A 112,004-nucleotide genomic window follows, 5' to 3' on the forward strand; every position below is an offset into this window, starting at 1 on the left:
CTCCCGAGGCCAGCGGAATCACGGCGTCGTGCCCATCCCACGCCGGACCGCCTGGACCGAAGGGGATCACGGTGGCGATGCCCGGCATCTCCGCCAAGCCGCCGGCCAGGAACTTGAGCACCGCGTCGGGCTCCGGCAACCCGACCGCGACGCCTTGCATGACCAGCAGTTGCGACAGCGCGCGCGCCCCGGCTTCCCTTCGACCATCGGGCTCAAGCATCGGTCCCGGCCACCCCTCCCGACACCTCTCGCGACGCCGCCCCCGGCACCGCCACAGCGGATCCGCCGCCATGAAGCGGGTTGCGCAGCACCACGCCCCTGATCATCACCATCGGATGCAGCCGAAGCACCTCCATCAGGATGGCGCCGTCGAAGCGCCTGACATCGTATTGGCAGAGTGCGGTCACTCCCGTCTCGCCGACGAGGTCATCCACCGCCGCCTCGAACTCGATCAACCGCCCGCCGCCATCCCAGCCGAAAACCGTGGGATTGATCTCGCTGACGATCCGGGTGCCGGCCCACCCATCCCGCGCCGCGGACACGCCGTGATCCCGCATCGCTCCGACCATGTGCTCGGGATCGAAGCGATTGGCGGAAAAGCACAGGTCGCTGGTCGCGGCGATCGACAGTTGCCCCGTGGCGCAGGCCATCTCCAGCGACAGCCCGACCGATGAAAGATGGGAGCCGAGCGCTGAAATGGGCACGTTGTCGGAGCAGCAGACGCATTTGTCGCCATCGCCCAGTCCACTCGCCAGAAAGCCGGTGACGGCGCCCAACCGTTCGTCCTCATCCGCGAAGAACTGGCAGATATGGACGCCGGACATGACCCGCTCATTCCACGCGCCGACCGAGATCCTCCTCTGACCGGCATCCAGCAAAGCCATGCCCGAACCGCCTCTCGATATCACCAGATTTTACCGAGTTTATCAGAAAATGCGGCACATCGCGGAAGAATCGGATCATATGACCGTAAGGATATTGCGCCCGTCCCGCCGGGGCCGGAGCGTCGGAACGGACCGGTTCAGCCCGTTCCCCTCAGGATGGGGCGCCCACGCGCGCCTTGGCGGAAGCCTTGATGGTCTCCACCATCGAGAAGAAGCCGTTGCGGCGATTTGGGCTCAGGTGCTGGTCCAGCCCGATCCGGGTGAAGATCGCCTCCAGGTCGGTGTTCAGGATCTCCTCCGGCGTGTGGTCGGAGTAGGCGGTCAGCAGGATCGCCGCCAATCCCTTGACGATCGCGCTATCGCTGTCGGCGGCGAACCGTAGCCGGCCGTCCTCCGCCGGCAGCGGCACCAGCCAGACTTGGCTCATACAGCCCTCGACCTTGAAGGCGTCGGTGTGATAGCGGTCGTCCAGCGGTTCCAGATCCCGCCCCAGATCGATGACGTAGCGGTACCTGTCCTCCCACTCGTCGAACAATCCGAAGTTCTCGATCAGTTCATCGATCGTCATGGCGGCTCCTGATCGCGATTCCGTATCGCGGTTGTTGGTCCGTACCAGCCCGGCGGCTTCCACGCAAGCGCCAGCCCTTGTAAGACGGTCCTCGGAACGGTCAGCGCAGCCGGTTGCGGAACAACCAGACCGCCCCGCCCAGGGTCACGGTGCCGATCACGGCCATCGGCCAGACGCTCGCCAGCACCAGTTCCGCCGGCAAATCCTTGAGGAAGATCCCCTGCACGATGACAAGGAAGTGCCGCAGCGGGTTCCCCAGGGTCAGCATCCGGATCGCCTCCGGCATGTTCTCGATCGGCGTGGCGAAGCCGGACAGGATGATGGCCGGCACCAGGAACAGGAAGGCGCCCAGGATCGCCTGCTGCTGGGTACCCGACAGGGCCGAGATGAACAGCCCCACGCCGATGATCGAGAGCAGGAAGACGAACAGGCTCAGGTAGAGCAGCGCCAGGGAGCCGACCAGCGGGATGCGGAACCACAGGAGCGCCGCCACCACGATCAGCGTCCCCTCCGCCATGCCGATGATCAGGGCCGGCACGATCTTGCCGATCAGGATCTCCGCCGGACGCAGCGGCGTCACCAGCAGCTGGTCGAAGGTGCCAAGCTCCCGCTCGCGCGCGACCGACAAGGCCGTGACGACCAGGGCCACCACCTGCGTCAGGATACCCATCAGCCCAGGCACCACCACCCACAGGCTCAGCAGGTTCGGATTGAACCAGGCGCGCTCGATCAGCGGCGCCGATGGTCCCGTCAGCTTGTGGAGCGCCGCCCAATCGCGGTTGAAGTCGCCGATGATGGTGGAGGCGTAGCCCATCACGATCTGCGCCGTGTTCGACCCCCGCCCATCCAGCACCAGTTGGGCCTGTGTCGGCACTCCCGCCAGCAGCCGGCGGGAGAAGTCCACGCCAAGATGGACCACCATCACCGCGTCGCGATTGTCGATCACCCGCGCGATGGCCGAGGCGTCGTCCAAGTGAAGCACGCGGGCGAAGTCGGGCGCCGCCTCGAACCGGGCGATCAGGTCGCGGGACGGCGCGCCCGCGTCCTCGTTGAGCACGGCGATACGGATGTTCGTCACGTCGTAGGTCGCGGCGTAGGAGAACACGAAGAGCTGGATCAGCGGCGGCACGATCAGCACGAAGCGGCTCTTGCGGTCGCGCCAGACCGACAGCAACTCCTTGATGATCAGGGCGCGAAGGCGGGACCACATGGCTTCAATCCAGCCGTTTGCGGGTACGGGCCGCCGTGGCCGACAGGAACACCAGCGCGATCAGCGCCATGGCTCCCAGATCCGGCAGGATCACCGGCCAGATCGTTCCGGCGAGGAACAGCGTCTGCAAGGTGGAGACGAAGTAGCGCGCCGCCACCGCGTGGGTCAGCACCTGTATCCAGCCCGGCATGCTGCCGATCTCGAACACGAAACCGGAGAGCATGAAGGCCGGCAGGAAACCCGAGACGATCGCGACCTGCCCGGCGACGAACTGGTTGCGCGTGACGGTCGAGATGAACAAGCCCATGGCGAGCGCCCCGATCAGGAAGACGGCGGCGACGCCGAACAGCACCGCGATCGAGCCTCGGATCGGCACCCCGAACTGGAAGACCGCCATCGCGACCGACAGCGTCATCGCCAACATACCCAGCACGAAATAAGGCACCAGCTTGCCGGCCAGCAACTCCACCAAGCCGGTTTGGGTCGCGATCAGCGCCTCCATCGTGCCGCGCTCCCATTCGCGCGCCACCACCAGCGAGGTCAGCAGCGTGCCGATCAGCGTCATGATGATGGCGATCAGGCCCGGCACCAGAAAGTTTCGGCTCCGAAGCTCGGGGTTGAACCAGATCCTCGGCTCGGCGACCACGGGAACGCTCGCGACCCGGCCGCGCGCCATCGCCTCCTGCCGGGCCCAGGCGGACCAGACGCCCTCGGCGTAGCCGCGGACGATCCGGGCGGTGTTGGCCTCGGTCCCGTCGAGCAGGAGTTGGATCGGCGCGGTGTCCAGGCGCTCCAGCCGCGCCGCGAAATCCGCCCGCAGCACGACCACGCCGTCGGCCCGCCCGGCGACCAGATCCGCCTCCGCGTCGGCCCGGTGACGCATCACCGAAACCTCGAGATAGGGCGAGTTGGCGAAGGACGCGATGAACCGCTCGGCCTCCGGGGTCGGGTTCTCGACCACCACGGTGACGCGCACGTTGTTGGCGTCCAGCGAGACGCCATAGCCGAACAGCAGAAGCAGGACGACCGGCAGCACGAAGGCGATCAGCAGGCTGCTCGGATCGCGGAGGATCTGGAGCGTCTCCTTCCTGACCAGCCCGAACAGCCGCAGGCGCCGAGCGGCGCCAGGGGCGATCATGCCGTCTCCCGCGCGCGGTCGTGGCGCTCGATCAGGCGGATGAAGGCGTCCTCCAGCGTCGGATCGGGCAGGCCGGCGTCGCGCGCGCTCTCCTTCAGCGCGTCGGGCGAATCCATCGCGATGATGGCGCCCCGATACACGATGCCGACCCGGTCGCAGTATTCGGCCTCGTCCATGAAATGCGTGGTGACCAGCACCGTCACCCCCTGCCCGGCCATGGCGTTGATATGCGCCCAGAACTCGCGCCGGGTCAGCGGATCGACACCGGAGGTCGGCTCGTCCAGGAACAGGATGGCCGGTTCGTGCATGATCGCGCAGGCCAAGGCCAGCCGCTGCTTGAAGCCCAGCGGCAATTCCCCGGCATCGGAGCCGACGAATGGCCTCAGCCCGAACCCGTCGATCATCCGCGCCACGGCGGCGCGCCGGACGCCACCGGCCAACCCATAGGCCCCCGCGAAGAAATCCAGGTTCTGCCGCACGCTCAGATCGGGGTAGAGCGAGAACTTCTGCGACATGTAGCCAAGCCGCGCGCGAGCCAAAGCGGGAGCGTGGGCCAGCGATATGCCGGCCAGCCGCGCCGTGCCGGAGGTCATCGGCAGCAGGCCGCACAGCATCTTGAAGGTGGTGGACTTGCCGGCGCCATTCGGACCCAGCAGCCCGAAGATCTCGGCGCGGCGAACCATGAAGGAGACGCGGTCGACGGCGGTGAAGTCGCCGAACCGGCGGGTCAGGTCGACAGCCTCCACCGGAAAGCCACCCTCGTCCGCCGCCGGTGCGGTCGCGGTGATCGACGGCACCACCCCGGTGGCCGCGTGATCACCGCCGGACGTCCGCAATAGGCTGACGAACGCGTCCTCGAAGCGGGGACGTACCGGCTCGACGGCACCAGCACCGACGGGCGCCGATGCTCCCTCCCTCATCACCAGCCGCAAGCTGCGCCCTTGGATCAGCGCGTCGACCACATCGGGCCGCTTTTGGGCCTCCGCGAGGGCACCGCGCTTCCCGGCGGTGTCCAATCCGCGCATGACGAAGCTGCGCCCTTCCATCCGGCGCGTCAGGTCGGTCGGATCGCCCGAATGCAGCAGGCGGCCCTCGTTCAGCAGCATGACCGACTGGCAGCGTTCCGCCTCGTCCAGGTAGGCGGTGCTCCAGAGCACGCCGATGCCTTGGTCGACCAATTCGTAGACCATTCGCCACAGCTCGCGCCGCGACAGCGGATCGACACCGACGCTGGGCTCGTCCAGCAGCAGCAGGCGCGGCGGACGGATCAAGGTGCAGGCGAGCCCAAGCTTCTGCTTCATGCCGCCGGACAGCGCGCCGGCGAGACGGCCACGGAACGGTTCCAAGCCGGTGAACCCCAGCAACCGCTGGAACGCGGCGGCGCGGTCGCCGCCAGTCACCGCGCGGAGATCGGCGTGCAGCGTCAGGTTCTCCGCGACCGTCAGATCCTCGTAGAGACCAAACCGCTGCGGCATGTATCCGACGACGCCTCTGACGTCCTCACCATCGGCGATGCTGTCGAAGCCGCACACGGTGACCGCTCCGGCGGAGGGCTTGAGCAGGCCGGCGATCAGCCGGATCAGCGTCGTCTTGCCGGCCCCATCCGGCCCGACCAGACCGGTCACCCGCCCCGGCATCACCACGGCCGACAGGCCGTCAAGCGCCATCCGCCCGCCGAAGCGCTTGGCGACGCCATCGATCGTCACCAGCGGCTCGGGCTTGACGGCATGCCCCGTCATGGCGTCATCCCGCCCTGGGCGTCAGGCCGGGCGGAGGGCCGTCAAGCTTGATCGTGACCGGCATGCCTTGGCGCAGGCCGTCGTCGGCATCCTCGACCGTCAGCCTGATCCGATAGACGAGGCTGGAGCGCAGCTCCGGCGTCTCGACCGCGCGCGGCGTGAACTCCGCCGTCGGCGAGACGAACCCAACCTTTCCCCGGTATGTCCGGCCTCCCGGCATATCCGTCGAAATGCTCACCATCATCCCCGGCTTGACCCTGCCCAGAGCGGTTTCCGGCACGAAGCCGCGGATCCAAACCGGATCGTCGATCGACAGGGCGTAGACCGCCGAACCGGGAAGCACGATCGCCCCCGGCTCCAACACTCGGGTCAGGATCGTCCCGGCGGATGGCGCGTACAGGACCGTATCCGCGACCCGGCGCTCGATCAGGCTGAGCGTCGACTGGTCGGCGGCGAGCTGAGCCTTGGCCGCCGCGATGTCCTCCGTCCTGGGTCCGGCCACGGCGAGGGCCAGTTGCTGCCGCGTGACCTCCCGCTTCGCCTGCGCCTGTTCGAGCGCCGTCTCGGCGTCCTCCAGCGCCTGCTGTGACACGACATCGCGCCGAGCCAGCTCCACCTGCCGCTGACGCACCGAGCGCGCGTAGGTCACGGAAGCCTCGGCCTCGGCGACATTGGCTCGGGCGAGGGCCACCTCCTCCGGCCTGCTGCCCGCGACAAGCTTGGCGACCTGTGCCTTCTGGGCATCGAGGCGCGCCCGGGCGATGGCGAGACCATCGGTGTAGTAGTTGCTCTCGACCCTGGCGAGTTCCTGGCCGGCGGTGACCATGTCGCCCTCACTCACCAGCATGGTGGTGATCCGGCCTTCGACATTGAACGCGAGGTTGACTTGCCGGATGTCGACGTTGCCGGTGAGCACCAGGACACCCGCGTCGGCTGGCGCCTGGAGCGCGAAGCGCCACACCCCAACCCCCGCCAGGATCAGGAGCACGATGGCGACCGCGACTTTGAAGCGACCGCGTTGGGATGGTGTCACGATCGGTACGGCATGGCTGGAGTTTCCAGAACAGGCGGGCGCCTGGGATGGTGATCCACGGGCTTGGGAGAAGTGCCGATGATTCCCTCCACTATGCCCGCGGAGCCGCCACGTCCTTGATCCATCTCATGGCTGGAGCGAATTCAGTGGGGCGGATCGTTCCGGATCAAATGCTCGACCAGCGCCGGCAAACTCTCGCCGATCTGCCGGGCGACGCGTTCGGCGTCATCGTGATCGGTGGCCTCCGCCACCAGCTTGGCGAGCGCGATCGTCATCGCCTGGAGTAGGAGCTTGGTATCGAGACCGGCGTGATTGGTCTGGGTCGCGAGGGCGAGGAACGAATTGGTGGCCCGGGCCAGGGGCGCCGCCTCGCGCGCCTGTCGAAACGAGGACAGATCTATGGTTTCCGCCATTCTCCCTCCACTTGCTTCGGCAACTGGATTGAGCGTGCGGTCAATCTCACGGATTTGCAAGCTCGCAGGCCAGCGAGGCGTCAGCGAGCGGGGGAATGGTGGGCGTGACCGGACTTGAACCGATAACCAGACCGTTATGAGCGGCCAGCTCTAACCAGTTGAGCTACACGCCCGACGCGAGGCACGAGAATGTGCCGCTGAAAACGCTTCAAAGCAACCCCGATATTCGCGAAGCGGTCACGATCCGGAACCACGATCCTGCCTCGAGTCGGCGAGGACATACCGACGCACTCACGCGAGAAAATTTGCAGGCACTCGCGTATCCATGCTCGAAGATGGGGTGGGATACCCAGGAGCCTTATCCGCATGCCGCGTTCCGATTCAGTTTACCACCGCCTTTTCTCCCACCCGCTGATGATCGAACAGTTGATCAGGGAGTTCGTGTCCGAGGAAGTGGCCGCTGGACTGGACTTTGGCCGCATGGAGCGGGTCAACGCCAAGTTCCACAGCCCTGGCGGCCGCCGGCGCGAGGGCGATGTCATCTGGCGCGTGGCGACCAACTCCGGAGAAGTCGTCCACATCTACCTGATGCTGGAATTCCAGTCGCGCACCGACTGGTGGATGCTGGTCCGCGTGCAAGTGTACATCGGCTTGCTCTGGCAGCAGATCATCGAGGAACGGAAGCTGCCGTCCGGTAGCCGCCTGCCCCCGGTCCTGCCGATCGTGCCATACAACGGTGACAGGCCCTGGACCTCGCCCACCGACTCCGCTGGCTTGAACGCGGTGGCGCCAAGTTCGCCACTCTGGTCTTGGCAGCCCAACATCCGTTATCATCTGATCGACGAGGCGGCATTCAAGGCAGAGGATCTGGCGGAAAGCGACAGTTTGGTGGCGCTGCTCTTCCGTGTCGAGAATTGCACGCAACGCGATGAGTTGCCTCGGCTGATTGGTCGGTTGGTGGATTGGTTCAAACAGCACGCCGGCAATGAGGCCTTGATGAGGTTGTTCGGCGAGGTCGTATCGCAAGCCGCCGTCAGTATCGTCGGCGTCGGAGACGTGACTACTCAATACAACGATCTGACGGAGGTTCAGAACATGCTCGCGACGCGCTTCAAGGAGTGGGAGACGCAGTTAAGAGCCGAGGGTTTGACGAAAGGTCGGGCGGAGATGCTATCCCGGCAACTCGAACGCCGTTTCGGTCGTTTGCCCGCCGAGGCGGACTCGATGATCGCGTCAGCGACCGCCGAACAACTCGACGTCTATATGGATCGCCTCATGGAGGCTGGTTCGCTCTCCGACGTGTTCCAGGACGTCCAAGCGGGCTGAAGCGACCCGTCTCCTCCCAGCATATATACTGCGGGATTTCACACCGGAGACGCCCCCGGTGTGAAAATCAAAAGCGGCATTCAGGTATCCAGGAAGCTCCGCAACTTCCGTGACCGGCTCGGGTGCTTCAGCTTGCGCAGCGCCTTCGCCTCGATCTGGCGGATGCGCTCGCGGGTGACGGAGAACTGCTGACCGACCTCCTCGAGGGTGTGGTCGGTGTTCATGCCGATGCCGAAACGCATGCGGAGCACCCGCTCCTCGCGCGGCGTCAGGCTGGCCAGAACCCGCGTGGTCGTCTCGCGCAGGTTCGCCTGGATGGCGGCGTCCAGTGGCAGGACGGCGTTCTTGTCCTCGATGAAATCGCCAAGATGCGAGTCCTCCTCGTCACCGATGGGCGTCTCCAGCGAGATCGGCTCCTTGGCGATCTTCAGGACCTTGCGGACCTTCTCCAACGGCATCAACAGGCGTTCCGCCAACTCCTCGGGTGTCGGCTCGCGGCCGATCTCGTGGAGCATCTGGCGGGAGGTCCGGACCAGCTTGTTGATCGTCTCGATCATGTGGACCGGGATGCGGATGGTGCGGGCTTGGTCGGCGATGGAGCGGGTTATCGCCTGCCTGATCCACCATGTCGCGTAGGTCGAGAACTTGTAACCCCGGCGATACTCGAACTTATCGACCGCCTTCATCAGGCCGATATTCCCCTCCTGGATCAGGTCCAGGAACTGGAGGCCACGGTTGGTATATTTCTTGGCGATCGAGATGACCAGCCGGAGGTTGGCCTCCACCATCTCCTTCTTGGCGCGGCTCGCCTCCTTCTCGCCTTTCTGGACGGTCGAGACGATCCGGCGGAACTCCAGGATCGGCAGTCCCGCCTCGTCGGACAGCATGGAGATCTGCTCTCGGACCTTGACGATCTCGTTCGAGTGCTTTTCCAGGAAACGGGGCCAAGCCTTGCCGGACAGACCCTTGATGCGGTCGGTCCAGTTCGGGTCCAGCTCGTGACCCTGATAGTGATGCAGGAAGTCCTCGCGCTTGACCTTGCTCTCGGTCGCCATGCGCAGCAGGCGGCCTTCCATGCTGTTCAGGCGCCGGTTGATGCCATAGAGCTGTTCGACGAGTTGCTCGATCCGTGGGTTGTTGAGCCGCACGGTATTCATCAGCTCAATCAGTTCGGTCCGCAGCTTGTCGTATTTCTTGTCGCTCTTGCCAAGGTCCTCGCCGCGCTGGATGGTCGCCAGCCGCGCTTCCTGAATCTTGTGCAGCTTCTCATAGGTCGCCGCGATCTTCTCGAAGGTCTCCAGGACCTGCGGCTTGAGCGCCGCCTCCATCGCGGACAGGGAGAGATTGTTCTCCTCCCCATCGCCTTCCCCATCGGCGTCGCCTTCCGCCCCGATCGGCGGTTCCTCGGACTCCTCGCCCTCGGCCGCCGGTTCCCGAGCCGGAGCGGCCTCGCCCTCGGCCACGACGGGGATCGGCTCGGCGTCAGGGCCGCCGCCGTAGGTGGCATCCAGGTCGATGATGTCGCGCAGCAGCATCTTGCCCTCGTTGAGGGCATCGTGCCATTCGATGATCGCGCGGATGGTCAGGGGGGATTCGCAGATGGCGCCGATCATCTGCTCGCGGCCGGCCTCGATCCGCTTCGCGATGGCGATCTCGCCCTCGCGTGACAGCAGTTCGACCGAGCCCATCTCGCGCAGATACATCCGCACCGGATCGTCGGTGCGGCCAACGTCGTCATCGTCCAAATTGCCGGAAACGCGGGTTTCGCCGTCGCTGTCGGCCGCCGCGTTCTGATTTTCGTCCTGTTCCTCGCTCTCGACGACGTTGATGCCCATCTCGGAGAGCATCGCCATCGTGTCCTCGATCTGCTCGGAGGAGGACTGGTCAGGCGGGAGAGCCGCGTTCATCTCGTCGTAAGTGACGTAGCCACGCTCGCGGCCGCGGGCGATCATCTTCTTGACCGCCTGCACCATGCCGTCCATCAGCGGGCCGTCGCCGGATTCTTCACGATTTTCCGTCACTTCCGTGCCGTTCGTCGTTTTCGTGGCCATTCGATAGATGCCCCCGCCTAGAAAACACGTGATATGCGGAAGGCCCGCGGTGCCCCGCGCCACCCACACACACAGGACTGACTTTTATTGGCCTGACCCAAGCTCCATGCTCCATCTGCCATAGGCGACCTCAGTATTCAAGGTCGGGGTCGTCGAACTCGGCCGCACCGGCCTCGGCTTCCAGCAGCGCTCGAACCCGGCTCCAGTTGTCCGCGTTCATATCGCGGGCGAAGGATTGGGTCGCTTCCCGCCGTTCGGACTTGATATGATCGGTATATGTCTGCCCCCATACGTCATACCAGCCTCGCCGGGCATGCTCCAGTGTCGCGTCGGGCCGGGCGAAGGCATACAGGAAGGAAGCCGGGCCAATCGCGTCTGCCAGGTCGGAGAAGCCCTTCCCAGTCAAGTGGCTACCCAAACCGGCAGCGTCAAGACCAGGATGCTCGCTGAGGGTTGACACCACCGCCTGACGCAACACGTCGAGCGAGGCCAGCGAGAACTCGACCCCTCCGATGGATTCACCAACCTCGTCGAATAATTCCGGGTGATTCAGCAGTGTGGCGAGAAGAACACGCTCCCGAACTTCCCGTGCCGGTCGTGGCCGGCTCCTTTGGAAATCCTGCGGTGGATCGGTGTTGCGCGGCTGCCGAAAGCCTTTCCCCTTGAAGCCGGAGCCGCCGGCGAACCGCTGGCTGGGCTTGAAGCCCGGTCTGGCGCGAAAACGCTCGAAGAAGCGGTTCCGCATCTCATCGCGATAAAGCGTCTGGACGGTCCGGTCGGCGATCATTCCGACGCGTTCGTCAAGGGCGGCCTGAAGCCCCGCGCGCGCTTCCGGCGAGTCCAGCACCCTGCCCTCCTCCTCCATCCGCCACAGCACGTCGGCCAGGGGAATGGCGCCGTCGAGCACCTGCCGCATCGCCTTGGCCCCTTGCTTCCGCAACAGGCTGTCGGGATCCTCGCCACCTTCCATGAAGGCGACGCGGACGGAGTGGTCCGGCAGCAGATGGGGCAGGACGCGCTCGACCGCCCGGAACGCGGCGCGCTGGCCCGCCTTGTCGCCGTCGAAGCAGAGGATCGGGACCCGCCGCCCAGGAGGCGCCAGCTTCCAAAGCTCCAGGATCTGCGTCTCGGTCAAGGCCGTGCCCAGTGGCGCCACGGCACCGGTGAAGCCGGCACGAACCAGCGCTATGACGTCCATGTAGCCTTCGACCACGACGATCGGCTCGCCGTCGGCCGCCGCCTGCCGCGCCCGGCTCATGTTGTAGAGCAGGCGTCCCTTGTGGAAGAGCGGGTTGTCGGCGGAGTTGATGTATTTCGGGCCGTCGCCCTCCATGATCCGGCCGCCGAAGGCGACCACCCGCCCGCGCCGGTCGGTGACGGGGAACATGACCCGGTTGCGGAAGAAGGAGAAGGCGCCGCCGCCGTATTCCGACGCGCGGACGACGCCGGCCTCCAGCATGTCCTCCTCCTTGTAGCCCTCGCGCGCCAGATGGATCCGCAGCGCGTTGCCATCGGCCGGCGCGAAGCCAAGCCGGAAGCGAACCATGGTGTCCTCGTCCAGCCCTCGGCTCTTCAGGTAATCGAAGGCGGCCCGTCCGGCGGTGCCGGCGAGTTGGGCCTCGAACCATCGGCAGGACGCCTCGACCAGATCATGGAGCGATTTCTGCCGTTCGAAGCGCTGCCGATCCTCAGGCGTCGATTGCGGAACCTGGAGCCCCGCCTCCGAGGCGAGCTGCTCGACCGCCTCCGGGAACGCCAGATTGTCGTGGCGCATGGCGAAGCCGATGATGTCGCCATGGGCGCCACAGCCGAAGCAGTGGAAGAAGCCCTTCTGGTCGTTGACGTAGAAACTGGGAGTCTTCTCGTTGTGGAACGGGCACGGCGCCTTGAACTCGCGCCCGGCCCTGATCAGGCGCATGCGCTTTCCCACCACGTCGGACAGTGGCAGGCGAGCCCTCAGCTCTTCAAGGAATTGTGGGGGAAACGCCATGGAGCCCGGGTGTCACCTTAAAAATAACGGATCGCGCGACTATCGGATCGCGTGAACGACGGACCGGCCAGCTTATCCACCACACCTGGGCTCATCCACGATGGAGAGTGCGGGATATGGCCACCCATGCCCAGACTCCCATCGACGGTAAGCCATACTTGGTTAACGAGATATGAAGACCGCTTCCGGACGAAGGCCGCCTCAAGGATCAGCTCGAGACCAGCACCTGCTTCACGTAGCCGCTCGCCTTGCCGAAATCCATCTGCCCGGCGTAGCGGGTTCGCAGTTCGGCCATGGCGCGCCCCATGTCCTTGATGCCGGTGGCGCCGACCTCCTTGATCACGGTATCGACGGCGGCACGGATCTCCGCCTCGCCCAACTGCTTGGGCAGGAAGTTCTCGATGATGCCAATCTCCTCCCGCTCCTGCTCGGCCAGTTCGAGCCTGCCACCCTGCTCATACAGGGCGATCGCCTCGCGGCGTTGCTTGATCATGGTCTGGAGCATGGAGAGGATTTCCTCCTCGTCGATCCCGTCCGTGATCCCGCGGCCGCGCGCGGCGATGTCGCGATCCTTGAGGGCCGCCAGGATCAGGCGCAGCGTGGAGACCGCGCGCTGGTTCTTGGCTCGCATCGCCTCTTTCAAGGCCTCGCTCAGCCGGCTGCGAAACATCGTGTCGATCCTCGTCAAACGGGTCCCGGGACAACCGGGCGAACCCCCGCGTTGGCCCCTTGGATAGGCGGTATTTTTCAAATGATAGCGAATCTCGACGGCTTCCGCCAGCGGAGCCGGGGCATGCCCGCCGCCCGCCTCCGGATGTCCGATCCCGCGGCGCCTCCCCTTGACCACGGGCCGGCCATGGTCTAATCGCACGGTCGTGGAGTGAACCGCGATCGGCCCTGGGGCCGGACGCGGTCTTGACGCGTGCCCTTCTCCCGACCAGATCGGGCGGGAGCGGCCACCGTCACATGCCGCATCAGGTAATGCGCCCGAAGGGGCGGTCAATAAGAGGTCTGTCAGCGATGTCCGAGAACAATCCCGCCGCCCCCCCGCCGAACGCCATGGCGCCGCGTCCGGAAGGCGCCACCGCCGTCCTGGTCCTAGCCGATGGAACGGTGCTGTGGGGACGAGGATTGGGTGCCACGGGTGCTTCGGTCGGCGAGGTCTGCTTCAACACGTCGATGACCGGCTATCAGGAGATCCTGACCGACCCCAGCTACGCCGGGCAGATCATCACCTTCACGTTCCCGCATATCGGCAACACCGGCGCCAACCTGGAGGACATCGAGACGGTGACCCCGGCGGCGCGGGGCTTGGTCCTGCGGGCCGACATCACCGAACCATCGAACTGGCGCGCCACCCGTCACCTGGACGATTGGCTGAAGAGCTTCGACCTGATCGGCATCTCGGGCATCGACACCCGGCGCCTGACCCGGCGCATCCGCGATGGCGGCGCCCCGACCGGCGTCGTGGCGCATTCGCCCGACGGCAAGTTCGACCTGGAGGCCTTGCTGGCCCAGGCGGCGCAATGGCCGGGCCTGGAGGGAATGGACCTCGCCAAGGACGTGTCGTGCCGCCAGACCTATTCGTGGGACGAAGGCATGTGGAGCCTGGGCAAGGGCTACGCCAAGCAGGAGAGCCCACGCCACCACGTCGTCGCGATCGACTACGGCGCCAAGCGCAACATCCTCCGTTGCCTCGCGGGCACCGGTGCAAAGGTGACCGTGGTACCGGCGACCGCCACTGTCGAGGACGTGATGCGGCACAAGCCTGACGGCGTCTTCCTGTCCAATGGTCCGGGCGATCCGGCCGCCACCGGCGTCTACGCGGTGCCGACCATCCGCGGCCTGATGGATACCGGCGTGCCGATGTTCGGCATCTGCCTGGGGCACCAGTTGATGGCGCTGGCGCTGGGCGCCGAGACCGGCAAGATGCCTCTGGGCCACCGCGGCGCCAATCATCCGGTCAAGGACCTGGAGACCGGTAAGGTCGAGATCACCAGTCAGAACCATGGCTTCGTGGTCAAGCCCGAGACCCTGCCCGACACCGTCGAGGTGACCCATGTCAGCCTGTTCGATGGCACCAACGAGGGCCTGAAGGTCAAGGGCAAGCCGATCTTCTCGGTCCAGTACCACCCAGAGGCGTCACCGGGCCCGGAAGATAGCCATTATCTGTTCCACCGCTTCGTCGACATGATCGGGAAGCGCTGACGCCAAGCTGGCTTGGAGGTCAGCCGCCGCGCAGCAGCCCGATCAGTTCGTCGTCGCTGAGCTTGGCGCTGGCCTCGCTGCCGTCCAGCAACTCGGCCGCCATCTCCCGCTTGTCCTTGTGGAGGCCGAGGATGCCCTGCTCGATCGTGTTGGCGATGGCGAGCCGGTAGATGGTCACCGGACGTTGCTGGCCGATCCGGTGGGCGCGGTCCGACGCCTGATCCTCGACGGCGGGGTTCCACCACGGATCAAGGTGGATGACATAGTCGGCGGCGGTCAGGTTCAAGCCGGTGCCCCCCGCCTTCAGGCTGATCAGGAACAGGTCGCCCTGCCCCGCTTGGAACGCGTTGACCCGCTTCTCGCGCTCGCGCGCCGGGGTTTGCCCGTCCAGGTACTGGTAAGCGATGCCGCGCTCTTCCAGCGCCTTCCGCACGATGTCCAGGAAGCCGACATACTGGCTGAAGACCAGCGCCTTGTGCCGATTGCGCAGCAATTCGTCGGCCAGTTCCAGGAATAACGACAGCTTGGCTCCCTCCATCCCCGCCGCCTCGGGCGCCACAAGGGACGGATGGCAGCAGGCGCGGCGCAGCCGGGTGATCTCGGCCAGGATGTGGATCTTCCGCTGGCCGCCGGCGTCGCCCGGCAAGTTCTCGATCCGCTCGATCGCGCGCCGGCGCAGCGCCTCGTAGAGGGCGCGCTCGTCATCGTCCAGATCGACCAAGATGGTCTGCTCGGACCGGGGCGGCAATTCCGTCAGGACCTCCGACTTGTTCCGGCGCAGGATGAACGGACCGACCAGGGCCTTCAGGGCTTGGCGGGCGTTCCGGTCGCCGCGTTCGATCGGCAGGGCGAAGCGTTTCCGGAAGCTCTCGAGCGAGCCCAGAAGGCCGGGATTGATGAAGTGGAACAGGCTCCACAGCTCTTCCAGGTAGTTCTCCACCGGGGTGCCGGTCAGGGCCAGCCGGAACTCCGCCTGGAGCATCATGCTGGCCTGGGCGCGCTTGGTGGCGGCGTTCTTGATCGCCTGCGCCTCGTCGAGGATCGCGATTTGCCAGGGAGTTTCCGACAGCAGTGACGATTCCTGGTTGAGCAGTCCATAGCTGGTCACCAGCACGTCCATCGGCCCCAGCGACTTGACCAGCGCCTTGCGATCGGGAGCCGTGGCGAATTGATGCACGGTCAGCGTCGGCGCGAAGCGCTCGATCTCGGCCGCCCAATTGTGGCAGACGGAGGTTGGCGCCACCACCAGGATGGCACCAAGCGGCGCGTGCTCGACCATGACCGCGATGGCCTGGACCGTCTTGCCCAATCCCATGTCATCGGCGAGGCAGGCTCCGGCTCCCCAATGGGCCAGCCGCGATAGCCAGCGAAAGCCGTCGACCTGATAGTCGCGAAGGTCAGCCTGGAGCGTCGAGGGAACCTTGGGATCATGCCGTCCCGCCGCCCCGATACGCTCGATCTGCTCACGCCATCGCTTGTCGGTCTCAACGGAACCGGCGCCTTCCAGCGTCTCGGCGACCGCCGCCGCCGCCAGCTTGTGGACCCTGCGCCCCTTGCCATCCGCTTCCGACAGCGCGCCCAGACGTTCCAGCCGACGGCGAAGCTGTTCGGTCAGCGCCAGAAACCCGCCATCGTCCAGCTGGATGAAGCGGCCCTGGACGCGGCCCGCCCGCTCCAGCAATTCGCGAAGGTCGAGCACCAGGTTCTGGTCGATCCGCAACTCGCCATCGATTTGAAACCAGTCGCGTGACTGGCGCAGCTTGACCGACATGCTGTCGCTGTCGATCGCCGCCGTCACCCGCAACCGGCCGCCCTCCGGCCATTCCAGCGAGACTGGGCCGGCATGGGCCTGGACCTCGGACAGGAACTCCAGGCTCTCGTAGACATCGGGCAATTCCCACTCGAACTCGCCGAATTCCCGGTCCTTGAGGCTCGGGCAGGCGGCTATCAGGGAAGCGAGGCCGGCCGTCTCACGGTCCAGGTCGCGGTTCGCCCGCTGGGTCTTGCCCTCGATCAACGCCAGCACCGACTTGCCGGCCCGACCCGGCAGGTAGTGTGGCCCAGCCTCGCCGAACGGCCTGACATAGGCCGACACGCGCAAGCCGCCACGCTCGACCGGGGCCATCCGGAGCACCGGCGTCGCGTCACCCTCGATCGCCGGAACATCGACGGCGTCGATCTCCGACCGGATCGGTAGGCTGCCGCCAGCGGCTTGCCGGACAAGGCCGACGATGCGGTCGCGACCATCGCGCGGAACGACCATGCCGTCGGGTCCCAGCAACTCTCCGACCTTGACCGTCTCGGCCGTCACCTCGATCACGCGGTAGCGGTTGGGAGCTTCGGGCTCCAGGAAGACGAAGGGCGTGTCCGAGTGATGCGACAGCGCCACCTGGTAACCGCCGCGAGTCTCGGACACGACCAGTTCGACCGGGTATCGGATCAGTTCCAGCTGGCGGGTCCTATCGTTCATGTCGAAGACGCGGGGATGCCCAACCAGGGCCAGGAGCGTCTTGATCGGATCGGTGCGGTAGACCTCCGCCATGCTGTAGGAGTACGGCGCCCGTTCGAAACCGTGGTGCAGGGAGCCGATGACTCGACGGTCATCCTCGTCGATCTCCAGGGGTGGATCGTTCTTGATGACCCGGCGCAGCGACAGCGCGCGACCGACGTTCCAGCCGTCCTTCCTGGCCGTTTGCTCGACCACCTCGATCGAGCCGATATCCGGGTCCAGCAGCCAGATCAGCCGCTTGCCCTTCTTGGCCACAGGCGCCACGGTGGTTTTGGCCGGAGCGGCCAGGAGCGTTTGCAGATGGTCAAGCGCCCGCTGCCACGGTTCGTCGACTTTGATCACCGAGGTCAGGTTGATGATCCGCTCGCGGCCCGGACGTTCCAGATAGGCCAAGTAGGGTTCGGGATCGGCCGAGACCTTGGCCAGGATGCCGGCATAGGTCTCCGCGATCAGGGGCATGAGGTCGCGGAAATGCTCGAAGGTCTCGCGCAGCACCGCCACTCGGGCCGCCGCCATTCGCCGATCCAGCAGGAACCAAGCCAGATCCTCCAGGGCCTCTGACATCGGAGGCTGGTGGAAGGACCCACCGATGCCGTCCAGGATGGTCCGCGCTTGCCGGTCGTTGCCCCGCGCGATCGCGCCGATCGCCATGATGGCGAGCAACCCGGTGTACTGGGGGTTCCTCGAACCCTCCCGCTCGGCGTCCTCGATCCAGCCCTCCAGTTCGCCCCTCAAGCCGGGATCACCCCGCCGCAGCACGGAGAGCAGCGCCAGCAAGCCCTCGACATCTGACGGGAAAACCTTGCGCTTGCGGCTGGCCTTGCGGAAGAGCTTGACGCCCTCGCGGAAGTGATCGACGGCTTCCCGGTTCCTGTCCTCCAGGAACGCCACCATTCCCTCGATCTGTTCGCGGTAGCTCGCGATCATGATAGCGTGATCGCTCGGTTTTCCATTCTCATCCGTCGCCGCCTCCGGCACGGGGCGCAGATCCTTCAGCAACCCGAGCGCGCCCACGGGACTGCCGCTCAGGACCTCGAACTTGGCGATCACGATGCGCGTGGCGGGATCATGGGTGGTGGCGGCCACTTGACGGACCAAGTCGCGCAAGGCCTCGAAATTGGAGGGCGGCTCGCCGGTGTGGAGGAAGTCGGTCAGCTGGGCCATGATCAGCGTCTCGCGGATCACCGGCGCTCGGCTCGCCAGCCATTCGGGATCGAAGTCCACGGTACCGAAGAATTGCGCCAAGGTCGTCCAGGTGCCCGGCGTGTTCTGACCCAGGCTTCGGCTCAAGACCTTCGCGTCGTTCAGGTAGATCGCGTGGCGGAGGGAGCGCAGCGCCGACGGCGGGATCCGATCGCCGTGGTGATAGTAATCCAGCCACTCCGTGGCCTTGACGCCCTTGATATACAGGTCGCGCCGCGGATCCTCGAAGGCTTGGACGTTGATCTCGTGCCGGACTTGGCCACCGGCATCGTCCATCTTGCTCCACAGGCCATTCCGCTTGGTCTGCGTCACCACCTCGCCGATGGCGCTCATACCCAGGAACTTGCCGTCCGGCGTCGCGATCTTGACCTCCGACGCCGCCTTGAACAGGATGTCGCGCTCCGCGTCGGGGCCAGCCACCGCCTTCAGGTGCATCACGATCTTGCCGACCGGCGAGAGCGCTTCATAAAGACGGAGGTATCCGCTCTCATCGGAAGGAGCGGTGGAGCGGACGCTCCGTGTCGTCGGATCGGTTTTCGGCATGCCGACCAACCTAGTCAGCGCTGACTCCGCTGACAAGACATCTGACGGCGGCCTCCGGGGAAGCCGCCGTCAGGTGGATGCTCAGCCTTCGCCGAACATCTGTTCCTGCTGGTAGTTCTGCGCGCCGACCCGCTGGATCAGGTCCAGCTGGGTTTCCAGCCAGTCGATGTGCTCCTCGGTCTCGTCCAGGATCTTGACGAAGATCTCGCGCGTCTGGAAGTCGCGAACTTCCTCGCAATAGGCGATCGCCTCCTGGAGGCAGGTGCGGTTGTGGCTCTCGACGCCAAGATCGCAGGTGAACATCTCGGGGACGTCCTCGCCGATGCTCAGCTTGTGGAGGTCCTGGAGGTTGGGCAACCCTTCCAGGAACAGGATCCGCTCGATGATGTAATCGGCGTGCTTCATCTCGCCGATCGATTCGTCGTAGATGAATTTGGCGAGACGCAGCAGTCCCCAGTTCTTCAACATGCGCGCGTGCAGGAAGTACTGGTTGATCGCAGTCAGTTCATTGGTCAAAATGGTATTCAGGTGACGAATTACTTTCGGATCGCCCTTCATCTTCTTCTCCTCGCAAGCGCTGTGAGCCAGCTTCTCGTTCGCACCCAGGACGGATGCCGAAATCTCGTCCCTCGGTTAAATATACGAACCGGCTGGGATTAAAACCTGAAAGTCATTCTCAAGGCCAGTTTTCTCATTTGATAAACACTCTCAAATCACCTCCGCTTCCATTAGTCGCGTCCATGTTCCCGCCGGATCGCATCGACGATCGAATTGGCGAGCGGGGAATCCCCGATCCGGGCGATCTCGACGGGCAGCTTGCGCCGCCAGTTCGGGTGCTCGCTGACGGTGCCGGGCAGGTTCGGCTGATCGATCTCGCCCACCATGTCCTCGACCTGGACCATCAGGATACGGCCGGGCGTGCGCGCCAGATAGCCGTGGATGGCGCCCACCAGTTCCGTCGTCAGGACGTCGGACCTTGTCTCTCGCGGCACCACCCCCACCCATCGCATGGACGACAGCAGACGCTCCCGATCGGTCGCCCGCTCGGCCAGTTCGGCGTCAAGCGCGCCCGGCGCCGAATACTGCCCCAACTCCGCCCGCACCCGGATGTCATGGCCGTTCCACCAGCCTTTCAGCGTCGGCAGGTCATGGGTCGTGACGGAGACCAGGGCGTCGCGCGGATAGTGCTCCGGAGCGATGAAACCCTTGTCGGCACCGCGCTCGAAATACAGCACGCGGTACGACAGGATGCCGGCCCGCTCCATCGCCGGGCGGAAACCCTCGGGCACCGTGCCCAGGTCCTCGCCGATCACGAGGCAGCGGTTCCGCCGCGACTCCAGCGCGATGACTCGGACGAGGTCGCGGAGCGGATAGGTCACATAGGCGCCGCCTTCGTGGTTCGGGCGCGACGGTATCCAGAACAGGTGCTGCAGCGCCATGACATGGTCGATCCGGATCGCTCCGGCATGGCGCATGTTGGCCCGCAGCGACTGGATGAAAGGCTCGTAGGCCGACTCGATCAATCCAAGCGGCGACAGCGGCGCCAAACCCCAGTTCTGACCATCGGGACTGAACATGTCGGGCGGCGATCCGACATTGGCTCCCTGCACGATCACATCGGGCGCCGACCAGGCGGCGGCTCCCCCCGGATGGTTGGCGACGGCCAGATCGCGGTAGAAGCCGATCGTCATGCCGGCCGTCCTCGCCCGATGGGCGGCGGCCGCCAACTGGTCGTCGGCCAGGAACTGGAGCCACTGGAAGAACTCGACCCGGCCGGCGCGCTCCTCGGCGAAGCGGGCGACGGCGTCGCTCCGCGGATCTTGGAACGCCTCCGGCCAGTCCCGCCACGACCATTTCCCCTCCTCCTTGAAGAAACGCTCGTGAAGCGCCTCGAACACCGCCTGCCGGACCAGCGGCTCGCCCATCTCGCGCTGGAACAGCAGGAAGGCGTCCTGACGGGGGCCGGGGGTTCCCCTGACGTGCTGGAAGATCAACTCCAACACCGGCATCTTGAGGTCGGAGACCGCTTGGTAATCGACCAGATCCGCCTCGCGGGCGGCCTTGAGCCTCTCCTGGAATCCGGCTTCCCCGATCAGCGCGCGGGCTGCCGGGCAGTCATCCAGTTCCGGCAGCCCGGCGACATCGATGGCCAGGGTATTGAGGAAGCCCCGGTTGCTCGGCGAGTACGGGCTGCTGTGGTTGGGATCGGCCGCGAACAGGCTGTGCAGGGGATTGAGTCCCAGCACCCCCGCCCCCAGCCGGCCCGCCTGTTCGGCCGCGGCCCCCGCGTCGGCGTAGTCGCCGATACCCCAGTTCGTTGGTGAGCGAAGCGCGTAGAGCTGGACGCCCATGCCCCAGGACCAGCCGTCGCCGCCCGCCAACTCGTCGGGCGACAGGCAGCGTTCGGGCGCCACGATCACCGTCGCGGCGCCCTCATGGACGGTCGAGCCGCCGACATTCAGCTGGATCGCCATCCGGTGATAGCCCTGTGGCAGCGACTCCGGCAGCGTCAGCTTATGGCGGGTGTAGCGGATGTCGTCGAACGTCGCGTCCGCCACCGGCGGCAGGTCCGACAGCGGCTGCTCGCCCCAGTGGACGTCGCCGAATTCCTCCGACAGCGTCCAGGTGATGCCGGCGTTCGCCTCCAGGACGGGAACGCTGAAGTCGATTTCGGCGACGCCCTCCCCCAGCACGAACACCGGCTTCAGCATGCGGCGCCATTCCCGCTCCGTCAGCCGGTGCAGGCTGTCGGCCGCCTCCTCCGGCGTTCCGGCTGGGCAGCCCATGGCCTGGGCGAGATCCCGCTTGGTGGCGGGGCCGATCTCGCGCCTGTTGCCCCAGATGTCATGATAGTAGGGCTCGACACCCAGGAATTCGGCCAGCCGGTCCAGATCGGCACCATCCTTCATACTCTGACTTCCCCTTAATTCCATCCGTCCGGCATCCTAGACGGTTCCAGACGGTTCGGTGATGTGGCAAGCGACCGCCCAGGGGCCCAGACGCCCCGCTTTCAGGTCGGCGCCGACCGAGCCGTCGGTCTCAAACAGAAGGTCGCCCGTGGGTGATTCCACGCCATCGACGGCGGCATCACCCAGATTAGCAACCAATGTCAGCCGTCCGCCATCCCGTAACGGCCAATATGCCACCAGGGCTGTTCCACCCTGCACCTTCGCGACGCTCTTGACACCCATTCCCGCCAGCCGCGGCACCAGATGACGGGTCCGGATGTCGATCAGCATCCTATACCATTCCAGCCACTCGGCGTGGCCCGGCTTTTCGACGGCGTCCCAATCCAGTCGCGATCCGATGAACGTCTTCTCGTCGTTCGGATCGGGGATCTTCTCGCGCGCCTCCGGATCCGAGAACTCGGCGAAACCGGCGAACTCCTTGCGCCGGCCCTCGCGAACCGCGTCGGCCAACTCGCCATGGAAATCGGTGAAGAAGTTGAACGGCCGGGCGCTCGCCCACTCCTCGCCCATGAACAGCATGGGGATCTGCGGCGTCAGCAGGAACACCGCCGTGATCGCCCTCAGGCGTTCCGGCGGGATCAGCGCCGACAGGCGTTCGCCCATCGCCCTGTTGCCGACCTGATCGTGGTTCTGGAGGAAGCTCACGAAGGCCTGCGGCGGCAGGTGATCGCTCGCCTCGCCCCGGACCTTGCCTTTCTGGTGCGGCGAGGGCTCGCCCTGATAGACGAAGCCGTCCGCCAGCGACCGCGCCAGCTTGACGTGCGACTCGTCGGCGAAGTCCTCGTAGTAGCCAGCCCGTTCGCCGGTCACCAAGGCGTGGGCGGTGTTGTGGAAATCGTCGTTCCACTGGGCGGTGAACCGCGGCGGCAGGTCGGTGCTGTCACGTTCCAGCCGGTTCGCCTGGTTGGCCTCGTTCTCCAGCACCAGGTGGATGTGGCGGCCCGGTGTCCCGGCCTCGACGCGGGCGCGGACGGTCTCCGCCAGCTCGGTCAGGATATGCGGCTCGCTGTCGTCGATGATGGCGTGGACCGCGTCGAACCGCAGCCCATCGAACCGGTACTCGTCCAGCCAGTACAGCGCGTTGTCGATGAAGTAGTCGCGCACCGGCCGCGCGTCCTTGCCGTCGAAATTGATCGCCGCTCCCCAAGGCGTGTGGTGCCGCTCGGTGAAGAACGACTTGGCGTAGGCGCTGAGGTAGTTCCCCTCCGGTCCGAAGTGGTTGTAGACGACGTCCAGGAAGACCATCAGGCCGCGCCCATGGGCCTCGTCGATCACCCGCTTCAACGCGTCGGGGGAACCATAGGCGTCGTCCGGGGCATAGGGCAGGACACCGTCATAGCCCCAGCCGCGCCGTCCGGCGAAATCCGCCAGCGGCAGGAACTCGATCGCCGTCACGCCCAGCTTGGCCAGGTGATCCAGCTTGCGCCGGAGGCCGTCATAGGTGCCGTCGTCGGTGAAGCAGCCGACATGCAACTCGTAGAGGATCGTCTCCTCCCAGGGACGGCCGCGCCATTCCGTGTTCCGCCACTCGTAGCTTTTGGGATCGACCACCAGGCTGGGGCCGTTGACATCCTCCGGCTGGAACCGCGAGGCGGGATCCGGAACGCACAACTCGTCGGGCAGCCGGTACTGGTACTTGGTTCCGGCGGGAGCGCGGTCGGTCGTCAGTTCGAACCAGCCTTCCGCCGCAGCGGTCATGGGCAGGGGCGAATCCGTCTTTCCGTCGAGCACGAGGCCAATCTCCGGATGGGATGGCGCCCAAAGGCGAAAGCGGGTCGTTCCGTCCTGGCGGATTTCGGCGCCGAACGGCATGGAATGGGCGTAACGAGCGGGCATCGGCGAGACATCCTGGGATTGGCCTGGGGTTGGCCCGGGGTTGGGCTGATGGGACACCGCTTAGAACATCCACGCGTGGCGGATGATCCCCACCCCACACCGGAAAAGGTCAAAGAATGCCGGGAGCGTCCGTCGACGGCCGGGCCATCCCGGCCTCCGCCGTCCTGCTCGCCTCGGCCGCCTTGGCCTCGACCATTTGGACGAGCCGTTCCCGATACGCCGCCGCCGCCGCCGAGACCTCGCGCGAGAACGTCTCGGCCGGGCGCCCGGGACCGAGTGTCGCCATGATCAGAAGCGCCGCCGGCAGCAGTTGGTCGAGACCGGGCGGCACCATGCCGGATACCGCCTGCGCGTGGGCGACCTCCACCGCGGCGATCAGGGATCTCGCCTGCTCGGCGGCGGACGCGGCGGGCCCTGTGGCGCGCGCGGGTAACCGGTGGATCAGGTCGTCCAACGCCGGCACCACCCGCGCCAGATGCTCCATCGCGATCCGCTCGGCTGGTTCCGAAGCCAGGCCGGGAAGCGCGAACTCGATCAGGAACGCCGCCTGGAACGCCTGCCGAAACAGCTTGTGCTCGTTGATGGCGTCGCTGGCATGTTCGATCAACTCCTGCGGATTGACCTTGCCATAGGCGTTCGTCGCCTTCAGGCGGAGTGTGTTCGGCACCTCGATCAGCGGGATGGGACCGCCCTCGCGCGGTGACTTGCGCCGATCCGGTCCGATGAAGTCGCTGGTCGCCACGAAATTTCGCGGGTTCTCGATCAGGGCGGCCACGCGGTCGTGGAGTTGCTTTGGGGCCAGCGGCTTGACCAGCAGCGCGTCCGCGCCGCTGTTGGTCACGCGGGAGACCAGCGACCGGGTCGGATTGAAGGCGGTCACGATGATGGAGATGAAGGGATTGGCGCCCAGGGCCCCATTCCGGATCGCGTGGACCAACTTGAATATCGGGCTGGCGGCATCCGTCCCGTCGGCGATCAGCAGATCCGGATTGCCCGTCTCGAACGCCTTGCCGACATCGTCCATGTGTCCGTACATCTGGATCTTGTGGATCCGGAGCGCGCCCAAGGCGTCGCGCAGCAATCGGCGGACATTGGCCTCGGGTTCGTACAGGACGCACTCGACCTGACTTAGATCATACTCTGGCATCGAGGACCGGCGTCGACAATGACGGGTAGCCAGGAACGGCGCCCCGAAAGACGCGATATTGACGCTAATTTCCTAACGTATTGTATCCATCCCGGCGTCCGGCTGGGTGTTTGCCGGCGCCTCGATCTGGATGAACAGATGCGCCGACCGGCCGGCGACATCGAAGGTCCCGCCCGCCGGCACCTCCCGGTGATCGGCCTCGCCACCGGCATACACCGTATCCAGCAGACAGCGCCACGCGGTCCCCCCCGGAACCTTCGGCAGGACGAAAGGAACCGTGTCGTGGAAGGCGTTCAGGATGATCAGCAGCCGGTCGTCGACCGCCTTGCCGCCGTCCTGCGTCATGTGGTCGCCGGCCCGTCCATTCAGCAGAAGTCCGACGCATCGGGCCATCCGGTCGCCCCATTGGTCGCTCGTCTTCTCCGTCCCCTGCGGCGCGAACCACGTGATGTCCTTGACCCCATCCGCCGATGTCCGGGTGCCGTGGAGGAAGACGGCGCGCCGCAGCACCGGATGGCGCCGCCGCAGCGACAGCAGCCTGCGCGTGAACTCGGCGAGATCCCGCCCCTCCTCGCCGATACCCTGCCAGTCGATCCACGAGACCTCGTTGTCCTGGCAGTAGGCGTTGTTGTTGCCGCCCTGGGTCCGCCCGATCTCGTCACCCGCCAGCAGCATCGGCGTACCTTGCGACAGCAGCAACGTTGTCAGGAAGTTGCGCCGCTGGCGGGCCCGCAGTTCGGCGATCTTGGGATCGGTGGTCGGTCCCTCGACCCCGTGGTTCCAGCTGTGATTGCCTGAATGGCCGTCACGGTTGCCCTCGCCATTGGCCTCATTGTGCTTGTGGTTGTACGAGACGAGGTCGTTCAGCGTGAAGCCGTCATGGGCCGTGACGAAGTTGACGCTGGCCCAGGGGCGCCTGCCATGCCGTTCGAACAGATCGCTCGACCCGGTGAGCCGCCCGGCCAACTCCGGCAGCATGCCCTCGTCGCCCCGCCAGTAACGCCGGACGACATCGCGGTAGCGGTCGTTCCACTCGGCCCAACCGGGCGGAAAACCGCCGACCTGATAGCCGCCGGGGCCGATGTCCCACGGCTCCGCGATCAGCTTGACGCCGGCCAGGACAGGGTCCTGCCGGATGGCGTCCAGGAAGCCGGAGCCCGCGTCGTAACCATGGGGCTCGCGCGCCAGGGTGGTCGCCAGATCGAAGCGAAAGCCGTCGACATGCATCTCGGACACCCAGTAGCGCAGGCTGTCCATCACCATCTGGAGCACGCGCGGGTGGGTGATCGCCAGCGTGTTCCCGGTGCCGGTGTCGTCGATGTAGAACCGCTTGTCACCCGGCATCAGCCGATAGTAGCTGGCGTTGTCGATCCCCCGGAAACTCAGCGTCGGCCCCATCTGGTTGCCTTCGCCGGTGTGGTTGTAGACGACATCGAGGATCACCTCGATCCCCGCCTCGTGCAGCCGGGCGACCATCGTCTTGAACTCCGACAGGACGCCGGTGGTCATGAAGCGCGGTTCGGGCGCGAAGAAGCCGATCGTGTTGTAGCCCCAGTAGTTCCGCAGCGTCCGCTCGACCAGATGGCGGTCGTCGCAGAACGCCTGGATCGGCAGCAGTTCGATCGAGGTGATGCCAAGCGAGCGCAACTTGTCGATCACCGACTGGGTGCTCAGCCCCGCGAAGGTGCCGCGAAGCTGCGGTCCGACCTCGGGATTGCGCATGGTGAAGCCGCGGACATGGGCCTCGTAGATGACGGTGTCGCTCCACGGCACCCGCGGCGCCCGGTCGTCGCCCCAGGTGAAGGCGCGATCGACCACCCTGCATTTGGGCATGCCGCGCGCGTTGTCGCGGCGGTCGAACGACAGGTCCTCGCGCGTCGATCCGACCCGGTAGCCGAAATGCGCGTCGGACCAGCGCAGGGCGCCGAACAGGGCCTTGGCGTAGGGGTCGAGCAGCAGCTTGTTGGGATTGAAGCGGTGTCCGGCCGACGGCTCGTAGGGGCCATGGACGCGATATCCATAAAGCGTGCCCGGCCGCGCCTCCGGCAGATAGCCGTGCCAGATCTCGTCGGTGTATTCCGGCAGCGTGATCCGATCGATCTCGCGCGTGCCCGTCTTGTCGAACAGGCATAGCTCCACCCGCGTGGCGTTGGCGGAGAACAGCGCGAAGTTGACGCCGAAGCCATCCCATGTGGCGCCCAGCGGATACGGCCGGCCGGGCCATACCACGGTGCGCGCGGAGCCGGTCGTCTTCATGTGCGGTCACCAATGTCGAGAGGGCCGGCCGTGCGGGAAAGTTCGACGCTCACGTATCCTGCCGCGATAGGTGGGAAGATCGAAAGAATTGCCTCGGAACAACCCAAGTATGTGAAATCATCCTGCCGTGCAAGCCCTTACTGCCAAAGGCGCGCCGGTCCGATGACGCGGCGGACGGCTGCTCCCCTCAGCCTGGTCCCTGGCTTGGATTGGTGGTGGCGCCGGCGCGTTCATAGGCGCTGATCGCCTCCCGCCAGGGTTCTATGTGCAGGCCGGACTTCAAGACCTCCTGCGCCAGCACCTGGGTCACGAAGGGAGCGTTGCCCGGATTGGCCCATCCAGGCCGGCCTTCCCCCTCCGGCTCGACCGGGGCGACCGGAAGGGGCTGTTCGAACGGCTCGAAGGGTATGGCGACTTCGGCGTGATCCGGCTTGGAGCCCGCGGCGGTGGACTCTTGGGCGGCCTTGCCGGCGGTGTCCGGATCACGTTCCCCCGCCCGCCTCGCCAACCGCCGCTTCTCGCGCTCGGCGGCTCCCGTCCGCGCCGGGACGGACCGGACGGCCGACACCGGCACCAGACTGCGGGAGTCGGGTATCGGTGCCAAGGGGGAGCGTGAGACGGGGCCAACAGCCATGCCCGTGCCGATCCTTACGCTGTCTGAACATCCAGCTATTAAACAACAATCTCGGTCGCTAGTTCTTAACGAAATCGGAATAAAGCCGGCGACAGGGGATTAAACACCCGAGGGATCGGCCAGACCGGCGCGACGCCGCCGTAATTCCCTATATGGAGTAGGAACTTAAGATAATTTCAATGATCATGTACCAAAATTTCGCGAGAGTGGCAGGCGTCATGTCGATGGCCACCTCGACGACTTTCTGGCGCATGCCCCGTCGCCGGATCAGCCATCACCGGATCAACCATCACCGGATCGCCCATTGCCGGATTTCTCCTTGCCGGATCTCACTTTGCCGGATCTCCCCTTGATCAACGACATGACCCGCAAGGTGGCTCCATGAGCGGCCACCCGGATGAGGCCGCGCGGCTGCGGGCGGCACTCGCGGCGGCGGGTGACGTCGCTTACGAATGGCGGCTGACGACGGACAGGATCGACTGGTTCGGCGACGTGGAGGCCCTCCTGGGCCGCGCTGGGCAGGCGACGGTCGAAACCGGGGAGGATCTCAACGCCCGCATCAGCGCCGAGGACTTGCCGATCCGCATGAAGCTGATGACCGACGCCACCGAGGGTTCGGCGCGAGGCGGTTTCGACTTTGACTGCGAGTATCGGCTGCGCCGGTCGAACGGCGCGTTCTCGTGGGTCCACGACCGTGGCCAAGCCGCGCCGGGGCCAGATGGCGGCTTGGTGCTGCGTGGCGTTCTCAGGGTGGTCGACCGCCGCAAGGCGTACGAGGCGGCCGTGGCGCATCAGGCGAATTTCGACGACCTGACCGGGCTCTTCAACCGCACGCGCCTGCGCGACGCGCTGCGCCAGGGCATTCTCAACAGCCAGCGCTATCGGGGCACCGGCGGCTACATCGTGATCGACATCGATGGACTGGGAGCGGTCAACACCGCGTTCGGCTATGACGCGGCGGACGCCGTCATCATCGAGGTCAGCCAACGCCTGGAGCGGATGATCCGGCCGAGCGACGTGGTCGGCAGGATCGGCGGCGACCGGTTCGGCGTGGTGGTCAACAAATGCGCCGAGGCCAACCTGCCCCGCGTCGCCGAGAAGATCCTAGCCTTGTTCCGGAACGAGCCGGTCCACACGCCGGCGGGCTTGATCCAGGTTTCGGTTTCGGTCGGCTCGGTCGCGTTTCCGGAATTCGTCAAGACGGTGTTCGACGCCGAAACCCACGCCGAATCGGCTTTGGCGGAGGCCCGGGACGCGGGCCGCGACCGCGCCGTCCATCATCGCCCGACCGAGGAGCGCCAGCGCGAGCATCTCGCGCTGGAGGAGATCGGCGCCGATATGCGCCGGACGCTGGACGGCGACGGTTTCATGCTCGCCTACCAGCCCGTCGTCGGCGCCGCGGACCTGCGCGTGCGCTTTCATGAATGCCTGCTGCGCATGCGCGACCCGATGGGCGCCATCGTATCCGCCGGTCAGTTCATCCCGGCGATCGAGCGGCTCGACATGGTCCGGCTGATCGACCGGCGGGTGCTGGACATGGCGGTGCGGGAGTTGGAGCCGCATCCCGAACTGCGGCTGGCCATGAACATATCCGGCATGACGGCGACCGACCGTTCGTGGCTGCGCAGCTTCGTGGCTCTGCTGCGCGACCGGCCCGCCGTCGCCCGGCGTCTGGTGGTGGAGATCACGGAGACCGCCGCGATCGAGGACATCGAGGAGACGGCCCGGTTCATCGCCACCATGCGCGACCTGGGCTGCAAGGTGGCGCTCGACGACTTCGGCGCCGGCCATATCTCGTTCCGGCATCTGAAGTCGCTGGAGGTCGATATCGTCAAGATCGACGGCGGATACGTCAAGAACATCGCGGCACGGCCCGACAACCTGCATTTCGTGCGGAGCCTGATCGCGGCCGCGCGCGGCTTCGGCGTGGAAACCGTGGCCGAATGCGTCGAGACGGCGGAGGAGGCCGAAATCCTCCGCAATGAGGGCGTCTCGATGCTTCAGGGATGGTTCTTCGGGTCGCCGACGCTGGACCGCCCCTGGGCCGACGCCAACCGACCAGCCATCAAGCTGGCCTCCGCGGAGAAGCGGGAGTGAGACCAGACCAACCGAGTCGGCTGGCCCAAGCCAGCCTCCAGGTCACTCGCCCTTCGCCTTGGTGATCGTCACCAACTGCTTCTGCAACTCCTCGAGCTGCTTCTGCAGGTCGCTCAGCGTCTTCTCGCTTTCGACACGGGCGCGCTGGGCAGCTTGGTCGAACTGCTCGGTGGCGGCCTTGCCCTGTTCGGTCTGCGGTCCGAACGGGGTGAACATCCGCATCGCCCGTTCGAACATCGCCAGGTTCTGCTTGCCCACTTCCTCGAACGTCGTGCCGAACGGAAAGATTCCGCCGATCGTGTTCGAGAAGTAATCGCGCATCTGCTCCTGGTTCCGCGAGAACGACTGCATGCTGTATTCCAGATAGCGTGGAACCACCCATTGCATGTTGTCGCCGTAGAAGCCGATCAACTGGCGGAGGAAGCTGATGGGAAGCAGGTTCTGCCCCTTGCTTTCCTCTTCCACGATGATCTGCGTCAGCACCGACCGGGTGATGTCCTCGCCCGTCTTGGCGTCATACACGACGAAGTCCATCCCGTCCTTGACCATCTGGCACAGATGGTCCAACGTGACGTAACTGCTCGTCGCCGTATTATACAGCCTACGGTTGGCATACTTCTTGATCGTGATCAGGGCGGATTTAGCTTCTTCTTTTTCGGCCATTTCGTATGCTTTCACGCGGTGGCATTGCGCTCAAATCCCTCAAGACATTAGGAGTACGCGATAAAACCGTCGTTAGGCAAGCTTTCTACCGCGCCGCCCACCGCAATTGGGACGGACCCCAACATACCTCGCGATGGCGCGGCGCTGTTCAAACGCGGTAGTTCGCGATTATAGTCGCCGCCATGGCCACTTCACCCGATCAAGAACCGCCCTCACTCGAAAGTCTCGCACGCCGCTACCTGGATCTTTGGCAGGATCAATGGTCGGCGCTGGCGGTCGATCCCGAGGTCGCGGAACACTTCTCGCGCTTGTTCCAGATCCTGGGACAAGGGGCCGCGGCCATGACGCCCTTCTCCGCGTTCAACAGCCATGGCGGCACGCGCGGCACTGGTCAACATCAGCGATTTCATGATCCATTCGCCCCTTTCACGTCCGCCCCCTCCACATCCGGCGGACCCGCGCAGGACTCCCCGCCAGGGGCCCCGTCCGCTGGCGCTCCACATGGCGGCGACACTGACCACCCTGCTGAGCTCGCCCGCCGGATTGCCGTTCTTGAGGAACGGATCGATAGCCTGGAAGGGGGATCTGCGGGACCGCGCCGAGGACCTGCGGGCGGAACTCGACGGCGTCGATCCTGACGCCTTCGCGCGGGCCGTCGATCGCGAGATGCGGTGGCGCTGCGACGCGATACTGACCGGCGTCGAGCGTTACCGCCACCATCCCTACCGCCGCGACATGCCCGAGCCACCGACCGTCTGGCGCGAGGGCTCGGCGCGGCTGCTGGATTATGGGGCCGAAACGTCCGGAGGAGCCGGAGCGCCGGTTCTGTTCGTGCCGTCGATGATCAACCGGCATTACATCCTCGACCTGTCCGAGGATTGTTCCCTCACGCGGTGGATGTCCGGCCAGGGACTCCGCCCGCTGCTGCTCGATTGGGGCCGGCCCGGACCACTGGAGCGTGGCTTCACAATGACGGATTTCGTGGCGGGCAGGCTGGAGCGGGCGCTGGACGCGGTGCTCGACCTGACTGGCGCGCGCCCCGCCGTGGTCGGCTACTGCATGGGCGGCCTGCTCGCCACCGGCCTGACGCTGCGACGGCCGCGCGACATCGCCGGTCTGGCCCTGCTGGCGACACCTTGGGATTTCCACGCCGACAACGCCGCCATGGCGAAGCGGACGGCGGCGGCGCTGGGACCGTTCGAGCCGGTGCTGGACGCCTGGGGCGAGTTGCCGGTCGACGCGATCCAGGCGCTGTTCGCCATGCAGGACCCGCTTCAGGTCGCCCGCAAGTTCACCCGTTTCTCCCGCCTGGCCCCGGACGGCGCCGCCGCCCGCGATTTCGTGGCGCTGGAGGACTGGCTGAACGACGGCGTCGCCCTGCCCGCCTGCGTCGCGCGCGACTGTCTGACCGGCTGGTACGGCCGCAACGACACGGCGCGGCGCGCCTGGGTCATCGCTGGCGAGGCCGTCGAGCCTCGCCGGCTGCGTCCCCCGGTCATGGTGATGATCCCCGGCAAGGACAGGATCGTGCCGCCGCTGTCCGCCCGCGCGCTGGGCGACGCGATCCCCGGCGCCACCATCCGGGACCCGCACCTGGGCCATGTCGGGATGATCGTCAGCGCCATGGCGAGATCGTTGGTTTGGGAACCCCTCGCCCAGTGGCTTCGCAACCTGAGGTGAACACATCAATCGTTAGGATACTAGGTTTCTCTATTGCGGAGCGCGACTTAGTGGCGCGGGGCCAAGTGGCGGAGGGACATGTACCCGCGAAGTCTTGCGCCGAAAAATTGCCGGGGCTAGTTTAGGCCGTGCTAAGGCAGGCCCATAAGAAAATAGCCATCAGCTAAGGAGCGTTCCCCATGACCGAAGTCGTTATTGCCGGTGCCGCGCGCACGCCGATCGGCGCGTTCAACGGCTCGCTGAGCTCGCTACCCGCGCACACGCTCGGTGAACTGGCGATCCGTGAGGCGTTGAAGCGCGCCGGGGTGGACGCGGGCGAAGTGTCCGAGGTCGTGCTGGGTCAGGTGCTGACGGCGGGCACCGGGCAGAACCCCGCCCGTCAGGCGGCCATCGCCGCCGGCATCCCGGTCGAGAGGACCGCCTACGCCATCAACCAGCTCTGCGGTTCCGGCCTGCGCACGGTGGCGCTCGGCTATCAGGCGATCAAGCTCGGCGACTCCGACATCGTGGTCGCGGGCGGGCAGGAGAGCATGAGCTTGGCGCCCCACTGCATGCATCTGCGCAACGGCACCAAGATGGGTGACACGCAGATGATCGACACGATGCTGAAGGACGGCCTGATGGACGCCTTCAACGGCTACCACATGGGCACCACCGCCGAGAACGTCGCCCAGAAGTGGCAGATCACCCGCGAGCAGCAGGACGAGTTCGCGACGGCGTCGCAGAACAAGGCCGAGGCCGCGATGAAGGCCGGCAAGTTCAAGGACGAGATCGTCCCGGTGACCATCAAGACCCGCAAGGGCGAGACGGTCGTCGACACCGACGAGTTCCCCAAGGCCGGCGTCACGGTCGAGGCGCTGGCCAAGCTCCGTCCCGCCTTCTCCAAGGAAGGCTCGGTCACGGCCGGCAACGCCTCGGGCATCAACGACGGCGCCGCCGCCCTGATCCTGATGGGCGCCGACGCCGCCTCCAAGCGGGGCATCAAGCCCTTGGCCCGGATCGTTTCGTGGGCGACCGCCGGCGTCGATCCCTCGATCATGGGCTCCGGCCCGATCCCCGCCAGCCGGCTGGCCCTCCAGCGCGCCGGCTGGACCGTCGACGACCTGGACCTGATCGAGGCGAACGAGGCCTTCGCCGCCCAGGCCTGCGCCGTCAACAAGGACCTTGGCTGGGACAAGTCCAAGGTCAACGTCAATGGCGGCGCCATCGCGCTCGGCCATCCGATCGGCGCCTCGGGCGCCCGCGTCCTGATCACCCTGCTCCACGAGATGCAGCGCCGCGACGCCAAGAAGGGCCTCGCCACCCTGTGCATCGGCGGCGGCATGGGCATCGCCCTGACGGTAGCCCGCGACTAATAGGCAATGTTCCCGTTGACGCGAATCAATGCGTCGATCGTGAGCGACCGTTAAGATCGCTGGTCCGGAGTCGCCCTCTTCAAGCGCCTCCGGATCGGCCCATACCATCAAATCATCGCTTTCTGGGGGAGGAATCAATGGGTAGAGTCGCAGTGGTGACCGGCGGAACGCGCGGTATCGGCGAAGCCATCTCGCTCGCTCTCAAGGACGCCGGGTACACGGTTGCCGCCGTCTACGCCGGCAACGACGAGCGCGCGCGCGAGTTCTCCGAACGGACCGGCATCGCCGCCTTCAAGTGGGACGTCGGCAGCTTCGACGCCTGCAAGGAAGGCCTCGCCAAGGTCGCGGCCGAGTTGGGCCCGGTGGAGATCGTCGTCAACAACGCGGGCATCACGCGGGACGGCGTGATGCACCGCATGACCTACGAGCAGTGGAACGACGTCATCCAGACCAACCTGACCTCCTGCTTCAACATGTGCCGCAACGTCATCGACGGCATGCGCGAGCGTGGTTTCGGCCGCATCGTCAACATCGGCTCGATCAACGGTCAGGCCGGCCAGTACGGCCAGGTCAACTACGCGGCGGCCAAGTCGGGCATCCACGGCTTCACCAAGGCGCTGGCCCAGGAGGGTGCGGCCAAGGGGATCACCGTCAACGCCATCGCCCCCGGCTACATCGACACCGACATGGTCCGCGCCGTACCGGCCAACGTGCTGGAGAAGATCGTCGCCAAGGTGCCGGTTGGCCGTCTCGGCAAGGCTTCGGAGATCGCGCGCGGCGTGCTGTTCCTGGTGGCCGACGAGGGCGGCTTCATCACCGGCTCGACCCTGTCGATCAACGGCGGCCAGCACATGTATTGATCCTCCGCCTCACCAGCGGTGTTAAGTTGAGCGGGGCGTCCCACACCGGGGCGCCCCGCTCTCTTTTTGGTCCGTCACCCGACACCGAGGAACCCCCATGATCGAATACGAGGACGCCAGTCCCGAGGTCCGCGCCGTCTATGACGACATCATGGCGACCCGCAAGATCGACCAGATCAACAATTTCTGGAAGGCGCTCGCCAGCCATCCGCCGACCCTCCGGCGGACCTGGGAGAGCTTGAAGGAGGTGATGGCCCCCGGCGCGCTCGACCCGCTGACGAAGGAGATGGTCTATCTGGCCGTCAGCGTCACCAACAGCTGCGAATACTGCATCGCCTCCCACTCGGCGGCGGCCCGCAAGGCCGGCATGACCGAGGAGATGTTCGGAGAGTTGATGGGCGTGGTCGGCATGGCGAACGAGACCAACCGGCTCGTCAATGGCTACCGCGTTCCGGTGGACGAGCGGTTCAAGCGGTGACTCGCTCCGACCGGGAATACCCCGACCGCCCCTGGGTCGGTGTCGGAGTCGTGGTCTGGCAGGGCGACCGCGTCCTGCTGATCCAGCGCGGCAAACCACCGCGCATGGGTCAGTGGGGCATTCCAGGCGGCGCGCAGACGGTCGGCGAGACCCTGTTCCAAGCGGCCACCCGTGAGGTGCTGGAGGAGACCGGCCTCACCGTCGAGCCCAAGGCGGTGATCACCGCCCTCGACTCGATCCACCACGACGCCGATGGCCAGACCCAGTTCCATTACACCCTGGTCGAGGTGCTGGCGGAGTGTCCAGCGGGCGACCCGATCGCCGCCGACGATGCGCTGGACGCCCGCTGGATGACGCTGGATCAAGTGGCCGACATCGTGGAGTGGGGTGAAACGCTCCGCGTGATCGAACTGTCGAGCGCGCTGCGGGTCTGAGACCCGCGACGCGCTCTCGATGGTTGGATCTCCCCGGAACCGTCTAGGCACGCTCCAGGATCAGCGAGCCGAGCGGCGGCACCGTCAGGCAGATCGAATACGGACGCCCGTGATGCGGGATCTCCTCCGCCTCCACGCCACCGTTGTTGCCGACATCGCCACCGCCATAGACACCGGCGTCCGTGTTCAACCGCTCACGGTAGAAGCCCGGCGCCGGCACTCCCACCCTGTATCCCTGGCGCGGGAGCGGGGTGAAGTTGCTGACCGACACGATCGGCCGCTCCCGATCCTTGCCGTAGCGCAGGAACGCCAGGACGCTGTTGTCGCTGTCGTTGGCCTCGATCCACTCGAAGCCGGCGGGCTCGTTGTCCAGCTCATGCAGCGCGGCGGTATCCTGGTACAAATGGTTCAGGTCGCGGATCAGCGTCTGGACGCCCTTGTGGAACGGATCGTCCAGCAGGAACCAGTCGAGCCCCTGGTTGTGGTTCCACTCGCGCTCCTGGCCAAACTCGCCACCCATGAACAGCAGCTTCTTGCCGGGATGCGTCCACATGAAGCCGTAATAGGCCCGCAGGTTGGCGAACTTCTGCCACCGGTCACCCGGCATCTTGTTGAGCAGCGATCCCTTGCCGTGGACCACCTCGTCATGGCTCAGCGGCAGGACGAAGTTCTCGCTGTAGGCGTAGACCATGCCGAAGGTCATGGAGTGGTGATGGTACCGGCGATGGATCGGGTCCTTGGACATGAAGCTGAGCGTGTCGTGCATCCAGCCCATGTTCCATTTGAAGCCGAAGCCCAAGCCGCCCAGGTAGACCGGCCGAGACACGCCCGGCCAAGAGGTCGACTCCTCCGCCACCGTCATGCCGCCGGGGTGGTTGGCGTAGACCAACTCGTTCATGCGCTTCAGGAAGGCGACCGCCTCCAGGTTCTCGTTGCCACCGTATTGGTTAGGGACCCACTGGTCGGCCTGCCGGCTGTAATCGAGATACAGCATGGAGGCCACGGCATCGACCCGGATGCCGTCGAAGTGGAACTGATCCATCCAGTACAAGGCGCTGCCCAGCAGGAAGCTCGATACCTCGCGCCGGCCGAAATTGTAGATCAGGGTGTTCCAGTCCTGGTGGAAGCCCTGGCGTGGATCGGCGTGCTCGTACAGGTGCGTCCCGTCGAACATGCCCAAGCCGTGCGGGTCGGTCGGGAAGTGGCCGGGCACCCAGTCGAGCAGCAGGCCGATTCCCTCGGTGTGGCACCGTTCGACGAAGCGCGCGAAGGCCGCCGGATCGCCATGTCGGCTGGTCGGCGCGTACATGCCGATCGGTTGGTAACCCCAGGAGCCGTCGAACGGAAACTCGGTGATCGGCAGCAGCTCGATATGGGTGTAGCCCATCTCCTTGACATACGGCACGAGCTGGTCGCCCAGCTCGTCATAGGTCAGGTAGCGCAGGCCGCCCTCGCCGTCCGGACGCCGCCATGAACTGATGTGGCATTCGTAGATCGACACCGGCTTTGCGCGCCAGTCCGTCCGCGCGCGGTCGCGCAGCCACTCCTGATCGCGCCATTCGTGCCGGTTCAGACCATTGACGATCGACGCCGTGTGCGGCGGCAACTCGCTGCGGAACGCATAAGGGTCGGCCTTCAGCGGCATCAGATTGCCGCTGGGGCCGCGGATCTCGTACTTGTAACGGTCGCCCTTGGCGACATGGGGAACGAACAGTTCCCAGACGCCGCATTCGTGGCGCTTCCGCATCGGCAGCCTGCGGCCGTCCCAGTTGCAGAACTCACCGATCACCGAAACGCGGGAGGCGTTCGGAGCCCACACCGCGAACGCGGTCCCGGTCACGCCATCCATTTCATGAGGATGGGCGCCGAGCCGCTCGAAGCTGCGGAGGTGGGTGCCCTCCGCCAGCAGGTGGACATCCAGCTGTCCCAGCACCGGCGGGAACCGGTAGGCGTCCTCGAACTCGCCCGTGTGGGTGGCGAACTCGATCCGGAACCGATAGCGGAACGGAGTCTGGCGGTCGCGCAAGGTCAATGACCAGAAACCGTCGGAATGGATCTTCTCCAGATCGCCGATCGTCTCGCCGCTCTGACCGTCGATCAACTCCACGCGCCGCGCCTCGGGCATGAAGGTCCGAACCGTGACGGCGCCATCCGGCCCATCGGTGTGCATGCCAAGGATGCCGAATGGATCGCCATGATCGGCGCGGATGATCGACTCGATCTCCGCCCGCAAAACCTCGTCGCTCTTGGCGCCCGAGGGAGCTTGCGGTTCCGCGACGGCGGCGGTCTGGCTGGTCGGGTTCTTGGTGTAGGCGGTCATCAAACCTCCCCAGGCTGTGCGCTGGCGGCGTGTGCGTCGAGGATGCCGGTCACCCCCTTGATGGGAATGCCCAGCCATGTCGGCCGATTTGCGGCCTCGTAGGCGATCTCGTAAAGAGCCTTCTCCAACGTGAACAGGTCGAGCAGGCTTTTTGCCACGCTTTCATCGGCTGGGTAGCTGGGGCACCCCAAAATCGCGTCGTGATACGCACCGATGAAGGCCCTGGACGCCCGCTGCTCCCATTCGAGCGCGGAGCCGAGCACCTTGGAGCCGGCGTCCGCCTGCATCTCCTCGACCCGCTTGACCGCCGCCCAAGCCGCGTAGTTGAACGACCTCAGCATGCCCGCGACATCGCGCAGCGGAGCCTGCTTGGCCCGGCGCTGGTCCAGGGATTTGGCCGGCTCGCCCTCGAAATCGATGATGTACCAGTCATTCTGGGCCTTCAACACCTGCCCCAAATGATAGTCGCCATGATAGCGCGTCTTGAAGCTGGTGACACCGCCGGAGAGCAGCGAACCGATAAGGTCCATGCACTCACCGCGGCGCTCCAGCAACGCCTCAGCCTCCGCCAGATCGTCGCCGATCAGCTTAGATTTGGCCTGCTCCAAGCTGCCGAAGGCGCGTTCGGCCTGCGCCTTGGCTCCCTCCACCCAACTGGACACATCGGATTCGGTGATGGGTTCCGGCTCGAAGGCGGGATCGCCGCTCTCGATCGCCAGGGCCCGATGCAGTTCCGCCGTCCGCTGGCCGAGCGTGCCGGCCAGTGACAAGTAGAACTCCAGATCCTCGGGCGAGGTCCGCCCGGCTTCGTCGGTGGCGGTGGCCCCCAGCCGGATCTCATCCAGGTAGCGCACCAGATGATCGACCGTGAAGGTCCAGCCATCGCCCTGGTTCCGCACGAAGCCCTGCACGACCATCAAGGCGGTCGTGGTTCCGTCATCCTCGACATGCAGCACGGAGCCCAGTAGGGCCGGCGTGTTGCGGTAATCCGCGACCTCGGTCAGGAAGCGGCCGATCTCCAGCTCCGGATGCTCGCCATGGACCAGCTTCCGGTAGCCCTTGACCACCATCATGTCGGCGACCAGGACGGAGGTGTTGCTCTGCTCGACACCCAGCCGCCGAACCTCGAGCTCGGCCGGAAGCTCGAGCTCCGCCATGCGCTGGGTCGGCTGGAACTTGATGACGCCTGAACTCGCCTTGACCTGCTCGCCACGGCGGATCGCGTCGATCGCGGCCAGCAGGAACCTGTCCGACTGCATGGCGTCGTACAATCCACCGAGGCGCGGTCCGCGCCGAGCGCGCGACAGCGTGTAGGGCAGCAGTGGCGACGCGGGTGTCGCGGCGGTCTCCTCCCAGGTCACGGCCAGCGGCAGGAAGTACGGGTGCGGTTCCTCGACTCCGGATAGCACGACGTCGATCATGCCGAGCATGAAGGTCTCACCCTGTCCGGTCAGCTCCGCCAGCGTGTGGATGCGGGTCTCGTTGATCACCTCGTCCTTGGCGCCGAACCACCGCTGCTTGGGCAGGTATGTCGGCAGCACGTCGCGGGTCAACTCGGTCGCGGCGCGGCCCGACGCGTTGCGCCAGCCGTCGGTAATCACCAGCGTCACGAATTCCGGCATCACCTCCGGGAGCTGCTCGTGCCAAGCGGGCTGTTCGGCGCTGCTGGTCAGGCCGAACCAGAAGAAGCCATAGCCGGGCAGCGTCAGCAGATAAGGCAGATCACCGATCGGCGGGAAAGTGCTTCGGCCGATCAGTTCGACCGGAACGCTGCCCTTGAAGCGGGCGAGGTCGAGCTCGACCGCCTGCGCCGAGCGCGACAGGTTGGCGACGCACAGGATCACCTCGCCCTCATGCTCGCGCAGATAGGCGAGGACCTTTCGGTTGCCGGGATACAGGAAGCGGAGCGCGCCGCGGCCGAACGACTTCTGCTGCTGGCGCACCGCGATCAGCCGCTTCATCCAGTTCAGCAGCGACGACGGGCTGCGCTCCTGCGCCTCGACGTTGACGGCGTCGAAGCCATAGATCGGATCGGCGACCGCCGGCAGGTAAAGACGCGCCGGATCGGACCGCGAGAAGCCGCCGTTGCGGTCGGGCGACCACTGCATCGGCGTCCGCACGCCGTCGCGGTCACCCAGATAGACATTGTCGCCCATGCCGATCTCGTCGCCGTAATAGACGACGGGCGTGCCAGGCATCGAGAACAGCAGGCTGTTGAGCAGCTCGATCTTGCGCCGGTCGTTGTCCATGAGCGTCGCCAAACGGCGGCGGATGCCCAGGTTGATCCGCATCCGCCGGTCCTTGGCGTAGAAATTCCAGAGATAGTCCCGCTCCTTGTCGGTGACCATCTCCAGCGTCAGCTCGTCGTGGTTCCGCAGGAACACGGCCCACTGGCAGGTCTCCGGGATCTCCGGCGTCTGGCGCATGATGTCGGTGACGGGATGCCGGTCCTCCTGCGCGATCGCCATGTACATGCGTGGCATCAGCGGGAAGTGGAACGCCATGTGGCATTCGTCGCCGCCCTTCGACAGATCGCCGAAATAGGGCAGCACATCCTCCGGCCACTGGTTGGCCTCGGCCAGCAGCATGCGGTCGGCGTAACCCTCGTCGACGGCGGCGCGGATCTGCTTCAGGATGTCATGGGTTTCGCTGAGGTTCTCGTTGTTCGTGCCCTCGCGCTCGATCAGGTAGGGCACGGCGTCTAGCCGCAGCCCGTCGACACCCATGTCGAGCCAGAAGCGCAGCACGCTCAGGACCTCGCGCAGCACGGCCGGATTGTCGAAGTTCAGGTCCGGCTGGTGCGAATAGAAGCGGTGCCAGAAATACGACTTGGCGACCGGGTCCCAAGTCCAGTTGGACTTCTCCGTATCCAGGAAGATGATCCGGGTGCCCTGGTACTTCTGGTCGCTGTCGCTCCAAACGTAGAAATTCCGGTGGTTCGAGCCCGGCTTGGCGGTGCGGGCGCGCTGGAACCACGGATGCTGGTCGGAGGTGTGGTTGATCACCAGCTCCGTTATCACCCGCATGCCGCGGCTATGGCACTCCCGGACGAATTGCCGGAAATCCTTCATGAAGCCGTAGGACGGATTGACATTGCGATAGTCGGCGATGTCGTACCCGTCGTCGCGCAGCGGCGAGGGATAGAAGGGCAACAACCACAGTGCCGTGACACCGAGTTCCTGAAGATAGTCCAGTTTCTGGGACAGTCCCGCGAAGTCGCCGATACCGTCATTGTCGGCATCGAAGAAAGCCTTCACGTGGAGCTGATAGATGACGGCATCCTTGTACCAGAGGCGGTCGTTCCGATCGATCATGGTATCTCGGGCTGTTGCAAGGACGTGGGACGCCCGTTCGCGTCGGGCTTGGCGGATCTTGGCCGCTCACGACCGCCCAGCGGGAATAGCCAGTGCCGTCGGAGCGTGCGACTGACCAGGGTAACACGCGAGAACGCGGGAAGGCACAGCCCGTGCCGTCAGATTTTGCGATCGACTCTGAGCGAGGAGGGATTTAGGCGAAAACGGGAGGGGATCCAGCCCCTATCGGCGCATCACGGTCACCGTGCCCGATCCGGCGTCCTCCGGACGTGGGCGCCCCGCCGTCAGGGCCGGGTCGGCCGTAAGGAAGGCGATCTCGCGAAAGCCGGCGAGTCCGCTCATCAATACCTGCGGCAGTTGGGAGCGATAGGTGTTGTAAAGGCGAATGCTTGCGTTGCAGCGATCCCGTCGCGCCAGCAGGATCTTTTCGGCTTCTATCAGCTGCGGCAGCATCTGCTGGTGCTCGGCGAGCCGCCCGCCCGCGTCGGCGAGCCGCCGGAAGGCTTGGACATGCGAGCCGGCCAATAGGTCCACCTCCGATAGATCCTGCCGCACGACCAGCCACAATTTTTGCAGCCGGTTGTATACGTAGGCCGCGTACAACGCGATGAGCGCGATGACGATCATTGGTGTGGACATGCCAATCTCTCCCATGACCAACACCATACCATCGCGTGCGGCGAAATCGATATAATTCGAGCCGAATTTCCGATGGGCAACTTGTCGCGCGGCGCGCTGCCGAACCGACTGCTAATCTCCGGGAAGGTCATGGCATCGCCAAACCCAAAAACCCCGTGAAAATCAACAGTTCTGGTCACACCCGACAGGGTCCACTTCAGGAGAGTCGAATAATGGCATCATACATGATCAAGGTCGCCGGCGAGGGACTGATCACCAAGGCCCACCGCACGGCGGATGTCGGCCCGACCAGTGGATCGTCGGTCGTCTACGAGATCCAGAACGTTCCCGAGGGTGTCACGATCGAGGAGGCGATCGAGGTGTTCCGAGGCTATCAGCCGCCGGACAAGACCTATGAGTTCGATTACGCGGCCCTGAAGTCCCGCGCGTCCTGAAATCGCCGGTTTCCGCCGCCTCGTCGGAGCCTCCCAAGTCCATGGTGCTGGACTTGGGAGGGGACGATGTTCCGGTCAAGCGGCCTTGTACCGCGACACCCACTTCTTCAGTTCGGCGACGTGCTCGGCCTCCTCCAGCGCGAACTCCTCCGCCATCATGCGGACCTCCGGGTCCTTCGTGCCTTTGGCGATGTTGTCGTAGAACGCGAAGCCGCGCTCCTCGCTGTCGAGGGCCAGGTCCAGCGCGTATTCCGCCGTCATGAGGTAGTGTGATCCCTCCATCGAGGTCGCCTCCGGGCTTTCGTCATCCGGCCACACGAAATCCTCGGGCTTCATGACGGGCATCTTGTGGAAACCGGAGCGCTTTCGGGCCTCGGCCAAATGCATCCGCGAGAAGTGGGCCATCTTGCCGAAGAACTCGGCGATTTCCTGATTGCCATAGGTTTTCATCGACTCGGCCAGATCGGAGAACCGCGCCGCGGCATCCTCCTCCAGCTTGATCGCATAGGCGAGAAATTCTGCTACATCGTTCATGATCAAACCAGCGTGGGGATTGGGAAAAACGGATCCTTGGCACAGTAGGACCATGCCCGCCCCCTGTCTCGCCTTGATGCCTTCATGCCGGGGCCGCGTGACGATTTGACCTAGCCTTCGCGGAGAGATATCTAAACTGACAGGTCTATATTTTCCCGAGGCGGCGTGTCCCCAACCTTCAAGCCCCCAGCCTTTAAGATGGTTGCGCCCGGCATCGCCTCGGCGGATGATCGACACGAGGCGGAAGCCCCAGCGGCGGCGAAGTATCGAAGAGGTTCAAGCACATGAAGAGCATTCTCATCCCGGTCGAGGAGAGCGAGTTGTTATCGTCGGTGCTGGACACGGCCCTCCTGGTGGCCCGGCGCTTCGGCAGTCACATGGAAGGGCTCCACGTCCGTCCGGACTTCGCCGGCATCATCGCGGCGACCGGCATGGGAGCGCCCTATGTCGTGGAGGATTTCCGCAAGGAGGACTGGGACAGCATCCAGCGCTCGCGCCAGGAGTTCGAACAGTTCCTGAACCGCAACGACATTCCGCTCGACGGTGGCGCCGGCACCGGCCAGCCCTGGGCGACCTTCCGGATCGAGGCGCCGCCCGGCGACGATTTCATCGGCCAGCACGCCCGCCTGTTCGACCTGACAATCCTCGGCCAACCCTCGCGCGGAGCGACACCGCCACGCATGAGCACGCTGGAGGCGGCGCTGTTCGACGGTGGCCGACCGGTGCTGGTCGCACCGCCGACGGCACCCCGCCGGCTCGGCCACACCGTCATGATCGCGTGGAACGCCAGCACCGAGACCGCGCGCGCCGTCGCCTTCGCCCGCACCTTCCTGGAACAGGCGGAGCGCGTCTTCGTGCTGTCGGTCGAGGGCGGGCTGGTCGCGGGCCCCAGCGCCGAGGAGGCGGCCCGCTACCTGACCCGCTCCGGCGTCCCCGCCCAGGCGATGCACGTGCCTCAGAACCGCGGCGTCGGTGAGACGATCCTGGAACACGCCAAGGCGCTGGAGGTCGATCTGCTGATCAAGGGTGCCTACACCCAGAGCCGTCTGCGGCAGATGATCTTCGGAGGCGCCACCAGCCATATCCTCGCCATGGCGAACATGCCTGTCCTGCTCGCCCACTGAGCGCCTGGGACACTCCTACGCCCGCGGATCCCGCAGCAGGCGAACGACGTTGGACGCCCCGACCGATTGTCCGACCGATGCCGTCGGCATCAGCAGGCTGGATAGCGCCGTGACCAAGTCATGCGGGCGATAAGGCTTGCACAGCCGCGCGACACCGTCCGGAACCTCGCCGTCCGGCAGATCGGCGTAACCGGAGGCCAGCACGATCGGCAAATCCGGATTCCGCGCCCTGATCTCGTCGATCAGTTCGGTTCCCGTCATGCCCGGCATGGCGTAGTCGGTGATCACGAGATCGAACGCGCTGCCGCGGCTCAGGATCTCCAGCGCGTGTGGGCCGTCATGGGCCAGCGTCACCGTGTGCCCCATGTCGCTCAGGACGGCCTCCGCGCCCATGCCCACCAGCACGTCGTCCTCGACCAGCAGGATGCGGCATGAAGGCAGCCGGACCGGCTCCGCGCCGGCGGCGCCCAGCAGCGGTTTGATCGCCATGACCGTCCCGGCGGCCGGCAATCCGATCGAGATCCGGGTCCCCATGCCTGGATTGGTCAGGATGCGCAGCCAGCCTCCCGATTGCTCCGCCAGACCGTGCACCATGGACAGCCCCAGACCGGACCCCTTGCCCGGCTCCTTCGTGGTGAAGAACGGTTCGATGCAGGCTTTCGCCGTCCTCTCGTCCATGCCCCGCCCGCTGTCGGCGACGCTGAGCGCGACATGGCCGGCCCGCGGCAGGCTTTCATCGTCACGGTCGCCCGGCAGGTGGCGCAGCGATATCGTCAGGATGCCGCCCTCCGGCATGGCGTCCTTGGCGTTCAACACGAGGTTCAGGAGGGCCAGTTCGAGCTGGTTGGCGTCGACCCGGACGCTGGGCAACCCTTTGGGCAGATCGAAGATCGTCTGGATACCGACACCCACCGAGCGCTCCACCAGATCCTTCATGCCGGTGACGAGGTCGGCCAAGTCGATCACCTCGGGCCGCAAGTCCTGCCGACGGGCGAACGCCAGGAGGCGCTGGGTCAGCGTCGTGCCCCGCTCGGCCGCCTGCACGGCGCTATCGGCGAACTGGCACAGCCGCTCGTCGTCGGGCAACCGCTTCCTCAGGAGGTCGAGGTTGCTGAGGATCACCATCAGCAAATTGTTGAAGTCATGGGCGACGCCACCAGTCAATTGGCCGAGCATCTCCAGTTTCTGCGCCTCGTGAAGCTTGGCCTGGGCCACCTTGAGGTCGGAGATGTCACGCCCCTCCGCCACCAGCAGGATGACCCTGCCCCTCGCGTCGGTGACCGCATTGAGGGAAAAGTCGATCAGCACACGGCGGCCACCCGCTCCGGTCACCTCCGCCTCGTAGCGGACGAATTTTCCGGTGATGGCCGTGGCGACGGCTTGGCGAAGCCGTTCCACCCCGTCATCTCCGCGATGCCACCAAGGGGTTTCCCACAGGTGATGGTTCCGGATCTCGGCGGAATCGACCCCGCAGAAATCCAACACGGCGCGGTTGACCTCGATCACGGTCCCGTCGGGCTTCAGCAGCGCGATGAACTGGAACATGGCGTTGAAGACGCCGCGGAACCGCTCCTCATCCTCCCGGCGCCGGTCGTTGGCTTCCGCCAGTTCACGGGCACGATCCTCGATGCGGTTCTGCAGATCGCGACCGGAGCGTACCAGCGCCGCGTTGGAACGAGAAAGTGCCTCCCTCGCCGCCCGCTCGTTCCGGTTGAGCCTTAACGCCACCGCGGTCAGTGCGGCCAAGCCGGTCAGCACCAGGGCGACCTGCCATAGCGCCTGCCGGACGCTGTCCCGGAAGGGTACCAACGCACTGCTGACCGGCACGCTGGCGCTGACGATGATAGGCCACTGATTGTGGCGGCGGAACGAGAAGATCCGGTCGGAGTCGTCAAAGGGGGACGGCGCCCGGAACGTCCCGGTGTCGCCGTCGAACATGACTTGAAGCGCCGGGTGATCCCGATATGCCAAGCCGATATCCGCCACCGACATCCCCGTTCGGGCGATCACCCTGCCCTCCGGGTTCCAGACCGTCAGCTGGACGCCGGACCCGAAATCGCTGGTATCCGGAACCTGCTCGAAGAAACTCGGTCTCATGGAGATATGAACGACCCCGTCGAGCAATCCGTCGGCTGCCCGGATCGAGCGGGAATATGAGAACACGATCTCCCCGGAGATTCGGCCAACCAAGGCTTCGCCAATGTGGCGATCGGCTCCGGCGACATGGACCTTCATCCAGTCACGGTCCGTATAATCACCGTCGGGAGCCGGAAACCGCGTCGTCAGGATGGATGGGACGCCCGCGCTGTCGACCACGAAGATCTGACTGCCTCCCGTGCGGCGCGACAGGTCGGCCAGGTAGCGGTGTGGCTCCAGGCGGTTCCTGACCTGTTCCACTCCACCCTGCTGGCGCACATACCGGACGACTTCCGAAGCGATCAGGTCATTGGTCTCGAATACCCGACCGATATACTCCTCGGTCACGCGGGCCAAATCGCGGCTGGCCGACTCCGCCCGCCCGATCTCACGCCCATACTCCGACCACAGTGAGGCGACACGAATGCCGATGACGCTCAGCGCGAAAAACGCGGACATCGTCATGATCAGCAGATCCATGCGCCGGGGCATGCGCCCGAGGGTCAAAATCCGTCGCCTCTCAATCGGTTTCCCAGTCAAACCATATATAATACAAGCAGCGGCAAGATGAAAACAGACACCGCCCCGCAATCAAACCTATCACAAATAGTTTGATGCCTAAGAATTTCAACGGATACCCAGGATCAAGGGGCGGTCAGTTGATCCAGCAACCTGCGCATGAACCGTTCACAGCGTCCGATCTGATCGACGGTGATGAACTCGTCGGGCTTGTGGGCCTGCTCGATGCTGCCGGGGCCGACGATCACCGTCGGAATGCCGCCCATTTGCTGGAACAGCCCACCTTCGGTGCCATAGGCGACCTTCTCGTGGTCGTTGCGCTCGGCGCACGACTTCGCCAGCCGAACCACCTCCGCCTCGGGATCGGTGTCCAGGCCGGGGAACGCGAAGATCTCCTCCCAGTCAAACCCGGCGGCGGGATCGACCGCCCTCATCTCGGGAATTAGAATACGGTCGACGTATGATTCGATCTCGGCGAACAGCGACTCGGCGTCATCCTGAGGAATGACCCGGATCTCGGCGTCGAAGACGCAGAGGTCGGGCACGATGTTCAGGGCCTCGCCGCCCTGGATCACGCCCGTGTGGATCGTGGTATGGGGCACGTCGAACAGCGGGTCGAACGGGCCCTCCCGCTGGATCCGGCGGGCCATGGCCTTCATGTGCGCGATCGCCTCCGCCGCGTATTCGATGGCGTTGACGCCCTGGGGCGCCAGCGAGGAATGGCAGGCCGCTCCCCGCACCGTGCAGCGCACCGATTTCTTGCCTTTGTGGCCGGTCATCACCTTCATGTCGGTGGGTTCGCCGACGACGCACATGGTCGGTTTGGCGCCGAACTCACCCAACCGTTCGATCAGCCGGCGCACGCCGATGCATCCGACCTCCTCGTCGTAGGAGAACGCCAGATGGATCGGGACCCGCAGGTCACGGGACAGGAATTCCGGCACCATGGCGAGGACGACGGCGTCGAAGCCCTTCATGTCACAGGATCCGCGACCATACAACCTACCGTCGCGCTCGGTCAGCGCGAACGGGTCGGTCGCCCATTTCTGGCCATCGACCGGGACCACGTCGGTGTGACCTGACAGGATCACGCCGCCCCGGTCCGTGGGCCCCAGGGTCGCGTAGAGGTTGGCCTTGGTTCCCGCCTCGTCGTACACGAGGTGGCTGCCGACGCCGAGGCCGCCCAGGTAATCCTCGATGAACCGGATCAGGTCCAAATTGGAGTTGCGGCTGGTGGTGTCGAAGGAAACCAGCTTTTCCAGCATCCGGATGCTGGACAGCCCGCCGTGAGGATCGGCCATGCGTGTTCCGCCGAAAATCGTTGTCATCAATACAGGTGCTGGCCGCCGGTCACGAAGATCTCGGTGCCGGTGACATAGTTGCTGTCGGGCGAGCTAAGGTAGAAGATCGCCGCCGCGACGTCGGCCGGCTGGCCCAGCCGATGCAGGGGAATGCGGGGGATCAGGATGTCGGTTTCCGGCGACAGCATCGCCGTTTCGATCTCGCCCGGAGCCACCGCGTTGACCCGCACGCCCAGATCCGCGAACTCCACCGCCATCTCCCGCGTCAAACCCGAAAGCGCCGCCTTCGAGGTGCTATAGGCGGACCCGGCGAAGGGATGGACCGCGTGTCCAGCGATCGAGGTGATGTTGACGATGGCGCCCTTGCCTTTGGCGAGCGAGGCCGCGAATCCACGCGCCAGCACCAATGGCGTGAAGAAATTCAGCTCGAAGACCGAACGCCACGCGCTGAGATCCCCATTCAGGCAGCCCAGCCGCTCCTTGATGGGGGTCTTGGGCGAAACGCCGGCGTTGTTGACCAGCGAATGCAGGGGACCACCCGCCAGGACGCGATTGGCCTCCTTGACGAACTCGGCGCGGCTATCGGGATCGCCCAGGTCGGCGGCGATATGGTGCGTCCAGTTGGGATCGGCCTTGCAGTCCTCCGGGATGGTCTCCCGGGAACAGGTGATCACGCGCCAGCCTTCCTGGCTGAAGCGCTGGACGGTGGCATGGCCGATCCCCCGGCTGGCGCCGGTCAGGATGACGGTTGGTTTTTCGGGTGCGGGCGTCTCTGACATGACGCGACCTTACCGCATCGCGGCGACCGCTGCAAAGCCGCCCAAGCGCCATACGGCGTGATCAGAGGGTCAGCCCAGCAATTCGAACGCCGGACCCGCCCGGCCCAGCAGTTCGGCGCGGTATTCCTCAACGGCGGCCTCGTCATCGCGACGGGATCGTGGCAGGCCGATCACCAGATCCGTCAGCACCCGCGTCGGGGGCGCCGACAGCAGCACCAGCCGATCGGCCAGTTGAATGGCCTCGCGCAGGTTATGCGTGACGAACAGGACCGTGGTCGGCCGGGCATGCCACAGGTCGAGCAGCAGCAGGCGCAGGCGCCGCGCCGTCTGCTCGTCCAGCGACACGAAGGGCTCGTCCATCAGCAGCAGGTCGGGCTTGACGACGAAGGCGCGGGCCAGCGCCGCGCGGCGCTGCATGCCCACCGACAGCCTGCCGGGATACTGGTCGCGGACGCCGGTCAGGTCCATGGCCTCCAGCAGCGCCACGATCCTGTCCTCGGCGTCGGCTTCGCCGTTCAGTACCAAGGCCAAGTTCTCATGGACGGTGCGCCACGGCAGCAGGCGCGGGTTTTGGAACACATAGCCAAGCACGGGACGAGCCCGGCCCGGCGCGGTCGGCAGCGTGACGTTGCCTTGGAAATCGCTATCGAGACCCGCGACGATGTTCAGCGTCGTCGTCTTGCCACAGCCGGATGGCCCAACCATCGCGACGAACTCACCGCGCCGCGCCGTCAGCCGAAACCCGCTCACGGCCCGGTGGGCGGGCGCGTCACCAACCGCCGCGAAGCTCTTGTCGTCGATTTCGATCACGAGATCAGGCGGGTGATCCGGCTTGGAACCGAACGAGGGTGCCGGGTCCGCAGTCCGAGCTGAGATAATCGCCATCCATCCGTACCAGACGAAACCAAGCCCCCACCATAACCGCCCCAAGCCAAGACGCCTATAGCACTATCGTGGAACTGGCGGGGGTAGCTGGCCGCGTGTTTGGCTGGCGCGATGACAAGGCCACGCCGGTCCGGGCCGGCTCCCGGCTCGATAAACAGATCCGCCATCCTGGCGCTCCTCCTGGGCCTCGCGCCACTGATGCCCGCGACACCCAGGGCGGAGATGGTGGACACCCGCCCCGGCTCCGATGTGCCGGTACCCGCTGGATACCGGCTGGACCATTACCGCGCACCCGTCCCATCCCATGTGCCCGGCGCCACCACGCTTACGCTGGAACTCGCGGAGGAGATGCAACGCGACGGGACCGCCGTCTTCATCGACGTCATGAAAGTCCCGAGATCGGCGGCTCCTGGCCTGGCCGGCAAATGGCTGGTCGCGGCGCCGCATGTCGCGATCAGCGGAAGCGCGTGGCTGCCGGAAGTCGGCGACGGAAAGCCGGCGCCCGAGATCGAAAGCTACTTCCGGCGGAACCTCGAGCGCCTCACCAGGGGTGACCGCGACACCGGTGTCGTGTTCTATTGCGTCACCGACTGCTGGATGTCCTGGAACGCCGCCAAGCGGGCGGTTTCCTGGGGTTATACCAGGGTCCACTGGTACCGTGACGGTATCGACGTCTGGCGGGAGTTCGACCTGCCGACCGAGATCGTCCAGCCCGTGCCGCTCGACGTCGACCGGAGCCTAGGCCCGAAGGTTGACTGACCATGGTCGCGCGGCCCGCCAGCACTACATGCCAGTACCACATGGCTCTGGTTGCCAGCGTGTGGGCGTATGCCTGAAACCCAGCCGGAAAGGAAGAACCGTGGTGCGGAAGTTGATGGTGATCGCGGTCCTCCTCGCCGGCTGCGGGACGTGGCGCGGTGGAGCGGCGGAAACCGCGGCGGCCTGCGTCCCACCCGGTTCCTGGGCCGAACCACTCGCCGGCGCCGCCGGCCCCTCGATTCCCGGACCGGACCTGTTCCGCCGTGCCGCGAAAGCTCCCATCGTCCTGCTGGGCGAACAGCACGACAGCGCGGAACACCACCGCTGGCAGTTCCAAACGCTCGCCGGGCTGCACGCCCACCGGCCCGATTTGGCGCTGGGGATGGAGATGTTCCCCCGCCGCGTCCAGCCCGCGCTCGACCGCTGGGTCGCGGGCGACCTGACGGAGGAACAACTTCTCGCCGAAACCGACTGGCGCACCGTGTGGGGCTATGACAGCGCGCTCTACATGCCCCTTCTCCATTTCGCCCGGATGAACCGCATCCCGGTCGTGGCGCTCAACATCGACCGCGCCTTGACCGCTCGTGTCGGGCGCGAGGGATGGAGCCAGATCCCACCGGACGCGCGGGAAGGCGTCGGCGATCCAGCAAAGGCCGACCCCGCCTATACCGACAGCTTGGCGGAGATCTACGCCGCCCACGGCCGCGAAGGCAAACCGGGCGATGTCAAGGACGACCCCGCCTTCCTCCGCTTCCAGGAGGCCCAACTCCTGTGGGACCGCGCGATGGCGGAAGCCCTGGCGGACACCCATCGCCGGACCGGCGCCACCGTGGTCGGCATCGTCGGCGCCGGCCACATGGAACGCCGGTACGGCATCCCCCACCAGCTCGCCGACATCGGCATTCCCGACGGCATGGTCCTTCTGCCCTGGAGCGCCGGATCGCCCTGCTTCGCCCTGGAAGCCGGCTTGGCGGACGCCGTCTTCGGCGTCGCCGCCGACGCGGAGGAGCGTCCCTCGTGGCGGCCCCGGCTGGGTGTCAGCCTGGCTCCCCTCGACCAGGGCCTACGCGTCGAATCGGTGGGCGGCGACAGCGTCGCCGAAGCGGCCGGTCTCGAACGGGGCGACGTGATCCTCGCCGCCGCTGGCACCAGGACCAACGAGGTCGGCAAGCTGATCGACATCGTCAACCGCCAAGCCCCTGGAACCTGGCTCCCCCTCAGCGTCCAGCGCGACGGAGCCACTCGGGAGGTCGTCGCCAAGTTCCCAGGCTCCTGAACTTACAACCTTGGCTCTCACGTTGATTGCCACACGACACTTGCCGGACTACCCGAAGAAACGCTATGCACGCAGTCGAATGCGCCCGTCATCCCGAGGCCGCTTCACCCCGCATGATCTCGGCATCTGGCGACCATGGCAGACATCGACTCCACGGACGAGGCGAACCGCGACGCCGGGCGCTTGATCCGGCGTCATGATCAATTCGTGAAACTCATCCTCGACGGTCCCGGGAACGCGGACAGCTTCCTTAGGGAACGACTGCCACCGGGGGTGACGGCACACCTCACCGCCGAGCCCGCGGTCGACAGATCGGAGAGCTTCGTGGACCCGCTGCTCGCGGAGTTGTGCGGCGACAGGGTTTACGGTCTCGAGCTATCCGGCGGTCGCCCCCTGCATGTCCTGACACTGATCGAACACAAGAGCGCGGGCGAGGGAGATGCCCTGATGCAGGTCTTCGGGTATCTTCATGGGGCGGCGACGCGCGGCGCGCGCCGTGTCGCGGGGGCGAATGGCGGGTTCCGCGTCGCTCCGGCGCCCGTCCTGGCCGTGATCCTCTATCATGGAACGGCACCCTGGCCGCACCCACCCACCCTGGGCGACGCCTATGGCATCCCGCCGGATATCCTGGCGGCCGGGCCGCTTGATTTCGGCTACACCCTCGTTGACCTCTCGGTCATCCCTGATGCCGAACTATCCCGCCACCACGACCTCCAAGCCGGCTTGCTGACTTTGAAATACGCGACGCGCGACGGCGATCCGGAAGTCACCCTGGAGCGATTGCTTGGCGTCGCCGCCGTTATCGGCTTGACCGTGCTTCGCGGCGTGGTCAGATATCTGTTCATGGCGGACGACGCCCGCAACCAAGCTCGCCTGCGTGCGGCGCTGGGCCATGTGGTTCCCGGACAAGAGGATGAGATCATGCCAACGATCGCGGAATCATACATCGCCGAAGGGCACGCGAAGGGATTGGCGGAGGGCCAGATCAAGGCCAAGGCCGATATCCTCCTGCGCATGCTCCAGCGGCGGAATGAGCCTGTTCCCGCCGTCATCGAGCGCAAGCTGCCGGCCGCCTCCGCCGATGAGATCGACCGGTGGATCGACGCCGTGGTCGATGGCGCGTCCCTTGAGCAGGTCTTTGGGGATTCGACCCACTGACCGCGCGGGTTGGCCCTCGTCCCGTATCGCGGGACGTTGTCGGGGCGGCGCCGACTTTGTAACCTGTCGGTTCGATCACGGAACCAGCCGGGAGACAGGCACAGTGGTGGACAAATATCCGCGCGACATGATCGGCTACGGCGCCTCGGTTCCGGACGCCCAATGGCCGAACCGCGCCCGCATCGCCGTCCAGTTCGTCATGAACTACGAGGAGGGCGGCGAGAACTGCGTCTTGCATGGCGACGCCGCGTCCGAGGCCTTCCTGTCGGAGATCGTCGGCGCCCAGGCGCTCCAGGGCGTCCGGCATGTCAACATGGAGTCGATCTACGAATATGGCAGCCGGGCGGGGTTCTGGCGGCTGATGCGAATCTTCGGCGAGCGCCGCCTGCCGCTGACCGTGTTCGGCGTCGCCATGGCGATGGCCCGCAATCCCGACGCGGTCGCCGCCATGATGGAGGCGGGGCACGAGATCGCGACCCATGGCTGGCGCTGGATCGACTATCAGAACATCAGTCCGGAGATCGAGCGCGAACACATGATGCGCGCGATCGAGGTCCAGACGGAGTTGACCGGCAGCCGCCCGCTGGGCTGGTATCTTGGCCGGTGCAGTCCCAACACGCGGCGGCTGGTCGCTGAGGAGGGCGGCTTCGTCTACGACGCCGACAGCTACGCCGACGACCTGCCCTATTGGGACGACAGCCACGGCAAACCCCAGCTGATCGTGCCCTACACGCTCGACGCCAACGACATGCGCTTCGCCACGGCCCAGGGCTTCAACTCGGGCGACCAGTTCTTCGCGTATCTGAAGGACAGCTTCGACATGCTCTACGCCGAGGGCGCCAAGCAACCGAAGATGATGTCGATCGGCCTGCATTGCCGGCTGGTCGGCCGTCCCGGCCGCGCAGCCGCCTTGGCCCGCTTCCTAGACTACATCCAGGGCCACGACCGCGTCTGGGTGTGCCGCCGGATCGACATCGCCAACCATTGGCGTGAGCACCACCCCTACCGCCCCGCCACCGACTGAGGCCTGAGGGGCGCGGGGTCAGGATAGAAGGGGGTCAGGCGGTCTTGGCATCCGAGTCGCCGAAGCCCTTGATCATTCCCTTGAGGAAACTGACGATGCATTGGTCGTGCCATGGATCGGCGCCGGCCCCATGGAATCCGACATGGCCACCGCCGCGTGGCAGCAACGACGTCAGCCACGGATTGGACCCCCAGTCGAAGCCCAGATAGGCGTCGGCTGGGATCCAGGGGTCGTCCAACGCGTGGATCACCAGGGTGGGAACGCGGATCCGCCCCATGAATCGGACGGCGGAGTTGACCTCGTGGTACTCGTCCGCACCCGACCAGCCGTGCCGCGGCGCCACGAAGCGTTCATCGAATTCCCTGCAGTTCCGCACTTGGCGGACGATCGCCTTGTAGGACTCCGGAACCGGCATGCCCAGCACCTCCTCCTTCATGCGGGCGACCACCCGTCGATGATAGAAGAAGTTTCGCCGGCTCATCATGCGCCGGCTGGTTTCCGCCAGATCGATCGGCGCCGACACGGCGGCCGCCGCGATGACCCGCTCCGGCGTCCCCTCGCCCAGCATCTTCAGGGTCAGGTTGGCGCCCAGCGAAAAGCCGATCAGCACGATGCCATGCCGGGTCAGGTGCGCGGCTATTTGGGCCAGCACCATCCGGAGGTCTTCGGTCCGACCCGCGTGATACTGCTCGACGCAGAACGGCTGCGAGGGCCCCGCTCCCCGCAGGTTGAGGCGCAGGACCGCCAAGCCCCGGCGCAGCAGGACCGCCGCCGAAGCCCGCATGTAGTGGCTCTCGGTATCGCCCGTCACGCCATGGACCAGCACGGCGAGCGGCAGGTCTCCCGAAGGCTCCGCGGGCCAGTTCAAGGTGGCGTGCAGCACGTCGCCGGTACCGTCCAGCATCCGGAACCGCATCCGCTTTTCCGGGAAGTCCTCGGGCCGATAGCGACCTCGAATCAGGACACTGCGGACGGTCTGGAGGTCGGCGCCCCACCAGGGCGCGCGCGGCGCGAACGATGGGAAATCGAACGGCGGCGGCGTGAAGGCGCTGGCGTCCTCATCGATCCCCTGATCCGGGAAATCGGGATCGGGGTCAGCGATCGTCGGGTTCGGCTGAATACTGTTCATAGGCGCTGTGCAGGGCGGCGTAGAAGGGGTTGGTATCGATGAATTTTGTCATCGCCTTGATGTTGGCCTTGTCGCCCTGGATCCACTGGTCCGCCGCCTGCTGATGCTCGGGGTGAATCGAGAGCAGATAGAACGCGGCCTGATCGGCCGACATCATCTCCTCCTCGCCCAGCTTCTCCAGGATGGCGCCGATGTGGAGCGGCAGCACGGCGGTAAATGGCAAATCGCCTCGGCTCTCCAGATCCCGCAGGTTCCGGTCGAAGGCTTTCCGGAGCCGCTCGATGATCTGGAAGAAGACCGCGCGGCGCTGCTTCCATGTCGGCTCATCGGCAAGGATTTCAACCAGACTGTCGAACAGGCGAGTCTGATCGTCATCGAACCCCTCGCAGGCCGATTGCGCCGGTTTGGGTATCGGAAACGCGGTCATGAGTGCTCCCCTTGGATCACGTCGGCTCCAACCTCGCGGTGCCTCATCGGGAGCCGACGAGGAAATCGCGAACCGCCACGATCCGATCCGCCGACATGAGGGGCGGAGCATGCCCGACGCCGGGAAATTCCACCAGTGCCGCGCGGGGTCCACGCGCCGTCATTTCCTCGGCGGTGCCCTTTGGGCGGCAAATTGCCGTCGCCACCGCGTAGGATCACGGTCGGATCAGCCGGGGCGGGAGCCACCTCGTCGAAGTCGTGCGAATTGTGCGTCAGACCGTGGACGCGAACGACCGATCGCTCGGATCGCCCCGGTCCCCACACCGTGTGGGCGACACGATGAAACCCCGCCACATTCAGCCCGCGAAGGCTCATTTCCCGATGAGTGCGCATGCGGAAAACCTAGCACACCGGCCTTCCCGTTCCAACGCCGGAGCCGTCAGTGGCGGCTTTCCTCGGGGAACACCTGATCGAGCGAAGACACCGTCAACGCGCGCCGCAGCAGCCCATCGAGGTCGTCCGGGGCCGACGCGCGCACGCGATCCTCGACCTCGCGGGGCACCGGCCCGAAGCGGGTCTCCAACGCAACCAAGATGGTGGCGGTCTTGCCCTTGGCGATACCGGCTTCCTCGCCTTTGTGGAAGCCTCTCTCCTCGCCTTCGATAAGTCCCGTCTCCCGACCTTGGCGGAGCCATTCCTTGGCGGCTAGTGAAATCAATTTACCCTCCCGGTCCGGCTTGACCCTGCGCGCCACCCTGGTCAGCAGATTGACCGTGATGGCTGGAAACATCTGGATCATATAACGGATCAATTGCTCTTCAAAGGTGGTTCCAGCGCGGAGGCCGGGCAGGACCGAGGACAGCAGCGATTCGGCATCGGCCATGCGAAAGACGTGCTTCAACGCCAGCAGCCCAGCGCGGACCTCCGCGTCGGATGACAGTTCGGCATCGGGTATCGGACCCAGATCGCACAGGATGTATCCCATGTCGCCCGGCATGTGCCGAAGACCCTCGTCGGCGTCGAGGCAGGCCGTGACGGAGGTCGGCACGTTCCAGGGCCGGCCCCCGTGGTAGAAGACCAGCGGGATGATCGGCGGCAGTCTCAGCTTGCCACCCGGAGCGGTTTTCGCGAGCCTGCGCCAGATCTCCACCCGGTATCCCAGCACCTGGATCGGGGTCATTGGATCGGGAAAGCTCTTGTGCTCGATCAGGATGTAAAGCAACGCGGTCCCGCCGCCGCGCAGGGTCACGCTGAAGAGGCGGTCGCTCTGGGTCGGGTTCAGGTCGGGGTCGACGAACGTGCCATCCAGCAGCGTCGGCGGCTCATCCGTCAGCCGTTCCGCGATGTCGGCGGGCAGGAAGTCGCGGATCAGGATCGCCGCCCGGCGCGGATCGTCGATCAAGGCCCTGAACAGCGAGTCGTGGGTGACGGGCATGAACGGTACACACCATGGCATGAGGCGGCGGCGGGACACACAACCCGATGCGAGCCCGCCACGCCATGCGGCATGATGTCGAACGGTGCCGCCTTCCGTCCTATTCGGCGGCGGCGCTCAGGAAGGGGCACGGCTCCATGTCGGCGGTCGGCAGAAAAGCGTCGTCCCCGACCTCGACGAAGTTGTCGGGGCAGAAGCCGTTGAAGTCGGTGCGGAGTTCCAGCGTATAGGCTCCCGCCTGCCCGATCTCGATGTAGTCGCCTTCCCGCGCGTCCGCCGCCAGCCGATAGGGTCCCTCCATCATGTCGACCGCGTCGCAGGTCGGACCAAACAGGCTGAACTCGGCCAAGTTCTCCGTGATCACCTCGACCCTATCGCCGACCGGGCGCAGTACCCGCATGGGAAAGCGCAGACCCGCGTGTTTCAGGTCGGACAGGCTGCCGTAGATACCGTCGTTGATGTACAGGAAGTTGTCGCGCCGCAACTCCACCCGAACAACCAGCGAGGCGCCCGCCGCGACCAAGGCCCGGCCCGGCTCGCACCACAATTCGCAGTCCTCCGGCAGGTCCAGGCGGGCCAGCCCGGCGTGGATGGCGTCGACATAATCCTCCAGCGGTGGCGGATAGAGGCCGACATAGGCCACGGGAAAGCCCCCACCAACGTCGATCACGCTCAGCGGTATCCTCGCGAGGTCGAGCGTGTGCGCCGCTAGCCTCAGCGCCGCCGTATAGGAACCCGGCGTCAGGCACTGCGATCCGACATGGAACGACAACCCCACGCGATGCCCCGCGGCGAAGGCTTGGCGCAACAAGTCGGCTGCCTGGATCGGCGACACGCCGAACTTGCCCCCCAGGTCATAGACGGCGGCACCGCGCGCCGTCGCCAACCGCACGATGATGACCACATCCGGCGCGGCGCCGGTCTCCGCCAGCACCTTGGCCAACTCGTCCGGATGATCGACCACGAAATGCCGGACCCCGTGCTCGCCATACGCGGCGCGGATGGCGCCCCGTTGCTTGACCGGATGCATGAAGTAGGACTGGGTGTCCGCGAACAGCTCGCCGACCACCGAAATCTCCGGCAAGGACGCCGTGTCGAAATGCCTGATCCCGCCGTCGTGCAGCGCGTCGAGGAATGCCGGCTCCGCGTTGCACTTGACGGCGTACAGGACGTGCCCCGGAAAGGTCTCGACGAAGTGGCGGGCCGTCTCCCTCAGCACGTGCGGCCTCACGCAATAGACCGGCTGTTCCGGCCTGAGCGCCGCGACCATGGCCGCGGCATCCGGATAGCTGGCCGTGCCGTTCGAGGCGCGATTGACCGCGAGGGGAGCGGTGAAGGGCAAGGACATGGGTTCGCGTTCCACCTTTTGGGATGTACTGGAAAGATGCGCTTCGAAAACGGCTAAATTCCGCCAGTCTTTGGCCACGCCCGCCACAGGGGCGATACTGATCGCTTTATGATTTTTCCATGGTAAAGACTAAGTTAAGCAAGGCGAATGAACAATTTGCCTTATATTTTAGACTGCCTCGTTTTCTCTCCCACGCTCCGTCCCAGCGCATACCACGGTCATTCCCGCTGGCCGATCCAGGTGCTACAAGCACGTCATCCCACCCTCCGCGCAGCCCACCAGCCCTGGACCGCCCGGCGACCGTCAAGAAAATCAGGAGGATCGATCGTGCCGACGCCAACCCTTACCCCCAACCTCGACCCCCACGCGCTGGCGCGCGACCTGTCGGGCAAGCTCCTGATCGATGGCGAGATGGTCCCGGCCCGTTCCGGCAAGACCTTCGACGTCGTGAATCCCGCGACCGGCCAGACAGTCGCCCACGCGGCCGAGGGTGACGCGGCCGATGTCGATGTCGCCGTCCAATCCGCCGCGGCGGCCCAGAAGCCCTGGTCGAAGCTGAGCGCCCGCGAGCGCGGCCGTCTCGTCACGGAATGCGGCCGCCGCGTTTCCGAGCACGCCGAGGAACTGGCCCGCCTCGTGGCCCTGGAAACGGGCAAGGCGCTGCGGACCGAGAGCCGGGTCGAGGCCGGCATCGTGGCCGACGCCTTCTTCTTCTTCGGCGGCCTCGGCTCCGAATTGAAGGGTGAATCGGTTCCGTTCAGTCCGAAGATGCTGACGATCACCCAGCGGGACCCGATCGGCGTGATCGGCGCCATCATCCCCTGGAACGTCCCGATGATGCTGATGGCGCTGAAGATCGCGCCGGCCCTGGTCGCCGGCAACACGGTGGTCGTCAAGTCGGCGGAGGAGGCGCCCTTGGCCGTGCTCCGGATCTGCCAGATCATGGCCGCCGTCCTGCCAAAGGGCGTCTTCAACATCCTGTCGGGCCAGGGTCCGGAATGCGGCGGACCGCTGGTCGCCCATCCCAAGGTCGGCAAGGTCACCTTCACCGGCTCGGTCGAGACCGGCAAGATTATCTACCGCGCCGCGGCCGACAAGCTGATCCCCGTAACGCTGGAACTGGGCGGCAAGAGCCCCATGATTGTCATGGGCGACGCCGACTTGGACAAGGCGATCGACGGCGCCATCGCCGGCATGCGTTTCACCCGCCAGGGCCAGAGCTGCACGGCGGCCAGCAGGATCTTCGTCCATGACAGCCTGCACGACGCCTTCGTCAGCCGCCTGAAGGCCCGCGTCGACGCCATGAAGATGGGCGACCCGCTGGACGAGGCCACCGATATCGGCACCATCGTCTCGCGCCAGCAATTCGACAAGGTCAAGTCCTACATCGCCATCGGCACGGAGACCCCCGGCGCCACCGCGCATGCCTGTTCCGCCCTGCCGACCGACGGCGCGTTGGCCAAGGGCCTGTTCGTCCAGCCCGTCATCTTCACCGGGCTTGGCAACGACAGCCGACTGGCGCGCGAGGAGATCTTCGGCCCCGTCACCTGCGTCATCCGCTTCACAGACTACGACAGCGTCATCGAACAGGCGAACGACAGCGAGTACGGCTTGGCCGCCACCATCTGGACCAGCGATCTCAAGACGGCACTGGACGCCACCCAGCGGCTGGAGGCCGGCTTCGTCCAGGTCAACCAAAACCTCGTGGTCCAGCCGGGCCTCAGCTATGGCGGCGTCAAGCATTCCGGTCTGGGCAAGGAGGCGTCCCTGGAGTCGATGCTGGAACACTTCACGCACAAGAAGACCATCATCCTGAATATGGGTTGAGGAAAGGGCCGAACGGCATGTGGCGGTGGAAGCGGACGGCTCTGACGATACTGGCGATCCTCGTCGCCGTCCCGCCACTGGCCGCCGCCGGCGCCTGGCTATGGCTCCGCTCCGGCCAGCCCACCATCGATGGCACCGCCACCCTGCCCGGTCTGGAGGCACCGGTCGAGATCGCGCGCGACGCCAACGCGGTCCCGCACATCTTCGCGCGCGGCAAGGCCGACGCCTATTTCGCGCTCGGCTATGTCCACGCCCAGGATCGGCTGTGGCAGATGGACCTGAACCGCCGGATCGGTTCCGGCCGGCTGTCCGAGGTGATCGGCGCCTCGGGTCTCCGCTACGACAAGCTGATGCGGACGCTGGGATTTTACCGCGACGCCGAGGCCGGCATCCGGGCCCTCGCTCCCGAGGTCCAAGCCGCGCTGACCGCCTACACGGCCGGCGTCAACGCCTCGATCGAAAACCGGAGCGGCCCGTTGCCGATCGAGTTCCAGATCCTCCGGTACCAGCCCGAACCCTGGCGGCCCGCCGACAGCCTCGTCTGGGGCAAGCTGATGGCGTTGCAACTCAGCGGCAACCACCGTGACGAATTGCTGCGCGCCCGGCTGATGCGCCGGTTTCCGGCGGATCGCATCCGCGACCTGTACCCCGATTATCCGGCGACGGCGCCAGTCACCCTCGCCGGCTTACCCGACCTGGATTTAGGCCGGCTCGCCGCGGCACTGCCGCCGCCGCTCGGCCCGTCGGCCGCATCGAACGAATGGGTCGTGTCGGGCGAGATGACGGGCACCGGCAAGCCGATCCTGGCGAACGACCCGCATCTGCAGCTCGGCGCTCCGATCCTGTGGTATCTCGCCCGGATCGAGGCTCCCGGCCTCTCGATCACCGGGGCCACTGTGCCCGGTGTTCCGTTCCACCTGCTGGGCCGCAACGATAGGATCTCGTGGGGCTTCACCACAACCGGCGGCGACACCCAGGATCTCTTCATCGAACGCCTGGACCCGTCCGATCCGTCGAGATACCTGACGCCCGACGGACCCGAACCATTCATCGAGCGGGTCGAGACCATCAAGGTCAAGGACGCGCCGGACGAGACACTGACCGTCCGGGCCACCCGCCACGGGCCCGTCCTGTCCGACATCGAGCCGGATGCCCTCGGCGCCGCTCCCCAGGGGCATGTCGTGGCCCTGGCCTTCACGGGACTCAGCGACCGCGACACCACGCCGGAGGCCCTGTACCGGCTCAACCGCGCGCCGGACTGGGAAGGCTTCAAGGCGGCGCTCCGGCTGTACCAATCACCCCAGCAGAACATCGCTTACGCCGATATCCAGGGCAACATCGGCCTGTACACCCCCGGCCTCGTTCCCATCCGCCGCAAGGGCGACGGCAGCGTTCCGGTTCCGGGCTGGACCGACGAGTTCGGCTGGACGGGAGCGATACCGTTCGACGAACTGCCGCACGCCTTCAATCCACCGGCCCAGCGTATCGTCAACGCCAACAACCGCGTCGTCCCGCCGGACTATCCCCGCTTCATCACCAATCGATGGGACGACTGGTACCGCGCGTCGCGCATCGAACAGGTCCTGTCGGAGACCAAGCGCCACGACGTCGACGCCGCCCAGGCGCTCCTGATGGACAGCGTCACCCCCGTCTTCGCCGAGCTTCGGCCCGAGATGCGCGGGATTGTCGCGACCACGCCCGAGGCGGAGACGGCGCTCGACCTGCTGCGCGACTGGGACGGCACCATGGACCGTGACCAACCGGAGCCCCTGATCTTCGAGTGGTGGCTGCGCGATCTCCACCGCGCCGTCTACGCCGACGAGTTGGGTGACCTGTTCGGCGACGTGCTGTCGTCCAGCCCGCGCGTTCTCCTCCACATGCTGAGGGGGGCGCCGCGCTGGTGCGACGACACCATTACGCCGGACCGGACCGAGTCTTGCGACGACATCCTGACCGCCTCGTTCAACCGCACGGTCCAGGAACTTCGCCAGCGTCATGGCGACGACCCGACCGATTGGCGCTGGGGCATGGAGCATCGGGCCCCCTTGGCCCATCAGGTGCTCAGCCGCGTCCCCGTGCTCGGGGACCTGTTCGACATCGGGATCGAGACCGACGGTGGCAATCAGACCGTCAACCGCGGCGGCAGCGCCATCCGAGACGCCCAAGCGCCGTTCTCCCACGTCCACGGTGCCGGCTACCGGGCGGTCTACGACATGTCGGACCCGGCCAATTCCCGTTTCATGATCGCCACCGGCCAATCGGGCGATCCGCTGTCCTCCCACTACGGCGACCTTGTCGAACGCTGGCGGAACGGCGACCATTTCACCATCGCCGGCTCGCTGGACGAGGTGACGGCCACCGGCCTCGGCCGGCTCACCCTGCTCCCCGCCCCCTGACCCCTGATCCCGGAGCCTCCGCCCATGTCGATCGGCCTCGAAGACATCAGACGCGCGGCGGCCATCGTGGCGGAGGACCTGCCGCCAACGCCGACCGTCGCGGCGCCCCGTTTGTCGGAGCAGACCGGGACCAAGCTGTTCCTCAAGCTGGAGAGCCTGCGCCACACCGGCTCGTTCAAGGAGCGCGGCGCCCTGGTCAAGCTGAGGAGCCTGGACGCGGCGCAGGCCCGGCAGGGCGTCATCGCCATGTCCGCCGGCAATCACGCCCAGGGGGTGGCCCACCACGCGACCCGGCTTGGCATCCCCGCCACCATCGTGATGCCGGCGCAGACCCCGTTCACCAAGGTCGAGCGGACGGAGGCCTACGGCGGCCGCGTCCTGCTCCATGGCGACACGCTGAGCGACGCCGAAACCTTCGCCCACGCCGTCGCCGAGCACGACGGATTGACCTTCGTCCACCCCTACGACGACCCTCTGATCATCGCGGGACAAGGCACCATCGGGCTGGAGATGCTGGAGGCCGTGCCGGACCTGGATACACTGGTGATCCCGATCGGCGGCGGCGGCCTGATCGCCGGCATCGCCGTCGCGGCCAAGGCCCTGAAGCCCGGCATCCGGATCATCGGCGTCGAGGCCGAGCTGTACCCGTCCATGAAGCGGACGCTGGCCGATGCTCCCGTGTCATGCTCCGGCGCCACCATCGCGGAGGGCATCGCCGTCAAGTCGCCCGGCTTGCTGACGCGGGAGATCATCCGGGATTTGGTCGACGATATCGTCCTGGTCGGCGAGGAGTGCCTGGAGCGCGCCATCTACACCCTGATCACCGAGCAGAAGCTGGTGGTCGAAGGAGCGGGTGCGGCCGGTGTCGCGGCCTTGCTGGACGATCCCGACCGTTTCGCGGGACAGACCGTCGGCACCGTCATCTGCGGCGGCAACATCGACGCCCGCGTGCTGGCCTCGATCCTGATGCGCGGACTGGTCCGCCAGCGCCGCGTCGTCCGTCTGCGCATCGGCCTGAGCGACGCGCCCGGAGCGCTCGCGAAGGTGGCGCAGTTCCTCGGCGACGCGGGCGGCAACATCGTGGAGGTCTATCACCAGCGCCTGTTCCACAACGTCCCGGTCAAGATGGCCGATATCGATGTCGTGCTGGAAACCCGCGATCCGGCCCATGTGGACGCCATCATCGCCCAACTGCGCGCCGCGGGCTATCCAGCCGAATTGATGGACGACGTGTCGTGAGGCTCCAGGCCCAGAGGTCCAGGTCGGCTCTCAGCCTTGGTCGGTGATCCCGGCGTAGTCGCCCTTGTAGTACAGCAGCGGCTTGCCCTCCGCCACCGAGGCCAGCCGCTTGACCCTGCCGACCATGATGACATGGTCGCCGGCGTCGTGGACAGCCTCCGTCGCGCAATCCATCGACGCGAGGCAGCCAGCCAGGATCGGCGCTCCCGTCTCCCACGTCTCCCAGGTCAAGCCTTCCCACCGGTCGCCGAACGCGGTGGAGAACCGCACGGAGAGGTCGCGCTGCCCCTCCGCCAGCACATTGACCGCGAACCGGCCCGAACTGGTGAAGACATCCAGGTTGTTGGACGTCTTGCCCAGGCAGAACAGCACCAGGGGCGGGTCCAGCGACACGGAACTGAAGGAGTTGGCGGTCAGCCCGAAGGTCTCGCCCGCGTCGGTCGCGGTGGTGATCACCGTGATCCCGGTGGCGAAGCATCCCAGGGCGTTGCGGAACGCCCGCCGGTCAAAGCTCATGGCGAAGGTTCGCTCGGTTCAGGCTGAAAAAAGGCATCTCGCGTGTTTCGGTATATCAGGCGGGCACCGCGCGCAAGCTTGAAGTACCGCCGCCAGCGCCCGCCAGCCGCCCCACTAAGGGCTTCTTAACGAAACCAGCCCACTCTATCGGAAGTGATCCCAACTCCCAATTCCGACCCTTCACGCGGTGGCAACTCCCGGACATGCTGTTCATCATCGGCTCCATCACCGTCCTGGTCAGCGTGCTGGGCGGCTACGCGGCCATGGGTGGTCATATCGGCGTGCTGTGGCAACCGTTCGAGGCGGTGATCATTGTCGGCGCCGCCATCGGCGCGTTCATCATCTCGAATCCCAAGACGGTTCTGAGCCGCTGCGGCAAAGCGATGTTCACCCTGCTGAAGGGCTCGCGCTACGACAAGAACAGCTACCTGGAGCTGCTTAGCCTCCAGTACCAAGTTTTCAAGATCGCCAAGACCCGGGGTCTCCTGGCCCTCGAACAGCATATCGAGAAGCCTGAGGAAAGCTCGCTGTTTCAGCAGTTCCCCAAATTCCACGGCAATCACCACGCCGTCGTCTTCCTCTGCGATTACCTGCGCCTGATGTCGCTCGGCTCCGATAATCCCCACGAGCTCGAGACGCTGATGGAGGAGGAGTTGGAAACCCACCACCAGGAACACGCGCAGATCTCGGGCGCGATCCAGACCATGGCCGATGGCATGCCGGCGCTGGGCATCGTCGCCGCGGTCCTGGGCGTGATCAAGACCATGGGCTCCATCACCGAACCGCCGGAGGTGCTGGGCAAGCTGATCGGTGGCGCGCTGGTCGGGACCTTCCTGGGCGTCTGGATCTCCTATGGCTTCCTCGCCCCCATCGCCAGTTCGCTGAAGGCCGTCTACGAGGCCGAGGTCAAGTACTTCCAGTGCATGAAGGCGGGCTTGCTGGCCCACCTGCACGGCTACGCCCCCGCCGTCTCGGTCGAATACGCCCGCAAGGCCCTGCTGACCGACGTCCGCCCAACCTTCTACGAGGTCGAGGACGCGACGTCGGCCCTGCCGCCCGCCTGATCCGGCAGAGCTCCGCGATGGCGCCGCCTCCACCCTCGCCCGGCAACAACCAGCAGCCGGTCATCATCATCAAGCGGAAGCGCAAGCGGCACCACGACGCCCATCACGGCGGCGCGTGGAAGGTCGCCTACGCCGACTTCGTGACGGCGATGATGGCGTTCTTCCTGCTGCTATGGCTGCTCAACGTCACCACCTCGCAGCAGCGGAAGGGCATCGCCGACTACTTCAGCCCCGCCAGCGTGTCGCGCGAGACCAGTGGCAGCGGCGGCGTCCTCGGTGGCCTGACCATCACGGTCCCAGGCGCCATGATCTCCCCCGGCTCGCCGATGAACATGACCCAGCCGACGGCCAGCCGCGCCGGCGAGTCCGAGAAGGAGCCCAACCAGATCTCGGAGGAGCAGTACGACGCCGCCGGCATGAGCACCGCCCAGATCGAGGACAAGGCGCTTCGCGAGGAGATGGCGAAGCGCGAGCAGAAGCAGTTCGACGAGGCCGAGAAGACGCTACGGAAAGCGATCGAGGGCGTGCCGGAACTCTCGCAGCTGGCGGACAGCCTGATGATCGAGCAGACGCCGGAGGGTCTGCGGATCCAGATCGTCGATCAGGCGAACTATTCCATGTTCCCGCTCGGCAGCGCCCAGATGTATCCCCCGACCCGCCAGCTCTTGGGATTGGTCGCCCAGGCGGTCGGGCGCCTGCCCAACAAGCTGTCGATCAGCGGCCACACCGACGGTACCCGCTTCGCGAGGGGCGACATCTACGGCAATTGGGAACTCTCGACCGACCGCGCCAATTCCAGCCGCCGCGCCCTGATCGCGGGCGGGATCGACGAAACCCGGATCGCGACCGTGGTCGGCCGCGCCGACCGCGACCACCTGCTCCCCACCGATCCGCAGTCGCCGCGCAACCGCCGGATCAGCATCATCCTGCTGCGCGACATCAAGCCCCTGCCAAAACGCTAGCCAAACGCTAGGCCGCGACGGCCTCAACCCGCTGGATCACGAAGCCGCTGGCCGGCCCCGTCGGCATGTCCGAGAGCGACACCGTCAGATCCTGCCTCGGCACCACATACCCCATGCCGTTGACCAGCATCCGCACCGCCCGCTTGACCAGTTCGATCGTGATCCACTCGCCGGGGCAGCGGTGCCCGGTTTCGAAGTCGCCTCCCCCCTGTGGAATGAAGTTGAAGGCGCTGCCGTCCCAGATCACGAACCGTTCGGGCCGGAACCGGTCTGGGTCGCCCCAAACCCGCTTCTCATGATTGGTCCCGTAGAGATCCAGCAGCACCCAGTCGCGTTCGGCGAACCGGTGGCCGCGCCACTCGAACGGCTCCAGCACCCGCCCGCCGATCACCGGGAAGAACGGGTAGAACCGCCGGACCTCCTGGGTGAACATCTCCAGGTAACGGTCGTCTCCCGCCGCCTCCCGCGCGGTTTCCGGATGCTGGTGCAGCGCCAGCGCCGCGAAGGTGATGAACCGGTCGACCGCGACGATCGGCCGGAGGATGTTCAGCAACTCGACCGCCGCCACCTTGACCGGCAACAATTCGCCGCCGTCGTCGCGATGCCACGCGATCACCTCCAGGGCGGAACCGTCCCGCACCGCCAAGCTCCCGTCCCGGACGGCCTCGACCTGTGCGCGCGCCCATCCCTCGGTCCGCGCGCGCAGTACCCGGCCCCGCCAGGCGCGGGGCCCGACGGAGCCCGCTCCGCCGATCATGGCGCGGAACTCGCGCGTCCGCTCGACCGCCTCGGCCTCCGTCAGCGGCACGCCCGCCCAGTCGCACGCGGCCCGGCACAGCACGCCCCCGATCTCGTCGCGCACGACGACCCTGTCCATCCGAGACCACGCCGGTAGGGTGGCGCGCCACGCCCTCTCCAGCGCGTCGCCCATCTCCCTGACGGCCTCGGGTTTCATCAGCGACAGGAACATGCGCTTCCGAACGCGGTGGGCCTCCCCATCCAGCGAGGCGACGCTCCCCTTGTCCTGAAGCAGCGCGAAGGTGGTCCTTGGGATGGCTCCGTTCCGGGTGAAGCGGCCCGGATGATAGAAGACGCGCGCCGCCTCCTCGCCCCGCATGCAGACGACCCGGCGCAGCATCATCCGGGTGACGAACGCATCGGACCCAAGTTGGCGGCAGCGGTTCGTGATGAAGGGATACCCTTCCCTGAGCAGGGCGAGCGTGGTGTCGGGGCTTTTGTCGCGGGGGATACCCGGCATGCGATCTCCGTGGATTGGTTGGTCCGCCCGGGTCGAAAGCCCGACATCACCCCGCGTCTCACCCGCCGCCCTTGGCCCGCTTCAGGGTCGATCCGCCCGTCGTGGTCGCCAGATAGATCCCGGGCAGGATCAGCGCCACCCCCGCCAGATGGAACAAACGCGGCTGCTCGCCCAGCAGCAGGTAGGCCAAGCCGGCGATGTAAATCGGCACCAGGTACATCAGCAGCCCGGTTCGGCTGGGTCCGACCATGGTGATCAGCTTGCCGTAGAGCAGATAAGCCCCGATGCTCGGCACCAGCGCCAGGAAAATCCAGATGGTGGCCGTGCGGCCGTCGAACACCGCCCGCTCCCCGAAGGCGAACTCCAGTGCCAGGAACGGCAGCAGCACCAGCACGCCGCCGGCCGTGATGGCCGTCAGCCTGCCCGTCAGATCCAGACGCGATGGCCGGTACTTCAAGAGCACGGAATAGACCGCCCACCCCATGGTCGCCAGCACCGTCCACAGGTCGCCGGCGGTGAATCGCAGCGTCGCCAGCACCCCTGGATCGCCCCGCGCGATGATCGTCAGCACCCCGGCGAGACATAGGGCGATGCCACCCACCTGCCCGGCCGACACCCGCTCGCCCCAGAACACGCGGCCCAGCAGCACGATCAGGATCGGCGTCGTCGAATAGATCAGGCCGATATTGGTGGCGGTCGTGGTGGCACCCGCCAAATACACCGGCGGCCCGCACACGCCCATGCCCAGGGCGCCGAGCAGCAGCAGGTTGGGCCACTCCCGCGCGATCACCGCCCTGCATCGCCACAGTCCCCGCGCGGTGAAGGGCAGCAGGAACGCCACCGTCAGGAACCAGCGGCCGAACGCCAGCGCCACCGGCGGCACGCTCCCTTCGACCCAGCGCGCCGCCAGCATGTTGCTGGACATCATCAGCGGCGCCACCAGCAGCAGCGCGTAGGCCAGACGGGACGGCGCGCGATCCCCCATGGGAGCGGTCACGGAAATACGGTCCGGCAGGTTGTCATGGGAACTTCATGTCAGGAAACAACGTGTCCACCCTACCCGCCCGCGACTCCCAGCGTCAATTCGCGCCGGCGGATCAATCGACCCGCCGCGCGTGTTGTCCCGAAACACCATCACCCGCGGGAAGGAACCATGACATGACGGCCCCATCCAACCGTGACGAACTCATCCGCCAGCGCGCCCACGAGATATGGTTGCGCGAAGGCCGACCCTCGGGCCGCGAGGACCAGCACTGGCATCAGGCGAAGGACGAGGTGGCGGTCGAGGAGGATGGCTCCCTCTCCGTCGCGGGGGAGGAGGATCCGGAGCCCATGCCCGCCATTCCCACGCCGAGTTGAGACGCGCGAAAGCACATGAGCCGATTGATCCGGCGTCTTGAATACGTATCCGCGAAGGAGATCTGTTGAATCCCACGCTCGTCATCCTGTTGGCGGACGGGAGTTGCCAAGAACGCGGCCCTGTGTCGAACTTGCCCAATGCGGGATGGTGCCAGATTGACGATGAACGACGATCTTCCCGCCCTATCGGTCGTGGTCCCTTGTTACAACGAGGCGGCCGTGCTCGACCAGTTGCACGCGCGCGTGTCGACCGTTTGCAGGCAATTGTTCGCTGACGACTACGAGTTGATCCTGGTCAACGATGGATCGCGGGACAGCACCTGGGCCGACATCCTCCGTCTCGCCAGCGAGGATCCCGCCGTCATCGCCGTCAATCTATCCCGTAATTTCGGCCATCAGCTCGCCCTCACCGCCGGTCTGACGATCTGCCGGGGCCAACGAATCCTGATCCTGGACGCCGATCTCCAGGACCCGCCGGAGCTGCTGCGGGAGATGCTGCCCCTGATGGACGGAGGCGCCGACGTGGTCTACGGCAGGCGCGAGGCGCGGGCGGCGGAAGGATGGTTCAAGAAGACATCCGCCAATCTGTTCTATCGCGCGTTAAGGCACATGGTGGATATCGACATCCCGGCGGACACCGGCGATTTTCGGTTGATGAGCCGGCGAGCCCTGGACATCCTCAACTCGATGCCCGAGAAGCACCGGTTCATCCGCGGCATGGTCAGTTGGGTGGGCCTTCGGCAGGTGGCATTCAGCTACCAGCGCCAGCCGCGCGTCGCTGGCGAAACCAAGTATCCCGTATCCAAGATGGTCCGCTTCGCGCTGGACGCCATCACAGGGTTCTCCATCCAACCGCTGCGCATGGCGTCGTATCTGGGGCTGATCTTCGGGGTGCTGGGCATCCTGGCGCTGTTCTACGCCTTCCACAGCTGGGTCACAGGCAGCGTGGTGGCCGGCTGGACCAGCTTGATCACGGTCGTCCTGCTGCTCGGTAGCGCGCAACTGTTCGTGCTTGGGATCATGGGTGAGTATCTGGGCAGGCTCTATATCGAAGCCAAGCACCGGCCGCTCGTCGTCATCGAATCCATCCACTCGCTGCGGTACCAAGCTTCGGAGATGAAGGCTCCCGCGATGACGGGAGTACGGCTGGCCGCCGAATGAGGCGACTGGGGACATTCGCCGTCATCGGCGTCTCCAACACCCTGATCGACATCGGCATCTACGCGCTCTTGTCGGGAGGCCTCGGTATTCATCCCGTCGTAGCCAACACGGTCTCATATTCCACCGGAACGCTTTCCAGCTACCTCATGAACCGCCGCTGGACCTTTCGAGACCGCGGATCATCCAACCCCGCCCGACAGTTCGTGGCATTCTGCGCGACCAATCTGATCACGCTCGCCACCTGCAACGCCGTCATGGCCTCGACGCTCGACTTGGCGCCGGAGGCCGCGATCAAGGTCCTGGTCGTGGCGATAGGATTCATGATGAACTACACCATGTCGAACCTCCTGGTTTTCCGGCGTCGGTGAGCCTCCACGCCGCCTATCGCACCCTCCCAAGTGGCTCGGCCAATGGCTCGGACGTCTGGTTCCGCATGACGATGAACCGTCCGCTTTCGAAGACCGGTTCGAGACTTCGAAGCTCCCGTCGTTTCTCCGGGCTGAGGTAGTCGGCGTAGGTGATCAGCAGATAATCGAACGCCGCGAAGCGCGGCACCAGCACCCGGCCGGCTTCCTCCAGCGGCCTGGGAGCCAGGATCTGGTCCAATTTCTCCAATCCCTGATCCTTGGGGGCGATGTGACGGAACTCCGGCCTGACTGACAGCACCTGTTTCTGCGGATGGCTGAACAGCATCGGGTTGAAGACGGACCTCTCGTTCACCACGAGCGTCGGCACCCAGACCAAGGCCGGCACCGTCACCAGGCTGAGGTGACCGGACGATCCCCGTAGCGCCTCCCGCCTGAAGACGGCCATGTCGTTGCCCAGGGCATCGGCCACAATCATCCGGCTGCCGCGCTCCATGGGCTGGACAGCCGCGCGGAACTCGGTCAGGTAGTCCTGATGCTGATACCACACCTGCGCCACCACGGTCATCCGGGCGACGAACAACACCCCGAGAACCGCGGCGGTCGCCGGAGCGATCCAGCTTCGGGGAAACTCCGGCCGGATCGCCGCCACGCCGACCAGCGCCACGACGATTGGAAAACGCTCCACGGTGAACCCGGTGTCCAGCATGGTTCCAGGCAGCACCACGAACAGGACGGATACGATCGCCATTCCGGGCAGCATCGGGACCGCGACCCGAAGCCTTCGGAACCAAGCGAGTGCCGAGACCATACCGCCCAATATCAGCAGGGTGACCGCGTCCAAGTAGAGATTGTAGTTCAGCACCGGCATCAGGACGCCGCGCAGGCGTGGCCACAAGGTCCAAGTCCCCATCAGTCGCCCCTCGGGAACATTGGCGTCGCCCAACTGGATCCGCAGGAAAAAGATCAAGGGGGGAACGAACGGCAGGCACAGCACGGCCAAGTCCATCCAGACGACCCCGCCGAAACGCCGCCCCCGCGGCCTCGCGAAGATCCTGGCCAACTCATATCCGCCGACCAGGATGCCAAAGAACCCCAACGCCATGAGATGGGTGACGTACAGGATCATGCACGAGACGACGCCGCCGATCAGCCGGACAGTGACCGACGACTCCCGGAACGCGATCCACTGCGCCAGGGCCAGCAGCATCACCCCCAGGCCCAGCGAGAAACTGGTGAAGCCGGCGGTCAACGCGCCGTGATAGAGCAGGAGGAACCCGGCCAGCGGCCACCAGCCAAGCCGGCCGAACAGGACGCGGTGCAGGACGAGGATGCCAGCCAGCGTGGTCAGCAAAATGACCCCGATCAGCACATTGCCCGCCGCCTCGGCCGACATGAAGGGCATCAGGGCCGCCATCACCAAGTCACTCCCCAGGTTCGGCACCAGCTTCCAGTCGACCGCGTAATAGCGCGCCAGATTGGGATCGGTGCCGATGGTCGCCATGACATGGCTGCGCGCCACGTGATTGGGGTGGTCGAGCAGCGGGGGAACGTCGACCAGCAGCAAGGGGAACAAGGTCAAGCCAACCGCCGCGACCAGCAGTCCGACCCAGAGCATCAGACCGCGGGTTAGGGGGTCGATTGTCGAAGCGCCGCGGGCGCCTTCCATGCCGTGCATGCCGTTTCCTCAATGGATCGCCCAGAGTGGGCTTCAAACAGATCAGAACGCGGCAGTTACCGCTTCGGCTCCGAATATCCATCTCGGCCTTCCCACTAATTAGGCCACCGGCCCCACTCCCGCGTTAGCGCATCGGCGGCGAACCAGTCGCATGCGGGAAACGCCACCGCCACAAGCGGCACCCTCCCCGGACGCCGGTTGTCGCACTCTCAGGCTGCGCGCATTTCGTAGTTAATCAATCTCTAACCATATGGACGGTATGTCTTGGTCACGCAGTTGCGCATCTGACTTTTTCCTATTACGAAAGGCAGATATTGGCTAGGCCGATCGCCGTATACGAAAGGTGAATAGCCCAAACCTCAGTTCCTGCCGGGGCCTCTCCCGCCACCCTGGATATTTCCGGAGACCGCAGCCAGCCATGACCAGTCTAGCACCTATCGCCGATTTTAAGATTTTCTCACCTACTTCGGAGGCCGCGATCGTACCGGACGCCATCCGTTCGGCGGTCGGCACCCTGACCAACTACGCCGTCGCCTTGGCCGATCTGGCCGAGCGGATCGACGGCGGTTTCGAGCGGGCCGTCGAAGCCGTCATGGCGACGCGGGGCCGGGTGATCATCAGCGGCATGGGCAAGTCCGGCATCATCGGCAAGAAGATCGCGGCCACCTTGGCCTCGACCGGCACGCCGAGCTTCTTCATGCATCCGGCCGAGGCGATCCATGGCGATCTCGGCATGATCACCAGCGACGACCTGATGATCCTGATCTCCTACAGCGGGGAAACCGACGAGGTCATCCGGCTGGTGCCCTCGCTCCAGCATTTCGGCGTCCGCCGGATCGCCCTGGTCGGCAAGCCGGACTCGACGCTGGCGCGCAACTGCGACATCGTCCTGGACGCCTCGATCACCCGCGAGGCCTGTCCGAACAATCTCGCCCCCACGACATCCACCATGGCGGCCCTCGCGATGGGCGACGCGCTGGCGGTGGCGCTGATCGAGCGGCGGGACTTCAAGGCGCTTGATTTCGCCCGCTTCCATCCCGGCGGCTCCCTTGGCCGCCGCCTGCTGACCCGCGTCCGCGACGTAATGCACACGCGCCGCTTGCCGATCGTCGGCTGCGACGATCCCGTCCGGGATGTCATCGTCGCCATGACGACCAGCCGCCTGGGCATCGCCATCGTCATGCGGGACGACATCGGCGAACCGGGGGCGGTCGCCCTGGCCGGCATCATCACCGACGGCGACCTGCGCCGCGCCCTGCTTCGCCGCGAGGGCATCGGCGGCCTGCGCGCCTCCGACATCATGACCGATCAGCCACTGACCGCCCAGGAAGGCGAGATGCTGGGCGACGCCGAAACCCGCATGATCGAGGCCAAGGTGTCCAACCTGATCGTGGTCGACGCCGCCGGCGATGTCGCGGGCGTCGTCCAGATCTACGACAAGTGACCCCTCGGACCGCAGAGACACCCATGCCAAGCCGCCGCTCCGCGAGCCCGTCACGCCTGCTTCGACACGGTGCCGCCGCCTGCCTGCTGCTCGTCGGCCTCGGCGCCTGCGCCACTCCCGACGCTGGCGCCCCCCCGATCGCGGCGGTGACGCCACCCAGCGCCGTCTCCAGCCGAACCCAGCCGCTCGGCGCCGGCTGGGCCGAATTCCTGGGGACGGCCCCCGAAGGCGCCACCGCCACCCTGCCCGGCACCGGCGGCGTCCCCGTCACGGTGACAGCTGGCGACGCCTATTCGTCCGCCAGCGGCCTCGCCTGCCGTCATTATCAGGTCGCCGAGAACCGCCGTGCCGGCGCTGGCAACCGTCTCCGGGTCGCGTGCGCCTCTCCCGATGGCTGGCGGGCGACACGCGCCGTCGTCGCCACCACCATCGGCGAATGAGGGCGGGGTGCCTCCCTCGATGACTGGAACCACCACTGGTAACAAGATCCCGCCCGTCCACCGGCAAGCGAGCGCCCTGGCCATCCAGGGCCGCGTGCTGCTGGCGATCATGCTGCGCGAGACGACGACGCGGTTCGGGCGGACCCGGTTCGGCTACGCCTGGGCGCTGGTCGAGCCTATCGCCCATGTCGCGACCTTGCTGACGATCTTCACACTGCTCCGCCGCGCGGCGCCGATCGGCAACGACCTGTCCCTGTTCTTCACGACCGGCATCGTGCCTTGGCTGATGTTCGTCAACATCTCGTCGCGGACCATGAAGGCGGTCGACGCCAACGGAGCGCTGCTCAGCTATCCGCAGGTCCTGCCGATCGACATCATGGTTGGCCGCGCGCTGCTGGAATCCGGCACCATGATCGCCGTGTTCACGATCCTGCTGATGGGCTTGGGCGCCCTTGGCAGCGCCACGGTGCCCGGCGACTTCCTGGATCTGGCGGGTGCGCTGGCCTGCGTCACGGTCTTCGCGACCGGCCTGGGGCTGCTCAACGGCGTGGCCGTCAGCCTGCTTCCCTCCTACGAGAAGCTCTACACCGCGGTCACCAGGCCGCTGTATTTCGTTTCCGGGATCTTCTTCACCGCCGACGCCATTCCCTCGCCCATGCGGGAGTGGATGGTGCTCAACCCCGTCCTGCACATGATCGAATGGACCCGCTCCGGTTATTTCCAGGACTATGACGGCACCCACTTGGATCGCGGCTACGCGGTCGCCATCGCGGCGGTCCTGCTCTTCCTCGGTCTGGCGGCCGAGCGCGTGGCGAGAGACCGGCTGAGGCGGGCATGATCCAGTTCGACCGCGTGTCCAAGGCCTACGCCACCCCATCGGGCCCCAAGATCATCCTCGACGACGCCGACATCCATTTCCGCCGGGGCCGAAGCGTCGGCATCCTGGGCGTCAATGGCGCCGGCAAGTCGACGCTCCTGCGCATGATCGCGGGCGCCGAGGCGCCAGACACAGGGCGCATCATCCGCCGCGCCCGCCTGTCCTGGCCGCTGGGTTTCGCCGGCGGCTTCAACGGCAGCCTGACCGGCGCCGAGAACCTGCGCTTCGTCTCGCGCATCTATGGCGCCGACCTCCGCTCCATCCAGGATTACGTGGCCGACTTCTCCGAGTTGGGGAACTACCTGCACATGCCGATCCGGACCTATTCGTCGGGCATGAAGGCGCGGCTCGCCTTCGCGCTAAGCATGGCGATCGATTTCGACTGCTATCTGGTGGACGAGATCACCGGCGTGGGTGATCGGAACTTCCAGGCGAAATGCCGGGACGCCTTCAGGGAACGGCGTGGCCGGTCCGACGTGATCATGGTCTCCCACAGCATGGCGACCATCCGCGAGCACTGCGACAGCGCCGCCGTGCTCTCCGGCGGCAAGCTGACATTCCACGACGACATCGACGAAGCGGTCGCGGCATACGAAAGGCAAGCGGCATGAACGCCATTCCCAGCAAGATCCGCACGGTACCGCGGGAAGATCCGACACCCCGCCCGGACCCCGAGATCGCCTCCGCCCCGATCACCCCGCCGGCGCCGGCTCCCGTCGCCAATCGCGAGCGCCGCCGGCTGGCGCCCTGGTCGGCGGCCCTGTGCGTCGGCCTGCCAACCCTGCTGGCCCTGATCTACTACGGCGCCCTCGCCTCCGACCAATATGTCGCCGAGGCCCGGTTCGCCGTCCGCGGCAGCGAGGCGGCGGCGACCGACATGCTGGGCGTCCTGACCGGCGTGCCTGGCCATGCGGCCTCGGCCGGCGACGCCATGATCGTGCAGGACTACATCCGATCGCGCGAGGTGGTGGACGAGTTGAGCCGCCGCTTCGACCTCCGCGCCCTCTACGCCCGACCGGACGCCGACTGGCTCGCCCGGCTGAACCCGGACGACCCGATCGAGGATGTCGTGCTGTACTGGCGCGGCATGGTCGACGTGGCGTTCGACAACCTCTCCGGGATTACGACATTGCGCGTCGCCGCGTTCCGGCCCGACGACGCGGTCGCCGTCGCCAACGCCGTGCTGGAGACCAGCGAGACGTTGGTCAACGGCTTGTCGGAGAGGGCGAGGAAGGACGCGGTCGCCTTCGCGGAATCGCAGGTCGCGGACGCCGAGACCCGGCTGACCGCCGCGCGCGAGGCGCTGACGAGCTTCCGCGACCGCCGCCAGGCGATAGACCCCGCGCGATCGGCCGAGGCCCGCCTGACCATCCTCAGCGGGTTGGAGGGCGAACTCGCGAAGAGCGAGGCGGAGCTGTCGGCCATGAAGGCCTTCATGCGCTCGACCGCGTCCGCGGTCGTCTCGCTGGAGAACCGGATCGCCGCCCTCAAGCGCCAAATCACCGAGGAGCGTGGCAAGCTGGCCGGTGATCCGGGCCAGACCGATGTCATGAGCGGGATGGTCGCCGATTACGAGCGCCTGATGATGGAGCGCGAGTTCGCGGAGAAGGCCTATGTCTCGGCGCTTGGCTCGCTGGAGGGCGCCAGGGCGGAGGCTGTGCGGAAGCAGCGTTATCTCGCGTCCTTCGTCCAGCCGCATCTGCCGGAGGACGCCGTCCGTCCGCGCCGGCTGATCTCGATACTCACCGTCTTCTTCGGCGCCCTGATCGCGTGGGGTATCGGCGCGTTGGGTGTGGCCGCCGTCAAGGATCACGCAGGTTGGGCATGATGACCATTCGCAGAACCCTTCTCACGACCGTTGGCCTCGCCGTGCTGGCCACCGTCCCGGTCTCGGCCTCGGTCCACCCGGCGATGGCGCAGACGCGTCCGGTCGCCGCCTCCGCCCCGGTCAAGCCACAATCCCGCCCGATCGACACGCGGACGGTGCAGCAACGGCAGTTGGATGACCGTCAGCCCGTCATGGCCCAGCCTCAGGGCCAGCAGCCGGCTTTGCCGGCCATGCCGGAACTACCGCCGCCGTTCGGCGCCAACCTGTTCTCCGGCGCCTTCCAGCTGGAACGGTCGGACGGGCTGAACGCCGACTACGTCGTGGCACCCGGCGACCGGATCGCCATCCGGGTGTGGGGCGAGATGACCGCCGACGAGGTCGCGGCGGTCGATGCCCAGGGCAACATCTTCATCCCGAGCGTCGGTCCCGTCCAGGTCGCCGGCACGCGCGCCAACGAGTTGGACGCCAAGGTCAGAGGGTCGCTGAGGTCGGTCTACACCAACAACGTCGAGGTCTATGTCAACCTCCTGACCGCGACCCCCGTGACGGTCTACGTCACCGGTCCCGTGCTCCAGCCCGGCCAATACGCCGGACTACCGTCCGACAGCCTTCTCTCGTTCCTCCACCGGGCCGGCGGCATCGACGCCGAACGCGGCAGCTACCGCAAGATCAAGGTCCTGCGCGCCGGCAAGGAGGTCGCCCGCGTCGACCTCTACCGCTTCCTGATCGACGGGCATGTTCCAGCCTTCCGCTTCAGGGATGGCGACGTCGTCCTGGTCGAGCGGCAGGGACTGACCGTCACGGTCGACGGAACCGCGCGCAACCCGTTCCGCTTCGAGTTCGCCGGTTCCACCGCCACCGGCGCGGAGCTGATGGACATCGCCCGTCCGATGCCCAAGGTCAGCCACGCCGGCGCTTCGGGAAACCGCGACAGCGGCCCCTTCTCGGTCTATGTGCCGCTGTCGGATTTCCGGGCCCTGCGGCTCCAGGACGGGGACAGCGTCCGCTTCCAGGCCGACGACCACGCCCAGATCATCGACATCGGCATCGAAGGCAGCCATCTCGGTCCCTCGTACTACGCGGTCAACCGCGACACGACGTTGAAGGAACTGCTCGACCACATCGCGGTCGACACCGGCAGCGCCAATGTCCAGGCGGTCTACCTGCGCCGGCGCAGCGTCGCCCGGCAGCAGCGCCAATTGCTCGACGAGTCCCTGCGCCGGCTCGAACAGAGCGTGCTGACGGCCCCCGCCTCGTCCGACGGCGAGGCGACGATCCGCGTCCAGGAGGCCGCGCTCGTCAGCCAGTTCGTCGAGCGCGCCCGCGCCGTCCAACCGGAGGGCCGCGTCATCGTAGCCCGTGACGGCAAGGTCGCCGACATCCGCCTGGAGGACGGCGACACCGTCATCATTCCCCAGCAGAGCGACCTGATCATGATCGCCGGCGAGGTGCTGGTGCCTCAGGCCGTCGTCTATTCGCCACGATCCTCCGCCGAGGACTACATCGCTCGCTCCGGTGGCCTGACCGAGCGAGCCGATCCCGACCGCTTCGCCATCATGCGCGCCAACGGCGCAGTCGAGATCGCGTCGACCGAACCGCTCCGGCCGGGCGACAGTCTGCTGGTTCTGCCCAAGGTCGACACAAAGGGCCTCCAGATCACCAAGGACATCATGCAGGTGATCTACCAGATCGCGGTCGCGGCGGCGGTGGCCCTGGCCATTTAAATTCTTAGAACCAACCGCCTATCACTTACAACAAACAGCATAGAAACATCATGGTGAACACTACAGTAACCATAATTTAAAGTCTCTGGCATGTAATGAAACCGTGGTTTCCTTCACCGATACACGGAATTCATGGCAGTCCGGACGGCATCAGCCCGCCACAAAACCTGTTCGACCGCGGTGTTCTCGAAGGGAATTCTGCGGATACCGCACCTCAAGGCGTTCCTGGGAGACATCACCTGGGCGCCGGGTCCCTCCGACCACGCCTGGGAGCGGATCGACAGCGTGGCGGGATGGGGCGTCAAACCAACCTCCCGAACGGCATCCCAACAGGCGGCGCGGCGCGGCGTCCCCTATCTGGCGCTGGAGGATGGCTTCCTCCGGTCGCTCGACCTGGGCGTCAAGGGCGCTCCGCCGCTCAGCCTGGTGGTGGACGACCAGGGCATCTATTACGACGCGACCCGGTCCTCGGCCCTGGAAACCATGCTGAACGAGGGCGGCTGGGAAACCGGCCAGCTCCGCGACCGCGCCGCGGCCGGCATCCGCTTCCTCCGCGACCATCGGCTCAGCAAGTACAACGCCGCTCCGGAACGTGACTTCAGCCATCTCGCCGAAGCGGGCAAGCCCGTCATCCTGATCGTCGACCAGACCCGAGGCGACGCCTCGGTCACGTCAGGTCTCGCGAGCGCCGAAAGCTTCGACCGGATGGTGGCGGCCGCCCGCGCCGAGAACCCCGATGCCTTCCTGGTCGTCAAGACCCATCCGGACGTGGCCGCCGGCCTCAAGCGTGGCTATCTCGGACGGCATCTCGGCGGCGGCGACCTCCACGTCGTCGCCGAGGCGGTCAACCCGTGGTCGCTGCTGGCGGTGGCCGACCGCGTCTACACCGTCACCAGCCAGCTCGGCTTCGAGGCGCTGATGGCGGGCAAGCCGGTCCGCTGCTTCGGCATGCCCTTCTACGCCGGCTGGGGCGCCACCGAGGACGACGTCACCTGCCCGCGCCGGAAGGTCCGCCGCTCGGTCGAGGACATCTTCGCCGCCGCCTACCTGTGCTACGCCCGCTATGTCGATCCGTTCACCGGCCACTTGCGCCGGTTCGAGGACATCGCCGAACTGCTGGCCGACTGGAAGCGCCGCAACGACGCCGACCGCGCGCCGACCTTCTGCGTCGGCATGTCGCCCTGGAAGCGGCGGACCGTCGACAAGTTCCTGGCCTCGACCGAGAGCCGGCCCCGCTTCTGCCGATCCGCCCGCGAGGCCGTCGCCCGCGCCAGCGCCAGCCATGGCCGCGTCGTCGTCTGGGCCTCGCGCGAGCCCGCCGACCTCGCTGGCCTGGCCGCCGCGGCCGGCGTGTCGCTGCTCCGCCTGGAGGACGGCTTCCTCCGCTCGGTCGGGCTTGGCGCCGACTTCCTGCCCGCCGCCTCCCTGGCGCTGGACGCCGGCGGCATGTACTACGACCCGCGTTCGGGCAGCGACCTGGAAGCGCTGCTGGAAGCCGGCGGCTTCGACGAGGGCATGCTGGAGCGCGCCGGCCGGCTGCGCGCCGCCGTCGTCCGCGAGGGCCTGACCAAGTACAATGTCGGCCGCGGCCGCTCCGACATAGACTGGCCCGCCGGCCAGCGCCGCATCCTGGTTCCGGGTCAGGTCGAGGACGACCGCTCCGTCCGCCTCGGCTCCCCCGTCGTCACCACGAACCTGGACCTGCTGGCGCGCGCCCGCGCCGCCGAACCCAACGCCTTCATCGTCTACAAGCCGCACCCCGACGTCGAGGCCGGACACAGGCGAGGCGCCATTCCCGACCAACTGGCGCTGGACCACGCCGACCGGATCGTCCGCGACATCTCCAGCGCCACCCTGATCGGAGAGGTGGACGAGGTCCACACCATGACCTCCCTGATCGGGTTCGAGGCTCTCCTGCGCGGCAAGGCGGTCACGACCCACGGCGCCCCGTTCTACGCCGGCTGGGGTCTCACGCGGGACATGCTGACCCTGCCCCACCGCATCCGCCGCCTCACACTGGACGAGCTGGTCGCGGGAACCCTCATCGCCTACCCCCGCTATGTGGACCCCGTCACCGGCCTGCCCTGCCCGCCGGAACTGGTCGTGGCGCGGCTGGCCCAAGGACGCGGCCAGCGCGCCCGTCCGCCCCTGATGGTCCGATTGCGCCGGCTGCTGGGTGGCTGCCGCGTCGCGTTCGGCAAGCTGGCGAGGACGTGATGGCGCGCGGCTTCCTGTTCCTCCAGGGCCCACACGGTCCATTCTTCGCCAAGCTCGGCGCCAAGCTGAAGGCCGATGGGGCCGATGTCGTTCGGGTCAACTTCTCGGGTGGCGACTGGCTCGACTGGCACGGTCCGGGGACGCTCCCCTATCGCGGCACGGCGGCGGGATGGCCGGCCTGGGTCGCCCAACTCGCCCGCGATGGCGGGATCACCGATCTGGTGCTCTACGGCGATTGCCGTCCGCTGCACCGCGCCGCGATCGACACGCTGAAGCCGATGGGCGTCGAGATCCACGTGCTGGAGGAAGGCTACTTCCGCCCCAACTGGATCACCTGCGAGAAGGGCGGCGTCAACGGCCACACCCTGATTCCGAAGAACCCGGACGAGATCATCCGCCAAGCCGACGAGCTTGGCTGGCCGCCGGCCAATGGCGAGCAGGTCGGCGCCACCACCGCCATGATGGTGCGCTGGTGCCTCCGCCACTACGCCGCGCGCTGGCTGGCGACCCCCTGTTTCCCCAAATACCGGACGCATCGCCCGGCCAACTCGCTGACCGAGGCGCTGAGCTGGATCGGTAGGCTGGTCAAGCGCCGCCCCGCGCGCCGCAAGGCCGACGCCCAGGTGGCGGCGTTGCTGGAACAACCGAACCCGTTCTTCCTGCTCGGGCTCCAACTCGACAGCGACGCCCAGATCCGTCGGCACTCGCGCCTGACCGACATGGCGGCGGTGCTGGACCTCACCCTCGCCTCCTTCGCCAGCCACGCGCCGGCCAACGCGACGCTGGTGGTCAAGAACCACCCGCTGGACAACGGCCTTCGCGACTACGCCCGCCTGACCGCCGACAAGGCGGAGGAGTTGGGCATCGCGGAGCGCGTGATCTTCCTGGATGGCGGCCGCCTGCCGCCGTTGCTGGCGAAGGCGCGCGGCTTGGTCGTCGTCAACAGCACGGCGGGCCTCCAGGCCCTCCACCACGGCTGCCCGACGCTGGCGCTGGGCGACGCGATCTACGCGATCCCCGGTCTGGTGAGCGACACCGGTCTCGACGACTTCTGGCGCCACCCCATCCGGCCCGACCGCCGGCTCTACCGCGCCTTCCGAGCCGTCGTCATGGCGCACAGCCAGCACAACGGTGGCTTCTACACCGAGGATGGCATGACGCTGCTGGTTCCCCGGCTGGCCGCCCACCTTCGGCGTGGAACTGCGATCGCACCGCCCCAGGCGATCGGATCGGGGCTGCGCGAGGCGGCGGAGATGCTGGACGAATTGCTGCCGCTGCTGGCCGACCTGACCGACGCCACGGTGCGCCACGCCCTCAACGAAACGCTGGTCGCCCGGCAGAAATCCGACCGGATCCACATCGAGATGCTGCGCGACCGGGCGCTTCGGCTCAGCAACGACCTGATCCGGGCGTCCCACGCCGAAGTCACCGCCGACACCGCCTCGGCCAGCCGCATGGCCGAGATCTGCGGCTGTGCCGCGATGGTTCGCCGCCGGCTCGTGACTTTTCCCGTGATGGCCCCCTCCGCCGCCGGCCGCCAAATCTTCGAGACTGTCCGGGCGGAGACGGCGGCGGCCGAGGAGATCACCATGCTGCATCGGCTGCTCCAGAAGCTGCGCGACGACATCGATCCTCCAAAGGCCCTCGCCGATGTTCCGGCCGACACCCGCCGCATCCGGTTGAAGGTCGCGGCGGGCCGCTGACCGGCGCTCCGACGCCTCAGCCGACCGGCGCCGCGCGGTCTTCCAGGATGCCCTCCACCGCCGTGACGATATCATCGGCTTGCGGCACGAAGGCCTGCTCCAGCGCGAAGCTTGACGGCGCCGGGGCGTCCGGTCCCGTCAGCCGCACGATGGGAGCCCGCAGGTGGTGGAACGCCTTGCCCGCCACCAAGGCCGCGATCTCCGCGCCGACGCCGCACATCCCGCTCGCCTCGTGGACGACGACCAGCCGGCCGGTCTTGGCGACGGAGCGCAGGATCGCTCCTTCATCCAGCGGCTTCAGGGTGCGCAGATCGATCACCTCGGCCTCGACGCCCCGTTCGGCCAGCGCCTCGGCCGCCGCCACGCAGGTGTGGACGGTCTTGGCGTAGGAGACCAGCGTCACATCGCCACCCTCGCGCCGGATCGCGGCTGAACCCAGGGGAATCGCCTCGTCGCCGTCCGGGACGGAACCGGCCGTGTACCCGAGCGCCAAGTCGGTGAAGAACAGCACGGGATTGTCGTCCCGGATGGCGCTCTTCAGCAATCCCTTGAAGTCGGCGGCAGTCGACGGCATGACCACCTTCAGCCCTGGCGCGTGGACGAACCAAGCCTCCAGATTGTGGTTGTGCTGCGCGCCGACTCCCCAGCCGGTTCCGGTCATCGCCAGGACGACCATCGGGAACGAGAACTGCCCCCCGGACATGTAACGGAGTTTTCCGGCGCTGTTGACGATCTCGTCCATCGCGTAGCACAGGAAGGGGACGAACAGCAGGTCGACCACCGGCCTCAAGCCCATCGCCGCGGCGCCTACGGCGGTTCCGGCGATGATGCCCTCGGCCAGGGGCGTGTTGCGGACCCGCGTGGCCCCGAACTCGCCCAGCAGATCCGGCCGCTTGGTCGCGACGCCCTCGCCAAAGATCAGGACGGTCGGTTCACGCCTCATCTCCTCGGCCAGCGCCGCGGAGATGGCGTCGTTCACTGTCATTTCCATGGTCGCCATCCCTTCACGCGTAGACATCGCTGGTAAGCTCGCGCCGCTCCGGATAGGGGCTGGCGTCGGCGACCCCGACCGCGCGGTCCAGCCTGACGCCAACCTCCACGTCGATCCGGTCGAGATCGGCCTCGTCCGCCATGCCGGACTCGATCAGGCGCCGCCGCAGCAGCACCAGGGGATCGCGGGCGCGCCACCGCGCCAGTTCCGCGGGATCGACATAGGCTTGGTCATCCGGCTCGAAGTGCCCGCGCAGGCGATAGGTCATCACCTCGAGCAGGTGGGGCGCGCCGGTTTCCCGAATGCGGGAGATGGCGTGCTCGGCCGCCTCGCGGACCGCCTCGACATCCATGCCGTCGACCCTGGACCCACCGATGCCATGACCCGCCGCGTGGCCGACGACACCGTCCGCCAGCATGGTTTCCTGGCGATGGACGAAGGCCTGCCACTGGTTGTTCTCGCAGACATACAGGATCGGCAGCTTCCAGACCGCCGCGAGGTTGAGGGATTCATGGAAGCGTCCCTGACACGCGGCGCCATCGCCGAAGAAGCAGGCGACGACTCCCGCCTGTCCCAGCATCGTCCGCGCCAAGGCGACGCCGGTCACCAGAGACAACTCGCCGCCCACGATGGTGGAGGTCAGGACGACGCCCAGTTCCTTGGACGAGATGTGCAGCGAACCGCTCTTGCCGCCGCAATAGCCGCCGCTCTTGCCCATGACCTCCGCCAGCATCCGGGCCGGATCGGCGCCGCGCGCCAGCAGGTGTCCGGCGCTCCTGTGGTTGGTCAGGATCAGGTCGTCGGAGGACAGCGCCGAGACGACCCCCACGGCCGATGCCTCCTGCCCGATCGACGTGCAGGTTCCCGGCAACCGATGCTGGCCGGCGAGGGACACCACGGTATTCTCATAGGCGCGGATCAGCGCCATGCGCTCGTAAGCCTGGATCAACGTATTGGCGCGCATGGTTCAAGCCGCCCGCGCCATGCCGGCCATCGCCCGCTCCAACGCCGCCCGCTCGGACGGATTGGCGGCGGCGAGCATCCAGCGGACGGTCAAGTCCATGTTCTCCGGCGTTTCCGAGACAATGATGCCATGCTCGATCGCCTGAAGCTCCGCGTCGGAGTAACACCGCCACAGGACCGCGTTGTTGTGCGTCTCCTCGATGTTCATGTGGACGTAATTCTCGCCGACGAACACCGCGAGGCGATGGTACAGCGCGTGGGCCGCGACCGCCCGAACGTCACCCCGGCTGGTCTCCACCGCGACGATATCGGCCTCCAGTGCCGAGAATTCGGCGTCATGATGGGCGTGGTCGTCCGAGGCGTGCCGCGACGAGCCGGGCTCGCGCGCTTCCATCGCGGGATGGACGTGGACGTTCTCATGGTCGAGATGCCCGGCGCAGAAAACCAGCAGGTCCCGGATCCTTCCCAGCGCCGCAGCGGTGGCCGCGTCATCATCGGTATCCATCGTCCCCGCCGCCATCAGCGTGTCGGCCATGTAGGCGCGCAGCGCCTTGTGGATCATGCGGTACATGTCGTGGCGCGGCGCCTGAACCTGATCGATCATTTTCGGTTGGTCTCCCCTGGTGGTTTCTTGATGGGGCGGACCATAGCCGAGGGCGACCGGAACCGTTTGCTAACTCATTCCTCAAGACTTGCTAAATTCTTGCTAACTGATTTGTACCTCCTTCAGGTCGACCGGATGCCGGACGACCAGTCGGAAACGCCCTCGGCCGGTCTTCTCGATACCGATGAAGCCGCACCGATCCACCAGTCGGCGCTGGAGCAGGATCAGCCGCGCCTCCAGGTTCTCGGCGGCGTCCGGCAGCTTCAGGTCGGGTGCCATCCGAAGCTCCCGATTGGAGAAATCCGTCCTGCCATGGTGGACATGGTCGCGCAGCAGCTTCCAGAAGATGGCGCCGGCGACGCCCTTGATCAGGTAGTCGTGGCCGATGAACACGCTGTCGTCCCGGCCGTAATGGCTTATCGCGATCGCCTCCGCGTCCGGCGTGGCGAGAGGCTCCGCCGCCGGTTCCGCCATCTGGATCGGTCGCCGCAGCACCTCCATCATGGTGCCCAACTGTGCCGCGACGGTGACCAGCGCATCCTCGTCGTCGTGGCGGAACCGCAGGTCGCGCGGGCTCTCCACGAACAAGATCCCAGCCAATCCACCGACGGTACCGATCGGCACGGCGAGCTGGCTGCGGGGCTCCCTCAAGCCTGGGAATGGGATCTCCCTGGCACCTCCGTCCGTTCGCCCGGTGCCATCCAGCGCCGCCAAGCCATAGCTGTATTCCGATGTCATGTGGGAGATCCGGATCGGCGTCCGCTCACGCGCCGCGACGCCGATCACGCCGTCGCCAAGCGCTATCTCCGAGCCGACACCGGAAGACGGATAGCCCCGGCTCGCCACCGTGTAGAGCGACCCGCCCGTCTCGTCCAGCATCAGCACCATGGCGTGATCGATGCCGAATTCGGCCTCCAGATCGGCGAGGACTTGGTCGAGCAGGCAGGACAGGTCGGAGCACACCATCAGCCGCTCAACCGTGCGGCGGGTCGCGGAGAGCAGGTTTCCCCCAGGCTCCGGCAGTGGCAAGGCGACGCCGGGCACCCGCTCGATCTCCAGCACGCGGTAGAGGTCGGCGCCGAGCAGACGGAAGACGCCTTGCATGCCGACATGAGACGCGATGCCGGACAGCCGGGCCTTCATGCTCTCGAACAGGGGACCGCTGGTCTCGGTGTGCAGATAACGCACCGCCAACCGGTACTGGACCGCCGTGTCGGGATCCACCACCTCCAACGCCGCGTGCGGGTTGGCCAGGATGTTTCGGCGGGTCTTGTTGAAGAACTGGTACGACAGCGCGATATGTGCACCATCCACGTAGTTGATCTGCGACAGCAGGGAGACGTTCGGCGTCCCGTCCGCGGCGCAGGTCGCCAGCGTCGCCGGGATCACGCCTTCAAGACAATTGCGGATCGCGTCGAGGGTGACCACCACCGCGCTCAGTCCTCCAGTGGATCGCCGGCTTGGGCGCCGGGCGTTTGGGTGAAGACATCGTCAGGATGGAATGTGACCGCGGTGACCGTGCCCTCACCGTGGGACAACAACGCCGCGTTGAAGGCGGGGCCGAAGCCGAGCGGTTGGATCTCCACCCCGAAGATCTGGCGATACCGCTCGAGAACCGCCATTGCCGCCATGTCGGCCGGCGCCACAACCGCTCCGCCCGACTTGATCTGAAGCGACTTGTGCGTGCTGGGTTCGGTGAACACGACCGCCACAGGGGCGCCAGCCTCGAGGGAGTCCAGCAAGGTCCCGGCCGCGGTTCGACACAAGTAGACCGTGACTTTCCCACCGCTGGCCTCCACTTCACAGCCAAGCGCGCGGTTGACCGCCGGAGCCCCGCTTCCCGCCGTCGGGGCGGCGACGTTGATGCTGACCGCACCCGTGATGAATGCCCTGACGGCATCGCTGAGAGTGGATTGTCGCGGCATGTCACCGGATCGTGCTGGCTATCCAACCCGAGCATACAGGCACTGGGCGCCAAGCTCCACTTGGCTGAAGGGGTGCCTTGAGCGTCACCTGAACGGCGAAACAGGAAAATGCACATTAAGCGATCATTAGGTTCCGTTTGATAAGAATTCTAATTGTCGGTGAGCGAAACAGAACACCCTATAAATCACCCCAGTTCGGGAGCAGAAGAGACCATGCGCTTTCCCTTCGGTAAGCCGGCCAAGGACAGTGGCGACCGGTCCGAAACCCTCGACCTTCTCGACCGCTACGCCGGCGTCGGCTTGTGGGACGCCAAGCTCCACGAAGGCGATCCGATGCACGCCAAGAGCTTCTGGCGCTGGTCACCAGAATTTCGCCGGCTGGCCGGCTTCAAGGACGAACAGGATTTCCCGAACCTGGTCGGCTCCTGGGCCGATCGCCTGCATCCCGATGACGCGGGTCCGACATTCGCCGCCTTCGGCGCCTGTCTGGCCGACAAGACCGGCCGCACCGGGTATGACGTCGATTACCGGCTGAAGCTGAAGGACGGTTCCTACCGCTGGTTCCGCGCCATCGGCGGCGTCGCCCGCGACGCGTCCGGCACGGCCACCCGCGCCTGCGGCTCGCTGATCGACATCCACGCGGAGAAGACCGCCGTGGCGGAGCGCCAAGCCGCGATGAGGCAGCTCGCCTCCCAGTTCGAGCTGAACGTGATGGGCGTCGTCGAGATGGTTTCCGCCTCCGCGTCCGACCTGCGGACGACGGCCAACGCGATGTCGTCGGCCACCCAGCAGGCCGCCAGCCAGACCGAGACGGTGGGAATCGCCTCCGATCAGGCGACCAGCAACGTCCAAACCGTGGCGACCGCCGCCGAGCAGCTCAGCGCGTCGATCCTCGAGATCAGCGAACGCGTCAGCGACGCCGCCCAGGTCTCGTCGTCCGCCTCGCAGGAAACCGTCCGAACCAGCGCCATCATCCAGAGCCTGGCGGACGCCGTCGGCCGGATCGGAGAGGTCGTCAACCTGATCAACGCCATCGCGTCGCAGACCAACCTACTCGCCCTCAACGCGACGATCGAGGCCGCCCGCGCCGGTGAGGCCGGCAAGGGTTTCGCGGTGGTCGCCGGTGAGGTCAAGGAACTGGCGAACCAGACGGGTCGGGCGACAGACGAGATCAAGAAACAGATCTCGTCCGTCCAGGAGGAAACCGGCCGCGCCGTCGGCGCGATCAAGAACATCGCCGACGTCATCGACCGGGTTCAGAGCATTTCCAGCAGCATCGCGTCCGCCGTCGAACAGCAGAGTGCCGCCACCCGGGAAATTTCCCGCAACGTCCAGCAGGCGGCGCATGAGACCCACAAGGTCTCCTCGAACATCGACGGTGTCCGTCAGGCGGTCATGAGGACCGACTCGGCGGCCGGGACGATGTTGGCGTCGACCAGCAAGCTTCACCAAGACTCCGAGAAACTGCGCCACGAGGTCACAGGCTTCCTCAAGGCCGCGCTCGGTTCCGTCGCGTGAGCCGTATCGGCTGACGGGAGTGCCGCGGGCCGGTCCTGGGGAGCTTGGCAGCATCCCACGGGACCGGCCGCGTGTGCGCGCCCTACCGCGTCATCATTCGGCCGCCAGACCGCATGACTATTCGGCCGCCTGACGGCGCATGGGATTGTTGGGATGATCCTGCCACGTCAAGAACGGCTTGCCCTCGTCACGCTCCTGCATGGTGATGCAGTTTTCGACCGGGCAGACATGCATGCATAGATTGCAGCCAACACACTCCTCCTCGATGATCTCATAACGCCGCGCGCCATCGATCCTCAGCGCCCCAACCGCCTGATGGGCGGTATCCTCGCAGGCGATGTGGCACAGCCCACACTTGATGCAGGCGTCCTGGTCGATATTGGCGACGATCTTGTAGTTGAGGTTGAGGTCCTGCCAGTGGACGTAGTTCGGGATCGCCATGCCGGTGAAAGCCCGGATATCGGCGAAGTCCCGGCTGTCCATCCAGTTGTTCAGGCCATCCGCCATGTCCTCGACGATGCGGAACCCGTGATGCATCGCCGCCGTGCAGACCTGCACGGTGCTGGCGCCCAGGCTGATGAACTCCGCCGCGTCATGCCAATTCGAGATCCCGCCGATGCCGCTGATCGCCAGACCCTGGCATTCCGGATCGCGCGCGATGTCGGCCACCATGTGCATGGCGATCGGCTTGACCGCCGGTCCGCAATAGCCGCCATGGGTGCCCTTGCCACCCACCACCGGCGTCGGGGCCATCACGTCGAGATCGACCGACATGATCGACTGGATCGTGTTGATCAGCGACACCGCGTCGGCTCCGCCCCGCTTGGCGGCCCGCGCCGGTCCCAGGATATTGGTGATATTGGGCGTCAGCTTGACGATCAGCGGCATCCGGCTGTGCTTCTTGCACCAGCGCGCGACCATCTCGACGTATTCCGGGACCTGTCCGACCGCCGAGCCCATGCCGCGCTCCGACATGCCGTGGGGGCAGCCGAAGTTCAGCTCGATCCCGTCCGCCCCGGTTTCCTCGACTTGGCGGAGAATGTTCTTCCAGCTCTCCTCCTCGCATGGCACCATCAGCGAAACGACAACGGCTCGGTCCGGGAACTGGCGCTTGACCGACTTGATCTCCTGTAGATTGACCTCGAGGGGCCGATCGGTGATCAGTTCGATGTTGTTGAAGCCGGCGATCCGGGTGCCGTTGTAGCTGAAGGCGCCATAGCGCGACGACACGTTGACGACCGGCGGGTCCTCCCCAAGCGTCTTCCAGACGACACCGCCCCAGCCCGCCTTGAAGGCGCGGACGACATTGTATTCCTTGTCCGTTGGCGGGGCGGAGGCCAGCCAGAACGGGTTTGGTGAGCGAATTCCGATGAAATCACTGACGAGGTTCGCCATGCCCTTATCTCCCCTTCCCCGCCGTCACGACGCGCTCAGCTGGCGATGGATCGCCGCCGCCGCCAGTTTGCCGTCCTGCACCGCCGAGACGGTCAGGTCGATGCCAGCGACGCAGTCGCCCCCGGCGAACACATTGGGCAGCGAGGTCTGACGATCCTCGTTGACCGCGAACCGCCCATCCGGCCGGAACTCCAGCACCCCGTTCAACTCGCCGGCGCCGATCGACGCCGGCACGAAACACTGGCCGATCGCCTTGAACACCATGTCCGCCGGAACGCGGAAGAACTCTCCCGTGCCGGTCAGCCGGCCCTCCTCGTTCAGCATGGTGTATTCGAACTCGACCTCGCGCACGCGCCCGTCCATCGCGATCACTTGGCGCGGCTGGGCCCAGTGCTTGATGCGGACGCCGCTGGTCTGCGCCCACTCCTGTTCCATATGCGTCGCCGACATGCCGTCGGGGCCGCGCCGGTAAACGATGGTGACATCCTCGGCACCCAGCCGCTTCGACTGGATCGCCGCGTCGACGGCGGTGTTGCCGCCGCCGATGACGACGATTCGGCGCCCAATGGGAAGCGTCGACTTGTCCGCCGCCTGCCGCAGTTCCGCGATGAAGTCGACCGCGTTGACGACGCCCTCCAACCCCTCGCCCTCGATCATCAGGGCGTTGACCGCGTTGTGGCCCAGTCCCAGGAACACCGCGTCGTAGTCCGCCCGCAACTCGGCCAGATGGATATCTCGGCCAAGGGCCTTGCCGTGTTCGATGGTGATGCCGCCGACCGATAGGATAAAATCGACCTCGCGCTGGGCGAAGTCGTTGGTCAGCTTATAGGCGGCGATGCCGTATTCGTTGAGGCCACCCGGTTTGGGTCGCGCCTCGAAAACGGTGACCTCGTGACCCAGCACCGCCAAGCCATGCGCGCAGGAAAGACCCGCGGGCCCGGCGCCGACCACGGCGATTTTCCTGCCGGTCGGCTCGGCCCGCGTGAAGGGTTGGATGCCGCGCTCGAACAGCCAGTCCGTCGCGTAGCGCTGGAGCGAGCCGATGGTGACCGGCTTCTGTTCCTGAGCGGTGCGGACGCAGGCCTGTTCGCACAGGATCTCGGTCGGGCACACCCTGGCGCAGGTGCCCCCCATGATGTTGGCTTCCAGGATCGTCGTGGCGGAGCCCTTGACGTTGTCAGCCGCGATCCTGGCGATGAAGCTGGGGATGTCGATGCCGGTCGGGCATGCCTCCATGCACGGAGCGTCGTAGCAGTAGTAGCAGCGCGCCGCCTCGATCAGCGCCTGTTTTCGGCTGAGAGGCGGCGTGGCATCCTCGAAATTGGTCTCGTAATCCCGTAGCGGCAACCGCCCGGAGGCGATGTCCGCCGGCACGTCCATCACGCTGGTCATCCCACCTGCTCCTGTTCCGTTTTATCGTTCCGCCCGTTTTACCGGTCCACGTCTTATCGTTCCCTTTGTCGGGATCTTTGATGGAATGCTATAAACAAATTGACCAGTTGGTCAACTTGTTTCAAAAATGATCATCATCGTGACGGAATGCTTCTCGGATGGGCGATCTGATGAATAATTCGGCTGCCTCGGGCCTCACCGACACATCGCGTGGCCGCATCCGGCGGGAGAACGAGACGCGGATATTGGAGGCCGCCGAGCGGGTCTTCGCCGACACCGGCCTGGCCGGTGCCACCATGGCCCAGATCGCCCAAGTCGCGGGTCTGCCCAAGGCCAACCTGCATTATTACTTCGGCACCAAGGAGCAGCTGTATCAGGCGGTTTTGACCGGCATCCTCGAGCTTTGGCTGGACGCGACCGATACAATCCATCAGGAAAGCGATCCGGCCGAGGCGTTGGCCGGCTATGTCCGCGCCAAGATGCTGCATTCCCGCCAGCGTCCCTTGGCATCCAAGGTGTTCGCCAACGAACTGCTGAGCGGCGCTCCTTTCCTGACCCACTATCTGGAGATTGAATTGAGGCAACGGGTCGAGGCGAAGTCGCGGATCATCGCGGGCTGGATCGCGGATGGCCGCATGACCAGCCTGGATCCCCGCCACCTGTTCTTCATGCTGTGGGGCATGACCCAAACCTACGCCGACTTCGCGGTCCAGATCCGGGCCGTGCTGGAAGTCGAGACCTTGAGCGACGCGGCCTGGGACGAGGCGACGTCGGAGGTCGTCGATTTCGTGCTGCGGGGATGCGGCATCCGGACCGCCCCGAACCAACCATCGGGACTGGTTTCGTGAAGAGCGACACCCGGCAGCAACGCATCCTCGACCTCGCCGGTCGTCAGGGCTTCGTCTCGATCGACGGGCTGTCGCGGCAGTTCGACGTGACCCCACAGACGATCCGCCGTGACATCAACCAGCTGTGCGACCAGGGATTGCTTGAACGTCACCACGGCGGCGCCGTTCCGCGCTCCACCACCCACAACGTCGACTACGTCGAGCGCAAGGCGCTGGGGTCGGAGGCCAAGCGGGCTATCGGGCGTCTGGTGGCTCGGCACGTGCCGGAAGGCGTCTCGCTGTTCATCAACATCGGCACGACGACCGAGGCGGTGGCTCAGGAATTGGTCGAGCACAAGAACCTGAGCGTGATCACCAACAACCTGAACGTGGCGGCCTTCCTGGCCGGCAGCACGGAACTGGACGTGCTGGTGGCCGGCGGTCTGGTGCGCAACCGCGACGGCGGCATCATCGGCGAGGCGACGATCGACTTCATCAACCAGTTCAAGGTCGATATCGGCATCATCGGGATCAGTGGCATCGACCTGGACGGCACGCTGCTGGATTTCGACTACCGCGAGGTCCGTGTGGCACAGGCGATCATCCGCAACGCGCGCACCGTCTTTCTCTGCGCCGACCACAGCAAGTTCGGCCGCAACGCGATGGTGCGGCTGGGTCATATTGGCGAGGTCAGCGCCCTGTTCACCGACGAAGCGCCGCCGGCCCCCCTGGCCGATGTGCTGTCGGCCCATGGCGTCGAGGTCCACATCGCGCGGGGGGAGTAGCGCTCCACTCCCCCTTCTTGCGCTTTAGGTCAGAACGTCAGGGCCTTGGCCCGGACCACGCTCGGCAGGCCGCCGATCTTGTGGAGCAGCTCCTCACTGATCCGCTGATCGACCGAGACCAGGGCGATGGCGTTCTCCCCCGGTGCCGTCCGGCCCAGGTGGAAGGTCGCGACGTTGATCCCGGCGGCGCCCAGGGTGGTGCCGAGATGACCGATGAAGCCAGGCTTGTCCTCATTGCGGATGAACAGCATGTGGCTGGACACCTCGGCCTCGATCGGAACCTCCTCGATACCGACGATCCGGGGCTTCTCGCCGCCGAACAGGGTCCCGGTCAGCGACCGCGACCGCTGGTCGGTATGGATCACCACGCGGATCAAAGTCTGGTAATCGCTGGCCCGCTCGCGCTTGGTCTCGGCGATCTCGATGTCGCGCTCGCGCGCGATCACGGGAGCGTTGACCATGTTGACGCTGTCCAGCAGCGGCCGCAGCAGGCCCATCAGCACCAAGGCCGTCAGGGGCCGCGTGTTCAGCTCCGCGACATGACCCTCGTATTCGACCGTGACGCCCTTCAGGCCGCTCTCGGTGATCTGCCCGGCGAAGCTGCCGAGCTGTTCGGCCAGTTGCATGTAGGGCCGCAACTTGGGAGCGTCCTCGGCCGAGACCGACGGCATGTTCAGCGCGTTGACCACCGCGCCGGACACGAGATAATCGGCCATCTGCTCGGCGACCTGCAGCGCCACGTTCTCCTGGGCCTCGGTCGTGCTGGCGCCCAGGTGGGGCGTGCAGATCACCTGCTCCATGCCGAACAGCGCGTTCTCCTTGGCGGGCTCCGACGCGAACACGTCGAGGGCGGCGCCCGCGACCTGACCGCTCTCGATCGCCGCCTTCAGATCCTCCTCGACAATCAACCCGCCGCGGGCGCAGTTGATGATCCGGACACCATTGCGGCACTTCGCCAGCGAGTCGGCGTTGAGCAGGCCGCGGGTGCCATCGGTCAGCGGCGTGTGCAGCGTGATGAAGTCGGCGCGGGCCAGCAACTCGTCCAGCTCGACCTTCTCGACGCCCAGGTCGACCGCCCGCTCCTGGCTGAGGAACGGGTCGAACGCGATCACCCGCATCTTCAGCCCAAGCGCGCGGTCGGCGACGATCGAGCCGATATTGCCGCAGCCGACGACGCCTAGAACCTTGGCCGTCAGCTCGACGCCCATGAAGCGGTTCTTCTCCCATTTGCCGGCCTGGGTCGACGCGTTGGCGGCCGGGATCTCGCGGGCCAGCGCGAACATCATGGCGATGGCGTGCTCGGCCGTGGTGATCGAGTTGCCGAACGGTGTGTTCATCACGACGACGCCGCGCGATGTCGCGGCCGGAATGTCGACGTTGTCGACGCCGATGCCGGCGCGGCCAACCACCTTGAGGTTGGTGGCGGCGGACAGGATGTCCTTCGTCACCTTGGTGGCCGACCGGATGGCGAGACCATCGTACCCGCCGATGATCTCTTTCAACTCGTCCGGCTTGAGACCGGTCTTGACGTCCACCTCGACGCCGCGCTCGCGGAAGATCTCGACCGCGCGCGGGCTCAGGCTGTCCGATATAAGGACCTTTGGCATTGTGACACTTCCTCCATGGCCTGACGGCCGAGGCTCCAGGCCCCTTGGCCGGGCCTTGATGGCCCGTTGTCCGGGCCATCGGGGTCCGCTGGTGGGATCAGCCGGCTTTGACGGTTTCCGCCTTGACCGTCTCGAAGGCCCATTCGATCCAGGGGATCAGGGCTTCGATGTCGCTCCGCTCGATCGTGGCGCCGCCCCAGATCCGCAGGCCGGGAGGCGCGTCGCGGTAGGATGCGACGTCGAGGGCCACGCCCTCCTTCTCCAGCAGGCCGGCGACCTTCTTGGCGACATCGGCTTGGGCGGCGGCGTCCAGCGCGGTGATCGCCGGATCGACGATCCTCAGGCAGATCGAGGTGCACGACCGGATCGCGGGCTCGACAGCCAGGAAGTCGATCCATGGAGTCTTGGCGACCCACTCGGCGAGCGCTCCGAGGTTGCCCTCCGACCGGCCGATCAGACCGGCGAGGCCGCCGACCGACTGCGCCCATTCAAGGCCGTCGATCGCGTCCTCGACCGCCAGCATGGACGGCGTGTTGATCGTCTCGCCCTTGAATATGCCTTCGTTGAGCTTGCCGTCCTTGGTCATGCGGAAGATCTTGGGCATCGGCCAAGCCGGCTTGTGGCTCTCCAGCCGGGCTACGGCGCGCGGGCTCAGGACCAGCATGCCGTGCTGCGCCTCGCCGCCCAGCACCTTCTGCCAGGACCACGTGACGACATCCAGCTTGTCCCAGGGCAGGTCCATCGCGAAGGCGGCCGAGGTCGCGTCGCAGATGGTGAGGCCTTCGCGGTCGGCCGGGATCCAGTCTCCGTTCGGCACGCGCACGCCCGAGGTGGTGCCGTTCCAGGTGAAGACCACGTCATGGCTGAAATCGACTTGTGACAGGTCCGGAAGCGAGCCGTAATCGGCCTGGATCGACCGCGCGTCGGCGAGCTTGAGCTGCTTGACCACGTCGGTCACCCAGTCCTTGCCGAAGCTTTCCCACGCCAGCATGTCGACGGGGCGGGAGCCCAGCAGCGACCATAGCGCCATCTCGACGGCGCCGGTGTCGGAGGCAGGGACGATGCCCAGGCGGTAGTCGGCGGGCAGGCCGAGGATGGACCGGCTGAGGTCGATCACTTCGCCGAGCTTGGCCTTGCCGGGTTTGGAACGGTGCGACCGGCCGACCAGCGCGTCGGAAAGGGCTTCGAGTGTCCAACCCGGACGCTTTGCGCAGGGACCGGAGGAAAAATGGGTCGTGTGTGGCCGCGTTGTCGGCTTCATGATGCTATTCCTTGCAGAATAGTTGCAACCCGTTGGGGGGTTGTGGCCCGGCGCGGATACTAGGTAGGCCACTTCGGCAAATCAACGCCGCAACTCTGTTCCGCGCGTGCGGCATGAGAGCACAATTAAATTACCCGGCCGCGTCACCTTCAGGCGGCGTTCCCCGGCGAGCCAACCGACCAGATCGCCGATTGCAGGCTGGCCATGCCCTGTTTCCGCTCGGCCTCGCTGACGAACCGCTTCGACCAGGTCGATTGGAAGTCCGGGCTCTTCATGGCGCGGTCCAGCGTTTCCGCCACGAAGGCGCGGGCGCGGCCTTCGGGAAAGCTGACTTGCCCGCATATCTTGAGAAGCACCGCGATGCGGTCGGCCAGCGGCTTCTTGACTGCCATGATGCCATTGCGCAGGGTATCGACCGCGGCGGCGTCCAAGTCCCTCAGGATCGGCGCCGCGATCTCGTCCGCCAGCCCCGCCAGCCGGATCGAGGTTTGAAGCTCGATCAATCCCTCCAGGGTGTCGCTGGCATTCTTCCTGCCGCCGCCGGACATCTCGCGCAGCAGGGTCGCGAACTCGATGGCTCCGGCGAGGTGGCGGCGCAGTCTCGCCTTGTCGGGTTCGCCGGGGACCATGCGGATCAGCCGGCTGATCCGGTCTATCCTGTCCGATTGCGAGCGTAGCGCCTCCAACTCGCTGGTGATGCGCGACTCCGTCAGGACCGCGCCGATCCGCTGCTCCAGGATGCACCTGATCTCCTCGTCGGCGCCAAGGGGGGCGTTCACCTCCGACAGCCAGCGGCCCAGCGCGCCGACCGCCTCGATCTCTTGGAACAAACCCTCCTCGGGCCGAAGCGCCGACCGGCCGGACAACTCGTTCAGCATGCGGCGGCGCAGCACGGTGCGGGATCGCGGCAGCAGGGTCCGCTTCATCAGGGTGTTGATCTGGCTCAGTCCGACGGTGGGCCCACCTTCGGGATAGGTGAAACATCCGGCATGGAGTTCCGCCAGCAGGATGACCGTCTGGTCGGTGCGGAGCCGCTCGCCCCGCAACTCGCGCAACAGCGGCGGCGCGTCGAAGATTTCGGCGGCTAGCATGTCGATCAGCTTGTAGTGCCTGACTTCCAAGCCGGGCTGGATGAGCGCCATCAACCGCGACAGCTTCTCCGCCCAATTGCTGGCGCCTATCAGGTATCGGGTCAGTCCGCGCAGGCAATGGTACGAGAACGTCTCCTCGTCGGGAAACCGGCTCTCGAGCTCCCAGGCGACGGCCAGGAACCTGCCGGCCTCGATTTGGGGGACGGAATATTTGCGGTCGTCGGCGTGTAGTTCCTCGATCGCCTTGTGGACGGCGTTGATCAGTTCGATGTACCGGGCCTTGCTGGCCTTGGACGTGTCCTTCTCCCCCTGGACCTGCGCCAGGGCCACCCGCTGAATGGCGCCCTCCACCATGCCCTTGCCGGATGCCAGTTCGGTGGTGTGGCGGACGGAGTGGATAAGCTCCAGGGGTGTCAGCCGGCGTGGCTCCAGAAACCGGGCGAGCAGCACCCGGATCTCGTCGCGGGTCTGTTCCCGATGGAAATCGGAGCGTGCGAGGCACCGGGTCCGGCCTCCCAGCATCGGAACGCCGAGGGGATCGGGATCGGTGCGGCCCGGGCCGACCCATTTGACGATGATGGTGCGTTCGGTGTGGTCGAAGCCCTTGAACGCGGTGGCGCGCACGACGCGGACCCCGTCCAGGCCGCGGAGGGCCAGCACCTTCTCCGCCGCCTTGAGCAGCGTCGAGGCGGCCGGCGCCTCGACGGCGGGTTGCCATGCGCCATCCTGGAGCATGTGCATTTCGTATTCGACGCTGACGTCGACGGATGTGCGGTCAGGCATGTCAACCCCACCTCCAACTGGACGGTGGCGTCGCCAACCGCCCTCGTTACCCTCTGGAGGTTAGTTATACACGATGACCTAATAGAATTAGAGCATAAGTTATACCGACAACGTCTCTGGCGAGCGTCGGGCGATTATGTGATCCAATAGTACGCTAAGTACAGGTTCATCCCTCTGATTATACGTGTTGTATTGGAGCCTCACGCGACCACGGTCGTCCTTGGAGCGCGACGGCGAGGTCTCGGCGACCTCGACCATCACCCGCAGGGTGTCGCCCGGTCGGACCGGCCTGAGCCAGCGCAATTGATCGCCGCCACTCCCACCCAGGCTACTGTCGTGGATGATCCCGGTGTCGCGGAGCAACCTGAACGTGATCGCCAGCGTCTGGAAACCGCTGGCGATCAGACCGCCATATGGTCCTTTGGAGGCGGCCACCGTATCGACGTGGAACGGCTGGGGATCGTACATCAACGCGAAGTCGATGATCTGCGCTTCGGTCAGGGTTATACCCGCCGTGGTGAACTGGTCGCCGACCCGGAAATCCTCGAAAAACATCGATTTCATGCGGCTGCGTTCTCCCGGTTGATCGTCATGTCGATTGTCATGTCGGCGGCTGGCGTCACAGCCGCTTTTCCAGTTGGATGATGCCGTCGGACGCGACGGCCGGCTGGACCGCGCGGGGTTCGAAACCCATCGATCGGTACAGCGCCAAGGCGGCGGCCATCGACGGCAACGTTTCAAGGTGGATGCTGGCGTGCCCCTTGGCGCGGGCGGCATCCAGGGCGGCTTGGCACAGCCGGCGGCCGAGCCCGGAGCCGCGCTGGCCGTCGCGGACGAAAAGCCGCTTCAACTCGCAACCGCCATCGGCGTCGGGCGCGATTCCGACCACACCCACAGGTCCACCCCCCGCACGCGCCAGCAGCCACAAGCCGGGCAGCGCCTCGACCTCGCGCTCGAAGCCAGCGAAGCAGATCGCGAAGTCGAGGGCCCGGCCATAGTCCATCAGCAGCGCGCGGGTGGCGGCGCGGTCATCCTCGTCCTGGACTTCCGAGATGGTGGTTTCGATCATCCGCGCACGCTCACAGATAGACGGTGCCTTCCATGTAGAGCATCGCCTTGCCGGAGATCATTACCCGGTCGCCACGCAGCTCGCACCACAATTGTCCCCCTCGGGCGGAAAGCTGGCGCGCGGACAATTGGGTCTTGTCAAGCCGCGCCGCCCAATACGGCGTCAGCGCGCAATGGGTCGAACCGGTGACCGGATCCTCCGGAATGCCATGGCCCGGCGCGAAGAAACGCGACACGAAATCCACGTCCACTCCTGGCGCCGTCACCAACACGGAACGGTCCAGCGCCGCGAGGGCCACCATGTCGGGCTTCAACGTCGCCACCGCCGCAACGTCGTCGTACACCACCATGTAGTCGCGGGCTCCCGCCAGGATGTCGACCGGCGGTGGACCTCCCAAGGCTTCGGCGAGGCTGGCCGCCAGTACATCGTTCCCCTCCGCCAGCGGTTCGGCCGGGCGGGAGGGGAAGTCGAGGGTGTACACGTCATCCCGGCGAGTCACCGCCAGCGGCCCGGCGGTCTGGGTGGCGAACTCCACCCGCTCGGTACCCGGACGGAGGATCGCCATGATGACATAGGCGGAGGCGAGGGTCGCGTGGCCGCATAGATCGACCTCGACCGCCGGCGTGAACCAGCGCAGCCGATAGCCCTCCTGCCCCTCGGGAACGAAGAAGGCGGTCTCGGACAGGTTGTTCTCCGCCGCCAAGTCCTGGAGGGTATTGTCGGGCAGCCAAGTGTCGAGCGGCATCACCGCCGCCGGGTTGCCGGCGAAGACGGTATCGGTGAAGGCGTCGACCTGATAAATGCGAAGGCTCATGTCGTCTCCCGCTCGGGTAGGTTGATGAAGTCGAAACAGTTCGGATGCCGTTCCAGCCCCACCTTTTCGTAGAAACCCACCGCCGCTGGTGCCGATAGGAGGATGCAGCGGACACCCTCGCCACCCGCGGCGGTCCTCGTGCGCGCCATCAAGGCCGTACCGATGCCCCTGCCCTGCATCCGCTGGTCCACGGCCAGATCCGACAGGTAGCAGCAATAGCTGAAATCGGTGACCGACCGCGCGACCCCCACCAGTTCGTCGCCGGCGCGCGCGGTGATGATCAGGTCGGCCTTCGCCAGCATGCCGGCGATCCGCTCCGGCTGGTCGACCGGGCGCCGCGCCGCCAAGCCGGAGCGTCCGAGCACGTCCATGAATTCAGAGGCGGTGAGGTAGGGTTCGACCGTGAACCGGATCTCGCCGCCCTGGCTGTCGGTGAACGGCTTCAAGTCCGCCAAAATGGCTTGCTCCCCTCGTGTTCGGCGTCGGCCCTGCTGACGCCGATATCCTTCAGCATGTCGTCGCTGAGCGCAAGCAGGTGACGGCGCTGCCGCGCGTTCTCCCGCCATGTCATCGTCACGTCGAACACGACGCGGGCGACATTCAGGACGATGCGGCCGGCGCCACGCGCCGAGATGGTGAGGCTGGCCGGCTTCACGGTCCGTGACAGGCTGGTCGCTGTGCCAATTGTACGCATACAATCCTCCATCAGTGTGCGCTTCGTCCCGATACATTCGAGACAATGCGATTATTGCTTGCTTTCGATGGGGGTCAATGATTACATTGTCACCATGACAAATTGGGCACCCGACCTCGACAAATTTCCCGGCCCGCGCTACCGCGCCATCGCGGACGCGCTCGCCGCCGACATCGCCGCCAACCGGCTGACGGTCGGGACCCGGTTGCCGACACACCGGGACTTGGCGTTCACCCTCAAGGTCACCGTCGGCACGATCACGCGCGCCTATGCCGAGGCCGAACGGCGCGGCTTGATCGGCGGCGAGGTCGGACGCGGCACCTATGTCAAATCCGGCGTTCCGCAAAACGCCGCGGACGCGTGGCCGCAACTGCCGCCCCCATCCGGCGACACGCCGGCCCTCGTCGACATGTCGCTCTGCACGCCCAGCGCCGCCGGCGTCGCGGAGGGGCTGGCGGCGCTGTTCGCCAGCATGTCCAACCCCGCCGAATTCGCCGGTCTGCTCGAATACCCGCCGCATGGCGGTTTGCCGGCGCACCGAGCCGCTGGCGCCACTTGGCTGAGCCGCCATCAAATAGCGGTTGGTCCCGAGAACGTGCTGGTGACCAGCGGCGCCCAAAACGGCATGGCCATCGCCTTCTCGACGGTGGCGCGGCCGGGCGACCTGATCCTGACCGAGCGCCTGACCTATTTCGGCATGAAGGCGCTGACCTCCACCCTGGGACTTAGGCTGGAAGGCATCGCGATGGACGAGGACGGCATCCTGCCAGACGCGTTCGAATCGGCCTGCCGCCAATCGGCGCCAAGGGCGCTCTACACGGTACCCACGCTGCACAATCCTACGACCGCGATCATGCCGCTGGAACGGCGGCGGCGGATCGTCGAGATCGCCCGGCAATATGACGTCACCATCGTCGAGGACGATGTCTTCGGCTTCCTGGTGCCGGAGGCGCCGTCACCCATCCAGATGTTGGCGCCGGATATCACGCTGCACATCAGCAGCCTGTCCAAGAGCATCGCGCCGGGTTTGAGGATCGGCTATCTCGTGGCGCCATCGCGGCTGATGCCCAGGCTGACGGCCACGATGCGGGCCTTGAACTACGCTGTGCCGCCGCTGATGGGCGAGATGGCGACGCGCTGGATCGAGGACGGCAGCGCCGACCGCTTCGCCGAAACGCAGCGCCGCGAGTGCAGGGCGCGCCAAGCGCTGACCGCCGATGTGCTGCGCGACGGACCGGCGGTGGCGGTGCCCTCATACGGCCAGCATCTGTGGCTGAAACTTCCCGAGCCGTGGCGGCGCGAGGATTTCGTGGCCGAGGCCAGGGCGCGCGGCATCATCGTGACCGGCGCCGATGTCTTCACGGTCGGCCGGGGCGCCGCTCCCCACGCCGTCCGCATCGGAATCTCCATGCCGGAGCGGCGCGAGGACTTGCGCCACGGGCTGGAGGTGCTCGCCGACCTGCTGGCGAGCCCGGTCGGGGCCTCCGTGTCGATGGTGTGATCAACACACGTCGATCTAGAACCCGTCGTCAACCGTCCAGGCGTGGTTGAGCGGACCATGGCCGCCGCCATAGCCGGGCGCCTGCCGGATCGCCTGATCGACGTAGTTGCGGGCGCGGGCCACCGCCTCGGGAAGCGTCAGGCGCTGGGCGAGGCCAGTCGCGATGGCCGAGGCCAAGGTGCAGCCGGTTCCATGGGTGTGCGGCGTGTCGATCCGGCGGGACGTGAAGACCTCCTCGCCATCGTTGGTCACCAGAAGGTCGGTGACCGTCTCTCCGTCCATATGGCCGCCCTTCACCAGGACGGCCTTGCAGCCATAGCTGAGGATCAGCGTCGCGGCGTGCCGCATGTCGTCCAGGTCCAGGATCTCCAGCCCGCTGAGGACCTGGGCTTCCGGGATGTTGGGCGTGATCACGTCGGCGCGCGGCAGCAGACGGCGCTGCATCGCGTGGCTGGCGGCCGGGTCCAGCAGGGACGCTCCCCCCTTCGCGATCATCACCGGATCGACCACCAGGGGGATCTCGCCGCCCATCTCCTCCAGCACGCCGACGACGGTGTCGATGACCTGCTCGCTGTGGAGCATGCCGGTCTTGATCGCGTCGGCGCCGATATCCTCCAGCACCAGGCGCATCTGCTGGGCGATGAACTCGACCGGCACCGGATGGATGCCGAAGACGCCCATCGTGTTCTGCGCCGTCAGCGCGGTGATGGCGGTCGCGGCATAGCCGGTCAGCGCCGTCACCGTCTTGATGTCGCCCTGGATACCGGCGCCGCCTCCACTGTCGGAGCCGGCGACGATCAAGACCCTGCCCTTCATTCCGCCGCTTCCTGTTGCCGTATCGCAGCCTCCTGGATACTGAGCACGATATCGCCGACCACGGCGTTCACCAAGGACTCATCGTCGCCCTCGGCCATGACGCGGATTACCGGCTCCGTCCCCGACTTGCGGATCAGCAGGCGGCCGCCGCCGCTCAGCCGCGCCTCGCCATCGCGGATCGCCTCCTTGACCAGCCTGTCCTCCAGCGGAGCGCCACCGCCCTCGAATCGGACATTCTTGAGCAGCTGGGGCACCGGCTCGAACACGCGGCAGACCTCGCTGACGCGCTTCCCGCCGCCCTGGATCACGGCAAGCACCTGGAGCGCCGCGATCAGGCCGTCGCCGGTGGTGCCATAGTCGCTGAGCACGATATGGCCGGATTGCTCGCCGCCGACGTTGAAGCCATGCTCGCGCATGTGCTCGACCACGTAGCGGTCGCCGACCGGTGTGCGGACGAGGTCGAGGCCCATGCCCTTGAGGGCGCGTTCCAGGCCCAGGTTGGACATGACGGTCGCCACGACGCCGTTGCCCTTCAGCTTCCCCGAATTGCACCAGGAGCGGCCGACCAGGCCCATGACCTGATCGCCGTCGACCTGCCTGCCCTTCTCGTCGACCAGGATCAGCCGGTCGGCGTCGCCGTCCAGCGCGATGCCGAGATCGGCGCCATTGGCGACGACCTCGCTCTGGAGCTTCTGGGGCGCCGTGGCGCCGCAGCCGCGGTTGATGTTGATGCCGTCGGGCTTGACCCCGATCGAGATGACCTCGGCGCCCAGCTCGTACAGCACCTTGGGCGCCACCCGGTACGCCGCGCCATGGGCGCAATCGACCACGATCTTCAGACCGTCGAGCCGCAGCCCGCGCGGGAAGGTGTTCTTGACGAACTCGATGTAGCGGCCGCTGGCGTCCTCCAGCCGGCTGGCCCGGCCGAGCGCCGCCGGCTTGACCAGCCCGGTGTCCAGCTTGTCGCCCAGCCGCGCCTCGATCTCGCCCTCGACCTCGTCGGACAGCTTGTAGCCATCGGGACCGAACAGCTTGATGCCGTTGTCCTGGAACGGGTTGTGCGAGGCCGAGATCATGATGCCCAGATCGGCGCGCAGGCTGCGCGTCAGCATCGCCACCGCCGGCGTCGGCATGGGACCGACCAGCACCACATCCATGCCCATGGAGATCAGGCCGGCGGTCAGCGCCGGCTCCAGCATGTAGCCGGACAGCCGGGTGTCCTTGCCGATCACCGCCAAGTGGCGATGGTCGCCCCGGTGGAACTGGATGGCGGTCGCCATGGCGACGCGCAGGGCCGTTTCGGCGGTCATCGGCTCGATGTTGGCGGTGCCGCGGATGCCGTCGGTGCCAAACAGTTTTCGCGTCATGATTCCTCTCGAACGATCGCCCTATGCTCAAGGGATGGTTCTTAGCGGAAAAACCGGCGCCGCGCCAACCGCCCGGCGATCGTGTGGGCGGTTCGCCTAGGCTTTGTGCAGCGCCAGCCAGATCGCCCGCGCCTGAAAAGTCTCGGCGACATCGTGGACGCGGACGATCTGGGCTCCCTGGTCGAAGCTGGCCAAGGCACCCGCCAGCGAGCCGGCCATCCTATCCTTGGGCTCCTCTCCCCGGCTGAGCGACGCGATGAAGCGTTTGCGGGAAAGCCCGATCAACACGGGCACGCCCATGCCGTGATACATCGCCGTGTGGCGGAGGACGGCGAGGTTGTGCTCCACCGTCTTGCCGAAGCCGATGCCCGGATCGACGCAGAGGTTCCCCGGTGCGACACCCGCCGCCAGACACGCGGCGACCCGCCCGGCGAGATAGGCGTATACGTCGGTCGGAGCGTCGACGTAGTCAGGCGCCGTCTGCATGGTGCGGGGTTCGCCCCGCATGTGCATCAGCACCACCGGGGCCTTGGACTGGACCGCGACACCCAGGCTGTCCGCGTCGCCCGTCAGGGCCGTGACGTCGTTGATGATGGCGGCTCCCGCCTCCAGGGCGCCGGCCATGACGGCGGCGTGGCGGGTGTCGATCGAGACGACCGCGCCCCGTTCGGCGAAGTGGCGGACCACCGGAGCGACCCGCCGGATCTCCTCCTCCGCCGCGACGGGGTCGGCGCCCGGACGGGTGGACTCGCCCCCGACATCCAGGATGTCGGCGCCGGCTTCCAGCAGCGCCGTCCCTTGGGCGATCGCCTTGTCGTGGTCCAGGAAGTCGCCGCCATCGCTGAAGCTGTCCGGCGTGACGTTGACGATGCCCATGATCGCGGGCCGGTCCAGTGCCAGCCCGGCGAATGGCGCGCGGGGTTTGGACAACGCGTCGAGCCAATCCGCCAGCGCCGGCAAGTCGGCGACCTCGCCCACCGGTCCAGCCGCGCGCCGGATGCCGCCCTCTCCATCCCGGACGATCACCTCGACCATGCCGAAACCCAATGACCCTCCGGCCAACCGAATGCCGGAGCCGGCCACGCCATGCGACAGGATGCCCAAAGGCCTGACGTACACGGCATCACCGGGGCCGATCGCCGACAAGCAAAAGCCCCGGAGTGATCCGGGGCTTGTCGCCGGCTCCACCAAGTGCGGAGCCTTTTCCATCATCTAACGCCTGTCATCCACGTATCGGGCACTCACGTTCCGGGTTGGGGTTCCGGCTCGAGTCCGCCGGAGTCCTTTCCGCCGCTCGTGGGAACCGACGCCCGGCGCCCCGGCGTCGGCTGCTTAGGGGGCGGCGGCGTGTCCTGCTTGTCGTTGCGGATGATCGCCTCACCACGGAGCAGGGCGTTGATCTCCTCGCCCGACAGGGTCTCGTATTCCAGCAGGCCCTTGCCCAGGGTGTGGAGCTGGTCGAGGTTCTCGGTCAGGATCTTGCGGGCCAGCATATAGGCATCGTCGACGATCCGGCGGACCTCGGCGTCGACTTGAGCGGCGGTCGCGTCGGACATGTTCTTGTGCTGGGTGACCGAGTGTCCCAGGAATACCTCCTGGCTTGGCTCGCCGTAGAGCAGCGGCCCCAGCTTCTCGCTCATGCCCCACTCCGTGACCATCCGACGCGAGATGTCGGTCGCCATCTTGATGTCCGACGAAGCGCCGGTCGTGACCCGGTCGATGCCGAAGATCAGCTCCTCGGCGACACGGCCACCCATCGCCACGGCCAGATCGGCCTCCAGCTTGGCGCGGCTGAGCGAGATGCGGTCACCTTCCGGCAGACGCATGACCATGCCGAGCGCCCGGCCACGCGGGATGATGGTCGCCTTATGGACCGGATCGCTGTCCTTCATGTGGATGGCGACGATCGCGTGGCCACCCTCGTGATAGGCGGTCAGCTTCTTCTCGTCCTCGGTCATGACCATGGAGCGGCGTTCCGCGCCCATCATGACCTTGTCCTTGGCGTTCTCGAACTCGGCCATGCCAACAACGCGCTTGCCGGCACGGGCCGCCAGCAGGGCCGCCTCGTTGACCAGGTTGGCGAGATCGGCGCCGGAGAAGCCAGGGGTGCCGCGGGCGATGGTGCGGGGCTCGACATCCGGAGCCAGCGGGACCTTCCGCATGTGGACCTTGAGGATCTTCTCGCGGCCCAGCACGTCCGGGTTCGGCACCACGACCTGACGGTCGAAGCGGCCGGGACGCAGCAGGGCGGGGTCCAGCACGTCGGGACGGTTGGTCGCGGCGATCAGGATGACGCCCTCGTTCGCCTCGAAACCGTCCATCTCGACCAGCAGCTGGTTGAGGGTCTGCTCGCGCTCGTCGTTGCCACCACCCAGTCCGGCGCCACGATGGCGGCCGACCGCGTCGATCTCGTCGATGAAGATGATGCAGGGAGCGTTCTTCTTGCCCTGCTCGAACATGTCGCGGACACGGCTGGCGCCGACGCCGACGAACATCTCGACGAAGTCAGAACCGGAGATGGTGAAGAAGGGAACGTTGGCTTCACCGGCGACCGCGCGGGCCGTCAGCGTCTTACCGGTACCGGGAGGGCCGACCAGCAGCACGCCCTTGGGGATCTTGCCGCCCAAGCGCTGGAACTTCTGCGGGTCCTTGAGGAACTCGACGATCTCCTCGAGTTCCTGCTTGGCCTCGTCGATGCCCGCGACGTCGTCGAACGTCACCCGGCCGACCTTCTCGGTCAGCAGGCGCGCCCTGCTCTTGCCGAAGCCCATGGCCTTGCCGCCGCCGGACTGCATCTGGCGCATGAAGAAGATCCACACGCCGATCAGGAGCAGCATCGGGAACCAGGACAGCAGCACGCTGAACAGCGACGGCACATTGCTGTCGTCGGGCATCGCGCTGATCCGGACGCCCCGATCGGCCAGACGATCGACCACGTTGGCATCGGGCGGGGAATAGGTGCTGAACGAGCGTCCATCACTGAAATGGCCGCTGATCTGGTTGCCCTTGATCGTCACATCCGCGACCTGGCCCCGTTCGACCTCGTTCAGGAAGTCGCTGAACGGCACACTCGCCTGCGGACTACGGGTGGAGGAACTCTGGAACAGATTGAAAAGGGCCACCAGAAGCAGCCCGATGATGATCCAGAGAGCCAGGTTTTTACCGAAATTGTTCACGGTTCACGCCTTTCGTCGGACAACCTCGGCGTCGTTGAACACACGCCGGGCGCCAGCCCTCGACACTTGATCCCGATACGGTGGGAAGTCCATCAGATTAGATAATGCCGCACCGGTTTTAAACAACCACGAATGCGGATGCGCTCACAGGTTCCGGCGGGGCGAATACAGCCGTCAGCCCCCCTCTCCCGCGTACTTCTTCTTGAGTGTTGAATTCGCGTGGAAAACCGAACCTGGGCAAGTCGCGCGAGCCGTCCTCGCGCCATAGGACGGGCAGTCCCTCGCGCACAACCGCGGGAAGTTTCGCGAGATGGGAATCCGCCTTTCCAAACCCGGCTCCCAGCCGGGCGACGACCCCAGCCCCCTCGGTGGACGTCCGGATCGTGAAGCGGCCGTCCCAGAGGATGGTCGCCCCGGCTTCGATGGCGATCCGGTCGATGATCGCCGCCGGCTCCCGCGCGATCAACAGGCGTCCGTCGCGATACCGCGTGACGACGCAGCCGCCCAAGGTGGTGCCCTGGACGGCCGAACCAACGCGCAGTGAGGCTCGCAGGCGCTCCAGCGCGTCGAGGCGCGGCTGATAGCCACCGCCGCCGACCGCCGCGAGGCATCGGCCCAGGACGCGCGCCGCCAACTCGTCGGGAGCGGCACCGACGAGGTCCGGCCGCACCAGCGCGCAGCCCTCGGGCCAGACCTCGACCGCCCGCGCCAGCAACGCGGCGCTGGCGAGTTCCAGCGCCTCGCGGGCCCGCCCCGCCCGCTTGGCGGTGTCGGCGGCATGGCTGGCGTCCCAACCTTCCGCCGCCAGTGTCGCGGCCATCGAGCGGACGCGCACGCGGGCATATGCGGCGGATTGGTTGGAGGGGTCCTCGATCCACGATTGACCGGCCGCGTCGAGAACTTCCTTCAGGCTGTCCCGCGACACGCCGAGCAGCGGTCGCAGGATCCTGACGTCCGGCGCCTCGCGCAGCGGCGTCATTCCCGCCAAGCCATCCGGCCCGCTGCCCTTGGCGAAACGCAGCAGCACCGTCTCCGCCTGATCCTCGCGGTGATGGGCCAGCGCCAGATGGAGGATGCCGTCCGCCCGGCAGCGCTGGGATAGGAGGCGGTACCGGGCCTCGCGCGCCTCTTGCTGGATACGCGATGAAGGCTTGTCGTCACACCATCGCAGGATGTCGTGGGCGATGCCGCGGGCGGCGAGCCACCGACCGGTCTGGACGGCTTCATCTGCGGCGTTATGTCGCAGGCCATGATCGACCGTCAGGGCCAGCAATTCGCCTTCGCGGCGGTCCACCCAGCCTTTGAGCAGCAGTGAAAGGGCCAAACTGTCGGGTCCGCCGGACACGGCGACCGCGACTCGGGGCCGTGGCTCGAACGGCCCCAGCCGGTCCATCGCCTCCTGGAAAGCCTGGATCACCAGGGGATCACGAACAGGCCAGACGGCCCCGCTCCTGATCGGCCCGGCGCTTGATCGGCAACGAGGCGTCCGGGAACTCCGAACCCAGCTGCTTCAACGTCGTGCAGGCGTCGGCCTTTTGGTTCAGCTGGGACAGGGCCATGCTCAGCTTGAGCAGGTTGTCGGCCGCCTTCGAGCCCTTGGGGTATTTGTGATAACCCTCGGCGAAGGCGACGGCGGCCTCCTTGTACTTGCCGCGGACGTAATAGGTCTCGGCCAACCAATACTGGGCGTTGCCGGTCAGCTGGTTGTCGGGATGGTTCTTGACGAACTGGCCCAGGGCCGCCTCGGCGTTGGCGTAATCGGCGGCGCGGAGCAGGCCGAAGGCGTAGTTGTACTGATCCTGCGCCGAACCGGATGGCAGTTGCGCCGCGGCGGTCGCCTGCTGCTGTGCCTGCGAAGCCGCTGGTGCTGGCTTGGCCGGCGTCGCGGCGGCTTGGTTCTGCGCCTTCGGCGGCGGAGCGGCCGCGGCGGCCGGAGCGGCGGCTTCGGCGTTGAGCTTGCTCTCGATCTCGCTCAAGCGGTATTCCAGGTCGGATGAAAGCTTGTCCAGCCGCTCGCGCGCCTGCGAGATGCCAAACGTCGCCTCCTCATACTTGCCGGTCAGGGTCTGCAGCTCGCTCTCCAGGCGCGACAGTCGGACCTCGAAATCCGCCGCCAGGCTCGACGGCACGCCGCCAGCCCCACCGCCATTGCCAAGCGCCACCGAACCAGCGGGAGACCCGCCACCCCGATAGACCTGCCGGTTCAGGGTTTGGACATCGGTCTCCAGCCGGTTGAGCCGATTCTGGAGGTTGATGTCGGCCTGCGCCGCGGCCGGACCGGTCCACAACATCAGCCCAAGCGCGAGACCGGGCACGGCGAGCGCCGCCAGCCCGCCAAGCCTTCTCCCGTACCGCGCACCCATGTTCCGCGTACCAGTCGCTCGAAGCATCGCCTCTACCGCCATCGTTGTTTCCTGACCTTCGCCGGACCCCGTCATACCGGGCGCCGGATCAAGACGCCCATACCACTCACGGGCCGCGTAACCCAAACCGAGGGCAAAAATAAGGCGCCACACCAAACGGCCCGATGAAGAACCGCGTGATGTGGCGCCAGATGTCGCCGGCGGGTACGACCCCGCCGGCATCGCGATCATCCGTCGACTTAGTTGACGGTGGTCACGCCACGACGGTTCTGCGCCCAGGAGGCCTCGTTCGAGCCGAGGACGGCGGGACGCTCCTTGCCGTAGCTGGTGGTGGCGACGCGGTTGGCGTCGACGCCACGGGCCAGCAGGTAGTTCTTCACCGAGTTGGCGCGACGCTCGCCCAACGCGATGTTGTACTCGCGGGTGCCGCGCTCGTCGGCGTGACCTTCGACGGTCACCGTGACGCGCGGATACTGGTTCAGCCAAGAGGCCTGGCGATCCAGGGTCGCCCGGGCCTCCGGGCTCAGGTCGAACTTATCGTAACCGAAGAACACGCGATCGCCGACGTTGACGACCAGGTCCTCCTGTGTACCCGGAGCCGGACCAGTCCGGACCGGAGCCGCGCCGGCGGTAGCCCCACCACCGGCACCGGCCGAGCCGGCGTCTTGCGGAGTGGATTCGCACGCGGCGACCAGCACAACCGCAGCCAACAGGCTCAGAACCTTCAAACGCATCTGAAAAACCCCCTACAGCGACACACGATACCAAGACGGAAAAGCGAACGGGCGAACGCTAAACTAGGCCCAGTCCACCGAAACCGTTCCACCGAAGGTTTCCGATCTCCCGACTGTCTAACCTTAGCGTCGATCGTGCAGTGCGAAAATAAATGGTTACCGCTAAGGAATCAAGGGCGACCAAGCGGGATCCGAAGCATCGAGCGGGGTGATAACCTCTCGTTCATTAAATCCGGTGAGGTCGACGCTGTACAAACGCGCGGTCCTGCTGCGATTTCCCTCTCCGCTCGGACGTTCGCGGAAGAACATCAGAACCCGTCCATTCGGAGCCCAGGTCGGCCCCTCCACATGAAACGCCTCGTTGAGAAGGCGTTCTCCAGCACCATCTGGGCGAATCACCCCGATACTGAAGCGGCCATTGTTGATCTTGGTGAAGGAGATCAGGTCGCCGCGCGGCGACCAGACCGGGCTCGCATAGCGGCCCTGCCCAAACGTGATCCGTTGCGCGTTTCCGCCATTGGCGTCCATGACATAGAGCTGCTGGGTGCCGCCGCGGTCCGACTCGAACACGATGCGCTGCCCGTCGGGCGAGTATGACGGCGAGGTGTCGATCGCCGGGTTGTTGGTCAGCTGGGTCACCTGCCGGGTCCGCAGGTCCATCGTGTAGATGTCCGAATTGCCCGACGTGGCGAGGCTCATGATCACCTTGTTGCCGTCCGGCGAGAAGCGCGGCGCGAACGTCATGCCGGGGAAGTCGCCCAGGACCTCCTGGCGGCCGGTGTCGATGTTGAAGAGGTAGACCCGCGGCTTGTTGTTGAAATAGGACAGGTAGGTGATCTCCGGCGCGGTCGGCGAGAAGCGCGGCGTCAGCACCAGCGTCCGGCCATCGGTCAGGAAGCGGTGGTTCTCGCCGTCCTGGTCCATGATCGCCAGCCGCTTGATCCGCTTGTCGGCGGGGCCCGTCTCGGAGATGTAGACGATGCGGGTGTCGAAGTAGCCCTCCTCGCCCGTGATCCGCTTGTAGATCGCGTCCGAGATGATGTGGGCGACCCGCCGCCAGTTCTCCGGCGTGGTGAAATACGCCAAGCCCGTCATCGGCTGCTCGGCCAATACGTCCCACAGGCGGAACTCCACCCGCAGGCGACCGTCGGCCTGGCTCTGGACGACGCCGCTGACCAGGGCCAGGGCGTTGATCACCTTGAGGTCGGCGAAGCGCGGCTGGCTATGCAGCGAGGCCGCGTCCTGGATCAGCGCCTTCTGGTCGATCGGGCGGAACAACCCGGACCGCTCCAGGTTGGCCGACACGACCTGGGCGATGTCCCGGCCGACCTGGACCTCGGTGCCCGCCTGCCCATGGAAGGTGGAAATCGCGATCGGCATCGGCTCGACCTTGCCGCGCGTGATGTCGAGGCGCAGTTCGGCCCGGGCGCCCGCGGCTCCGGCCAACGCGATGACCATGACGGCCAGCGCCAGCCGGCGAGCGACCAGGATCAGATGGTTCGGAAATGGAATCATGATCGAGTCATGCCTTGTTATCATCGTTGTTCGTGCGGGAACGGGCGTCCCCGTAGGCGCCTTTCGGACGCGCGGCTTTGACGAGGCCGAAGGAACACCCTGATCGTGTCATCATCAAGGTGTCCACCCCTTGCCCTATCCGCGCAACATGTCGCGCGGACTGAAGACGAAGACGGCATCCTTCCAGAAGTCGTAGCCGTCGGCGGGCAGCGGCAGCTTGCGGCAACGCGGGTTCATGACCGCGCGCTGGGCCGATTCCGCGACCGCGCGGAAAGCCCGGTCGCGGGTCATGCGCGCCTTGTCCACCACCTCGGCCCGCATCACCTGCCCGTCCCGGCCGATCTCCAGCCGGATCTCCACGGTGATTTCCTGAACACCGGCCAGACCGGGATCGACGTTCCAGCAAGCCTCGACCGTGCGACGCACGGCGTCCTCCTGGCTGGAGGTCAGTCGGTCGGACAGCTTCGGCGCGTTGCTCGCCGATTGCTGCGACGTCGACGGAGAGGCCGGCTGGGTCGTGGCCGCCTGCTGCTGACGCTGCGGCTGGGACGGTGCCGGCGAGGGCTCCGACTTGGCCATGTTCTGAAGGTTCTTCAGGACATTGGCGAAATCCTGCTTGGTGTCCGGCTGCTTCTTCTCCGGCTCGGGCTTCTTGGCGTCCTTCGGAACCTCGGGCTTCTTCGCCTCCTGCTTCGGCGGCTCCTTCACCGGTTCCGGCTTCTTGACCTCCTTGGGAGGCTCCGGCTTGGGAGGCTCCGGCTTCTGCGGCTCAGGCTTCTTGGGTTCGGGCTTTGGAGGCTCGGGCTTGGGAGGCTCGGGCTTGGGCGGCTCCGGCTTCTTGGGTTCCGGCTTGACGGGCTCGGCCTTCGGCGTCGGCTCGGGCGTCGGAGCGGGTTCCGGCTTCGGCGCGGGTTGGGGTTCCGGAGCCTTGGGCGGCGGCGGAGTCGGGGCCGGTGGCGGCGGGGTTGGCCGCGGCGGGGGTGGCGGCTCG

The 112,004-nt window shown here is 66.2% G+C and carries 94 protein-coding genes and 1 tRNA gene (1 of these 95 running past the window's edge); 34 read left to right on the top strand and 61 right to left on the bottom strand.

The features are described from left to right. The 9 genes from N825_RS36705 to N825_RS19780 form a co-directional block, all read right to left on the bottom strand. Nucleotides 1–220, bottom strand: the beginning of a protein-coding gene (locus N825_RS36705; RefSeq protein ID WP_051512638.1) for a sensor histidine kinase. Its footprint begins 1,304 nt before the window's first position; only the first 220 of its 1,524 coding nucleotides appear in the window; the start codon lies at nucleotides 218–220; its stop codon lies beyond the left edge, outside the window. Then, entirely contained in the window at nucleotides 213–884 is a 672-nt protein-coding gene (locus N825_RS19745) for an MEDS domain-containing protein (protein WP_037455883.1), read from the bottom strand. Before N825_RS19745 ends, N825_RS36705 begins: the two co-directional genes overlap by 8 nt. Before the next feature lie 151 nt (nucleotides 885–1,035). Continuing rightward, nucleotides 1,036–1,452, bottom strand: a complete 417-nt coding sequence (locus tag N825_RS19750; RefSeq protein WP_037456100.1) for a SufE family protein — start codon at nucleotides 1,450–1,452, stop codon at nucleotides 1,036–1,038. A gap of 100 nt (nucleotides 1,453–1,552) precedes the next feature. Then, nucleotides 1,553–2,662 carry an ABC transporter permease gene (locus N825_RS19755; RefSeq protein WP_037455885.1) on the bottom strand — a complete coding sequence of 370 codons (1,110 nt, stop codon included), beginning with the start codon at nucleotides 2,660–2,662 and terminating at the stop codon, nucleotides 1,553–1,555. A gap of 4 nt (nucleotides 2,663–2,666) precedes the next feature. Continuing rightward, nucleotides 2,667–3,800: an ABC transporter permease gene (locus N825_RS19760; protein WP_037455888.1), complete on the bottom strand. Its 1,134-nt coding sequence runs from the start codon at nucleotides 3,798–3,800 to the stop codon at nucleotides 2,667–2,669. Beyond that, nucleotides 3,797–5,539 (bottom strand): ATP-binding cassette domain-containing protein, encoded by a 1,743-nt coding sequence (locus N825_RS19765; protein ID WP_037455891.1) that lies wholly within the window; start codon nucleotides 5,537–5,539, stop codon nucleotides 3,797–3,799. Before N825_RS19765 ends, N825_RS19760 begins: the two co-directional genes overlap by 4 nt. 4 nt (nucleotides 5,540–5,543) lie before the next feature. Next, on the bottom strand, nucleotides 5,544–6,572 hold the full coding sequence (locus N825_RS19770) for an HlyD family secretion protein (protein ID WP_157619415.1): 1,029 nt from the start codon (nucleotides 6,570–6,572) through the stop codon (nucleotides 5,544–5,546). Nucleotides 6,573–6,715: 143 nt separating this feature from the next. Further along, entirely contained in the window at nucleotides 6,716–6,985 is a 270-nt protein-coding gene (locus tag N825_RS19775; RefSeq protein WP_037455893.1) for a hypothetical protein, read from the bottom strand. Nucleotides 6,986–7,081: 96 nt separating this feature from the next. Further along, nucleotides 7,082–7,158, bottom strand: a tRNA-Ile gene (locus N825_RS19780). 193 nt (nucleotides 7,159–7,351) lie between these two features. On the opposite strand from N825_RS19780, the gene N825_RS19785 reads away from it, so the two are divergent. Then, complete coding sequence (locus N825_RS19785; protein ID WP_084164892.1) at nucleotides 7,352–8,311, top strand: Rpn family recombination-promoting nuclease/putative transposase; 960 nt, start codon at nucleotides 7,352–7,354, stop codon at nucleotides 8,309–8,311. An 80-nt stretch (nucleotides 8,312–8,391) separates the two neighbouring features. Here the strand turns inward: N825_RS19785 and rpoD are convergent, their stop codons facing one another. The 3 genes from rpoD to N825_RS19800 all read right to left on the bottom strand — a co-directional run bounded on the left by rpoD (nucleotide 8,392) and on the right by N825_RS19800 (nucleotide 13,022). Then, nucleotides 8,392–10,362 (bottom strand): RNA polymerase sigma factor RpoD, encoded by a 1,971-nt coding sequence (gene rpoD, locus N825_RS19790; RefSeq protein WP_037455897.1) that lies wholly within the window; start codon nucleotides 10,360–10,362, stop codon nucleotides 8,392–8,394. Between the two features lie 130 nt (nucleotides 10,363–10,492). Then, nucleotides 10,493–12,352, bottom strand: coding sequence for a DNA primase (dnaG, locus tag N825_RS19795; RefSeq protein WP_037455900.1), 1,860 nt, complete (start codon nucleotides 12,350–12,352; stop codon nucleotides 10,493–10,495). 208 nt (nucleotides 12,353–12,560) lie between these two features. Then, nucleotides 12,561–13,022 carry a GatB/YqeY domain-containing protein gene (locus N825_RS19800; protein ID WP_037455902.1) on the bottom strand — a complete coding sequence of 154 codons (462 nt, stop codon included), beginning with the start codon at nucleotides 13,020–13,022 and terminating at the stop codon, nucleotides 12,561–12,563. Nucleotides 13,023–13,411: 389 nt separating this feature from the next. On the opposite strand from N825_RS19800, the gene carA reads away from it, so the two are divergent. Further along, complete coding sequence (gene carA, locus N825_RS19805; RefSeq protein WP_037456108.1) at nucleotides 13,412–14,560, top strand: glutamine-hydrolyzing carbamoyl-phosphate synthase small subunit; 1,149 nt, start codon at nucleotides 13,412–13,414, stop codon at nucleotides 14,558–14,560. Nucleotides 14,561–14,579: 19 nt separating this feature from the next. Here the strand turns inward: carA and N825_RS19810 are convergent, their stop codons facing one another. The 7 genes from N825_RS19810 to N825_RS19840 form a co-directional block, all read right to left on the bottom strand. Further along, nucleotides 14,580–18,815, bottom strand: a complete 4,236-nt coding sequence (locus N825_RS19810; RefSeq protein WP_051512640.1) for a DEAD/DEAH box helicase — start codon at nucleotides 18,813–18,815, stop codon at nucleotides 14,580–14,582. Nucleotides 18,816–18,896: 81 nt separating this feature from the next. After that, on the bottom strand, nucleotides 18,897–19,373 hold the full coding sequence (gene bfr / locus N825_RS19815) for a bacterioferritin (protein ID WP_037455904.1): 477 nt from the start codon (nucleotides 19,371–19,373) through the stop codon (nucleotides 18,897–18,899). A gap of 170 nt (nucleotides 19,374–19,543) precedes the next feature. After that, the gene (malQ, locus tag N825_RS19820) at nucleotides 19,544–21,724 is read right to left on the bottom strand and encodes a 4-alpha-glucanotransferase (RefSeq protein WP_037455906.1); all 2,181 of its coding nucleotides are present in this window, start codon (nucleotides 21,722–21,724) and stop codon (nucleotides 19,544–19,546) included. A 36-nt stretch (nucleotides 21,725–21,760) separates the two neighbouring features. Beyond that, nucleotides 21,761–23,620 carry a malto-oligosyltrehalose trehalohydrolase gene (gene treZ, locus N825_RS19825; RefSeq protein ID WP_037455909.1) on the bottom strand — a complete coding sequence of 620 codons (1,860 nt, stop codon included), beginning with the start codon at nucleotides 23,618–23,620 and terminating at the stop codon, nucleotides 21,761–21,763. A gap of 109 nt (nucleotides 23,621–23,729) precedes the next feature. Next, complete coding sequence (locus tag N825_RS19830) at nucleotides 23,730–24,767, bottom strand: response regulator transcription factor (protein WP_037455910.1); 1,038 nt, start codon at nucleotides 24,765–24,767, stop codon at nucleotides 23,730–23,732. Between the two features lie 72 nt (nucleotides 24,768–24,839). Continuing rightward, nucleotides 24,840–27,023: a glycogen debranching protein GlgX gene (gene glgX / locus N825_RS19835; RefSeq protein ID WP_051512641.1), complete on the bottom strand. Its 2,184-nt coding sequence runs from the start codon at nucleotides 27,021–27,023 to the stop codon at nucleotides 24,840–24,842. A gap of 187 nt (nucleotides 27,024–27,210) precedes the next feature. After that, complete coding sequence (locus N825_RS19840) at nucleotides 27,211–27,657, bottom strand: hypothetical protein (protein ID WP_157619417.1); 447 nt, start codon at nucleotides 27,655–27,657, stop codon at nucleotides 27,211–27,213. Nucleotides 27,658–28,038: 381 nt separating this feature from the next. Here N825_RS19840 and N825_RS19845 point away from each other — a divergent pair, with 381 nt between their 5' ends. After that, on the top strand, nucleotides 28,039–29,754 hold the full coding sequence (locus N825_RS19845) for a putative bifunctional diguanylate cyclase/phosphodiesterase (RefSeq protein ID WP_037455916.1): 1,716 nt from the start codon (nucleotides 28,039–28,041) through the stop codon (nucleotides 29,752–29,754). Between the two features lie 42 nt (nucleotides 29,755–29,796). On the opposite strand, the gene phaR is transcribed toward N825_RS19845, so the two are convergent. Further along, on the bottom strand, nucleotides 29,797–30,417 hold the full coding sequence (gene phaR / locus N825_RS19850; RefSeq protein WP_037455918.1) for a polyhydroxyalkanoate synthesis repressor PhaR: 621 nt from the start codon (nucleotides 30,415–30,417) through the stop codon (nucleotides 29,797–29,799). Between the two features lie 212 nt (nucleotides 30,418–30,629). Continuing rightward, the gene (locus N825_RS39030) at nucleotides 30,630–30,827 is read right to left on the bottom strand and encodes a hypothetical protein (RefSeq protein WP_157619419.1); all 198 of its coding nucleotides are present in this window, start codon (nucleotides 30,825–30,827) and stop codon (nucleotides 30,630–30,632) included. A gap of 91 nt (nucleotides 30,828–30,918) precedes the next feature. On the opposite strand from N825_RS39030, the gene N825_RS19855 reads away from it, so the two are divergent. From N825_RS19855 to N825_RS19875, 5 genes are all read left to right on the top strand, one after another. Continuing rightward, nucleotides 30,919–32,097: an alpha/beta fold hydrolase gene (locus N825_RS19855; RefSeq protein ID WP_245613174.1), complete on the top strand. Its 1,179-nt coding sequence runs from the start codon at nucleotides 30,919–30,921 to the stop codon at nucleotides 32,095–32,097. 179 nt (nucleotides 32,098–32,276) lie between these two features. Continuing rightward, a complete protein-coding gene (locus N825_RS19860; RefSeq protein WP_037455922.1) occupies nucleotides 32,277–33,452 on the top strand; it encodes an acetyl-CoA C-acetyltransferase in 1,176 nt (391 codons plus the stop codon). A 137-nt stretch (nucleotides 33,453–33,589) separates the two neighbouring features. Then, nucleotides 33,590–34,312: an acetoacetyl-CoA reductase gene (gene phbB / locus N825_RS19865; RefSeq protein ID WP_037455925.1), complete on the top strand. Its 723-nt coding sequence runs from the start codon at nucleotides 33,590–33,592 to the stop codon at nucleotides 34,310–34,312. Nucleotides 34,313–34,409: 97 nt separating this feature from the next. Continuing rightward, nucleotides 34,410–34,790, top strand: coding sequence for a carboxymuconolactone decarboxylase family protein (locus tag N825_RS19870; RefSeq protein ID WP_037455930.1), 381 nt, complete (start codon nucleotides 34,410–34,412; stop codon nucleotides 34,788–34,790). Next, entirely contained in the window at nucleotides 34,787–35,224 is a 438-nt protein-coding gene (locus N825_RS19875) for an NUDIX hydrolase (protein WP_037455932.1), read from the top strand. The genes N825_RS19870 and N825_RS19875 overlap by 4 nt, the downstream gene beginning before the upstream one ends. Before the next feature lie 43 nt (nucleotides 35,225–35,267). Here the strand turns inward: N825_RS19875 and glgB are convergent, their stop codons facing one another. The 3 genes from glgB to N825_RS19890 form a co-directional block, all read right to left on the bottom strand. Then, complete coding sequence (glgB, locus tag N825_RS19880) at nucleotides 35,268–37,544, bottom strand: 1,4-alpha-glucan branching protein GlgB (RefSeq protein ID WP_084164905.1); 2,277 nt, start codon at nucleotides 37,542–37,544, stop codon at nucleotides 35,268–35,270. Then, the gene (gene treS, locus N825_RS19885) at nucleotides 37,544–40,858 is read right to left on the bottom strand and encodes a maltose alpha-D-glucosyltransferase (RefSeq protein WP_037455934.1); all 3,315 of its coding nucleotides are present in this window, start codon (nucleotides 40,856–40,858) and stop codon (nucleotides 37,544–37,546) included. The genes glgB and treS overlap by 1 nt, the downstream gene beginning before the upstream one ends. 222 nt (nucleotides 40,859–41,080) lie before the next feature. Beyond that, a complete protein-coding gene (locus N825_RS19890) occupies nucleotides 41,081–41,497 on the bottom strand; it encodes a LemA family protein (RefSeq protein WP_157619421.1) in 417 nt (138 codons plus the stop codon). A gap of 212 nt (nucleotides 41,498–41,709) precedes the next feature. Between N825_RS19890 and N825_RS19895 the strand changes: the two genes are divergently transcribed. After that, nucleotides 41,710–41,931: a hypothetical protein gene (locus tag N825_RS19895; protein ID WP_037455937.1), complete on the top strand. Its 222-nt coding sequence runs from the start codon at nucleotides 41,710–41,712 to the stop codon at nucleotides 41,929–41,931. A 75-nt stretch (nucleotides 41,932–42,006) separates the two neighbouring features. On the opposite strand, the gene N825_RS19900 is transcribed toward N825_RS19895, so the two are convergent. After that, nucleotides 42,007–42,465 (bottom strand): ferritin-like domain-containing protein, encoded by a 459-nt coding sequence (locus N825_RS19900; RefSeq protein ID WP_037456125.1) that lies wholly within the window; start codon nucleotides 42,463–42,465, stop codon nucleotides 42,007–42,009. Between the two features lie 284 nt (nucleotides 42,466–42,749). On the opposite strand from N825_RS19900, the gene N825_RS19905 reads away from it, so the two are divergent. Continuing rightward, entirely contained in the window at nucleotides 42,750–43,589 is an 840-nt protein-coding gene (locus N825_RS19905) for a universal stress protein (protein WP_037455938.1), read from the top strand. Between the two features lie 15 nt (nucleotides 43,590–43,604). On the opposite strand, the gene N825_RS36710 is transcribed toward N825_RS19905, so the two are convergent. The 4 genes from N825_RS36710 to N825_RS19925 all read right to left on the bottom strand — a co-directional run bounded on the left by N825_RS36710 (nucleotide 43,605) and on the right by N825_RS19925 (nucleotide 49,209). Beyond that, the gene (locus tag N825_RS36710; protein ID WP_198038642.1) at nucleotides 43,605–46,190 is read right to left on the bottom strand and encodes a hybrid sensor histidine kinase/response regulator; all 2,586 of its coding nucleotides are present in this window, start codon (nucleotides 46,188–46,190) and stop codon (nucleotides 43,605–43,607) included. Between the two features lie 179 nt (nucleotides 46,191–46,369). Continuing rightward, complete coding sequence (gene argE, locus N825_RS19915; protein ID WP_037456131.1) at nucleotides 46,370–47,545, bottom strand: acetylornithine deacetylase; 1,176 nt, start codon at nucleotides 47,543–47,545, stop codon at nucleotides 46,370–46,372. A gap of 26 nt (nucleotides 47,546–47,571) precedes the next feature. Further along, on the bottom strand, nucleotides 47,572–48,324 hold the full coding sequence (locus tag N825_RS19920; RefSeq protein WP_037455940.1) for an SDR family NAD(P)-dependent oxidoreductase: 753 nt from the start codon (nucleotides 48,322–48,324) through the stop codon (nucleotides 47,572–47,574). Nucleotides 48,325–48,393: 69 nt separating this feature from the next. Beyond that, nucleotides 48,394–49,209: an ABC transporter ATP-binding protein gene (locus tag N825_RS19925; protein ID WP_084164894.1), complete on the bottom strand. Its 816-nt coding sequence runs from the start codon at nucleotides 49,207–49,209 to the stop codon at nucleotides 48,394–48,396. Between the two features lie 198 nt (nucleotides 49,210–49,407). Here N825_RS19925 and N825_RS19930 point away from each other — a divergent pair, with 198 nt between their 5' ends. From N825_RS19930 to puuE, 4 genes are all read left to right on the top strand, one after another. Further along, on the top strand, nucleotides 49,408–49,968 hold the full coding sequence (locus N825_RS19930) for a PQQ-dependent catabolism-associated CXXCW motif protein (protein WP_051512643.1): 561 nt from the start codon (nucleotides 49,408–49,410) through the stop codon (nucleotides 49,966–49,968). 103 nt (nucleotides 49,969–50,071) lie between these two features. Then, nucleotides 50,072–51,244 carry a ChaN family lipoprotein gene (locus N825_RS19935; RefSeq protein ID WP_198038672.1) on the top strand — a complete coding sequence of 391 codons (1,173 nt, stop codon included), beginning with the start codon at nucleotides 50,072–50,074 and terminating at the stop codon, nucleotides 51,242–51,244. A 135-nt stretch (nucleotides 51,245–51,379) separates the two neighbouring features. Then, nucleotides 51,380–52,402 (top strand): Rpn family recombination-promoting nuclease/putative transposase, encoded by a 1,023-nt coding sequence (locus tag N825_RS19940; RefSeq protein ID WP_037455949.1) that lies wholly within the window; start codon nucleotides 51,380–51,382, stop codon nucleotides 52,400–52,402. A 127-nt stretch (nucleotides 52,403–52,529) separates the two neighbouring features. After that, nucleotides 52,530–53,426, top strand: coding sequence for an allantoinase PuuE (gene puuE, locus N825_RS19945; RefSeq protein ID WP_037456139.1), 897 nt, complete (start codon nucleotides 52,530–52,532; stop codon nucleotides 53,424–53,426). A 34-nt stretch (nucleotides 53,427–53,460) separates the two neighbouring features. On the opposite strand, the gene N825_RS19950 is transcribed toward puuE, so the two are convergent. The 4 genes from N825_RS19950 to N825_RS19965 form a co-directional block, all read right to left on the bottom strand. Beyond that, nucleotides 53,461–54,555, bottom strand: coding sequence for a YheT family hydrolase (locus tag N825_RS19950; protein ID WP_084164895.1), 1,095 nt, complete (start codon nucleotides 54,553–54,555; stop codon nucleotides 53,461–53,463). Beyond that, nucleotides 54,521–54,982, bottom strand: a complete 462-nt coding sequence (locus tag N825_RS36715) for a hypothetical protein (RefSeq protein ID WP_051512644.1) — start codon at nucleotides 54,980–54,982, stop codon at nucleotides 54,521–54,523. Before N825_RS36715 ends, N825_RS19950 begins: the two co-directional genes overlap by 35 nt. A gap of 438 nt (nucleotides 54,983–55,420) precedes the next feature. After that, on the bottom strand, nucleotides 55,421–56,416 hold the full coding sequence (locus N825_RS19960; protein WP_037455952.1) for an Rpn family recombination-promoting nuclease/putative transposase: 996 nt from the start codon (nucleotides 56,414–56,416) through the stop codon (nucleotides 55,421–55,423). A gap of 100 nt (nucleotides 56,417–56,516) precedes the next feature. After that, nucleotides 56,517–57,764 (bottom strand): type III PLP-dependent enzyme, encoded by a 1,248-nt coding sequence (locus N825_RS19965; protein WP_084164897.1) that lies wholly within the window; start codon nucleotides 57,762–57,764, stop codon nucleotides 56,517–56,519. A gap of 327 nt (nucleotides 57,765–58,091) precedes the next feature. Between N825_RS19965 and N825_RS19970 the strand changes: the two genes are divergently transcribed. From N825_RS19970 to N825_RS19980, 3 genes are read left to right on the top strand one after another with little or no spacing between them, the layout of a single operon-like run. After that, the gene (locus tag N825_RS19970; protein ID WP_037455955.1) at nucleotides 58,092–59,591 is read left to right on the top strand and encodes an aldehyde dehydrogenase family protein; all 1,500 of its coding nucleotides are present in this window, start codon (nucleotides 58,092–58,094) and stop codon (nucleotides 59,589–59,591) included. A 17-nt stretch (nucleotides 59,592–59,608) separates the two neighbouring features. Beyond that, nucleotides 59,609–61,987 (top strand): penicillin acylase family protein, encoded by a 2,379-nt coding sequence (locus N825_RS19975; RefSeq protein ID WP_051512645.1) that lies wholly within the window; start codon nucleotides 59,609–59,611, stop codon nucleotides 61,985–61,987. A 24-nt stretch (nucleotides 61,988–62,011) separates the two neighbouring features. Further along, nucleotides 62,012–63,226 (top strand): threonine ammonia-lyase, encoded by a 1,215-nt coding sequence (locus N825_RS19980; protein WP_051512646.1) that lies wholly within the window; start codon nucleotides 62,012–62,014, stop codon nucleotides 63,224–63,226. A gap of 30 nt (nucleotides 63,227–63,256) precedes the next feature. Here N825_RS19980 and N825_RS19985 read toward each other — a convergent pair whose 3' ends face one another. After that, nucleotides 63,257–63,742 carry a flavin reductase family protein gene (locus tag N825_RS19985; RefSeq protein ID WP_037455960.1) on the bottom strand — a complete coding sequence of 162 codons (486 nt, stop codon included), beginning with the start codon at nucleotides 63,740–63,742 and terminating at the stop codon, nucleotides 63,257–63,259. Nucleotides 63,743–63,945: 203 nt separating this feature from the next. Between N825_RS19985 and motA the strand changes: the two genes are divergently transcribed. After that, a complete protein-coding gene (gene motA, locus N825_RS19990) occupies nucleotides 63,946–64,806 on the top strand; it encodes a flagellar motor stator protein MotA (protein ID WP_037455964.1) in 861 nt (286 codons plus the stop codon). A 17-nt stretch (nucleotides 64,807–64,823) separates the two neighbouring features. Next, on the top strand, nucleotides 64,824–65,768 hold the full coding sequence (motB, locus tag N825_RS19995; protein WP_037455967.1) for a flagellar motor protein MotB: 945 nt from the start codon (nucleotides 64,824–64,826) through the stop codon (nucleotides 65,766–65,768). 7 nt (nucleotides 65,769–65,775) lie between these two features. On the opposite strand, the gene N825_RS20000 is transcribed toward motB, so the two are convergent. Next, entirely contained in the window at nucleotides 65,776–67,026 is a 1,251-nt protein-coding gene (locus N825_RS20000) for a cytochrome P450 (protein WP_037455970.1), read from the bottom strand. 58 nt (nucleotides 67,027–67,084) lie between these two features. Then, nucleotides 67,085–68,023, bottom strand: a complete 939-nt coding sequence (locus N825_RS20005; protein WP_245613175.1) for a DMT family transporter — start codon at nucleotides 68,021–68,023, stop codon at nucleotides 67,085–67,087. 161 nt (nucleotides 68,024–68,184) lie between these two features. Here N825_RS20005 and N825_RS39805 point away from each other — a divergent pair, with 161 nt between their 5' ends. From N825_RS39805 to N825_RS36720, 3 genes are all read left to right on the top strand, one after another. Further along, the gene (locus N825_RS39805; protein WP_037455973.1) at nucleotides 68,185–68,385 is read left to right on the top strand and encodes a DUF2934 domain-containing protein; all 201 of its coding nucleotides are present in this window, start codon (nucleotides 68,185–68,187) and stop codon (nucleotides 68,383–68,385) included. A gap of 162 nt (nucleotides 68,386–68,547) precedes the next feature. Further along, complete coding sequence (locus tag N825_RS20015) at nucleotides 68,548–69,546, top strand: glycosyltransferase family 2 protein (protein ID WP_051512648.1); 999 nt, start codon at nucleotides 68,548–68,550, stop codon at nucleotides 69,544–69,546. Beyond that, nucleotides 69,543–69,914, top strand: a complete 372-nt coding sequence (locus tag N825_RS36720) for a GtrA family protein (protein ID WP_051512649.1) — start codon at nucleotides 69,543–69,545, stop codon at nucleotides 69,912–69,914. The genes N825_RS20015 and N825_RS36720 overlap by 4 nt, the downstream gene beginning before the upstream one ends. A gap of 13 nt (nucleotides 69,915–69,927) precedes the next feature. On the opposite strand, the gene N825_RS20025 is transcribed toward N825_RS36720, so the two are convergent. Then, nucleotides 69,928–71,589: a hypothetical protein gene (locus tag N825_RS20025; protein ID WP_037455976.1), complete on the bottom strand. Its 1,662-nt coding sequence runs from the start codon at nucleotides 71,587–71,589 to the stop codon at nucleotides 69,928–69,930. A gap of 418 nt (nucleotides 71,590–72,007) precedes the next feature. On the opposite strand from N825_RS20025, the gene N825_RS20030 reads away from it, so the two are divergent. From N825_RS20030 to N825_RS20065, 8 genes are all read left to right on the top strand, one after another. Continuing rightward, entirely contained in the window at nucleotides 72,008–73,033 is a 1,026-nt protein-coding gene (locus N825_RS20030; RefSeq protein ID WP_084164898.1) for a KpsF/GutQ family sugar-phosphate isomerase, read from the top strand. Between the two features lie 23 nt (nucleotides 73,034–73,056). Further along, entirely contained in the window at nucleotides 73,057–73,473 is a 417-nt protein-coding gene (locus N825_RS20035) for a DVU3141 family protein (protein WP_037455979.1), read from the top strand. 19 nt (nucleotides 73,474–73,492) lie between these two features. Further along, entirely contained in the window at nucleotides 73,493–74,311 is an 819-nt protein-coding gene (locus N825_RS20040) for an ABC transporter permease (RefSeq protein ID WP_051512650.1), read from the top strand. Continuing rightward, nucleotides 74,308–74,961 carry an ABC transporter ATP-binding protein gene (locus N825_RS20045; RefSeq protein WP_037455981.1) on the top strand — a complete coding sequence of 218 codons (654 nt, stop codon included), beginning with the start codon at nucleotides 74,308–74,310 and terminating at the stop codon, nucleotides 74,959–74,961. Before N825_RS20040 ends, N825_RS20045 begins: the two co-directional genes overlap by 4 nt. Continuing rightward, nucleotides 74,958–76,178 carry a KpsE/RkpR family capsule polysaccharide export protein gene (locus N825_RS20050; RefSeq protein ID WP_051512651.1) on the top strand — a complete coding sequence of 407 codons (1,221 nt, stop codon included), beginning with the start codon at nucleotides 74,958–74,960 and terminating at the stop codon, nucleotides 76,176–76,178. Before N825_RS20045 ends, N825_RS20050 begins: the two co-directional genes overlap by 4 nt. After that, entirely contained in the window at nucleotides 76,178–77,902 is a 1,725-nt protein-coding gene (locus N825_RS20055; RefSeq protein WP_198038728.1) for a polysaccharide biosynthesis/export family protein, read from the top strand. The genes N825_RS20050 and N825_RS20055 overlap by 1 nt, the downstream gene beginning before the upstream one ends. A gap of 132 nt (nucleotides 77,903–78,034) precedes the next feature. Then, nucleotides 78,035–80,119, top strand: coding sequence for a capsular polysaccharide biosynthesis protein (locus N825_RS20060; protein WP_084164900.1), 2,085 nt, complete (start codon nucleotides 78,035–78,037; stop codon nucleotides 80,117–80,119). Further along, on the top strand, nucleotides 80,119–81,822 hold the full coding sequence (locus N825_RS20065) for a capsule biosynthesis protein (protein WP_051512654.1): 1,704 nt from the start codon (nucleotides 80,119–80,121) through the stop codon (nucleotides 81,820–81,822). The genes N825_RS20060 and N825_RS20065 overlap by 1 nt, the downstream gene beginning before the upstream one ends. 16 nt (nucleotides 81,823–81,838) lie before the next feature. Here the strand turns inward: N825_RS20065 and N825_RS20070 are convergent, their stop codons facing one another. The 5 genes from N825_RS20070 to N825_RS20090 form a co-directional block, all read right to left on the bottom strand. After that, a complete protein-coding gene (locus N825_RS20070) occupies nucleotides 81,839–82,813 on the bottom strand; it encodes an alpha-ketoacid dehydrogenase subunit beta (protein ID WP_157619427.1) in 975 nt (324 codons plus the stop codon). Nucleotides 82,814–82,826: 13 nt separating this feature from the next. Continuing rightward, nucleotides 82,827–83,777, bottom strand: a complete 951-nt coding sequence (locus N825_RS20075) for a thiamine pyrophosphate-dependent dehydrogenase E1 component subunit alpha (RefSeq protein ID WP_037455985.1) — start codon at nucleotides 83,775–83,777, stop codon at nucleotides 82,827–82,829. A 3-nt stretch (nucleotides 83,778–83,780) separates the two neighbouring features. Beyond that, entirely contained in the window at nucleotides 83,781–84,380 is a 600-nt protein-coding gene (locus N825_RS20080; protein WP_051512655.1) for a hemerythrin domain-containing protein, read from the bottom strand. 102 nt (nucleotides 84,381–84,482) lie between these two features. After that, nucleotides 84,483–85,811 (bottom strand): GAF domain-containing protein, encoded by a 1,329-nt coding sequence (locus tag N825_RS20085; RefSeq protein WP_157619429.1) that lies wholly within the window; start codon nucleotides 85,809–85,811, stop codon nucleotides 84,483–84,485. A 5-nt stretch (nucleotides 85,812–85,816) separates the two neighbouring features. Then, nucleotides 85,817–86,305 carry a hypothetical protein gene (locus N825_RS20090; protein WP_051512656.1) on the bottom strand — a complete coding sequence of 163 codons (489 nt, stop codon included), beginning with the start codon at nucleotides 86,303–86,305 and terminating at the stop codon, nucleotides 85,817–85,819. Nucleotides 86,306–86,518: 213 nt separating this feature from the next. Here N825_RS20090 and N825_RS20095 point away from each other — a divergent pair, with 213 nt between their 5' ends. After that, on the top strand, nucleotides 86,519–87,823 hold the full coding sequence (locus N825_RS20095; protein WP_037455990.1) for a methyl-accepting chemotaxis protein: 1,305 nt from the start codon (nucleotides 86,519–86,521) through the stop codon (nucleotides 87,821–87,823). Between the two features lie 117 nt (nucleotides 87,824–87,940). Here N825_RS20095 and preA read toward each other — a convergent pair whose 3' ends face one another. Both preA and N825_RS20105 read right to left on the bottom strand, forming a co-directional pair. After that, on the bottom strand, nucleotides 87,941–89,218 hold the full coding sequence (preA, locus tag N825_RS20100; protein WP_037455991.1) for an NAD-dependent dihydropyrimidine dehydrogenase subunit PreA: 1,278 nt from the start codon (nucleotides 89,216–89,218) through the stop codon (nucleotides 87,941–87,943). A gap of 24 nt (nucleotides 89,219–89,242) precedes the next feature. Then, a complete protein-coding gene (locus N825_RS20105) occupies nucleotides 89,243–90,610 on the bottom strand; it encodes an NAD(P)-dependent oxidoreductase (RefSeq protein WP_342666033.1) in 1,368 nt (455 codons plus the stop codon). 170 nt (nucleotides 90,611–90,780) lie between these two features. Between N825_RS20105 and N825_RS20110 the strand changes: the two genes are divergently transcribed. Next, nucleotides 90,781–91,458 carry a TetR/AcrR family transcriptional regulator gene (locus N825_RS20110; protein WP_157619431.1) on the top strand — a complete coding sequence of 226 codons (678 nt, stop codon included), beginning with the start codon at nucleotides 90,781–90,783 and terminating at the stop codon, nucleotides 91,456–91,458. Further along, the gene (locus N825_RS20115; protein WP_037456188.1) at nucleotides 91,455–92,222 is read left to right on the top strand and encodes a DeoR/GlpR family DNA-binding transcription regulator; all 768 of its coding nucleotides are present in this window, start codon (nucleotides 91,455–91,457) and stop codon (nucleotides 92,220–92,222) included. The genes N825_RS20110 and N825_RS20115 overlap by 4 nt, the downstream gene beginning before the upstream one ends. Before the next feature lie 29 nt (nucleotides 92,223–92,251). Here N825_RS20115 and serA read toward each other — a convergent pair whose 3' ends face one another. The 8 genes from serA to N825_RS40395 form a co-directional block, all read right to left on the bottom strand. Beyond that, entirely contained in the window at nucleotides 92,252–93,829 is a 1,578-nt protein-coding gene (gene serA, locus N825_RS20120) for a phosphoglycerate dehydrogenase (protein WP_037455996.1), read from the bottom strand. A 97-nt stretch (nucleotides 93,830–93,926) separates the two neighbouring features. Further along, nucleotides 93,927–95,090, bottom strand: coding sequence for a phosphoserine transaminase (locus N825_RS20125; RefSeq protein WP_037456000.1), 1,164 nt, complete (start codon nucleotides 95,088–95,090; stop codon nucleotides 93,927–93,929). Nucleotides 95,091–95,239: 149 nt separating this feature from the next. After that, nucleotides 95,240–96,964: a hypothetical protein gene (locus tag N825_RS20130; RefSeq protein WP_037456003.1), complete on the bottom strand. Its 1,725-nt coding sequence runs from the start codon at nucleotides 96,962–96,964 to the stop codon at nucleotides 95,240–95,242. A 99-nt stretch (nucleotides 96,965–97,063) separates the two neighbouring features. Continuing rightward, a complete protein-coding gene (locus tag N825_RS20135) occupies nucleotides 97,064–97,528 on the bottom strand; it encodes a MaoC family dehydratase (RefSeq protein WP_037456005.1) in 465 nt (154 codons plus the stop codon). A 55-nt stretch (nucleotides 97,529–97,583) separates the two neighbouring features. Next, nucleotides 97,584–98,033 carry a GNAT family N-acetyltransferase gene (locus tag N825_RS20140; protein WP_051512657.1) on the bottom strand — a complete coding sequence of 150 codons (450 nt, stop codon included), beginning with the start codon at nucleotides 98,031–98,033 and terminating at the stop codon, nucleotides 97,584–97,586. A 10-nt stretch (nucleotides 98,034–98,043) separates the two neighbouring features. Continuing rightward, on the bottom strand, nucleotides 98,044–98,847 hold the full coding sequence (locus N825_RS20145; protein WP_037456008.1) for a PhzF family phenazine biosynthesis protein: 804 nt from the start codon (nucleotides 98,845–98,847) through the stop codon (nucleotides 98,044–98,046). Next, a complete protein-coding gene (locus N825_RS20150) occupies nucleotides 98,844–99,302 on the bottom strand; it encodes a GNAT family N-acetyltransferase (protein WP_198038791.1) in 459 nt (152 codons plus the stop codon). The genes N825_RS20145 and N825_RS20150 overlap by 4 nt, the downstream gene beginning before the upstream one ends. Beyond that, entirely contained in the window at nucleotides 99,290–99,541 is a 252-nt protein-coding gene (locus N825_RS40395) for a DUF1127 domain-containing protein (protein WP_245613176.1), read from the bottom strand. Before N825_RS40395 ends, N825_RS20150 begins: the two co-directional genes overlap by 13 nt. Nucleotides 99,542–99,635: 94 nt before the next feature. Between N825_RS40395 and ehuR the strand changes: the two genes are divergently transcribed. Continuing rightward, complete coding sequence (gene ehuR / locus N825_RS20160; protein WP_037456193.1) at nucleotides 99,636–101,042, top strand: MocR-like ectoine utilization transcription factor EhuR; 1,407 nt, start codon at nucleotides 99,636–99,638, stop codon at nucleotides 101,040–101,042. Nucleotides 101,043–101,057: 15 nt separating this feature from the next. Here ehuR and thiD read toward each other — a convergent pair whose 3' ends face one another. The 9 genes from thiD to N825_RS40815 form a co-directional block, all read right to left on the bottom strand. After that, nucleotides 101,058–101,858, bottom strand: coding sequence for a bifunctional hydroxymethylpyrimidine kinase/phosphomethylpyrimidine kinase (gene thiD / locus N825_RS20165; protein ID WP_037456017.1), 801 nt, complete (start codon nucleotides 101,856–101,858; stop codon nucleotides 101,058–101,060). Continuing rightward, nucleotides 101,855–103,225 (bottom strand): phosphoglucosamine mutase, encoded by a 1,371-nt coding sequence (gene glmM / locus N825_RS20170; RefSeq protein WP_037456019.1) that lies wholly within the window; start codon nucleotides 103,223–103,225, stop codon nucleotides 101,855–101,857. Before glmM ends, thiD begins: the two co-directional genes overlap by 4 nt. Before the next feature lie 96 nt (nucleotides 103,226–103,321). Then, a complete protein-coding gene (gene folP, locus N825_RS20175; RefSeq protein WP_245613177.1) occupies nucleotides 103,322–104,344 on the bottom strand; it encodes a dihydropteroate synthase in 1,023 nt (340 codons plus the stop codon). A gap of 122 nt (nucleotides 104,345–104,466) precedes the next feature. Beyond that, on the bottom strand, nucleotides 104,467–106,401 hold the full coding sequence (gene ftsH, locus N825_RS20180; protein ID WP_037456026.1) for an ATP-dependent zinc metalloprotease FtsH: 1,935 nt from the start codon (nucleotides 106,399–106,401) through the stop codon (nucleotides 104,467–104,469). Nucleotides 106,402–106,519: 118 nt separating this feature from the next. Further along, nucleotides 106,520–107,818, bottom strand: a complete 1,299-nt coding sequence (tilS, locus tag N825_RS20185; RefSeq protein WP_037456029.1) for a tRNA lysidine(34) synthetase TilS — start codon at nucleotides 107,816–107,818, stop codon at nucleotides 106,520–106,522. 7 nt (nucleotides 107,819–107,825) lie between these two features. Continuing rightward, the gene (gene ybgF, locus N825_RS20190) at nucleotides 107,826–108,764 is read right to left on the bottom strand and encodes a tol-pal system protein YbgF (RefSeq protein WP_051512658.1); all 939 of its coding nucleotides are present in this window, start codon (nucleotides 108,762–108,764) and stop codon (nucleotides 107,826–107,828) included. A gap of 239 nt (nucleotides 108,765–109,003) precedes the next feature. Next, nucleotides 109,004–109,498, bottom strand: a complete 495-nt coding sequence (gene pal / locus N825_RS20195; protein ID WP_037456031.1) for a peptidoglycan-associated lipoprotein Pal — start codon at nucleotides 109,496–109,498, stop codon at nucleotides 109,004–109,006. 162 nt (nucleotides 109,499–109,660) lie between these two features. Beyond that, nucleotides 109,661–111,013, bottom strand: coding sequence for a Tol-Pal system beta propeller repeat protein TolB (gene tolB, locus N825_RS20200; RefSeq protein ID WP_037456034.1), 1,353 nt, complete (start codon nucleotides 111,011–111,013; stop codon nucleotides 109,661–109,663). 135 nt (nucleotides 111,014–111,148) lie between these two features. Next, nucleotides 111,149–112,004 (bottom strand): hypothetical protein (locus N825_RS40815; RefSeq protein WP_037456037.1); only part of this gene is annotated, 856 nt, incomplete at its 5' end.

The sequence above is a fragment of the Skermanella stibiiresistens SB22 genome (genome assembly GCF_000576635.1).
GTDB lineage: Bacteria > Pseudomonadota > Alphaproteobacteria > Azospirillales > Azospirillaceae > Skermanella > Skermanella stibiiresistens.

Excerpts from the sequence above, each read along its gene's own strand:
- N825_RS19840 (WP_157619417.1), bottom strand. The coding sequence starts at position 27,657 with ATGGCTGTTGGCCCCGTCTCACGCTCCCCCTTGGCACCGATACCCGAC.
- N825_RS20135 (WP_037456005.1), bottom strand. The coding sequence starts at position 97,528 with ATGAAATCGATGTTTTTCGAGGATTTCCGGGTCGGCGACCAGTTCACC.
- N825_RS19750 (WP_037456100.1), bottom strand. The coding sequence starts at position 1,452 with ATGACGATCGATGAACTGATCGAGAACTTCGGATTGTTCGACGAGTGG.
- malQ (WP_037455906.1), bottom strand. The coding sequence starts at position 21,724 with ATGAAGGATGGTGCCGATCTGGACCGGCTGGCCGAATTCCTGGGTGTC.
- N825_RS20025 (WP_037455976.1), bottom strand. The coding sequence starts at position 71,589 with ATGCACGGCATGGAAGGCGCCCGCGGCGCTTCGACAATCGACCCCCTA.
- N825_RS19775 (WP_037455893.1), bottom strand. The coding sequence starts at position 6,985 with ATGGCGGAAACCATAGATCTGTCCTCGTTTCGACAGGCGCGCGAGGCG.
- N825_RS19890 (WP_157619421.1), bottom strand. The coding sequence starts at position 41,497 with ATGTCCACACCAATGATCGTCATCGCGCTCATCGCGTTGTACGCGGCC.
- N825_RS39030 (WP_157619419.1), bottom strand. The coding sequence starts at position 30,827 with ATGAAATCGCTGATGTTGACCAGTGCCGCGCGTGCCGCCATGGCTGTT.
- N825_RS20000 (WP_037455970.1), bottom strand. The coding sequence starts at position 67,026 with ATGCCGGGTATCCCCCGCGACAAAAGCCCCGACACCACGCTCGCCCTG.
- N825_RS19985 (WP_037455960.1), bottom strand. The coding sequence starts at position 63,742 with ATGAGCTTTGACCGGCGGGCGTTCCGCAACGCCCTGGGATGCTTCGCC.
- N825_RS20070 (WP_157619427.1), bottom strand. The coding sequence starts at position 82,813 with ATGGAAATGACAGTGAACGACGCCATCTCCGCGGCGCTGGCCGAGGAG.
- N825_RS20080 (WP_051512655.1), bottom strand. The coding sequence starts at position 84,380 with ATGATCGATCAGGTTCAGGCGCCGCGCCACGACATGTACCGCATGATC.
- N825_RS19895 (WP_037455937.1), top strand. The coding sequence starts at position 41,710 with ATGGCATCATACATGATCAAGGTCGCCGGCGAGGGACTGATCACCAAG.
- serA (WP_037455996.1), bottom strand. The coding sequence starts at position 93,829 with ATGCCAAAGGTCCTTATATCGGACAGCCTGAGCCCGCGCGCGGTCGAG.
- N825_RS19755 (WP_037455885.1), bottom strand. The coding sequence starts at position 2,662 with ATGTGGTCCCGCCTTCGCGCCCTGATCATCAAGGAGTTGCTGTCGGTC.
- N825_RS19785 (WP_084164892.1), top strand. The coding sequence starts at position 7,352 with ATGCCGCGTTCCGATTCAGTTTACCACCGCCTTTTCTCCCACCCGCTG.
- N825_RS20105 (WP_342666033.1), bottom strand. The coding sequence starts at position 90,610 with ATGACCAGCGTGATGGACGTGCCGGCGGACATCGCCTCCGGGCGGTTG.
- tolB (WP_037456034.1), bottom strand. The coding sequence starts at position 111,013 with ATGATTCCATTTCCGAACCATCTGATCCTGGTCGCTCGCCGGCTGGCG.
- N825_RS19925 (WP_084164894.1), bottom strand. The coding sequence starts at position 49,209 with ATGGCGATTATCTCAGCTCGGACTGCGGACCCGGCACCCTCGTTCGGT.
- N825_RS20060 (WP_084164900.1), top strand. The coding sequence starts at position 78,035 with ATGGCAGTCCGGACGGCATCAGCCCGCCACAAAACCTGTTCGACCGCG.
- N825_RS19870 (WP_037455930.1), top strand. The coding sequence starts at position 34,410 with ATGATCGAATACGAGGACGCCAGTCCCGAGGTCCGCGCCGTCTATGAC.
- N825_RS19800 (WP_037455902.1), bottom strand. The coding sequence starts at position 13,022 with ATGTTTCGCAGCCGGCTGAGCGAGGCCTTGAAAGAGGCGATGCGAGCC.
- N825_RS19860 (WP_037455922.1), top strand. The coding sequence starts at position 32,277 with ATGACCGAAGTCGTTATTGCCGGTGCCGCGCGCACGCCGATCGGCGCG.
- N825_RS20050 (WP_051512651.1), top strand. The coding sequence starts at position 74,958 with ATGAACGCCATTCCCAGCAAGATCCGCACGGTACCGCGGGAAGATCCG.
- N825_RS19760 (WP_037455888.1), bottom strand. The coding sequence starts at position 3,800 with ATGATCGCCCCTGGCGCCGCTCGGCGCCTGCGGCTGTTCGGGCTGGTC.
- ehuR (WP_037456193.1), top strand. The coding sequence starts at position 99,636 with ATGACAAATTGGGCACCCGACCTCGACAAATTTCCCGGCCCGCGCTAC.
- N825_RS20090 (WP_051512656.1), bottom strand. The coding sequence starts at position 86,305 with ATGCCGCGACAATCCACTCTCAGCGATGCCGTCAGGGCATTCATCACG.
- N825_RS20075 (WP_037455985.1), bottom strand. The coding sequence starts at position 83,777 with ATGCGCGCCAATACGTTGATCCAGGCTTACGAGCGCATGGCGCTGATC.
- N825_RS40395 (WP_245613176.1), bottom strand. The coding sequence starts at position 99,541 with ATGCGTACAATTGGCACAGCGACCAGCCTGTCACGGACCGTGAAGCCG.
- N825_RS20015 (WP_051512648.1), top strand. The coding sequence starts at position 68,548 with ATGAACGACGATCTTCCCGCCCTATCGGTCGTGGTCCCTTGTTACAAC.
- N825_RS19975 (WP_051512645.1), top strand. The coding sequence starts at position 59,609 with ATGTGGCGGTGGAAGCGGACGGCTCTGACGATACTGGCGATCCTCGTC.
- N825_RS20040 (WP_051512650.1), top strand. The coding sequence starts at position 73,493 with ATGACTGGAACCACCACTGGTAACAAGATCCCGCCCGTCCACCGGCAA.
- N825_RS19930 (WP_051512643.1), top strand. The coding sequence starts at position 49,408 with ATGCCCGCGACACCCAGGGCGGAGATGGTGGACACCCGCCCCGGCTCC.
- N825_RS19900 (WP_037456125.1), bottom strand. The coding sequence starts at position 42,465 with ATGAACGATGTAGCAGAATTTCTCGCCTATGCGATCAAGCTGGAGGAG.
- N825_RS20140 (WP_051512657.1), bottom strand. The coding sequence starts at position 98,033 with ATGATCGAAACCACCATCTCGGAAGTCCAGGACGAGGATGACCGCGCC.
- glgB (WP_084164905.1), bottom strand. The coding sequence starts at position 37,544 with ATGACCGCCTACACCAAGAACCCGACCAGCCAGACCGCCGCCGTCGCG.
- N825_RS19980 (WP_051512646.1), top strand. The coding sequence starts at position 62,012 with ATGTCGATCGGCCTCGAAGACATCAGACGCGCGGCGGCCATCGTGGCG.
- N825_RS19830 (WP_037455910.1), bottom strand. The coding sequence starts at position 24,767 with ATGCCAGAGTATGATCTAAGTCAGGTCGAGTGCGTCCTGTACGAACCC.
- N825_RS20045 (WP_037455981.1), top strand. The coding sequence starts at position 74,308 with ATGATCCAGTTCGACCGCGTGTCCAAGGCCTACGCCACCCCATCGGGC.
- pal (WP_037456031.1), bottom strand. The coding sequence starts at position 109,498 with ATGCGTTTGAAGGTTCTGAGCCTGTTGGCTGCGGTTGTGCTGGTCGCC.
- treS (WP_037455934.1), bottom strand. The coding sequence starts at position 40,858 with ATGATCGATCGGAACGACCGCCTCTGGTACAAGGATGCCGTCATCTAT.
- N825_RS36715 (WP_051512644.1), bottom strand. The coding sequence starts at position 54,982 with ATGACCGCGTTTCCGATACCCAAACCGGCGCAATCGGCCTGCGAGGGG.
- N825_RS20145 (WP_037456008.1), bottom strand. The coding sequence starts at position 98,847 with ATGAGCCTTCGCATTTATCAGGTCGACGCCTTCACCGATACCGTCTTC.
- treZ (WP_037455909.1), bottom strand. The coding sequence starts at position 23,620 with ATGCCCGCTCGTTACGCCCATTCCATGCCGTTCGGCGCCGAAATCCGC.
- N825_RS20110 (WP_157619431.1), top strand. The coding sequence starts at position 90,781 with ATGAATAATTCGGCTGCCTCGGGCCTCACCGACACATCGCGTGGCCGC.
- preA (WP_037455991.1), bottom strand. The coding sequence starts at position 89,218 with ATGGCGAACCTCGTCAGTGATTTCATCGGAATTCGCTCACCAAACCCG.
- N825_RS36720 (WP_051512649.1), top strand. The coding sequence starts at position 69,543 with ATGAGGCGACTGGGGACATTCGCCGTCATCGGCGTCTCCAACACCCTG.
- puuE (WP_037456139.1), top strand. The coding sequence starts at position 52,530 with ATGATCGGCTACGGCGCCTCGGTTCCGGACGCCCAATGGCCGAACCGC.
- N825_RS19950 (WP_084164895.1), bottom strand. The coding sequence starts at position 54,555 with ATGAACAGTATTCAGCCGAACCCGACGATCGCTGACCCCGATCCCGAT.
- N825_RS19905 (WP_037455938.1), top strand. The coding sequence starts at position 42,750 with ATGAAGAGCATTCTCATCCCGGTCGAGGAGAGCGAGTTGTTATCGTCG.
- argE (WP_037456131.1), bottom strand. The coding sequence starts at position 47,545 with ATGGCCGATCCTCACGGCGGGCTGTCCAGCATCCGGATGCTGGAAAAG.
- N825_RS20030 (WP_084164898.1), top strand. The coding sequence starts at position 72,008 with ATGACCAGTCTAGCACCTATCGCCGATTTTAAGATTTTCTCACCTACT.
- N825_RS20055 (WP_198038728.1), top strand. The coding sequence starts at position 76,178 with ATGACCATTCGCAGAACCCTTCTCACGACCGTTGGCCTCGCCGTGCTG.
- phbB (WP_037455925.1), top strand. The coding sequence starts at position 33,590 with ATGGGTAGAGTCGCAGTGGTGACCGGCGGAACGCGCGGTATCGGCGAA.
- N825_RS39805 (WP_037455973.1), top strand. The coding sequence starts at position 68,185 with ATGACGGCCCCATCCAACCGTGACGAACTCATCCGCCAGCGCGCCCAC.
- thiD (WP_037456017.1), bottom strand. The coding sequence starts at position 101,858 with ATGAAGGGCAGGGTCTTGATCGTCGCCGGCTCCGACAGTGGAGGCGGC.
- bfr (WP_037455904.1), bottom strand. The coding sequence starts at position 19,373 with ATGAAGGGCGATCCGAAAGTAATTCGTCACCTGAATACCATTTTGACC.
- carA (WP_037456108.1), top strand. The coding sequence starts at position 13,412 with ATGGCGCCGCGTCCGGAAGGCGCCACCGCCGTCCTGGTCCTAGCCGAT.
- ybgF (WP_051512658.1), bottom strand. The coding sequence starts at position 108,764 with ATGGGTGCGCGGTACGGGAGAAGGCTTGGCGGGCTGGCGGCGCTCGCC.
- N825_RS19965 (WP_084164897.1), bottom strand. The coding sequence starts at position 57,764 with ATGTCCTTGCCCTTCACCGCTCCCCTCGCGGTCAATCGCGCCTCGAAC.
- phaR (WP_037455918.1), bottom strand. The coding sequence starts at position 30,417 with ATGGCCGAAAAAGAAGAAGCTAAATCCGCCCTGATCACGATCAAGAAG.
- rpoD (WP_037455897.1), bottom strand. The coding sequence starts at position 10,362 with ATGGCCACGAAAACGACGAACGGCACGGAAGTGACGGAAAATCGTGAA.
- N825_RS20065 (WP_051512654.1), top strand. The coding sequence starts at position 80,119 with ATGGCGCGCGGCTTCCTGTTCCTCCAGGGCCCACACGGTCCATTCTTC.
- glmM (WP_037456019.1), bottom strand. The coding sequence starts at position 103,225 with ATGACGCGAAAACTGTTTGGCACCGACGGCATCCGCGGCACCGCCAAC.
- N825_RS19845 (WP_037455916.1), top strand. The coding sequence starts at position 28,039 with ATGAGCGGCCACCCGGATGAGGCCGCGCGGCTGCGGGCGGCACTCGCG.
- N825_RS36710 (WP_198038642.1), bottom strand. The coding sequence starts at position 46,190 with ATGACGATGTCCGCGTTTTTCGCGCTGAGCGTCATCGGCATTCGTGTC.
- N825_RS20035 (WP_037455979.1), top strand. The coding sequence starts at position 73,057 with ATGCCAAGCCGCCGCTCCGCGAGCCCGTCACGCCTGCTTCGACACGGT.
- dnaG (WP_037455900.1), bottom strand. The coding sequence starts at position 12,352 with ATGGCGTTTCCCCCACAATTCCTTGAAGAGCTGAGGGCTCGCCTGCCA.
- N825_RS19940 (WP_037455949.1), top strand. The coding sequence starts at position 51,380 with ATGGCAGACATCGACTCCACGGACGAGGCGAACCGCGACGCCGGGCGC.
- N825_RS19855 (WP_245613174.1), top strand. The coding sequence starts at position 30,919 with ATGGCGGCGACACTGACCACCCTGCTGAGCTCGCCCGCCGGATTGCCG.
- N825_RS19960 (WP_037455952.1), bottom strand. The coding sequence starts at position 56,416 with ATGCCCGTCACCCACGACTCGCTGTTCAGGGCCTTGATCGACGATCCG.
- N825_RS19810 (WP_051512640.1), bottom strand. The coding sequence starts at position 18,815 with ATGCCGAAAACCGATCCGACGACACGGAGCGTCCGCTCCACCGCTCCT.
- motB (WP_037455967.1), top strand. The coding sequence starts at position 64,824 with ATGGCGCCGCCTCCACCCTCGCCCGGCAACAACCAGCAGCCGGTCATC.
- N825_RS20095 (WP_037455990.1), top strand. The coding sequence starts at position 86,519 with ATGCGCTTTCCCTTCGGTAAGCCGGCCAAGGACAGTGGCGACCGGTCC.
- glgX (WP_051512641.1), bottom strand. The coding sequence starts at position 27,023 with ATGAAGACGACCGGCTCCGCGCGCACCGTGGTATGGCCCGGCCGGCCG.
- motA (WP_037455964.1), top strand. The coding sequence starts at position 63,946 with ATGCTGTTCATCATCGGCTCCATCACCGTCCTGGTCAGCGTGCTGGGC.
- N825_RS19745 (WP_037455883.1), bottom strand. The coding sequence starts at position 884 with ATGGCTTTGCTGGATGCCGGTCAGAGGAGGATCTCGGTCGGCGCGTGG.
- N825_RS19920 (WP_037455940.1), bottom strand. The coding sequence starts at position 48,324 with ATGTCAGAGACGCCCGCACCCGAAAAACCAACCGTCATCCTGACCGGC.
- N825_RS19765 (WP_037455891.1), bottom strand. The coding sequence starts at position 5,539 with ATGACGGGGCATGCCGTCAAGCCCGAGCCGCTGGTGACGATCGATGGC.
- N825_RS20130 (WP_037456003.1), bottom strand. The coding sequence starts at position 96,964 with ATGCCTGACCGCACATCCGTCGACGTCAGCGTCGAATACGAAATGCAC.
- N825_RS20125 (WP_037456000.1), bottom strand. The coding sequence starts at position 95,090 with ATGAAGCCGACAACGCGGCCACACACGACCCATTTTTCCTCCGGTCCC.